This window comes from Gordonia sputi NBRC 100414, assembly GCF_000248055.1.
Lineage (GTDB): Bacteria > Actinomycetota > Actinomycetes > Mycobacteriales > Mycobacteriaceae > Gordonia > Gordonia sputi.
In genome coordinates this window covers 1-100803 of the sequence record NZ_BAFC01000112.1, presented here as the reverse complement: position 1 = coordinate 100803, position 100803 = coordinate 1, and the positions used below count along the sequence as shown (strand labels likewise).

Annotated in this window: 85 protein-coding genes, 6 tRNA genes and 1 pseudogene; 54 read left to right on the top strand and 38 right to left on the bottom strand. The window is 65.1% G+C overall.

Features of this window, described 5'->3' with window-relative positions:
- From GOSPT_RS17745 to GOSPT_RS17735, 3 genes are all read right to left on the bottom strand, one after another.
- Positions 1-852 (bottom strand): ATP-dependent DNA helicase (locus tag GOSPT_RS17745; protein WP_039856543.1); only part of this gene is annotated, 852 nt, incomplete at its 3' end.
- Positions 853-932: 80 nt separating this feature from the next.
- Complete coding sequence (locus tag GOSPT_RS17740) at positions 933-1544, bottom strand: isochorismatase family protein (RefSeq protein WP_005207830.1); 612 nt, start codon at positions 1542-1544, stop codon at positions 933-935.
- A gap of 141 nt (positions 1545-1685) precedes the next feature.
- A complete protein-coding gene (locus GOSPT_RS17735) occupies positions 1686-2990 on the bottom strand; it encodes a nicotinate phosphoribosyltransferase (RefSeq protein WP_005207829.1) in 1305 nt (434 codons plus the stop codon).
- A 20-nt stretch (positions 2991-3010) separates the two neighbouring features.
- Here GOSPT_RS17735 and clpS point away from each other — a divergent pair, with 20 nt between their 5' ends.
- From clpS to rdgB, 11 genes are all read left to right on the top strand, one after another.
- A complete protein-coding gene (gene clpS / locus GOSPT_RS17730) occupies positions 3011-3352 on the top strand; it encodes an ATP-dependent Clp protease adapter ClpS (protein WP_039856542.1) in 342 nt (113 codons plus the stop codon).
- Between the two features lie 19 nt (positions 3353-3371).
- A complete protein-coding gene (gene aosR, locus GOSPT_RS17725; RefSeq protein WP_005207827.1) occupies positions 3372-3947 on the top strand; it encodes an oxidative stress transcriptional regulator AosR in 576 nt (191 codons plus the stop codon).
- Entirely contained in the window at positions 3947-5071 is a 1125-nt protein-coding gene (locus GOSPT_RS17720; RefSeq protein WP_005207826.1) for a P1 family peptidase, read from the top strand. Before aosR ends, GOSPT_RS17720 begins: the two co-directional genes overlap by 1 nt.
- A gap of 91 nt (positions 5072-5162) precedes the next feature.
- The gene (locus GOSPT_RS17715) at positions 5163-5570 is read left to right on the top strand and encodes a M67 family metallopeptidase (RefSeq protein ID WP_005207825.1); all 408 of its coding nucleotides are present in this window, start codon (positions 5163-5165) and stop codon (positions 5568-5570) included.
- A gap of 7 nt (positions 5571-5577) precedes the next feature.
- Positions 5578-5886, top strand: a complete 309-nt coding sequence (locus GOSPT_RS17710) for a MoaD/ThiS family protein (protein ID WP_005207824.1) — start codon at positions 5578-5580, stop codon at positions 5884-5886.
- Between the two features lie 7 nt (positions 5887-5893).
- Positions 5894-6865: a PLP-dependent cysteine synthase family protein gene (locus GOSPT_RS17705; protein WP_005207823.1), complete on the top strand. Its 972-nt coding sequence runs from the start codon at positions 5894-5896 to the stop codon at positions 6863-6865.
- 195 nt (positions 6866-7060) lie between these two features.
- Positions 7061-7708 (top strand): rhomboid family intramembrane serine protease, encoded by a 648-nt coding sequence (locus tag GOSPT_RS17700; protein ID WP_005207822.1) that lies wholly within the window; start codon positions 7061-7063, stop codon positions 7706-7708.
- Complete coding sequence (murI, locus tag GOSPT_RS17695) at positions 7705-8514, top strand: glutamate racemase (protein ID WP_039856561.1); 810 nt, start codon at positions 7705-7707, stop codon at positions 8512-8514. The genes GOSPT_RS17700 and murI overlap by 4 nt, the downstream gene beginning before the upstream one ends.
- A 104-nt stretch (positions 8515-8618) precedes the next feature.
- Positions 8619-9386 (top strand): cyclic nucleotide-degrading phosphodiesterase, encoded by a 768-nt coding sequence (locus GOSPT_RS17690; protein WP_005207820.1) that lies wholly within the window; start codon positions 8619-8621, stop codon positions 9384-9386.
- 18 nt (positions 9387-9404) lie between these two features.
- Complete coding sequence (gene rph / locus GOSPT_RS17685; protein WP_005207819.1) at positions 9405-10160, top strand: ribonuclease PH; 756 nt, start codon at positions 9405-9407, stop codon at positions 10158-10160.
- Between the two features lie 4 nt (positions 10161-10164).
- Positions 10165-10776 carry an RdgB/HAM1 family non-canonical purine NTP pyrophosphatase gene (rdgB, locus tag GOSPT_RS17680; protein ID WP_005207818.1) on the top strand — a complete coding sequence of 204 codons (612 nt, stop codon included), beginning with the start codon at positions 10165-10167 and terminating at the stop codon, positions 10774-10776.
- A gap of 47 nt (positions 10777-10823) precedes the next feature.
- Here the strand turns inward: rdgB and GOSPT_RS17675 are convergent, their stop codons facing one another.
- Genes GOSPT_RS17675 through GOSPT_RS17665 form a run of 3 tightly spaced genes read right to left on the bottom strand, consistent with a single transcriptional unit; the run spans position 10824 to position 12820 of the window.
- Positions 10824-11936 carry a glycosyltransferase gene (locus tag GOSPT_RS17675; RefSeq protein ID WP_005207817.1) on the bottom strand — a complete coding sequence of 371 codons (1113 nt, stop codon included), beginning with the start codon at positions 11934-11936 and terminating at the stop codon, positions 10824-10826.
- Positions 11937-11981: 45 nt separating this feature from the next.
- Positions 11982-12353 (bottom strand): DUF3817 domain-containing protein, encoded by a 372-nt coding sequence (locus tag GOSPT_RS17670; RefSeq protein WP_005207816.1) that lies wholly within the window; start codon positions 12351-12353, stop codon positions 11982-11984.
- Entirely contained in the window at positions 12350-12820 is a 471-nt protein-coding gene (locus GOSPT_RS17665) for a glucitol operon activator (RefSeq protein ID WP_039856559.1), read from the bottom strand. The genes GOSPT_RS17670 and GOSPT_RS17665 overlap by 4 nt, the downstream gene beginning before the upstream one ends.
- A gap of 60 nt (positions 12821-12880) precedes the next feature.
- Here GOSPT_RS17665 and GOSPT_RS17660 point away from each other — a divergent pair.
- The 3 genes from GOSPT_RS17660 to GOSPT_RS17650 all read left to right on the top strand — a co-directional run bounded on the left by GOSPT_RS17660 (position 12881) and on the right by GOSPT_RS17650 (position 15758).
- A tRNA-Leu gene (locus GOSPT_RS17660) sits at positions 12881-12965 on the top strand.
- 209 nt (positions 12966-13174) lie between these two features.
- Positions 13175-15013 carry a GmrSD restriction endonuclease domain-containing protein gene (locus GOSPT_RS17655; protein WP_005207814.1) on the top strand — a complete coding sequence of 613 codons (1839 nt, stop codon included), beginning with the start codon at positions 13175-13177 and terminating at the stop codon, positions 15011-15013.
- Between the two features lie 94 nt (positions 15014-15107).
- Positions 15108-15758, top strand: a complete 651-nt coding sequence (locus tag GOSPT_RS17650) for a hypothetical protein (protein WP_039856539.1) — start codon at positions 15108-15110, stop codon at positions 15756-15758.
- Here GOSPT_RS17650 and GOSPT_RS17645 read toward each other — a convergent pair.
- Positions 15751-19062, bottom strand: coding sequence for a GH92 family glycosyl hydrolase (locus GOSPT_RS17645; RefSeq protein WP_141630924.1), 3312 nt, complete (start codon positions 19060-19062; stop codon positions 15751-15753). The genes GOSPT_RS17650 and GOSPT_RS17645 overlap by 8 nt on opposite strands.
- Before the next feature lie 89 nt (positions 19063-19151).
- The gene (locus GOSPT_RS17640; RefSeq protein ID WP_245548738.1) at positions 19152-20879 is read right to left on the bottom strand and encodes a hypothetical protein; all 1728 of its coding nucleotides are present in this window, start codon (positions 20877-20879) and stop codon (positions 19152-19154) included.
- 308 nt (positions 20880-21187) lie between these two features.
- Between GOSPT_RS17640 and GOSPT_RS17635 the strand changes: the two genes are divergently transcribed.
- Positions 21188-22714 (top strand): DUF7782 domain-containing protein, encoded by a 1527-nt coding sequence (locus tag GOSPT_RS17635; protein WP_005207810.1) that lies wholly within the window; start codon positions 21188-21190, stop codon positions 22712-22714.
- A gap of 212 nt (positions 22715-22926) precedes the next feature.
- Positions 22927-24075: an acid phosphatase gene (locus tag GOSPT_RS17630; protein WP_005207809.1), complete on the top strand. Its 1149-nt coding sequence runs from the start codon at positions 22927-22929 to the stop codon at positions 24073-24075.
- 153 nt (positions 24076-24228) lie between these two features.
- Here GOSPT_RS17630 and opgC read toward each other — a convergent pair whose 3' ends face one another.
- The gene (gene opgC / locus GOSPT_RS17625; RefSeq protein ID WP_082965585.1) at positions 24229-25395 is read right to left on the bottom strand and encodes an OpgC domain-containing protein; all 1167 of its coding nucleotides are present in this window, start codon (positions 25393-25395) and stop codon (positions 24229-24231) included.
- A gap of 80 nt (positions 25396-25475) precedes the next feature.
- On the bottom strand, positions 25476-27263 hold the full coding sequence (locus tag GOSPT_RS17620) for an AMP-dependent synthetase/ligase (RefSeq protein WP_039856556.1): 1788 nt from the start codon (positions 27261-27263) through the stop codon (positions 25476-25478).
- Between the two features lie 231 nt (positions 27264-27494).
- On the opposite strand from GOSPT_RS17620, the gene GOSPT_RS17615 reads away from it, so the two are divergent.
- The 3 genes from GOSPT_RS17615 to GOSPT_RS17605 all read left to right on the top strand — a co-directional run bounded on the left by GOSPT_RS17615 (position 27495) and on the right by GOSPT_RS17605 (position 34008).
- Positions 27495-29252 (top strand): DEAD/DEAH box helicase, encoded by a 1758-nt coding sequence (locus GOSPT_RS17615; protein WP_005207806.1) that lies wholly within the window; start codon positions 27495-27497, stop codon positions 29250-29252.
- Positions 29253-29422: 170 nt separating this feature from the next.
- Positions 29423-29755, top strand: a complete 333-nt coding sequence (locus GOSPT_RS17610) for a rhodanese-like domain-containing protein (protein ID WP_005207805.1) — start codon at positions 29423-29425, stop codon at positions 29753-29755.
- A gap of 95 nt (positions 29756-29850) precedes the next feature.
- The gene (locus GOSPT_RS17605) at positions 29851-34008 is read left to right on the top strand and encodes a PDDEXK-like endonuclease domain-containing protein (protein WP_005207804.1); all 4158 of its coding nucleotides are present in this window, start codon (positions 29851-29853) and stop codon (positions 34006-34008) included.
- A gap of 3 nt (positions 34009-34011) precedes the next feature.
- Here the strand turns inward: GOSPT_RS17605 and GOSPT_RS17600 are convergent, their stop codons facing one another.
- Together GOSPT_RS17600 and GOSPT_RS17595 are read right to left on the bottom strand one after the other, a co-directional pair.
- Entirely contained in the window at positions 34012-34836 is an 825-nt protein-coding gene (locus GOSPT_RS17600; RefSeq protein WP_005207803.1) for an NAD-dependent deacylase, read from the bottom strand.
- A complete protein-coding gene (locus tag GOSPT_RS17595; RefSeq protein WP_005207802.1) occupies positions 34833-35282 on the bottom strand; it encodes an HIT family protein in 450 nt (149 codons plus the stop codon). Before GOSPT_RS17595 ends, GOSPT_RS17600 begins: the two co-directional genes overlap by 4 nt.
- Positions 35283-35781: 499 nt before the next feature.
- On the opposite strand from GOSPT_RS17595, the gene GOSPT_RS17590 reads away from it, so the two are divergent.
- Together GOSPT_RS17590 and acpS are read left to right on the top strand one after the other, a co-directional pair.
- The gene (locus tag GOSPT_RS17590; RefSeq protein WP_039856538.1) at positions 35782-45012 is read left to right on the top strand and encodes a type I polyketide synthase; all 9231 of its coding nucleotides are present in this window, start codon (positions 35782-35784) and stop codon (positions 45010-45012) included.
- Between the two features lie 4 nt (positions 45013-45016).
- The gene (gene acpS / locus GOSPT_RS17585) at positions 45017-45409 is read left to right on the top strand and encodes a holo-ACP synthase AcpS (RefSeq protein WP_039856554.1); all 393 of its coding nucleotides are present in this window, start codon (positions 45017-45019) and stop codon (positions 45407-45409) included.
- Positions 45410-45445: 36 nt separating this feature from the next.
- On the opposite strand, the gene GOSPT_RS17580 is transcribed toward acpS, so the two are convergent.
- Both GOSPT_RS17580 and bcp read right to left on the bottom strand, forming a co-directional pair.
- The gene (locus tag GOSPT_RS17580; protein ID WP_005207799.1) at positions 45446-46066 is read right to left on the bottom strand and encodes a TetR/AcrR family transcriptional regulator; all 621 of its coding nucleotides are present in this window, start codon (positions 46064-46066) and stop codon (positions 45446-45448) included.
- 35 nt (positions 46067-46101) lie between these two features.
- Complete coding sequence (gene bcp, locus GOSPT_RS17575; RefSeq protein ID WP_005207798.1) at positions 46102-46572, bottom strand: thioredoxin-dependent thiol peroxidase; 471 nt, start codon at positions 46570-46572, stop codon at positions 46102-46104.
- A gap of 246 nt (positions 46573-46818) precedes the next feature.
- Between bcp and GOSPT_RS17570 the strand changes: the two genes are divergently transcribed.
- The 8 genes from GOSPT_RS17570 (at position 46819) to GOSPT_RS17540 (ending at position 52752) form a co-directional block, all read left to right on the top strand.
- The gene (locus GOSPT_RS17570) at positions 46819-47040 is read left to right on the top strand and encodes a DUF3618 domain-containing protein (protein ID WP_005207797.1); all 222 of its coding nucleotides are present in this window, start codon (positions 46819-46821) and stop codon (positions 47038-47040) included.
- Positions 47037-48275 (top strand): L,D-transpeptidase, encoded by a 1239-nt coding sequence (locus GOSPT_RS17565; protein ID WP_005207796.1) that lies wholly within the window; start codon positions 47037-47039, stop codon positions 48273-48275. The genes GOSPT_RS17570 and GOSPT_RS17565 overlap by 4 nt, the downstream gene beginning before the upstream one ends.
- A gap of 92 nt (positions 48276-48367) precedes the next feature.
- Positions 48368-48440: transfer RNA gene (locus GOSPT_RS17560), tRNA-Lys, on the top strand.
- A gap of 112 nt (positions 48441-48552) precedes the next feature.
- Positions 48553-48798, top strand: coding sequence for a phage major capsid protein (locus tag GOSPT_RS17555; protein WP_005207795.1), 246 nt, complete (start codon positions 48553-48555; stop codon positions 48796-48798).
- A gap of 107 nt (positions 48799-48905) precedes the next feature.
- The gene (locus tag GOSPT_RS23680) at positions 48906-49121 is read left to right on the top strand and encodes a hypothetical protein (protein ID WP_005207794.1); all 216 of its coding nucleotides are present in this window, start codon (positions 48906-48908) and stop codon (positions 49119-49121) included.
- Positions 49122-49138: 17 nt separating this feature from the next.
- A complete protein-coding gene (locus GOSPT_RS22875; protein WP_005207793.1) occupies positions 49139-50035 on the top strand; it encodes a putative toxin-antitoxin system toxin component, PIN family in 897 nt (298 codons plus the stop codon).
- Positions 50036-50333: 298 nt separating this feature from the next.
- Positions 50334-51539 carry a L,D-transpeptidase gene (locus GOSPT_RS17545; protein ID WP_005207792.1) on the top strand — a complete coding sequence of 402 codons (1206 nt, stop codon included), beginning with the start codon at positions 50334-50336 and terminating at the stop codon, positions 51537-51539.
- A 70-nt stretch (positions 51540-51609) separates the two neighbouring features.
- A complete protein-coding gene (locus GOSPT_RS17540) occupies positions 51610-52752 on the top strand; it encodes an acyl-CoA dehydrogenase family protein (protein ID WP_039856552.1) in 1143 nt (380 codons plus the stop codon).
- Between the two features lie 15 nt (positions 52753-52767).
- Here the strand turns inward: GOSPT_RS17540 and GOSPT_RS17535 are convergent, their stop codons facing one another.
- Positions 52768-53604, bottom strand: a complete 837-nt coding sequence (locus GOSPT_RS17535; RefSeq protein WP_005207790.1) for a helix-turn-helix transcriptional regulator — start codon at positions 53602-53604, stop codon at positions 52768-52770.
- A 186-nt stretch (positions 53605-53790) separates the two neighbouring features.
- On the opposite strand from GOSPT_RS17535, the gene GOSPT_RS17530 reads away from it, so the two are divergent.
- A complete protein-coding gene (locus GOSPT_RS17530) occupies positions 53791-54534 on the top strand; it encodes an SDR family oxidoreductase (RefSeq protein ID WP_005207789.1) in 744 nt (247 codons plus the stop codon).
- Between the two features lie 27 nt (positions 54535-54561).
- Here the strand turns inward: GOSPT_RS17530 and GOSPT_RS23950 are convergent, their stop codons facing one another.
- The 3 genes from GOSPT_RS23950 to orn all read right to left on the bottom strand — a co-directional run bounded on the left by GOSPT_RS23950 (position 54562) and on the right by orn (position 55606).
- Positions 54562-54723, bottom strand: coding sequence for a hypothetical protein (locus tag GOSPT_RS23950; protein ID WP_005207788.1), 162 nt, complete (start codon positions 54721-54723; stop codon positions 54562-54564).
- A 106-nt stretch (positions 54724-54829) separates the two neighbouring features.
- Positions 54830-54902: transfer RNA gene (locus GOSPT_RS17525), tRNA-His, on the bottom strand.
- Between the two features lie 104 nt (positions 54903-55006).
- A complete protein-coding gene (gene orn / locus GOSPT_RS17520) occupies positions 55007-55606 on the bottom strand; it encodes an oligoribonuclease (protein WP_005207787.1) in 600 nt (199 codons plus the stop codon).
- Positions 55607-55720: 114 nt separating this feature from the next.
- On the opposite strand from orn, the gene GOSPT_RS17515 reads away from it, so the two are divergent.
- Positions 55721-57292, top strand: a complete 1572-nt coding sequence (locus tag GOSPT_RS17515; protein ID WP_005207786.1) for a helicase HerA-like domain-containing protein — start codon at positions 55721-55723, stop codon at positions 57290-57292.
- Between the two features lie 25 nt (positions 57293-57317).
- On the opposite strand, the gene GOSPT_RS17510 is transcribed toward GOSPT_RS17515, so the two are convergent.
- From GOSPT_RS17510 to GOSPT_RS23945, 8 genes are all read right to left on the bottom strand, one after another.
- Positions 57318-57968 carry a hypothetical protein gene (locus GOSPT_RS17510; protein WP_005207785.1) on the bottom strand — a complete coding sequence of 217 codons (651 nt, stop codon included), beginning with the start codon at positions 57966-57968 and terminating at the stop codon, positions 57318-57320.
- A gap of 130 nt (positions 57969-58098) precedes the next feature.
- The gene (def, locus tag GOSPT_RS17505) at positions 58099-58674 is read right to left on the bottom strand and encodes a peptide deformylase (protein WP_005207784.1); all 576 of its coding nucleotides are present in this window, start codon (positions 58672-58674) and stop codon (positions 58099-58101) included.
- A 7-nt stretch (positions 58675-58681) separates the two neighbouring features.
- Positions 58682-59500 carry a mycolate reductase gene (cmrA, locus tag GOSPT_RS17500; protein ID WP_005207783.1) on the bottom strand — a complete coding sequence of 273 codons (819 nt, stop codon included), beginning with the start codon at positions 59498-59500 and terminating at the stop codon, positions 58682-58684.
- Positions 59501-59554: 54 nt separating this feature from the next.
- Entirely contained in the window at positions 59555-60064 is a 510-nt protein-coding gene (locus tag GOSPT_RS17495) for a nitroreductase/quinone reductase family protein (protein WP_005207782.1), read from the bottom strand.
- 100 nt (positions 60065-60164) lie between these two features.
- A complete protein-coding gene (locus tag GOSPT_RS17490) occupies positions 60165-62243 on the bottom strand; it encodes an NADPH-dependent 2,4-dienoyl-CoA reductase (RefSeq protein ID WP_039856537.1) in 2079 nt (692 codons plus the stop codon).
- 41 nt (positions 62244-62284) lie between these two features.
- Positions 62285-62869 (bottom strand): PadR family transcriptional regulator, encoded by a 585-nt coding sequence (locus tag GOSPT_RS17485; RefSeq protein WP_039856536.1) that lies wholly within the window; start codon positions 62867-62869, stop codon positions 62285-62287.
- 119 nt (positions 62870-62988) lie between these two features.
- Positions 62989-64701 carry an ABC transporter ATP-binding protein gene (locus GOSPT_RS17480; protein ID WP_005207776.1) on the bottom strand — a complete coding sequence of 571 codons (1713 nt, stop codon included), beginning with the start codon at positions 64699-64701 and terminating at the stop codon, positions 62989-62991.
- A 106-nt stretch (positions 64702-64807) separates the two neighbouring features.
- Positions 64808-64945, bottom strand: coding sequence for a hypothetical protein (locus GOSPT_RS23945; RefSeq protein ID WP_156527355.1), 138 nt, complete (start codon positions 64943-64945; stop codon positions 64808-64810).
- Positions 64946-65270: 325 nt separating this feature from the next.
- Between GOSPT_RS23945 and GOSPT_RS17475 the strand changes: the two genes are divergently transcribed.
- A complete protein-coding gene (locus GOSPT_RS17475; protein ID WP_039856549.1) occupies positions 65271-66518 on the top strand; it encodes a uracil-xanthine permease family protein in 1248 nt (415 codons plus the stop codon).
- 27 nt (positions 66519-66545) lie between these two features.
- On the opposite strand, the gene GOSPT_RS17470 is transcribed toward GOSPT_RS17475, so the two are convergent.
- Complete coding sequence (locus GOSPT_RS17470) at positions 66546-67070, bottom strand: GNAT family N-acetyltransferase (protein ID WP_005207771.1); 525 nt, start codon at positions 67068-67070, stop codon at positions 66546-66548.
- Positions 67071-67725: 655 nt separating this feature from the next.
- On the opposite strand from GOSPT_RS17470, the gene GOSPT_RS17460 reads away from it, so the two are divergent.
- Both GOSPT_RS17460 and GOSPT_RS17455 read left to right on the top strand, forming a co-directional pair.
- Positions 67726-68760 carry a linear amide C-N hydrolase gene (locus GOSPT_RS17460; protein ID WP_005207770.1) on the top strand — a complete coding sequence of 345 codons (1035 nt, stop codon included), beginning with the start codon at positions 67726-67728 and terminating at the stop codon, positions 68758-68760.
- Positions 68761-68871: 111 nt separating this feature from the next.
- Positions 68872-69372, top strand: coding sequence for a hypothetical protein (locus GOSPT_RS17455; protein WP_005207769.1), 501 nt, complete (start codon positions 68872-68874; stop codon positions 69370-69372).
- Positions 69373-69478: 106 nt separating this feature from the next.
- Here GOSPT_RS17455 and GOSPT_RS17450 read toward each other — a convergent pair.
- Positions 69479-69555, bottom strand: a tRNA-Arg gene (locus tag GOSPT_RS17450).
- Positions 69556-69775: 220 nt separating this feature from the next.
- Here GOSPT_RS17450 and ssb point away from each other — a divergent pair.
- Positions 69776-70216, top strand: a complete 441-nt coding sequence (ssb, locus tag GOSPT_RS17445; RefSeq protein WP_005207768.1) for a single-stranded DNA-binding protein — start codon at positions 69776-69778, stop codon at positions 70214-70216.
- 55 nt (positions 70217-70271) lie between these two features.
- Here the strand turns inward: ssb and GOSPT_RS17440 are convergent, their stop codons facing one another.
- Positions 70272-71129 (bottom strand): formylglycine-generating enzyme family protein, encoded by an 858-nt coding sequence (locus GOSPT_RS17440; protein WP_197500799.1) that lies wholly within the window; start codon positions 71127-71129, stop codon positions 70272-70274.
- Between the two features lie 297 nt (positions 71130-71426).
- On the opposite strand from GOSPT_RS17440, the gene ettA reads away from it, so the two are divergent.
- The 4 genes from ettA to GOSPT_RS17420 all read left to right on the top strand — a co-directional run bounded on the left by ettA (position 71427) and on the right by GOSPT_RS17420 (position 79206).
- Positions 71427-73103 (top strand): energy-dependent translational throttle protein EttA, encoded by a 1677-nt coding sequence (gene ettA, locus GOSPT_RS17435; RefSeq protein WP_269449443.1) that lies wholly within the window; start codon positions 71427-71429, stop codon positions 73101-73103.
- A gap of 66 nt (positions 73104-73169) precedes the next feature.
- On the top strand, positions 73170-77981 hold the full coding sequence (locus GOSPT_RS17430; protein ID WP_039856547.1) for an NAD-glutamate dehydrogenase: 4812 nt from the start codon (positions 73170-73172) through the stop codon (positions 77979-77981).
- Between the two features lie 65 nt (positions 77982-78046).
- The gene (locus GOSPT_RS17425) at positions 78047-78508 is read left to right on the top strand and encodes an acyl-CoA thioesterase (RefSeq protein ID WP_005207764.1); all 462 of its coding nucleotides are present in this window, start codon (positions 78047-78049) and stop codon (positions 78506-78508) included.
- Positions 78505-79206, top strand: coding sequence for a DUF8010 domain-containing protein (locus GOSPT_RS17420; RefSeq protein WP_005207763.1), 702 nt, complete (start codon positions 78505-78507; stop codon positions 79204-79206). Before GOSPT_RS17425 ends, GOSPT_RS17420 begins: the two co-directional genes overlap by 4 nt.
- Before the next feature lie 7 nt (positions 79207-79213).
- On the opposite strand, the gene GOSPT_RS17415 is transcribed toward GOSPT_RS17420, so the two are convergent.
- Positions 79214-81064 carry a glycoside hydrolase family 13 protein gene (locus tag GOSPT_RS17415; RefSeq protein WP_039856532.1) on the bottom strand — a complete coding sequence of 617 codons (1851 nt, stop codon included), beginning with the start codon at positions 81062-81064 and terminating at the stop codon, positions 79214-79216.
- An 82-nt stretch (positions 81065-81146) separates the two neighbouring features.
- Complete coding sequence (locus tag GOSPT_RS17410; RefSeq protein ID WP_049697035.1) at positions 81147-81587, bottom strand: globin; 441 nt, start codon at positions 81585-81587, stop codon at positions 81147-81149.
- Positions 81588-81793: 206 nt separating this feature from the next.
- Here GOSPT_RS17410 and ctaJ point away from each other — a divergent pair, with 206 nt between their 5' ends.
- Together ctaJ and GOSPT_RS17400 are read left to right on the top strand one after the other, a co-directional pair.
- Positions 81794-82042 (top strand): aa3-type cytochrome oxidase subunit CtaJ, encoded by a 249-nt coding sequence (ctaJ, locus tag GOSPT_RS17405; protein ID WP_005207760.1) that lies wholly within the window; start codon positions 81794-81796, stop codon positions 82040-82042.
- Complete coding sequence (locus GOSPT_RS17400) at positions 82029-82529, top strand: DUF5130 family protein (protein ID WP_005207759.1); 501 nt, start codon at positions 82029-82031, stop codon at positions 82527-82529. Before ctaJ ends, GOSPT_RS17400 begins: the two co-directional genes overlap by 14 nt.
- Positions 82530-82633: 104 nt before the next feature.
- Here the strand turns inward: GOSPT_RS17400 and GOSPT_RS17395 are convergent, their stop codons facing one another.
- A complete protein-coding gene (locus tag GOSPT_RS17395; RefSeq protein WP_039856546.1) occupies positions 82634-84100 on the bottom strand; it encodes a cation:dicarboxylate symporter family transporter in 1467 nt (488 codons plus the stop codon).
- A 189-nt stretch (positions 84101-84289) separates the two neighbouring features.
- Between GOSPT_RS17395 and GOSPT_RS17390 the strand changes: the two are divergent.
- A pseudogene (locus GOSPT_RS17390) lies at positions 84290-85845 on the top strand (sensor histidine kinase).
- A 5-nt stretch (positions 85846-85850) separates the two neighbouring features.
- On the top strand, positions 85851-86543 hold the full coding sequence (locus tag GOSPT_RS17385; protein WP_039856545.1) for a response regulator: 693 nt from the start codon (positions 85851-85853) through the stop codon (positions 86541-86543).
- 21 nt (positions 86544-86564) lie between these two features.
- On the opposite strand, the gene pepN is transcribed toward GOSPT_RS17385, so the two are convergent.
- Positions 86565-89138: an aminopeptidase N gene (pepN, locus tag GOSPT_RS17380; RefSeq protein ID WP_005207753.1), complete on the bottom strand. Its 2574-nt coding sequence runs from the start codon at positions 89136-89138 to the stop codon at positions 86565-86567.
- Positions 89139-89292: 154 nt separating this feature from the next.
- On the opposite strand from pepN, the gene GOSPT_RS17375 reads away from it, so the two are divergent.
- Positions 89293-89901, top strand: coding sequence for a mycothiol-dependent nitroreductase Rv2466c family protein (locus tag GOSPT_RS17375; protein ID WP_039856530.1), 609 nt, complete (start codon positions 89293-89295; stop codon positions 89899-89901).
- A 1-nt stretch (position 89902) separates the two neighbouring features.
- Here GOSPT_RS17375 and GOSPT_RS17370 read toward each other — a convergent pair whose 3' ends face one another.
- A complete protein-coding gene (locus tag GOSPT_RS17370) occupies positions 89903-90958 on the bottom strand; it encodes a M48 family metallopeptidase (protein WP_005207751.1) in 1056 nt (351 codons plus the stop codon).
- Here GOSPT_RS17370 and GOSPT_RS17365 point away from each other — a divergent pair.
- Together GOSPT_RS17365 and GOSPT_RS17360 are read left to right on the top strand one after the other, a co-directional pair.
- Positions 90932-91405: a ribose-5-phosphate isomerase gene (locus GOSPT_RS17365; protein WP_005207750.1), complete on the top strand. Its 474-nt coding sequence runs from the start codon at positions 90932-90934 to the stop codon at positions 91403-91405. The two genes, GOSPT_RS17370 and GOSPT_RS17365, sit on opposite strands and share 27 nt — an antisense overlap.
- A gap of 80 nt (positions 91406-91485) precedes the next feature.
- Positions 91486-92289 (top strand): Fpg/Nei family DNA glycosylase, encoded by an 804-nt coding sequence (locus tag GOSPT_RS17360; protein ID WP_005207749.1) that lies wholly within the window; start codon positions 91486-91488, stop codon positions 92287-92289.
- Positions 92290-92392: 103 nt separating this feature from the next.
- Here the strand turns inward: GOSPT_RS17360 and GOSPT_RS23940 are convergent, their stop codons facing one another.
- Positions 92393-92536, bottom strand: a complete 144-nt coding sequence (locus GOSPT_RS23940) for a hypothetical protein (protein WP_168431298.1) — start codon at positions 92534-92536, stop codon at positions 92393-92395.
- Between the two features lie 224 nt (positions 92537-92760).
- On the opposite strand from GOSPT_RS23940, the gene GOSPT_RS17355 reads away from it, so the two are divergent.
- Positions 92761-93738: a PE-PPE domain-containing protein gene (locus GOSPT_RS17355; RefSeq protein WP_005207748.1), complete on the top strand. Its 978-nt coding sequence runs from the start codon at positions 92761-92763 to the stop codon at positions 93736-93738.
- A 52-nt stretch (positions 93739-93790) separates the two neighbouring features.
- Positions 93791-95251 (top strand): Si-specific NAD(P)(+) transhydrogenase, encoded by a 1461-nt coding sequence (gene sthA, locus GOSPT_RS17350; protein WP_005207747.1) that lies wholly within the window; start codon positions 93791-93793, stop codon positions 95249-95251.
- Positions 95252-95350: 99 nt separating this feature from the next.
- On the opposite strand, the gene GOSPT_RS17345 is transcribed toward sthA, so the two are convergent.
- The 3 genes from GOSPT_RS17345 to GOSPT_RS17340 form a co-directional block, all read right to left on the bottom strand.
- Positions 95351-96058, bottom strand: a complete 708-nt coding sequence (locus GOSPT_RS17345) for a L,D-transpeptidase (RefSeq protein ID WP_005207746.1) — start codon at positions 96056-96058, stop codon at positions 95351-95353.
- Between the two features lie 248 nt (positions 96059-96306).
- Positions 96307-96504 carry a hypothetical protein gene (locus GOSPT_RS23290; RefSeq protein WP_082965435.1) on the bottom strand — a complete coding sequence of 66 codons (198 nt, stop codon included), beginning with the start codon at positions 96502-96504 and terminating at the stop codon, positions 96307-96309.
- A gap of 163 nt (positions 96505-96667) precedes the next feature.
- A tRNA-Gly gene (locus GOSPT_RS17340) sits at positions 96668-96738 on the bottom strand.
- A 270-nt stretch (positions 96739-97008) separates the two neighbouring features.
- Between GOSPT_RS17340 and GOSPT_RS17335 the strand changes: the two genes are divergently transcribed.
- From GOSPT_RS17335 to GOSPT_RS17310, 6 genes are all read left to right on the top strand, one after another.
- Positions 97009-97082: transfer RNA gene (locus GOSPT_RS17335), tRNA-Pro, on the top strand.
- 42 nt (positions 97083-97124) lie between these two features.
- Positions 97125-98522, top strand: a complete 1398-nt coding sequence (gene tig, locus GOSPT_RS17330) for a trigger factor (RefSeq protein WP_005207745.1) — start codon at positions 97125-97127, stop codon at positions 98520-98522.
- A 269-nt stretch (positions 98523-98791) separates the two neighbouring features.
- Positions 98792-99397: an ATP-dependent Clp protease proteolytic subunit gene (locus GOSPT_RS17325; protein ID WP_005207744.1), complete on the top strand. Its 606-nt coding sequence runs from the start codon at positions 98792-98794 to the stop codon at positions 99395-99397.
- Between the two features lie 60 nt (positions 99398-99457).
- Entirely contained in the window at positions 99458-100147 is a 690-nt protein-coding gene (locus GOSPT_RS17320) for an ATP-dependent Clp protease proteolytic subunit (protein ID WP_005207743.1), read from the top strand.
- 181 nt (positions 100148-100328) lie between these two features.
- The gene (locus tag GOSPT_RS17315) at positions 100329-100508 is read left to right on the top strand and encodes a hypothetical protein (RefSeq protein WP_141630923.1); all 180 of its coding nucleotides are present in this window, start codon (positions 100329-100331) and stop codon (positions 100506-100508) included.
- A gap of 12 nt (positions 100509-100520) precedes the next feature.
- Positions 100521-100803, top strand: a 283-nt coding sequence (locus GOSPT_RS17310) for a ClpX C4-type zinc finger protein (protein WP_005207741.1), incomplete at its 3' end; no start/stop codon positions are given.

Sequence of the window (100803 nt, the reverse complement as noted above, 5' to 3'; positions counted from 1 at the left end):
GAGCATGTCGCCGAGTTGCTCGCCCGCGCCGATCAGCGCGTCGACGGTTTCCTCGTCGATGAGCTTGCCGCAGCGTCGGGCGGCCACCGTGATCGAGGCGGCCGAGAGATCGGACGTCGACACCGAAGTGATGCGGTCGACGAGGTCGTGCGCCTCGTCGACGATCACCACATGGTGGTCGGGCAGCACGTTTGCCGGACTCATCGCGTCGATCGCCAACAGCGCGTGATTGGTCACCACGACGTCGACCTGCCCGGACTTGCGTCGTGCCCGTTCGGCGAAGCAATCCTCGGCATACGAGCAGTTCGACGCCCCGAGACACTCGCGCGAGGTGACGCTGACCTGCCGCCACGATCGGTCGGTGACGCCGGGGGAGAGGTCGTCGCGGTCGCCCGTGTCGGTGTCGGACACCCACTCGCGCAGGCGCGTGACCTCCCGGCCGGTGCGTGAGAGTTCGAACGCGTCGAACAGCTCGGTATCCGGCTCTTCGACGGTCCCGGCGTGAATCTTGTTCAGGCACAAGTAGTTTCCGCGACCCTTGAGGATCGCGAACGTCGGCTCGCGGCCGAGCGCACCCTTCAGGGCTTTGGAGAGGCGGGGCAGGTCGCGCTCGACCAGTTGGCGCTGCAGTGCGATGGTCGCCGTGGAGACCACCACCGTGTCGCCGGATTCGACGGCGTGCCGGATGGCAGGCACGAGATAGGCCAACGACTTTCCCGTGCCCGTACCCGCCTGCACTGCGAGGTGCTGACCGGTGTCGATGGCGTTGGCGACGGCGGAGGCCATGCGGACCTGCCCGTCGCGGCGTTTGCCCGACAGCGCGGTCACGGCGGTGTCGAGGAGGGCGGTCACCGGCGGGAGCCCGGTCGCCCGCGAGGTAGTTGGCCCCGAGGCGTCCGGCTTGGCGGCATTCGCTACAGATAGGTCGGTCACTAGGAAGCGGCCTGTCCGCCGTAGACCAAGTCGCCCACGAGCGTGACGCCTGCGTCGCGCAAGCTCGTCAGCGCGGCGTTGGCGGTCGGTTCGGAGACTGCCGCAGTGAAGCTCAACAGGACGCGGGTGTCGAAACCCTCGTTCGCGGCGTCGATCGCGGTGGCGCGTACGCAGTGATCGGTGGCGATGCCGACCACGTCGACGCTGCGCACGTCATGGGCGCGGAGCCAGTCCGTGAGTGTGGTGCCGTCGTCCGAGGCGCCCTCGAATCCGGAGTACGCCGCGCTATACGCACCCTTGGAGAACACCTCCTGGACCGCGGAGGTATCGAACTCGGGCGAGAACGCGACGCCGTCCGTCCCGACCCTGCAGTGTGGCGGCCAGGTGTCGACGAAGTCGGGATTGTCGGAGAAATGCGCGCCCGGATCGATGTGGTAATCACGCGTCGCCACGACGATGCCGTAGTCGTCTGTCAATGACTTCAGCGACCGCGCGACCGCGGTGCCGCCGTTCACGCCGAGCGCGCCACCCTCACAGAAGTCGTTCTGGACGTCGACGACGATGAGCGCTTGGGCTGGGCTGACGTCGTCATCGAAGTGTGGGCTGGACATTCCGATCTCCTCGGGTCGTGGCGTGGCTGCTGTGTGATCGGTTGTGTGTGCTCGTGTACTCAGATGCGTGAGTAGTCGGGTTGCTCGGTATACCGGTTCGATGCTTGGACGTCGGCGGGTGGGGATCGGTTCCCTGTGCTGTCAGCCGAGTTGGAAACGCGTCGGTACGGCGGGATCTCCGTGCGAGAGTCCGAGTCCCTCCCACGGCAGGCTGACCAGACCTTCGGCGAGGAACGCGCGCGCGTCGTCGAGCGTCGGAAGGTCGTCGACGCGCCGCCCACCGCGAACCAGCGGGATCTGCAACGGTCGGACGACGTGTCCCGGAACGTCGGGTGTCGGTGTTCCGGCGCGGTAGAGGATCTCCTCGACGATGGTCCCGGTCGGCCGCGCGACCCGCACGGCGTTCTTCGCGCCGCCCTTCGACTCCTTGTGGCTGGCGCGTTTGGCGACGGGGATGCCGTCGACCTCGACCAGCTTGTAGACCATGCCGGCCGTCGGGGCGCCGCTGCCGGTGACCAACGACGTGCCGACGCCGTAGGTGTCGACCGGCTCGGCGCGCAGTGACGCGATCGCATATTCGTCGAGATCGCCGGAGACGACGATCTTGGTGTTCGGGGCGCCCAGCTCGTCGAGTTGCTCGCGGACCTGCCGTGCCAACACGCCGAGATCGCCGGAATCGATACGGACTGCACCGAGCTCGGGACCTGCCACCTCGACGGCGTTGCGCACGCCCTGGGTGATGTCGAAGGTGTCGACGAGAAGCGTGGTGCCGACACCGAGTGTCTCGATCTGCGCGGCGAACGCCGCCTTCTCGTTGGGGCCCTCGGGATCGGTGAACGCGAGGGTGAACGAATGCGCCGCGGTTCCCGCGCTCGGCACGCCGTAGGTACGTGCCGCCTCGAGGTTCGACGTTGCCGCGACACCCGCGAGGTAGGCGGCCCGTGCGCTCGCCACAGCTGCCCATTCGTGCGTGCGACGCGATCCCATCTCGATGATCGGGCGCCTGCTCGCTGCGCTGACCATGCGCGCGGCTGCGGAGGCAATGGCGCTGTCGTGGTTGAGGATCGACAAGATCAGCGTCTCGAGCACCACCGCCTCGGCGAAGGTTCCGCGCACCGTCAGGATCGGCGAGTTCGGGAAGTACAGCTCGCCCTCGCGATATCCGTCGATGTCGCCGGTGAACTCGTAGTTCCGCAGCCACTCGACGGTCTCGTCGTCGAGGAAGCGTTCGACGACGGCGATCTCGTCGTCGCCGAAGCGGAACTGCGTCAGCGCGTCGAGGATACGAGCGGTGCCCGCGACGACCCCATACCGGCGGCCGTCGGGGAGACGGCGCGCGAACACCTCGAACACACACTGCCGGTGTGCGATCGGGTGCCGCAGCGCGGCGGAGACCATGGTGAGCTCGTACTGGTCGGTGAGCAGGGCGGTGTTGCGGATGGTCACGATCCCTTACCCTAGTTTGTATGGCGCCTGACGATATTCGTGCGCATGAGGCTACCCCCGGAAGTGGCGGCGGTAGCGGTGGCACGGCCGTGGCCGACCCGGCCGTTGCCGATGCCGCGTCGGCGTTCGACCGTCCCTGGGTGACCATCGTCTGGGACGATCCGGTCAATCTGATGCGCTACGTGACCTTCGTCTTCCAGAAGGTCTTCGGATACTCCGAATCCAAGGCGAACCAGCTCATGATGCAGGTGCACACCGAGGGCAAAGCCGTGGTGTCGTCGGGCGACCGCGACAAGATGGAATCCGACGTGACGAAACTGCACGCCGCGGGTCTGTGGGCGACGATGCAGCGCGACAGCTAGCAGCGGGCGGGACATACGAGTGCGCGTTTTCAAACGCAAGGGCCGAGGACGCTCGGTGCGGTACACGACGTCGTTGGAGTCTCACGAGTCCGAGCTCCTCGCGTCGATGGTGGCGTCGATGTCGGAGCTGCTCACCGAACGTGAGGCGAGCGCGCCGCGCGACGACCTCGCCGAGCTGACCGGCATCCGGACCGGACACTCGAGTGCCCCGACGGATGCGACCCTCGGCCGTCTGCTGCCCGACTTTCATCGTCCCGACCAGGACACCGAACTCACCGCGGACGCCGTGAACGGGCGGCTCAACGCGGCACTGCGCAGCGTCAACGAACCCAAGATCATCGACGCCAAGCTCGCGGCGTCGACGACGATGCTCGCGACTCTCCCCGACGGCGGCGGCGATGTCTCGCTGACCGAGGAGGAGGCGATGTGCTGGCTGACCGCGCTCAACGACGTCCGCCTCGCGCTGGGCGCGACGCTCGGGATCTCCGAGGACACCCCCGACCGGCTCCCGCCCGACCATCCGCATGCTGCTCACCTCGACGTCTATCACTGGCTGACAGTCATCCAGGAGCTGCTCGTCGAGGCGATGATGTGATGACCGGCTGGGCTCCCGCCGGTGATCGGATCACCGATGTGGCAGGCATCGCCGTCGGTCATCACCACCTCGTCGATGCCGACGCCACACTCGGCCTCGGCGGACCCGACGATCCGCCCGGCACGGGGTGGGCGACAGGTACGACCGTCGTGGTCGTCAGCACGCCGGAGGGAGCGACGCATGCCCCGACCGCGGCTGTCGACGTGCGTGGTGGCGGACCGGGGACTCGCGAGACAGACCTGCTCGATCCGTCGAACACCGTGACCACGGTGCACGCGATAGTCCTTACGGGCGGCAGCGCCTACGGACTCGCCGCCGCGGACGGGGTGATGGCCGGGCTCGAGGAGTCGGGTCGTGGCTTACCGATGAACGCCCAGGGCGGCGTGGTCCCGATTGTTCCGGCGGCCGTCATCTTCGACCTCCCGATGGGCGGGTGGACCAACCGTCCGGACGCGGGCTTCGGACACGCGGCGCTGCAGGCTGCGGGCGCCGAGGTCGCTCAGGGCAGTGTCGGCGGCGGGGCCGGAGCTCGGGCGGGCGGACTGAAAGGTGGAGTGGGTACGGCGTCGTCGCGCATCGAGACCGGCGCGGCGTCGGGCATCACCGTCGGCGCGTTGATCGTCGCCAACCCGGTGGGCTCGGTGATCGATCCGACTACCGGATTGCCTTGGGGTGCAACAGAACACGACCTCGCGTATTACGGACTCGCCCGCCCGGACAGCTCGGATGCCGCGCGATTGGCCGAGGTCGCTGCCAAACAGACCGTGCTCAACACGACGATCGGCGTGGTGGCGACCGACGCCGAACTCGACGCCGCGTCGGTACGTCGAATCGCGATGTCGGCGCACGACGGGCTCGCCCGCGCCATCCACCCCGTGCACTCGCCGCTCGACGGCGACACCATCTTCGCGGTTGCGACCGGAGCACAGCCGACCGAGCCCGCGGCGTTCGTGCCGTCGGGGATGAACCCCGACGTCGCTGTCCTCGCCGAGATCTGCCGCGTCGCCGTGACGGTCACCCAACGCGCGATCGTCAACGCGGTGCTGGCCGCCGATTCGGTGGCGGGCGTGCCCTCCTACGCCGACCTCGCGCCGTCGGCGATCACGACCACCGGCATCGCGTAGCTGCCGGAGTCGTCACCGGGGTCTCGGAATAGCGGCGTCGAGGGGCACGTTGTTCGTCAGGACGTTTATCCGTTCACTTCGAGGAGAGCGAGTGCTGCAGATCAGCCAGGAGTTGGTCGACGAGATGGTCGCGCATGCGCGCGCCGATCATCCGGACGAGGCGTGCGGGGTGATCGCAGGCGCGGAGGGCTCCGACCGTCCCGTCCGGTTCATCCCGATGGTCAACGCCGAGCGGTCGCCGACGTTCTACCGCTTCGATTCGACGGAGCAACTGAAGGTCTGGCGGGAGATGGATCGCAACGACGAGGAGCCGATCGTCATCTATCACTCTCACACCGCCACAGAGGCATACCCGAGCCGCACCGACGTCTCCTATGCCAGCGAACCCCAGGCGCATTACGTCCTCGTGTCCACGCGCGACGCCGACGACACCGAGATCCGGAGTTACCGCATCATCGACGGTGATGTCACCGAAGAACCCATCGAGATCAGGAGCTGAATCAACCATGACGGTCACCGTGTCCATCCCGACCATCCTGCGTACGCACACCGGCGGCGAGAAGCGGGTCGAGGGTTCCGGCTCGACGCTGTCGGAGCTCATCGACAATCTCGAGACTGCCAACCCCGGCCTCAAGGAACGCCTAGTTGCCACGGATGGTGCGGCCGCGGGCAAGCTGCACCGCTTCGTCAACATCTACGTCAACGACGAGGACGTGCGCTTCTCCGGCGGTCTCGCGACCACGATCGACGACGGCGACGAGGTCACCATCCTGCCCGCGGTCGCCGGCGGCGCACTGCCAGCGCTCGGACGATAGGGATTTCGTGGCGCGCTACACGTCGCTGATCTCATCCGTCGGGAACACGCCCCTGATCGGACTGCAACGCCTCTCACCGAGGTGGGACGACACCGACGACGGTCCGCACGTGCGGCTCTGGGCCAAGCTCGAAGATCGCAACCCCACCGGCTCGACCAAAGACCGGCCGGCGCTGCGCATGATCGAGCAAGCCGAAGCCGACGGCCTGCTGCAGCCGGGGTCGACGATCCTCGAACCCACGAGCGGCAACACCGGTATCTCGCTTGCCATGGCCGCGAAGCTCAAGGGCTACCACTTGATTTGCGTGATGCCCGAGAACACCTCGGACGAACGTCGATCACTGCTGCGCATGTACGGCGCCGAGGTGATTTCGTCACCAGCCGCGGGCGGCTCGAATACCGCCGTCCGTATAGCCAAGGAACTCGCAGCGGAGCACCCCGATTGGGTGATGCTCTACCAGTACGGCAATGAGGCCAACTGGCGCGCGCACTACGAGGGCACCGGCCCGGAACTGTTCGCCGATCTTCCCGAGATCACCCACTTCGTCGCGGGTCTCGGCACCACCGGAACGTTGATGGGCGTCGGACGGTATCTGCGCGAACGCGACCCCGACATCGAGATCGTCGCGGCCGAACCGCGATACGGCGACGAGGTGTACGGCCTGCGCAACATCGACGAGGGTTTTGTGCCCGAGCTGTATGACGAATCGGTGCTGACCCGCCGATACTCCGTTCAGGGCGTCGACGCCGTCGCGCGGGTCCGCGAACTCATCGACCTCGAGGGCATTTTCGCCGGAGTGTCGACGGGCGCGATCCTGCAGGCCGCCCGCGGCATCGGCCGCAAGGCGCTCAAGGAGGGTCGACGCGCCGACATCGGATTGGTCGTGCCCGACGCGGGGTGGAAGTATCTGTCCACCGGGGCCTACGACGGTAGCCTTGAGGATGCCGAGCAGGCACTCGAGGGACAGCTCTGGGCTTAGCCGCCTCCGCTGGTCGAGCTTGTCGAGACCACTGCTGGTCGAGCCCAACCCGCTGGTCGAGCCCAACCCGCTGGTCGAGCTTATCGAGACCACCACTGGTCGAGCTACCCTCGCTGGTCGAGCCTGTCGAGACCACCGCTGGTCGAGCTGAACCCGCTGGTCGAGCTTGTCGAGACCACCCGACGAAGGAACGAGATGACACCGAGCACCACCCCCACGCGCGGCGCGCGGCCGCTGTGGGCGCGGTCGGCGATCGTGATGGCGTTCATCGTCGCGGTGCTCGTGATCGTCGAGGCGATCGACGCCGCAACTCACTACGACCTTGATCGCGCCGGCATCGAACCACGCCAGATCGACGGACTCGACGGCATCCTGTGGGCGCCGTTCCTGCACGCCGATTGGCAGCACCTGTTCGCCAATCTGATCCCGCTCGTCGTGCTGGGATTCATTCTGCTGCTGAGCAAACGCTTCCTCATCGTCACCGCAATCGTCTGGATCGTGTCGGGCATCGGTGTCTGGTTGTTCGCGCCGTCGTACAGCGTCACGGTCGGGGCGTCGGGCATCATCTTCGGTTGGCTGACATACCTGCTCGTACGCGGACTCTTCAACCGCGACCTCACGCAGATCGCGATCGGAGTCATCCTCTTTCTCGTATACGGATCGGTGCTGTGGGGCGTGTTCCCCGGCACCTTCGGGGTCTCGTGGCAGGGACATCTGTTCGGCGCCATCGGCGGTGTACTCGCCGCGTGGTTCCTCGCCGACCGGGATCGTCGCCGACGCCCGACGGCCTCATCGGGTCCTGTATCTCCGTATGGTCCGACAACACCGGGGGTGCGGTCATAGTCACCAACACACGCACCGACGCGCCTATCGGCATCTTCGATTCCGGCGTCGGTGGGCTGACCGTTGCCCGCGCGATCATCGACCAACTGCCCGACGAGGACATCGTCTACATCGGCGACACCGCGAACGGACCCTACGGTCCGCTGACCATTCCGGAGATCCGACGACACGCCCTCGCGATCGGAGACGACCTCGCCGAGCGCGGGGTCAAGGCAATCGTGATCGCCTGCAACACCGCGTCCGCGGCCTGCCTGCGCGATGCCCGCGAGCGCTACGCGCCGATCCCGGTGATCGAGGTGGTGCTGCCAGCGGTCCGTCGAGCCGTCGTCGCGACGAAGACCGGGCGCATCGGCGTGATCGGCACGGAGGCGACGATCTCCTCGCGCGCGTATCAGGACTCGTTCGCCGCCGCCCGCGACGCCCAGATCACCGCGGTCGCATGTCCGCGATTCGTCGATTTCGTCGAACGCGGCATCACCAGCGGTAGGCAGATCCTTGGTCTCGCGCAGGGATATCTCGAGCCGCTGCAGGAGGCCGACGTCGACACGGTTGTGCTCGGATGCACCCACTATCCGTTGCTGTCGGGCGTGATCCAGTTGGCGATGGGCGACGAGGTGACGCTCGTGTCCAGCGCCGAGGAGACCGCCAAGGATCTGTTCCGTGTGCTCACCGAATCCGATCTGCTCCACCCGCACACCGGCCGCGAGGCGGTGCGCCACTTCCAGGCGACCGGCGACCCCGAGATGTTCGCAAAGCTGTCGAGTCGCTTCCTCGGACCTGTTGTCCGACCGGTGGATCCGGTCTGACGTGCGGAGTGTCGCCGACGTCGGATCGGTCACACGTCCGAGTCGGCGTGTCTTGTGACCGATAAGTGGTCTGCCCGCCATGTGCGCGTGGCAATGTAGGTCGTATGCGTCTGACTGTCCTGGGCTGTTCGGGCAGTGTCGGTGGCCCCGGTGCGGCCTGCTCGGGCTACCTGCTGACCGTTCCCGGCCATCGACCCGTGCTCGTCGATTGCGGCCCCGGGGTGATGGGGGAACTGCAGCGGATCGTCGACCCGAATGACGTCGACGTCGTGCTGAGCCATCTGCATGCCGATCACTGCGTCGACCTGCCCGCAATGCTGGTGTGGCGTCGCTACGCGCCGACGCCTGCGACCGGACTGGCGTCGCTGTACGGGCCGACGGGTACCGCGCTGCGGATCGGGGCGGCGTCGAGCGAGTTCGGCGGTCAGATCGACGACATCAGCGATACGTTCGACGTCCACGAGTGGTCGGACAACATCGAGATCACGTTGGGCGGCATCACGATCGAACCCTTCCGCGTCGACCATCCGCCCGCCACGTTCGGACTGCGATTCACCGGTCCGGAGGGGCAGGTCATCGCCTACAGCGGCGACTCGGGTCCGTGCGACGCGGTGATCGATCTCGCCGCGGATGCCGACATCTTCTTGTGTGAGGCGTCGTGGACGCACGCACCGTCGGAGCGCCCTCCGCACCTGCACATGTCGGGCATCGAGGCGGGGGAGATGGCGACCAAGGCCGACGCGAAATCGCTCGCGATCACCCATGTCGCACCGTGGTCGGATGCCGAGGCGATCCTCGCCGAGGCGCGCAGCACCTTCTCGGGGCCGGTCGGCCTCGTGCGTCAGGGCCAGGTGTTCGACCTACCCGGGTGATCTCCTACAGTTGAGTTCGTGACCACACGAGCTGACGGCAGGGCCGACGACGAACTCCGTCCCATCACCATCACCCGCGGATTCACGTCGAATCCCGCTGGGTCGGTGCTGATCGAGTTCGGTCAGACACGGGTGATGTGCACCGCGAGTGTCACCGAGGGTGTTCCGCCCTGGCGCCGCGGGTCCGGGCTCGGTTGGCTGACCGCCGAGTACTCGATGCTTCCCGCCGCGACGCACGAGCGTTCACGCCGCGAGTCGGTCAAGGGCAAGATCGGGGGACGTACCCACGAGATCAGTCGACTGATCGGACGTTCGCTGCGCGCGTGCATCGACCTGAGCGCGCTCGGCGAGAACACCGTCGCCCTCGACTGCGACGTCCTGCAGGCCGACGGCGGCACGCGCACCGCGTCGATCACCGGCGCCTACGTCGCACTCGCCGACGCGGTGACGTGGCTCAAAGCTGCTGGGCGACTGTCGGATCCGCAGCCGCTCTCGTGCATGATCGCCGCCGTCAGCGTCGGCGTCGTCGATGGACGAGTGCGATTGGATCTCCCGTATGAGGAGGATTCGCGCGCCGAGGTCGACATGAACGTCGTCGCCACCGATGCCGGAACCCTCGTCGAGGTGCAGGGCACGGGCGAGGGCGCGACCTTCCCGCGTGCCACCCTCGACAAGCTGCTCGACATGGCTGAGATCGGGACGGACAAGCTGTTCGTGGCACAGCGCGAGGCGCTCGCGCTCCCGTATCCCGGCACCCTGCCAGAGCCGGCCTGACTCGATGTCGCAGGTACTCCTCGCGAGTCGCAACCGTAAGAAGCTGGCCGAGCTTCAGCGGGTCGTCGACGCCGCAGGCCTCACGGGCCTCGAGGTGATCGGGCTCGACGCCGTGCCCGAGTACCCCGAAGAACCCGAGACGGGCGCGACGTTCGAGGACAACGCGTTGATCAAGGCCAGAGCGGGCGCGCGGGCAACCGGGTTGCCTTGTCTCGCAGATGATTCGGGAATCGAGATCGACGCACTCAACGGGATGCCCGGCGTGCTTTCGGCTCGATGGAGTGGCGTACACGGCGACGACGCGGCCAACAACGCGCTGGTGCTGGCGCAACTCTCGGACACACCCGATGACAGACGCGGCGCGGCATTCGTGTCGGCGTGTGCCTTGGTGTCGCCGTCGGGCGACGAGACCGTCGTGCGCGGCGAGTGGCGCGGCGTGTTCGCGCGAGAACCGCAGGGCTCCAACGGCTTCGGCTACGATCCGCTCTTCATTCCCGACGACGCGGTAGCTGCCGGACGCTCTGCCGCCGAGCTGGCTCCGGCGGAGAAGGACGCACTGAGTCATCGCGGAAAAGCCTTGGCGCAGTTGGTTCCTGCGCTGCGCGCCCTGGCCTGAGGGTCGACGGCGCGCAACGGACCGGGCGTCGCGGCAAGGGGCTACCGTCAGCCTGCGCTGCCGCTGTGGACCGCGAGCATCCGTGAGACCGAATCGGGCCACGTGAACTGCGCAGCTCGCGCGCGAGCGGCCCCTTCACGTTCGGAACGCGGTATCGACAGAACACGCTCGACGGCGTGTGCGAACCCTGTCCCCGAATTGTCGGCGAGTGCGCCGCACGACTCGTCGACCATCCCCGCGACGGCGGACGACCGCGATCCGACGACCGGCGTCCCCGACGCGAGCGATTCCAACGCCGACAGACAGAATGTCTCATGCGGGCCGGGAGCAAACGAGACGTCGGTGCTGGCCAACAGCGCGGCGACCTCGCGCCGGTCACGCAGGTGGCCGAGGAAAGTGACGGGTAGGCCCCTGGCGGCGTGCTGCAGGGCGCCGCGCATGGGCCCGTCTCCCGCGATGACCAGATGCACGGGTAGCCCCGCGCGATGGAGTTTGGCAGCGGCCGCGATGGAGCGGTCCGCACGCTTCTCCATCGACAGTCGGCCGCAGTGGCCCAGCAGCGTCGTCGATCCGTCGGTCCAGCGGGCACTCAGTGTGGGGTCGAGGTGGTGTGGCGCGAACTGCTCCAGGTCGACGCCGAGCGGTGCGCGGACCACGTTGCTGGCTCCGATACGTTCGAACTCAGCGGCGGCGAACCCGGTGGTGCACACCACGGAGTCATACGAGTTGGCGGTCGCGGCGTTTGCCCGATCGGCCAATGCCCGTGCGGTCCGGGCCGGCATCGCCATGGCGAGCAGCCTGTCGAGCCGCTCGTGCGACACCATCGCCGACGGGATGTCGCGGCGTCGAGCCCAGTCACCGAAGCCGCGCAGCGTCAGCCGGTCCGACACCTCGAGCGCGTCGGGGCGAATCGAAGCAAGGACGTCGGCGACGCGTCGAGCAGATGCCAGGCGGTAGCCGCCGGAGAACGGGATGCCCGGCGCGCGCACCGAGATTTTCACTACTCCCGACGGCATCAGGTCTTCCCGGGATTCGCTTCCCGGTACGACGAGCGTCACGTCATGTCCGGCGGCGACGTAGCCGGCACCCCAGCGGTCGACGGCCGTGCGCAGTCCTCCGGAGCGCTCACCGTAGAAGTTGGCCAACTGGACGATGCGCACCCCGCCAGTCAGCCGCGCTCGCGTGAACGCAGAGCTGCGCGTGCCTTAGGTCAGGTTGAACTGCGCCTTTACTTCCTTCGACCGGATGTGCTCGACATAGAAGGAGAGAAAGGGGATGGTGCCCGCGATGGCGGTCACGATGATCTTGCCGACCGACCAGCGCACCTTGATGCCGAGGTCGATCGCGCAGACGAGGTAGATGAAGTAGATCCAGCCGTGTACCGGCGGGACGAAGTCCAACACGTGATTGCCGAAGCCATAACGCAGGATCAGCTCGGCGACCAACAGCAGCAGCCAGATACCGGTGATCCACGCGAGCACGCGATAGCGAGTCAGTGCGCTCTTCACCTTCGCGACGGGCGTGGCGGTCTGTGTGGACCGGGCGGTTTCGGTGCTCTGTGGGGTCTCGCTGCTCACCTGTGGTGTTCCTCCGTCTGTGTGGACTCGCGGGTCGTCGCGGGCGTGGTGACCGGGTGCGCCTCGGTGCGCTCTCGGTCTGTGGCGGCGAGCTCGGCGAGGTACCGGTTGTAGTCGGTGAGTGTGGAATCGTCGCGCGCGGGATTCGCGGCGAACGACGACGCGCTCGGGGTGGTTGCCCGCTCGGGAAGTATGCCGTCGGGGATCTCCGTCACGCCCTTCGGCTTGAGCTTCTCGACCTCCTCCGGATCCGCTTCGAGCACGACGAACCGGCGGTATGCCCAAACGAACGCGACGGCGAACGCCGGCCATTGGAGCGCGTAACCCAGGTTCTGACCGGTGCCGCCCGACGACTCGAAACGATCCCACTGCCACCACGCCATGCCGAGGCACACGACAGCGGCGAGCGCCACCAGCACCAACAGTGCCGGGCGGTGCCTGCGAGCACCACGACGCGTAGTAGACATACCCTTGACGGTACCTGGCCTGGGTGTATCGCCGCGCGACCGGTACTGTTGACCGCGCACGCGCGAGTGGCGGAATTGGCAGACGCGCTGGATTTAGGTTCCAGTGTCTACGGACGTGGGGGTTCAAGTCCCCCCTCGCGCACCAGCTGGGTCGTTGAACGCTTGAGCGCTTCAAGCCACGGACGTGCACACCCTCCACGTTCGGGCCTCTGTGTCAGTTCTGCCCAATACCATCGCGGCGGAGATCAGTCATCGAGTAGTAGTTGGACGATCTGGTGACGTGTCCTTGGTCTGGCGTAGACCGTGAGCTCGGCACAACGTGATCCGACTTCACAACGAGTGGGAGGCATTCTGATGGGATTCCAGACGCCGCTGTATGAGCTCAGTGAGTTTCTGAAGTGGGCGGAGTCGGGGAAGATTCAGCTGCCCGATTTTCAACGGGGTTACAAGTGGGAGGACGAACGAATTCGGCAGCTGCTGGTGACCGTGCTTCGTGGTCACCCGTTGGGTGTGGTGATGCTTCTCAATACCGGCAACGACCAGATTCGCTTCAAGCCCCGCCCGATCGAGGGAACCGACGTGCCGATCGGTACGCACGCAGAGTCGTTGTTGTTGGACGGACAGCAGCGGTTGACCTCACTGACGCAAGCGCTGACCGGCGATGGCGTGGTGCACACCATGGACAGCCGGGGCAAACGCATGGATCGCCGCTACTTCATCGACATGCACGTCGCCGTCCTGGGTGAGGATCGTATCGACGAGGCGGTGTTGTCGCTGCCCGGTGACGGAATCGAGCGGACGAATTTTGGCAAAGACATCGTCCGCGACGCGTCGACACCTGAAAAACAGCAGGCGGCCGGGTTGTTTCCGGTGAGTTTGGTTTTCGGGGACGCTATGTCGTGGCTGTTCGAGCTGAAGGATCTCGAGCTTGCGAAGGCGTTCAACAACAACATCATCAAACCAGCCGGCGCGTACAACATCCCGGCGATCGAGCTCGACAAGGACACCAGTAAAGGGGCAGTGGCGACGGTCTTCGAGCGGGTCAACGTCGGCGGGCTCCCGCTCAATGTGTTCGAGTTGTTGACCGCCACCTTTGCGGGCGACCCCGACTACTACCGAACTCACGGCACAGATTTCCGCCTGAACGACGACTGGAAGGAGACGCAGGCGAAGTTCGCCGGGTATCCCGTGCTCGCCGGCTTGGAGAACACCGACTTTCTGCAGGCCGTTACCCTGCTCACAACCCGCAAACGCAATCTCGCTTACACCGGTCCGAGGCCGCCCGCAGTGTCCGCGAAGCGCGAAGACGTCCTGAAACTCTCGCTCGACGACTACCTGGAATGGGTCGGTCCGCTCCGCGAAGCATTCATCTGGGCGTCGGACTTCATGGCGGACCGGCACGTCTTCGACACCAGATTCTTGCCATATCCCAAGCAACTGGTACCGCTCGCTGCTATTCGAGTGGCGATGGGCCACGACGCCGACCTCCTCGGTCCCCGTGAGAAGTTGGTTCGCTGGTTTTGGTGTGGGATTCTCGGAGAGCTCTACGGTGGCGCCAGCGAAACGCGGTTCGTGCGCGACCTCGAACAAGTACCGGATTGGGCGCGGGGCGACTCGACTGCTCCGGTGCCCAATACCGTCAATGACGCCACGTTCGTGGAGTCGCGCCTCCACTCCCTTCGGACTCGAAATGCGGCCGCTTACAAAGGTATCTACGCCCTCCTGCTGGGCAACTCGGCGCGAGACTGGATGGAAGACAAAGCTCTCGACAAGGTGCAGTACGCAAACTTGGCGGTCGACATTCACCACATCTTCCCGAAGAAGTGGTGTGAAAATCACAAGATCGACGACGAACGTCGCGAGAGCATCGTGAACAAGACTGCGATCTCCGCCGTAACCAATCGCACAATTGGTGGCGCCGCACCCTCGGTCTATCTCGCGCAGATTGAGAAGAAGGCGCAGATCGACCCGTCGAAGCTGAATGCACTGGTGGAGGCCCACCTGGTTCCAGCTGGATCGTTGCGCGCCGACGACTTCACTTCCTACTTCACAGAGCGTCGGCGCCGATTGTGTGACCTTGTGGAGAATGCGATGGGCAAGGCCGTGCCGCGCGATGTAGATCACGGAGCGTCGGAGGATTCAACGCAGTTCGAGATTTCCGAAATCGAAGAGTTGCCGGATGAATCGGAGTAGCTTGCTGTTCTCGCGCGGTCGGGTCAGATCAAGATGCAAGATTTGGCTATCGGGAACCAAGGACCGGTCGTCGAGCAACGAGGAACTTGATGACATGTCGCCACCACCTGAGTGGATAGCGGCCCACGCCGCGCTGTCCTCGGACATCAAAAAAGCGGGGAAGCGTAGTCGTTTGCCTTTTCGGACTATGAATGACCTTACTAGAACGAGCGAACGGTATCCGGCGCTGATTCCCATGTTGATTGATTGGGTGCGGAATGTCGAAGAGTACTCAGGATTGACCGATCATCGTGATCTTGCGAATTTTCGATCTGGGTTATATCGCGCACTCACGACGATCGATGCGATGGGTACGGAAGCTGTTCCATTGCTGATGGAGCAGTACTACTTGAATCCTCCACTGCCAGAGGTGAATTCGTACGCGATCGGGAACGCGCTTCGTTACCTTGCTGTGCCGAGTGACTACGAGCAGATGGCGAGGCTCGGTGCTGATCGGTCTCTGGGGTCGGGTCGGGTCGCGATCCTCGAGTGGCTCGTCAAGCAGGGGCTGCCCGAAGGTTTGCAGATCGTCGTTGACCAGATCGACGATCCCAGCGTGCGTGCCCTGGGGATCAAGTACATCCGCCAGTACAGGCCGCTTCCGTCGGGACTGCGGCCGATCATCGAGCAGTATGTTGACGACCCTGACAGCGAAGTGCGTAAACAGGCCCGCGCAACGTTGAAGAAGCTGTCCACGGCTAACTGATCAAGACCTCAGGAGTCGCACCGCCGCTGGTCAACCGCAAGAACTCCAACTGGGCCAGCTCGACGTCGTCGAGTGTCCGCAGTCGGATCTCCGACGTGGCGGTCGGCGTCGGCAGCGCGAAGACGCGGGTCTGCCGGTCCCAGCGGAAAGACACTCTCCGTTCGTCGACTCGGATCCACGCGTCGGCGTCGTCGAGAATCTCGATCAGCCACCCCAGTTCGCCCGCCGAGTGTGGGGTGACGGTGTAGTGGTCGACGAGGGTCGGGGCGTCGAACTCCCAGCCGACTGCGTGATCGGCTCGCAGCAGGAGCGGCGGCGTCGACGAATCGTCGTCGAAGACGGCCGTTGCGTCTGCTGGGCCGCGTGCACACGTCGGAGCGGTCCGCGGACTCGTCAGGTCGCGAGGTGGCTGGGGAACCGTGTCCTGTGGAGTTGCCGATGCCGGAACCGTGCCCGCGGCCCACGTCGTGGGCGCCGGGCCGAGTGCGATGGTGATGTCTGCGCCCCGCATCAGTAGTTCCCGAGACACGGTGATGTGGTTCCACGCCTGCCCGTCGATGGTCACGGATTCGATGTAGCGATTGGTCGTCGACGCCGCAGGAGCGTCGACGGTGAGTGTGGCGCCGTTGTCCAACGTCCACCTGATCCACGGGAACGTCGGAGCGGTGATCACGTACTCGCCCGAGCCGATCGACAGCGGATAGAGCCCCGTCACCGCCCAGAGGTACCACGCCGACATCTCGCCGTTGTCCTCGTCGCCCGGGTACCCCTGCCCGATCTCCGATCCGAGAAACAGTCGTTGCGTGGCATCGCGAACCAGTGACTGGGTCTTCGCGTGGGCGAAGCTGCCCGGCGTAGAGGCATGGGCGTACATGAACGGAATGTGGTGTGCGGGTTGGTTGGAGAGGGCGAGCATGCCCATGCGGGTGTCGCGGGCCTCTCGCATCTCGTGGATCACAACGGGATACGACCCGCGCATGTCGGCGCTGCCGGTTTCGGGAGTCGCGCAGAACTCGTCGAGCTTCTTCTCGAGCGCCGCTCGTCCTCCGTGTAGCGTCGCAAGTCCCGCCCCGTCGTGCGGTGCGGTGAATGCGGTTCCCCAGGCGTTGGTTTCGGTGTAGTCGACGCCCCACCTGCGTGGGTCGAAGTCGCGGACCGGGCGGAAATCCCCATTGCGTTCTCGCCCGCGGAAGAAGCCGGTCTCGGCGTCGAAGACGGTGGCGTACGACGCCGCTCGCGCGTCGAACCACAGCGCGTTGGCGCGGAACTCCTCACTCCGAGGGTGCGCGGGGAATCGTTGTGCGAGTAGACGTGAGAAGGTGGCGATCGCTGCGTCGTTGATCGCCGCGTCGACGGTCCAGCTCATTCCCTCGGCTGTGTCGGTGTCGGTGAACCCCCGGAACAGCGAGCGTGACATTCCCTTTCGGCCAACACGGGGATTCGACGACGGGGTGGTCGCATTGCGGAGGCAGGCGTCGTAGGCATTCTCGAGGTCGAGTCCCGGTAGGTCGGCGAGCGCGGCGTCGGCGAATACGGCGTCGCTGCTCGTGCCGGTCATGATGTCGGCAGGCCCGGGAGCCGACCATCTGCTCGTCCAACCACTTCGTCGAAAGTGTTCGACGAAGCCGTCGACCAATTCTCCTGTCTCCGTTGGCCACACGAGGGTACGTAGTGGCCAGCTCGCACGATAGGAGTCCCAGAAGCCGTCGGTCACGGTGAGCTTGCCGTCGACGACGGGACGCGCTGTCAGTGTCGGTCCGTCGTCGACAGGCGGAACGAAGGGGTCTGCGTACGCCCACCGTGGGTTGTCCGGAGTTCCGACGTTCTCATGGGCGATGGTGGGGTAGAGGTGAACTCGATGAAGACTGGAGTATGCGGTGACGAGTTGGTCATCGCTTGCGCCACGAATATCGAGGCGACCGAGGACAGCGTCCCAGGCGGCGCGGCTCCGTGACCAGATCGCATCGAAACCGCCTCCGGCAAGCCAGATGTCATAGTCGAGGTTGCGGGCTGCCTGATCGACACCGATGAATGACGTCCCGACGGCGAGCACAGCGCTTCGACGCTGCGCCACGTCGAGGGTGACCGAGCCGAGTACCGCACTGCGTTCGTGACGACCGGGTGCATGGCTTGTTGCCGTGACGGGAACATCGACGCGGGCAGCGAAGTACATGCGTGGCACATCGACCAAACCGCCTGGGCCGTCGACGAATCCGGTGATCACACCCCGTGAGGCGTCGGACAACACCAGCGATCCGCGCCCGTCGAGCTGATCGAAGATCAGTGACCCGACATCGGAGGGAAAGCCAACCCGCAGCCACACCGACCACGTGCCCGCGGTGAGTTCGGCGTCGACACCGCCGGCCGCGGAGCCGCCGCCGAGTGGCACGGCGTAGCGGTCCGGACGATCGGATTCGTCGTGGTGCGAGAACTCGAGTGCGCGATCGCTGCGATCCAGCGCCGGGTGGGCAAGTGTACTGGGAAAAAATTGGAGCACACCACGATCACCCATCCACGGACTCGGGATGTGTGAGGTCGCGAAAGCGTTGAGGTGCGAACGGTTCTCGGCGTCGTTGGCTTCGTGGTATGAGTACGGCCATCTTCGATTGCCCGCGTCGGTCATCGGCAGACCGAACACCGACCCGTGCGGGGGAGCGACAAGCGGCGCGCAGTTACCGCGCGAGAAGCGGTCACTGGAGTGCGTTCCGCGTGTGATGCGAACGCGATGAATGCGCTCCGGGGGCGGCACGCTGCGCGGACGCAGACACACGTCGTCGACGAATCCCCTGAGCCGACGTTGCTTGTGACTCTTGATGATTCGTGGTGGCGGCGCACACCGAAGCGCCACCCCGACGATCCTCAGACCCGCGCATCCGGTGAGTCGCACTCTCTCCAGAGTCCACTGATCCACCGCAATAGTCCGAGACAGGTACTGACTACGCGGATCGAGTTCGACGCCGTGCTGGTCGAGCACCGCCCTCTCGGAAAGTGTGTGGCCGTCGTCGAATTGGAGATCGAGAGCTACGGCCGTCGCGGCGTACGAGTTCCGCACGTCGTGTTCGTCAGGGTCGAAGACGGCATGGATGGCGTAGGTCAGCTCGTCGTCTTCTCCGACGACACGCCCGACGAGATCGCAGCCGTCGAGTCCGGCAACCACTTCGGAATCGGGGCGCACAGTGAGGTCGTAGACCCATGGTCGTGGCGACGTCAGACCGACCAGCGGCCGTGCGCTGACAGGATGCGATGGACCAGGGCCTCGCCGTAGCGAGGTGGTCGGGTTCTGCTTGCGCGCACCGAACCGCACACGCGCCACCCTACGTCGTGCGCGAGGGATTGCCGCTGACGTTGGTCAGGAAATCCATGACCAACATCAGCGACAATACGAGGCCAGGATCAGCCGGCAGCCGGAATCGTGAAGGGCAGGCCGGGCACCGGGGTGATGGCTGGCTTCTTCGACGTGGTCGTCGGTGCCGCGGTGCGACGTTGATCGTCCCCGGCGGGTACCCGCGCCGACGTGCTCGGTGCGGCAGGTGCGAGCGCCTTCTCGTCGGCGGCCTTCTCGGTGCGCGCGCCGTCCTTGGCGTCGCGCAGCTTCTTGTGCTGCTCGGCTCCGAGGCCTGTTCCGGTGGTGTCGTCCTCGCGCAGGCACATCGAGCGGATCACGTTGTGGTAGTTGACGAGTCCGTACGTGATGGCTGCCGAGCCAGCCGCGTTGAGCAGGCGCACGGGGGTGAGCGGAAGACCTTTTGGCAGCACCTCGCCCTCAACAAGACCTCCAGCGGTGCTGAACAGATACAGCGAGAGGTACAGCGAGTAGTACGCGGCGGTCATTCCCTTGGTGACGGTGAGGTCGGAGAGCGGTACCGTCGCCGCGAGGTTGTCGCCCTGGCCGATGTTGTGTCCGAGGCCCAACGCGATGTCGAGGGGTGCGCCGCCGACGTAGGGAATGATCGTGCCGATGTAGGAGGCGATCGATTCCGCCGTGTTGAAGTCCGCGGGATCGGCAGGAATCAGGTTGTGCGGGATCGGGGTCGAGCGCATCGTCGAGAGAATGCGCTTGGTCTCGTTGCGGATGTTGCGCTTCTGCGCCTCGGTGGTGACCATCGTCTGCGCGTAGTCGGAGGTGCGGGTCACGATGCGCGACAGCGGAAGTGAACCGACGGGCGCACAGGTCTTGTTGTCGGCGAGTGCGAGTTGATCGGCGATGTCCTGCACGATCGCCGGGATCGGAATGTTGTAGCGAACGGTCTCACTCGGACGGCCGGCGTCGTCTTTCTGTTCTTTCGTGACTCGCGCGACGCACTGGTTGATCATCGAGCTGGCGATCGCCTGGTAGGTGTACTGGGCGCCGAGCGCGCTGGCGGAGACGCCGATCTGCAGGATGCTCTTCCAGGTGATGAAGTTCGAGAGCGCCGACAGTTGAGTCTCGTCGAAGGGACTGCCCGAGATGGGCGCGATCTGCGACAGCACCTTGGCCGGCGCCACGACGGTCGTGAACAAGTACAGCCACGCGGTTTCCACGGCCTGCATCAGCGTGATGCGGCTGACCGGGATGGCCTCGTTCTGCTTCCCGTCGCGAACCTTCAAGAGCTGCACCACGATCCACTGAGAGATCGGGCTCCGGTATTTGGTAGCCGGGTCGTCGGAGTCGGCGCCGAGGGCCAGCGGGCTGTCGGAGATGGCCAGCGTCGAGACGTTCATGTGGTCCATGTCGCGATGCGCCTGGGCGCGTGCGGCGTAGGCGTTCTGCTGCAGCTGGGGCGGAAGCGACGGGAGGATCGACTCGAACAGCGAGTCGTAGACCACCGAGAGCGAAGTGAATTCTGCACTGACACAACTGGTTTCCTTGCCCAAGTTCTCCTTGGGTGTTGCCAGCAGTGAGCGCTTCGACTTACCGATCCGGTCGAGTCGCTCGTCGTATGTCTCGGCGGGACGCGTTGTCGGCTTTACCTTGATCTGTGCCGCTTGCGTCGCGATTTGCTGCTGATGAGCGGCCTGCGTTGCCACCACCGCTGCTGTGCCGTTACCGGTAGCGCCGGCGGCAAAGACCGAACACAGCGTCGTTGCCGCGGTGACGCGGACCAGCCACTTCGTCCCGGTTCTCGATCGTCCTGCTGCCACCGGGTGGTCCCGACCCACGCCACGCACCATGAAGCACTCTCTTCTCATGTGTCACCGAAATGGTGTCTGCCGACTGCTCAACTCATCCCGCCGATAGCACCAGCACATCGGCTCAGTTGGTGAGGTTAGCATAACCTTAATGAAACTCTAAGGTCACTATCAGGTCTCGACTGACACTCGGAAGGTTAGGGCACTTTACGGAACCCGTACAGACTTCTCGGCGAATTGATCCGAGTGTCGTCCGCCACCGCCCCAGCCGTGTGGTCTGCTGGACGTCGCCACATGAAGTATCGAAAGGTCGGTGACGCATGTCTGACCCCGCGTTCGGGCGTCTTCCTCTCGACGACCTGTCGGTCGTCGATTCACTCGGAGCGGATCTGCGTGCGGCGCAGTACAACTCCGATGGAGTCGCCGCACTTCTCGGTGACGATGCCAACGCCGCACTCGGCAAGGGAGTGTGGTGGCCTGCGCTGCGTGCCACCGTGATGGCGCCTGCCGAACGCCGACCTCTCGCGACGCTGATACGCCTCTTCCTCCTCGGCTCTGACGAGCCGCGTGAGGCCGCCGAGCAGGTGTTTGCGTCGACGCCGCTGGATGCGCTCGCGGCGAACGGGGTCGTCGAGTTCGTCGACGACGGGCGCGTGCGCGCGATCCTCGACATCCGACCACACGCCGACGACGTCCGCGACTACCTCGTCGTCTCCGATCAGGACGCCGCGATGCGTTCGGGTCCTGTCGGGCACGATCACGTCCTCGGTATCGGGGGAGCGTCGATCTCGTTGGCGCGGGCGATCATTCGTGACCCGGTCGAGTCGGCATTGGACCTCGGTACCGGGTGCGGAATCCAGGCGCTACACCTTGGAACCCACGCCGATCGGATCGTCGCGACGGATACCAACCCCCGCGCGCTTGCCCTGGCGGCCGCGACCGCACGCCTCAACGGGATGTCCTGGGATCTGCGCGAGGGCAGTCTGTTCGAGCCCGTCGGCGACGAGCGCTTCGACCTGATCGTCTCCAACCCGCCGTTCGTCGTCGGGTCAGGGTCGCAGGACTACGAGTATCGCGACTCAGGGATGGAGGGCGACGCCCTGTGTGCGCGCCTGATCCGCGAGTTGCCCGCGCGCCTGAACCCCGGAGGCACGGCGCAGTTGCTTGCCAACTGGATCGTCTACGAGGACGCGGACTGGCGCGATCGAGTGGGTTCGTGGATCGCGGAGACGGGGCTCGACGGGTGGGTTGTGCAGCGCGAGCTGGCCGATCCCGTCGACTACATCTCGCTGTGGTTGTCCGACGCGGGCGAAGAACCGGATCAGATCGCCGCGCGAGGATCGGCGTGGCTCGACTGGTTCCAGCGAGAGCGTATCGCGGGAATCGGCATGGGAGTCATCACGCTTCGGGATCGTCGGGGTGGACCCGACGGCCCGCCCGACGTCGTGATCGAAGAGATCACCGGCGCGGGTGAGGAGGTGACCGGTCCCGAGGCCAAGGCATTTCTGGACCGTCGCGACTATCTCCGGACCACCTCCGACAATGCTCTGCTCGCCGCTCGACTGAAGACCTCCCCGGTATTCCTCGACGCGCAGTCGCTTCCGGGCGACGACGGCTGGCAGGAGATCGGAGCATCCGTGCGGCGCCCGGGTGGGCCGGGCGCCGTCCTCGGCGTCGACGAGGTCTCACGGGCGTTGCTGGCGGGTTGCCGGGGTCAGGTGCCGCTGGGAGCACTCATCGAACTCCTCGCCGACTTCCACGACGTCGACGCCGACGCGCTCGCTGCGGCAGCGCTACCCGTCGTCCGTGAGGCCATCGGGCGGGGCATCCTCTACGAGGTTCGCTGAGCAAGCGTCCGACCACTTCCGCCTCAACCGGAACGCGAACCACAACCGATCAGCCCGACCGGATTGTCCGACCCCGATCCGATGGGACCGGGCCCGACACCTGACGTTCACCGCGACGTCGCCTCGTCGTTGACATGAGCTGGTCATCTGAGAGGGTTCGCGACCGGCCCCGACGTCCATGGGGCGCAACTCATTCGGGGAGGCAACACCATATGCGTCGGTTCGGAAGCCGCAGATTACTCACGGCCGCAGTCGTTCCCGCGATCGCTGCCGTCGGGTTGCTCGTACCCACGACCGCGACTGCGGCTCCCGCGGCCTGTGCGTTCACTCCGACCACGGTCTCGGCGTCGAGCGGCTTCACCGCGGGCGAGAAGTCGGCGCCGTTCGCGACGGCGAAGCCCGCGAATCACATCGCGACGCTCGACGCGTTCTCGTCGCTGTCCCCGCTGATCAAACAGCAAAATCTTCTCGAGGCCATCGCGGTGAACAATGCTGCGAGCCCGAAGGTGTCGGCGTATGCGGTCGACGACAACTACGCGATCGAGGGACCCGCGATCTTCAACGCCCTCGGCTCGAAGCTCTCGCCCGCGTTCTTCGACGCCCTCAAGGCAGGGCAGCTCCCGAAAACGAGTGAGCTGCTGCTCGGCGACAAGGCGTTGGTCGGCGATCGCGTCGGCACGTCGAAGGAGAAGAAGTACTTCGACTACCGGCGGCCGTTCGAGGTGGCGCCCACTCTCATCCGTCATTACGGCGACGGCCGTCCCGACCTCTACGAATCGGTACGCGGCAGCGGGTCGTACCCGTCGGGACATACCACCTGGGGCTACACGCAGGCCTTCCTGATCGCGAGCATGTTGCCCGAGGTCGGGCCGCAGGTTCTCGCCCGTGGCGCTGAGTACGGTTATCACCGCGTCGTGCTCGGCGTGCACTACCCGCTCGACGTCATCGGTGGGCGCATGCTTGCCGAGAACATCACTTCCGAGGTCATCGCCGACCCGAGTTTCGCAACGCTGCTGGCGCAGGCACGGACCGAACTGCGGTCGGTACTCGCCGCGCGGGTCGGTGCGCCGATCGGTCGCATCGTCGGCTGCCAGCAGCCCTACGTAGGGACCGACGCCCCGTTGAGTAGCTACCGCCAACGCTCGACCTTCTCGTTCCTGCCGACCGGACCCGCTGCGCCACTTCAGGTTCCGGCCGGTGCCGAGAACCTGATCCGGGCCGCCCATCCGGGGTGGTCGACGCAGCAGCTGCGCGACCTGTTGGCGCGGACGGCCTTGCCCGGCGGGTATCCGCTCGACAAGACCGGGGCGAACGGCGGCTGGCAGCGACTCGACATCGCGCGTGCGTGGGTGGCTCGCTGAGGCAGGTTGCTCAGCTCAGATAGGTCGGATCGCAGCGCAGAAAACCACATCCCTCGGAGCCTCCGCGCGTACCGGTACATGCGGAGGCCCCGAGAGACGTAACTTTCTGCGCAGCCGACCTGAGTTCCCAGACCAGTCAACGGCTACGGGAACTCAACTGGGTACAGCTTCGCTGACAGGTTCGCGTTCCGAGGTAGGAGCAGCCGAGCTGTCGGACGGCGGAGCGGCGGGGCTGTGAGTCGCGCGATAGGCGATCGCGGGAAGTCTATGGAGCTTGTCGATCTCAGCGGCGCGTCGAAGTTCCGCCCACGCCCAGCACGCACCGAAGACGAGCAGCGTGACGGCTACCGACGTGGTCTCGTCCCAGGGGCGGTGGGCGACGTGGATCGGAACGATGATCAGGGCGATCGCCTGAATGACATACGAGTCGAGGCTGCGCGCTCCGGTCATCACGAGAGGCCGCAACCAGTCGTGGTGCCACACCCGAAGTAGCGCACGGAACACCCCGTACACCGCGGGTACGACGACCCAGGCGCCCAGCGCGCGTGCCGGCGCGAAGCTGACCTTGTCGGCGAAGTGGGATTCGAGTTCGGCCCACGGGCCGGTGTCGATCACGTAGTGGAAGACCAACCAGACGCAGACCGCCCCGACAAGGATTGCAGGCAGGTATCTGTCGATGAAGCGAGCTCCCTGCCATCGCCGCCAGTTCCAGCCGATCACCAGTGCGGGCACGAACATGATCTGCCACGCTGCCCAGTTCTCCGTCCGCGGAGACGCCATCGACTGGGTCAGGAAAAACCAGTCCGGGGAGTGAATCTGCGAGATCACGTACAGCGCGATCGATGCACACAGCACCGCGACCCACCATCCACGCATCAGAAGGGGGAATACGACATATGCCGAGGCCATCAACACCAGGTACAGCAACAAGATGTTGCCCCCACTGGGCAGGTAGTCCATTCTCAGCGCGAGTCGGATACCTTCACCCCACCCGTCGATCGGAAGTAGGAGCGTCAGCCAGCGATGCCCGGCCATCGCCGCGGCGACGGCGACGAGCGCGATCGTCAACTGGCAGAAATACAGCACGACGATCCGTTTGGTGAGACGTCGATACGCGAACCACAATCCATGGCGTTCGATCCACCGCTGATACACCAGGCCCAGAACGAATCCCGACAGCAGGACGAACGCAGACATCCCGTCGACGTAGGGGAACGAGTGCGTGGGCTCGGCGATGCGCATTCCCAGGGCAAAGTGCGCCGTGATCATCGACCAGATGGCGACGCCGCGCGTGGCGTCGATGGCGAGATCACGGGTCATGGTCATTCGAGCGTAGAAGACCGCACCCCGCGTAGCCGTGCAGGGCCACGCGGGGTGCGGTTTGACTGTCTACTGAGCGATCATGTGTAGAGGTCGGCGATCGCCTTCTGATGGGCCGAGTGGATGATGTTGCGCTTGAGCTTCATCGTCGGCGTGAGCTCGCCCGAATCGATCGTGAAATCGGTGTCGAGGATGTTGAACTTCTTGATCGCCTCGGCCTTGGAGACCTTCGCATTGGCGGCGTCGACAGCCTCGGTGATCTCCGCGCGCAGCTTGTCGTTGGAGGCCAGCTCGGTCAACGGGGTGTCGGCAGCGAGCCCGTTGCGCTCGAGCCAACCGGGAACTGCCTCGGTGTCGATGGTGATCAATGCGGCGATGAACGGTTTGTTGTCGCCGACGACGAGGCACTGGCTGATCATCGGATGCGCACGGATCGAGTCCTCGAGCTGGGCGGGGGAGACGTTCTTGCCGCCCGCCGTGACGATCAATTCCTTCTTACGGCCAGTGATGTAGAGAAAGCCGTCATCGAGACGTCCGACGTCGCCGGTGTGGAACCATCCGTCGCGAATCGCGTCGGCGGTGGCGTCGGGGTTGTGCCAGTACTCGGTGAAGACCACAGGTCCCTTGACGAGAACCTCGCCGTCCTCCTCGGCAATCGCGATGGTCACGCCGGGAATCGGCCGCCCGACAGAACCCACACGCTGGTGCTCTTCGCTGTTGGCGGTGATTGCAGCTGTGGTTTCCGACAGTCCGTAGCCCTCGTAAACCGGCACACCCGCGCCACGGAAGAAGTGCCCGAGGCGCGCTCCGAGTGGGGCTCCGCCCGAGATCGCACCGTCGCAGTTGCCGCCGAGTGCGGCACGCAGCTTGTTGTAGACCAGGGCGTCGAACACCTTGTGCTTGAGCTTGAGCACGATGCCGGGTCCGCCCTTTTCCAACGCCTCGCTGTACTCGATGGCGGTGTCGGCGGCCTTGTCGAAGATTGATCCCTTACCGCCGTCGTATGCCTTCTGCTTGGCGGAGTTGTAGACCTTCTCGAACACGCGCGGCACCGACAACACGTAGTTCGGCTTGAACGTGGCGAGATGCTCGACGAGGTGCGGGATATCGCTGGTGTGACCCACGATCACGCCGCTCTCCAGGCTTGCGACGGCGATGACGCGGGCGAAGACGTGTGCCAACGGCAGGAAGAGGAGCGTCGAATTGCCCTCTTCGAGGCCCGAGCCGACGGCCTCGCGGGTCGCCGCGCATTCAGCGAGGAAGTTCGCATGGGTGAGCACCACGCCCTTGGGGCGGCCGGTGGTCCCCGAGGTGTAGATCAGCGTCGCGGCGTCGGACGACACCGTGTTGGCGTGTCGCGAATCGAGTTCGGAGTCGGGAACATCCGCGCCACGTTGTGTCAGCTCGTTCACCGCGCCGTCGTCGATGACGAAGGTCTCACGAAGCGCCGGCAATGCGGCGGTCACCTCGCGGAACTTGTCGCGATGGTTGTCGTCCTCGACGATCAGCGCGACGGTTCCGGAGTCGTCGAGAAGGTACTGAACCTGATCAGGTGCAGAGGTCTCGTACACCGCGACGGTTGTCGCGCCCGCACGCCAGATGGCGTAGTCGAGGAGTGACCACTCATACCGCGTGGCCGAACAGATCGCGACGCGGTCGCCCGGCTCGATGCCCGACGCGATGAGGCCTTTGGCCACGCCGTCGACCTCGTCGGCGAAGTGTTTGGCGGTCACTGTGATCCACTGACCGGACGACAATCGCTTGAACAATGGCAGTGTCGGGCGTTCGTCGCGATAACGAAGCAGAGTGTCGACCAGCGTGGCCTTGTCTTCGACGGTCAGATCCGACGGAGTGGCGTACTGCTGCATGTAGGTGGCCCCCTGGGACGTGGTATCCGGCATTTCGGACATAGACATAACGGACATAGTCGAGGTCGGGCGGGATGCCGCTCGGATATGTTGCCACAGAGGGTAGCAGGGAAAGTGGTGCTCATCACATTCAGGTGTGATCGACTCGGGTCATGACCGTGCGGCACGTGAATGCCGCTTTTGGCCCGCCCGCGGATTAGAGTATGAGTCGATGAACGGGACACGCAGACCATGACCGACAGCCCGACCCAAGACGCACCGTCGATCACATTCGACGATCTCGACATCGACGAACGCGTACGCAACGCCATCGCCGATGTCGGTTACGAGACCCCGTCGCCCATCCAGGCGGCCACGATTCCACCGCTCATGGAGGGTCGCGACGTTGTCGGTCTCGCCCAGACCGGTACCGGCAAGACCGCCGCGTTCGCGATTCCGATCCTGTCGCGGATCGACCCGCAGATTCGACGCCCACAGGCGTTGATCCTCGCGCCGACCCGTGAGCTCGCACTCCAGGTGGCCGAAGCGTTCGGCAAATACTCGGCACATATGCCCGATGTACGTGTGTTGCCGATCTACGGCGGACAGAGTTACGGCGTGCAGCTCGCCGGTCTCAAGCGTGGCGCGCAGGTGATCGTCGGTACGCCGGGACGCGTCATCGACCACCTCGACAAGGGCACACTCGACATCTCCCAACTCGACTTCCTAGTGCTCGACGAAGCCGACGAGATGCTGACGATGGGATTCGCCGAGGACGTCGAACGCATTCTCGCTGAGACTCCCGACGACAAGCAGGTCGCGTTGTTCTCGGCGACCATGCCGAGCGCGATCAGACGGCTCGCCCAGCGATACCTGCACGACGCGCAGGAGATCACGGTCAAAGCCAAGACCGCGACCGCCCAGAACATCACCCAGCGCTATCTGCAGGTGTCTCACCAGCGCAAACTCGATGCCCTGACGCGCTTTCTCGAAGTCGAGACGTTCGACGCGATGATCGTCTTCGTCCGCACGAAGTCGGCTACCGAGGAACTCGCCGAGAAGTTGCGCTCGCGGGGGTTCTCCGCAGTCGCGATCAACGGCGACATGGTGCAGGCTCAGCGCGAGCGGACGATCAATCAGCTCAAGGCGGGCGGGATCGACATTCTCGTCGCCACCGACGTAGCCGCCCGCGGACTCGACGTCGACCGGATCTCGCATGTGGTCAACTACGACATTCCGCACGACACCGAGTCGTACGTGCACCGCATCGGACGCACCGGACGTGCCGGACGATCGGGTAACGCCCTGCTGTTCGTGTCACCCCGCGAGCGTCACCTGCTGCGCGCGATCGAGCGTGCAACACGCCAACCGCTCACCGAGATCGATCTGCCATCCGTCGACGACGTCAACGCCCAGCGCGTCGCGCGTTTCGCCGACTCCATCACCGAGAATCTCGCGTCGGAGAATCTCGACATGTTCCGGCAACTGATCGAGAACTACGCCCGCGACAACGACGTGGCGATGGCCGACATCGCGGCCGCGCTGGCGCTCGAGACCCGCGACGGTGGATTCCTAATGGCACCCGACCCGCCGAAGGGTGAGCGTCCGGAGCGCCGGGAACGTGCGCCGAGGTCGGGTGGCGGCAACTTCGCCACCTATCGGATCGCTGTCGGGCGCAAACACAAGGTGTCTCCGGGTGCAATTGTGGGCGCGATCGCCAACGAGGGCGGACTGACCCGGGGTGATTTCGGCAACATCAGCATCCGCGACGACTTCTCGATCGTCGAACTTCCCGAGGACCTCGATCGTGAGACGTTGGATCGGCTGAGGCACACGCGGATCGGCAAGAACCCGATCGACATCCGTCGCGACCAGGGCCCGCCTCGCGCACGTGGCGGTAAACGTAATGGTCAGGGCGGTGGCGGCTTCAACCGTGACCGCCACGGCAAACGCGGTGACAGCTGGGGGAAGCGCGGTAATCCGCGCGTCGCCGGCCGTAGTCGGGGCTGACACAGCCGACCGAAGGATTCGCTGCGCAATACAACGGGTTGAAACCTGTGACCAGGCCGATGATGCGAAGGTGGACAGATCGATATCTTTCCGTAACCTTTTTTGGGGGAGAGCGGTCGATCCGGCTCCCGGCAAGCACGTAGAAGTTCTAGTTCAGGAGTGAGTCACCAGTGTCAGTGGTGAGTTCGATTACCGCAGCAGAAGCCATCGATCACGTCGAGCACGGAGACGCAGTCGTCGTCGACGCCCGTCCGCAGGTCGTCCGTCACCAGGGCAGTGTTCCCGGCGCGGTCGTTGTCGACCCGAATGAGGTCACAACTCGACTCGCGCCCACGCCGACCGGTTCTTTCCCGCTGGTCAGCAACCGCGACACCGAGATCGCCGTCGTCTCTGTGCGTTCGCAGGCACCGCGCATCGCCGAGCAGATCGCTGACCTCGGCTACACCAATGTGCACTACGTCGACGGCGGTTTCCCCGCCCTTCGAGGCACCTCGGTTCGCTGAGCTGCACCGCCACAGTGCTCGTCGACACGACCGGGCCTCCGCGGCCTTGGTAGCGTTGATGAACTCTGGTATCGCGGCGGGAAGGCAGCAAGCGCATGATCAACGACACTCCTGATGAGCGTCGGGATCAGGTGTCGAGGCTGATCGGTTTCCTCCGCGGCCTGGTCCGGTCACGATCGGTGTCGGTCACCACCGTCGACTCGCATCCCGCAGTCGTGTGGGTAGGCAGGTCGACGCCGGTGCAGGTACGCACGGGAGCGGCGCCAGGACAGACCGTCGTCGAGGTATCTCCGGACGATGACACGTATTCGCAACTGTCGACGATCCTCGACGACCTCGTCGCCGATCCCGAGGCGCTCGAGATCGTCCTCGCCAACGGACTGGTCACCGTCGTCGACAAGGAGAACGACGCCGAGCCCCTCGTTCGCGAACACCTGCTGACTCAGGACGTCGTCGCGGAACGCGACACCGATTCGGGGGTCATCCGGATCTCGCTCGGATCCGCGGGCGTTCCGATGATCCACGACACCCACCTGCTCGCCTCCATCGACGGCATCGACCTGTCCGAGGCGGTCAAGCAGCGGGGACGTGTAGCAGGCCTGACGAACATCGCAAATTCTGCTGCGGGACAACTTGTTTCCGCGTGGCGCGACAACGTCGTCATCGACGACGATCACGTGTCACTGACCATCGACCTCGCGCCGGCCATCGTTCTCCGCAACCGCGGAACGGGGTCGGCGTTGCGCTTCTACGACGCCATGCTGGCGGCACTGCGCGAGCCGGACACCGAGGTGCCGATCGGGCTGTCGCAGCTCGTCGCGCCCATCGAGGCAGCAGACCGGCTGGCGGCGCTCAGCGGGCCGGGAACGACTCCTGCGGCCGAACTCGTCGCCGATGCGATGTTCCCGCTCGCGTCCAATGTCGAGCAACGTGACGTGCTGGCCCAACTCGGTGTCGACAGCGGCGTGGTCGTCGAAGGACCACCTGGTACCGGCAAGACCCAGACCATCGCGAACGTCCTCTCGGCACTTCTCGCCAAGGGGCAGCGCGTGCTGGTGACCAGTGAGAAGGTCAACGCGCTGCAGGTGCTGCGCGACATCCTCCCGCCGGAGCTACGCGAGTTGACCGTTTCGCTCGCCGACATCAGCACCGACAGTTACGACGCCGTGGTGTCGGGCGTCGAGGCGATCGCCGACCGCAAGTCCAGTTTCTCACCCGGTGTCGCCGACGCAGAGATCGACGACCTCGCCTACCGCCGTGCGCAGGCGGTCGATCGGCGCGAGCGTGCGCTCCGCGGTCTGTGGGACCTGCGTTCGTCCGAGACCGAGGTGCACGAGTGGGTTGCGGGCGACTATCGCGGTACCGCGGCGTCGATCGTGCGCGCGTGCAACGCCGACGCCGAACGTTTCGACTGGCTTCCCGGGCCGCTCGACGGCGCTTTGCCTCCACTGGACGGCGGCGAGTTCACCCGACTGCTCGAACTGCTTCGCCGCGTCGGTGACGATTCCGGGCGTCTCGCGCAGCGACTGCCGGACCTCGACGACTACCTACCCGACACGATGACGATGGACGCGATCTGCGAACGGATCAGACAGCGACCCGAGGAGCCGATGGTCGGTAGCGGTTCGTTGATGTCGATCCTGTCGGACGTCGGAAGCGAACGGTTGCTGCGGATAAAGGGGATCTGCGATCACCTCGCGGTGGCCTCCGGTGAGGTCGCGACGTTCCCGCCACTGGTCGTCGACATGGCCGACAGGCTCCTCGCCGGTCAGGAAGCGCACCTGTGGTCGCGCGTCACGGCTCTCTCGTCGGTCATCGCCGACGCCGCGCAGCGTGACCGGGCGATCGGCGCGCACGTCATCGTCGTCGAGAACGCGAGGCCTGGTGACAGTGAGCGGTTCGCAGCTGCCGCGACCTATCTTCGCGAGGGTGGACGCTGGCGTGGCCGCCTCCTGAGATCCGAACAGCAACGGGCAGTAGAAGAATCGGGCGCCATAGCCAGCGTCGACGGCCACGCAGCCACCGACGCCGACAGCCTGGCGCTCGTCGCTGATCACCTCGCGGTCCTCGATGCCGTGAGTCAGGTGCATCGCGTGCTCGCGGATCTGCATGTCCCCGTCGACACCGCCGGTTCCCGATCCAAGCAGCTCAGCCAGCTCGTCCGCCTCGACACGCAGCTCGCCTGGGTATCGGATCTGCTTTCTGCGCGTGATCAGTTGATTCGCGAGCTCGAGTACATCAGTCCCGGTGGCCCGCGCCCGCGCAGCGTCGCGCAGGTCGCAGAGGTTGCCCACCAGGGTGCGTCGATCGCGGCGGCCAACGATGCGATTCTCGCCGAGCAGGAACTGGCCGATCACGCGTACCGGCTGTCAACCGAGGTCGAAAGGGGACCGTCGCCCGAAGGCGATGCACTTGTCGCCGCACTGGCCAACGCCGATGCGGAGGCGATCAGGGCGGCGCGACGTGCGTTCACCACTGCGCGTGGTGAGCTGAACGACCAAGCGGCCGTCGATCTGCTCGCTCTGCGGCTGCGCGGCAAGGCACCGGAGTTCTACGCGGCGCTGGCCGCAACAGCTGACGACCCGGCGTGGGACGCGCGCCTACGTGACGTGGTCGGCGCGTGGGAGTGGCGTCGGGCGCGGACCTGGGTGGCCGAACGCAGCGACCCCGACGCCGAGGCGCGTCTGGCGTCGGCACTCGACGAGGCCGACGCCGACATCGCACAGTTGACCACCAAGCTCGCCGCCGCGCGCGCGTGGCGGGCGTGTCTCGCGCGCACCACCGTCGCCCAGGTGCAGGCGTTACAGTCCTACCGCGACCACATGATCAATCTCGGCAAGGGATCGGGCAAGCACGCCAACCGATTCCGGGCTGCCGCGCGCGAAGCGATGGAGCAGGCGCAGTCGGCAGTTCCCGCGTGGATCATGTCGACCAGCCAGGTCGCCGATATGCTTCCGCCCGAACCGAATTCGTTCGACGTCGTGATCGTCGACGAGGCGAGTCAGGCCGACATCACCAGTTCGTTTCTGCTGTGGCTCGCGCCCCGCGTCATCGTCGTCGGCGACGACAAGCAGTGCGCCCCACGCGGACTCGCCGGAACCTCGCTCGACGATGCGTTTGCCAGGCTCGACGCTGAGCTTCCGGATCTCCCGCATTACCTCCGCGACGGGCTGACACCGCGATCGAGTCTGTTCTCGTTGCTGCGCAGTCGATTCGGTCACCTTATCCGACTACGTGAACATTTCCGGTCGATGCCGGAGATCATCGAGTACTCGTCGCGACAGTTCTACGGTGGGTCGCCACTCGTTCCCGTTCGACAGTTCGGTGCCGATCGGCTCGATCCCCTGCGGACCGTGCGGGTCGACGGCGTGGCCTCCGGCCAGGGGCAGTCGTTGGTGAACGAAGGCGAGGCCGCGGCGATCGTTGCGACACTGCTCGATTGCCTCGCCGATCCCGCCTATGCCCAACTCGATTTCGGCATCATCGCGCTGCAGGGAGCCAAGCAGGTCGATGAGATCACCCGTCTCCTGCGCGAGGCCGTCGGCGAGGAGACCTGGCGTGCGCGTCGTATCCGGGTGGGCACCCCGCCCGACTTCCAGGGCGACGAACGACATGTGATGTTCTTGTCGATGGTGGTCTCCGACCCCGCATCACTGAGTGCCCTCACCCGCGCAGAGTCACAGCGTCGAATCAACGTCGCCGCGTCGCGCGCGATGGACCAGGTGTGGTTGTTCCACTCGGTCGGACTCGACGATCTGCGTCCCAACGACCTGCGCTACTCGCTGCTGGGCTACATGCAGGCAAATCAGGGGCCGACCATCGCTCCGATGCCCTCCGACGTCCCCGACGACGAGCGAGTCGAACCTTTCGACAGCCTCTTCGAGCAGCGGGTGTTCAACCGCTTGGCCGCGCTCGGCTATCACGTGACGCCGAAAGTCCTTGTCAACAATCGGGTCATCGATCTCGTGGTCACGGGTTCGGAGGGCCGGATGGCCGTCGAATGCGACGGAGACGAGTTCACCTCGACAGGCGCGCAGGCGCGCTCCGACATGGAGCGCGAGCGTGAATTGCGCCGCTGCGGTTGGGAATTCGCGCGCGTGCGCGAATCGGAGTTCGAGCTCGACGCCGACGCCGCGCTCGCCGCGGTGATCCGGCTTCTCGACCGTCGAGGCGTCAAACCGGGTTCGGTATCGGCGACGGCCTCCCGCGAGGCTGCTGCGTGGGAACCGATCGACCTGACCGGAGCGGAGTAGCAGCTATCGGCTGCGCCGTGCGGCACGCACGCGTTCGGCGATCTCGGGTAGACCTCGCGCGGCGGTGGTCCGAATGCTATGCGTGGCAACAGAACTCAGTCCGGACGGTTCCGGGTTCAGTTCGATGATCGGAATGCCGCGGTTCGCTGCGCGCTCGGGCAGCGCCGCGGCGGGGTAGACGATACCGCTCGTCCCCACGACGAGGACGGCATCGGCGACGTCGAATACCTGCTCGGCACGTGCCCACGGCTCCGCGGGGAGCGGCTCGCCAAACCACACGACGCCCGGCCGTACCGGCGACAGACATATCGGACATGCGGGCGGCTCGACCGGGCGTTCGTCGGTGGCTGTTGTCGGGTCGGCATCTCTGCCCTCATAGGGGTGTCCGCAGCGCGAGCAGCGGGGAGCGAAAAGGGAGCCGTGTAGGTGGCTGACGACCGTGTTGCCTGCACGCTCGTGTAGGTCATCGACGTTCTGTGTCACCACCATGACCGATGGTGCGTCGTCGGCCTCGTCGGTCGGCTCTGCCAGGGCGCTCAACGCCAGGTGCCCTGCGTTCGGGGCGGCCTGTCGGACCAGGTGTGCGCGCCACTGGTACCACCCCCACACGAGGGCGGGGTCGGCGTTGAACGCCTGCGGGGTCGCCAGTTGCTCGGCGTCGAAGTTTTCCCAGAGTCCCGTTTGTGCGTCGCGGAATGTCGGCACACCGCTGTCGGCCGACATTCCCGCACCGGTGAACACGGTGATCCACTCGGCACCCGCGAGGGTGTCGATGGCGGCCTGGGGGATCTGCGCATCAGGAGTGGTGAGGGCGTCGTCGTAGGTCATGCGCGTCCGATCTGTTCGAGGACCGCCGCACGCACCGTGGCCGCGGTGACGTCGGGGGTCTTGTCGCGACGCACGAGCAGCGATCTCGCCATGCGGAGCTTGTCGCCGCGGTGACGGGGGATCACATGAAGATGCGTGTGGAAGACGGTCTGGAAGGCGGCCTTTCCGTCGTTGACGACGAGATTCACCCCATCAGCAGGCGAGTCGTCGCGTGTCAGCGGCGTCGTCCGCAATGCGGCCGCGACAACCTGTCCCGCACGCATCAGCGCAGCGCCGTCGTCGGGAGCCAGATCTGCCAGGCCCGCCGAATGCGTTCGGGGAACGATGAGGGTGTGCCCACGCGAGACCGGCTTGATGTCGAGGAAGCCCACCACGGCGTCGTCTTCGTACACCTTTCGGGCCGGCGCGGAACCGTCGACGATCTGGCAGAACACGCAGTCGGTCATCCCTGAACCCTAACGACTTCGCCGCCCGGGCTCGACAGTCCCGCGGGCGTGGCATGTCGCAACGAGCGACACGTAGTGCGACAGGTCACATAACGATTATATAACGAGAGTAGGGCGCCTCGATCGGAGCTCGAATCAGCAAGAAAATGCGCCGCGAACTGGTCGGATGTGCACATGGTTTCGGCGGCGGGAAGCGGCGTCATTTGTTACCGGCGGGACTACTCGCGGGTATACCTGGGGGTCGGGAACAACATGAGGAAGTCCTCACGTTTATGTGCCATCATGAGTGCCACGTTCATGTCGACGACGTTCCATGCGGAACTGTCAGTCGCCCGCCACAGCGTCAAAGGTGTTGCTGGGCAAGCATGTTCGTGAGAGACACGTGCGCGACCCGGCGATATCCCCCCGCCGCCGGGTCGTGCCACGTGGTGCTCTCGCACGAAACCCAGACAACTCCTGCATCGCATATCAGCCGAGCCCCGAACCACGAGGAGAGCCCGTGACCGTCGACCAATTCCGCCCAGGGCACCACGGAAGCCGCAACACCGGACGCCCTGCAGAATCCCTGATCGATCGGCTCGCAGCAGGTGAGCAGTACGCGATCAGCTTCGGTGGACAGGGTGGTCCGTGGTTGTCGACACTGGCCGAATTGGTCGTCGACGCCGATCTAGAGCAGAAGCTGGCGGGAGCAGTCGCCGTCGCCGAGCGCATGCTCGCCCCCGTTGCCGACTCCATCGAGATCGCCCGCCCCGACGGCTTCCATCCGCTCGCGTGGGTGCGTGCAGCCGATGCAGGCGAGCCGGTGCCGTCGGACGCCGAGCTCGCCGACTTCGCACTGAGCGGGCCCGGTGTGCTCCTCAGCCAGGTTGCCGTCGTCGAATCACTCAAGAAGCAGGGCCTCGATCCCGATGCGATCGCACCCGTCGCCGTCGTCGGACATTCGCAGGGATCACTCGCTGTCGACGCCATCCGGCACGGCGAGAGCGGCTGCGGACAGCTACTTGCGATCGCGCATCTCATCGCTGCCGCGGGCACGCTCGTTGCTCGACGTCGTGGCCTGGCGAGCGGTCCCGACGGCTCGCCGATGCTGTCGATCACCAACGTTGCCCCGGCACGCATCGACGAGATCCTCTCGACCTATCGCGCGGGGCTGCCTGACGCCGAATTGGTCACCGCACCCGTGATCGCCATTCGCAACAGCCGTCGTTCGGTTGTGCTGTCCGGCGCACCCCGGCACCTCGCGGCGTTCGCGGCGGAGTGCGAGCGCATCGTGGCCGCCGAGGCCGACGACCGCAAGCGCAAGGTCACCGGCGGCGCGCCCTTCGCCCCCGTCTTCGACGAGCTTCCCGTCAGCGTCGCATTCCACCACCCCGGCATGGCACCGGCGGTCGATCTGGTGCGCGAGTGGGCGCAGACCTGCGGAATCGACGCCGACTCCGCTGCCGGTCACGCCGAATCGATTCTGGTCGCACCGGTCGACTGGGTTGCTCAGATCGACGCCGTGATCGCCGACGGCGCCGCGTGGATTCTCGATTTCGGTCCCAGCGATCTCGCAACGCGACTCACCGCGCCGCTCGTTCGGGGGCAGGGCGTCGGCCTGGTGGCCACCGCACTTCGCGGAGGTCAGCGAAACCTGTTCAGCCCCGGTGGAATTCCGGAGGTCGCACGCCGTTGGTCTGACTTCGCCCCGACGCTGGCTGAGCTCGCCGACGGTCGGCGCGTCGTGCAGACGGCGTTCACCCGACTGACCGGGCGCTCTCCGATGTTGCTTGCGGGCATGACCCCGACCACCGTTGACCCGGCGATCGTCGCCGCCGCGGCAAACGCGGGCCACTGGGCCGAACTCGCCGGCGGTGGCCAGGTGACCGAAGAGATCTTCGCGCGCAACGTCGCCACGCTCACCGACCTCCTCGAGCCCGGCCGCGAGGCACAGTTCAATGCGCTGTTCCTTGATCCGTACCTGTGGAAGCTCCAACTCGGCGGCAAGCGTCTCGTGCAGAAGGCGCGGGCGCAGGGCGCTCCGATCGACGGCGTGATCGTGTCGGCGGGTATCCCCGAACTCGAGGACGCCGTGGCCCTCGTCGACGAATTCGTCGAGGCAGGACTGCGTTTCGTCGCATTCAAGCCCGGCACCGTCGAGCAGATCCGTTCGGTGATCCGCATCGCCGCCGAGGTACCGCACCACCCGGTCATCGTGCAGATCGAAGGCGGACGCGCCGGCGGCCACCACTCATGGGAAGACCTCGACGACCTGCTGCTCTCCACCTACGCCGAGCTGCGCGTGCGTGACAACGTCGTCATCTGCGTCGGTGGCGGCATCGGTACGCCCGAGCGCGCCAGTGAGTACCTGACCGGCGAATGGGCAACAAGGCACGGTTATCCCACCATGCCGCTCGACGGCATCCTGATCGGCACCGCGGCCATGGCCACCGCCGAGGCCACCACGGCGCCGGAGGTCAAGCAGTTGCTCGTCGACACCGAGGGTGTCGACGAGTGGATCGGCGCAGGCCGTGCCGCACACGGAATGGCTTCGGGCCGAAGCCAACTCGGCGCCGACATCCACGAGGTCGACAACGCCGCGTCGCGCTGCGGGCGACTTCTCGACGAGGTGGCGGGCGACGCCGACGCGGTGGCCGAACGCCGCGACGAGATCGTGGCCGCCATGGCGCCGACCGCCAAGCCCTACTTCGGCGACGTCGACTCCATGACCTATCGCGAATGGCTCGACCGCTACGCGACGCTGGCCGTGGGGGACGGTCGCACCGATCAGTACCCGTGGGCCGACATCACCTGGCAGCAGCGGTTTGTCGAGATGCTGCAGCGTACCGAGGCGCGTATGCACCCGAAGGATTCGGGGCCGGTGCCGACGATGTTCGCCGACCTCGCGTCGACCGACGATCCGCATGCGGCGATCGACGCTCTCGGCGGTGTCTATCCCGAGATCGAGACCGACATCCTTCATCCCGCGGACGTCGCGTTCTTCCTCGGTCTGTGCCGGACCCCCGGCAAGCCGGTCAACTTCGTGCCCGTCGTCGACAAAGATGTTCGACGGTGGTGGCGCAGCGACTCGCTGTGGCAGGCCCACGATGCACGCTATGGCGCGGACGCCGTCTGCATCATCCCGGGGCCGGTCGCGGTATCGGGTATCACTCGTGTCGATGAACCGGTGGGTGACCTACTCGACCGGTTCGAGGCCAGGGTCGTCGACGATCTGACCGTCGCCGGTGCGGCGCCTGAGCCGATCACCGCGCGCAAGCAGGCCCAGGTTCGCGACACAGGCGTCCTCGGTGCCGTGCTCTGGGCTGACGATGTCTCGTGGGCCGGCCGTATCGTGCCGAGTCCCATTGCGCTACTGGGTGCTCGGGAGTCCTGGGAGGTCACCTCGGAGCATCGCGCGGAGCACGCGGCAACCGGCGCTGTGCTCGAGCATCTGGGCGAAGACAACTTCGAGCTGACAGTGCCGATCTCGGGATCGTCGGTGCGCATTCCGCTCCGCGTCGATCGGAGCATCGCCGACGGCGGTAGCCCGCGCATCGAGCGAGATGATGCCGCAGACGCGATGCGCGAGATCCTCACCGTCGCAGCGGGTGGATGTCTGACAGACGTCGTCGACGGTGCCGCGGTCACCACAGTCGAGTGGTCGGCAGACGGCGTCGCCGACCACGCCGTGGTCACCGCCAACACGCTGCCCGCTCACCTCCACGCCGTGACACCGTCGCAGCCGTTCGGCTTCGCGGTGCCCGACACGCTCGTAGGCGCCTGCTGGCCAAGCGTTTTCGCGGTGGTCGGTGCTGCCAAGACCGATGACGGCATCCCCGTCGTCGAGGGACTGCTCGACCTCGTCCACCTCGACCACACCATCGAGACGTTCGCAACCATTCCCGACCACGACACCGAGCTCACCGTCGTCGCCCGCGCGGGCGACGTCCGGGATACGACCGTGGGACGCGTCATCGACGTCGCCGTCGAGGTGTCGGGACCGGACGGTGAGATCGCCCGTATGACAGAGCGTTTCGCCATCCGAGGCCGGATCGGCGATGCCGAACTCGACGATCCGCAGCGCGCCGGGGGAGCGATCACAGACGAGGCGTCGGCCACCCGGAAGCCGCTGCGTACCGCGACGATCACCGCGCCGACGCGCATGGGTGCGTTTGCTGCCGTCTCGGGTGACCGCAATCCGATCCACACCGACGCATGTGCCGCGAAGCTCGCAGGACTCGGCGAGCCGATCGTGCACGGCATGTGGCTGTCGGCGGCCGCTCAGCACGTCGTCACCGCGGCCGATTCACGCAATCGCACCCCGTCGCCACGCCCGATCGTCGGGTGGACGGCTCGCTACCTGGGGATGGTCCGCACCGGAGATGCGGTCTCGGTCCGCGTCGACCGCGTCGGTCTCGATCGCGGCCGCGAGGTCGTCGAGGTGACCTGCAAGGTCGGCGACACCCTGGTGATGAGTGCCACGGGACTTCTTGCGGCTCCGCGCACCGTCTACGCCTTCCCGGGCCAGGGCATCCAGAGCAAGGGCATGGGGCTCGACGCCCGGTCGCGCTCGAAAGCCGCCCGGGCCATCTGGGACCGCGCGGACAAGCACACACGTGCTGCTCTCGGGTTCTCGATTCTCGCGGTCGTTCGCGACAACCCCACAACCCTCGTCGCCAACGGGACCACCTACAACCACCCCGACGGTGTGCTGTACCTGACCCAGTTCACCCAGGTCGCGATGGCGACGCTCGGCGTCGCGCAGATCGCTGAGCTCAAGGAAGCAGGCGGATTCGTCGACGGTGCCATCACCTGTGGGCATTCGGTCGGCGAGTACAACGCCCTCGCGGCATGCGCGGGAGTGCTCCCACTCGAAGCCGTCCTCGAGGTGGTGTTCCAGCGCGGCGAGGCCATGCACCATCTGGTCCCGCGAGATGAACTGGGGCGCAGCGACTATCGCATGGCGGCCATTCGCCCGAGTCAGTTCGGCCTCGCCGACGCCGACGTCGAGTCGTTCGTCGCGGAGGTCGGGGAGTCGATCGGCGAGTTCCTGGAGGTCGTCAACCTCAACCTTCTCGGCTCGCAATACGCCATCGCGGGTACCGTTCGCGGTCTCGAACATCTCGAAGACGAGATCGAGCGTCGTCGAACCGAATTCGGCGGCAAGCGATCGTTCATCCTCGTACCCGGCATCGACGTCCCGTTCCATTCGACGGTGCTGCGCGCCGGTGTGCCCGAGTTCCGCGGCAAGCTCGACGAACTGCTGCCCGCACGGATCGATCCCGACATCCTCGTCGGGCGCTACATCCCGAATCTCATGCCGCGATTGTTCACACTCGACCGCGCGTTCGTCGAAGAGATCGCGGCGCTGGTGCCGTCCGAGCCGCTCGACGCCGTGCTCGCCGACTGGGACACCCATGCGGCTGACCCGGCTGGTTTGGCGCGCATCGTTCTCATCGAGCTGCTCGCGTGGCAGTTCGCGAGTCCCGTGCGCTGGATCGAGACGCAGGACCTCCTCTTCGGTGCAGCCGAACGCGGTGGCCTCGGCATCCAACGGTTCGTCGAGATCGGCCTCAAGGGTGCGCCGACGCTCGCAGGCCTGGCGACCAACACCCTCAAGCTCGACGACTACGGTTCGGCGACAACCGAAGTGGTGAATCTCGAGCGCGATTCCGATGTCATCCTCGCCAAGGACGCGGGTGCCGAGCTCGATGACGAACCCGCCGACGACGCGGCTGCGCAAGACACCGGTGCTTCACAAGATGCGGCGACAAACACGCCCGCTCCCGCGGCAGCAGCGCCTGCGGCTCCGAGCGCGCCCGCGGGCGCTCCGCGGCCCGACGACGTCTCCTTCGGGCCGTCGGATGCGGTTCGTGCAGTAGTCGCGCTGTGGACCAAGATCCGCCCCGAGCAGATCGGTTCGGCAGACACCATCGAGGCGTTGTGTGACGGCGTCTCGTCGCGGAGAAACCAGCTCCTGCTCGATATCGGTGCCGAACTCGGACTCGGCGCGATCGACGGTGCCGCGGAAGCCGACATGGTGGCGCTCGCCGCGACGGTCGACAGCCTCGCGCGCGGCTACCGTCCTCTGGGTGCGGTCCTCACCGACGCCGTGTCCGATCAGATCCGCAAGGTGCTCGGCCCCGTCGGAAAGCGGCAGGCCTACATCGCCGATCGTGTGACCGGTGTGTGGCAGCTAGGTCCTGGCTGGGGGCTGCATGCCACCGTGGCGCTCGCTCTCGGCACACGCGACGGAGCCAGTGTGCGTGGCGGCGACCTCGGCGATCTGCTCGACGGACCTCTCGCCAACACCGACGCACTCGACGCTCTCGTCGACCGCGCGGTGACCGCGGTGGGTGCGTCCCGCGGCATCGCGGTCGCCAAGCCCGCGGCCGACACCGGCGGTGGCGCAACGGTCGACGCGGCCGCTCTCGGTGAGTTCACCGAGCAACTGACCGGACGTAGCGGCGCGCTCGCCTCTGCCGCGTACACGGTGCTGGCCAAACTCGGACTCACCGAGGACGACGCCGCGCCCGAGATCGCGGAGAACGTCGACGCTCAGCTGGCCGAGCGGGTCAGTGCCGAGCTCGGCTCCGACTGGGCACGCACCGTCGCGCCGGCGTTCGACGCCGAGAAGATCGTCCTCGTCGACGACCGGTGGGCCACGAGCCGCGAGGATCTGGTGCGGATCTGGCTGACTTCCGACGCCGATCTCGCCGACCGACATGAGTCGATCGTCGAGTCCTTCGTGGGTGCGGGACAGACTGTCGCACAACATGCCACGTGGTGGCAGGGCAAGGCTTCCGCTGCAGGCGAGGCGACACGTGCCCAGATCTTCGGCGCGATCGCCGCCGCAGCAGAGGCGCCGGACTCGGGTGAATGGTCCGACGAGGTCGCAGTGGTGACCGGCGCGGGCAAGGGATCGATCGCCGCAGGCGTGATCGGCCGACTGCTCGCGGGCGGAGCGACGGTCATCGCCACGACGTCGAAGCTCGATTCCGGAAAGCTCGCCTTCTACAAGAAGCTCTACCGCGAGAACGCGCGTCACGACGCCGCGCTGTGGGTCGCACCGACCAACATGGCGTCGTACACCGACGTCGACGATCTCGTCGAATGGGTCGGCAGCGAACAGACCGAGAACATCGGCGGCACAACGGCTGTCCTCAAGCCGGCGATGAAGCCGACGCTCCTCTTCCCGTTCGCGGCACCTCGTGTCGCCGGTGATCTCACCGACGCCGGAGCGCGCGCCGAGCTCGAGATGAAGGTCCTGCTCTGGTCGGTGGAGCGGCTCATCGCGGGGCTGTGTGAGATCGGTGCCGACCATGACATCGCGGCTCGACTGCACGTCGTGCTGCCCGGATCGCCCAATCGCGGCATGTTCGGTGGGGACGGGGCCTATGGCGAATCCAAGGCCGCACTCGATGCGCTCGTCACCCGCTGGGGAGCCGAGGAATCGTGGGGTGCGCGAACGACTCTCGCGCACGCGCTCATCGGCTGGGTGCGCGGCACCGGGCTGATGGGTCACAACGACGGCATGGTCGCGGCCGTGGAGGCCGCAGGCGTGCGGACGTGGAGCACAGACGAAATGGCGGCACAGCTCCTCGGATTGTGCACTCCCGAGCAGCGCGTCGCCGCCCGGGATCAGGCGATTCTCGCCGACTTCACCGGCGGCCTCGATCCGTCCATCGACCTCAAATCACTTGCCACCGAACAGGATGACGCGGGCGAGACTGAGGTCGAGACGGAGGAACTCGACGAGGCGACCGTCGCTGCGCTGCCCGCGCCGGCTCGTGCCGCGGCATCGATGACGCCCGCGTGGCCGTCGATCGATGCGCGTCCCGAGGATCTCGTCGTCATCGTCGGCGCCGGAGAGCTCGGACCCTACGGTTCGTCGCGCACCCGGTTCGAGATGGAGGTCGACGAAAAGCTGAGCGCGGCAGGCGTGTTGGAGCTTGCCTGGAACACCGGTCTGATCGTCTGGGACGACGCACCGAAGCCGGGCTGGTACGACACCGAGAGTGGCGATCCGGTCGACGAGGCCGATATCGCCGAGCGTTACCACGACGCGGTCGTCGAACGTTGCGGTATTCGACGCTACGCCGACGACGGTGCGATGGTCGACAACACCTCGCCGCTGCTCACGTCGATCTTCCTCGACGAGGATCTGAGCTTTACCGTCAGCTCCGAAGAGCAGGCCAGGGCATTCGCGGATGCTGATCCGGACAAGACGAGGATCGCTCCGATCTCCGACACCGGGGATTGGCGGGTCACGCGTCTGGCCGGTACCGAGATCCGCGTGCCCCGCAAGTTCGAGCTGAGCCGGACCGTCGGAGGTCAGATTCCGACCGGGTTCGACCCGACTCGCTGGGGTGTCACGCCCGACATGGTGGAATCAATCGACCGTGTGGCGCTGTGGAATCTCGTCGCGACCGTCGACGCCTTCCTGTCATCGGGCTTCACGCCGTCGGAACTGATGCGGTGGGTGCATCCGGGACTCGTCGCCAACACTCAGGGAACCGGCATGGGTGGCATGACGTCGATGCGTGAGCTGTATGTCAACACGCTGCTCGGCGAGGCGAAAGCCAACGACATCCTGCAGGAGGCGTTGCCGAATATCGTTGCCGCACACGTTGTTCAGTCGTACGTGGGCAGCTACGGTGCGATGATCCACCCTGTCGCTGCGTGTGCGACGGCCGCTGTGTCGGTCGAGGAGGGCGTCGACAAGATCCGTCTCGGCAAGGCGATGTTCGCGGTGGCGGGCGGATTCGACGATCTCGGTATCGAAGGCATCGTCGGATTCGGCGACATGTCGGCGACCGCGGAGTCGGCGAAGATGGCTGCACGCGGAATCGACGAGCGCCGGTACTCGCGTGCCAACGATCGGCGACGTGGTGGATTCGTCGAATCTGCCGGTGGCGGAACCATTCTGCTCGCTCGTGGCGACGTCGCGGCACAGCTCGGATTGCCGGTTCTCGGCGTCGTAGCCTGGGCGCAGAGTTTCGGCGACGGTGTTCACACCTCGATTCCCGCGCCGGGACTCGGAGCACTGGGCGCCGCACGTGGGGCGCTCGCCTCACCGTTGGCCGATGCGCTGGGTGCGCTCGGCGTGAGCGCCGACGATGTCGCGGTCGTGTCTAAGCACGACACCTCAACGCGCGCAAACGATCCCAATGAGTCCGAGCTCCACGAACGGCTCGCCGACGCGATCGGCAGGACGCCCGGCGCGCCCCTGTTCGTCGTGTCGCAGAAGTCGCTCACCGGCCATGCGAAGGGCGGCGCGGCGGCATTCCAGCTCATCGGGCTCTGTCAGGTGCTGCGCGACGGAGTGATCCCACCCAACCGCAGTCTCGACTGTGTCGATGAGCAGATGCGCGACTACCCCCATCTCGTGTGGGCGCGTGAGCCGCTCGCGCTCGGTGATCGATTCCCCCTGAAGGCAGGTCTGCTCACCAGCCTCGGCTTCGGCCACGTGTCGGGTCTGATCGCCATCGTTCATCCGGAAGCCTTTGTTGCAACTCTGGATTCGGATCAGGCGCAGAGCTATCGCGATCGGGCGGCACGCCGCGAACGTGATGGCGCACAGCGGCGGCTGGTCGCGATGTGCGGCGGCGAGCCTGCGTACCGACGTCCGTCGGGTCGTCGTTTCGACAGCACACTCGACGAGCATGATGCCGAAGCCGGACTGCTGCTCGATCCGGGTGCGCGGCTGACGACCGATGGTGCGTACGGCGCCGCGGCCGATGGACGCTGACGCGATGGCCGTACTCGGGGTGGGGATCGACGTCGTGTCGATCCCGGAGTTCGGAGACCAACTCGAGCAGGTGGGCACGAACTTCGTCGAGAGGTTCACGGTGGGCGAGCGGCGTGACGCGGCAACGGGTACGGGCGAGGATGCCCGTCACCTCGCGGCACGGTGGGCGGCGAAGGAGGCCGTGGTCAAGGCGTGGTCTGTGAGCCGATTCTCGCGCTCGCCGCTGCTGCCGCTGATCCGGCACAGTGATATCGAAGTGGTCACCGACACCTGGGGCCGTCCGGCGATCAGGTTGTCGGGAGAAATCGCCGAACACCTTCGTGACACGACCGTGCACATTTCGCTCACGCACGACGGGAACACCGCTGCCGCGGTGGCGATTCTGGAGGGGAGCTGACCGGAGGGTGCCCAATCCGTCTGTCGTGCAACGGATTCAGCTACCGGTCGACTCCTCGAGCAGGAGATATCCCGCGAGCATGCGCTTGAGTTCGTCGACCGTCGCGGCGTGGTCGTGGCCGTCCTGCACCGAGAAACTCAACAGTGAGTACGCGGTGTGGACCAGGACCTGTGCCATCATGTCCCGACGCCGTCCCTGCGAGGGGGTCAGCGGGGCAAGGATGCCTGCCACCTGTTCGGCGAGCACGCGTTCGTTGAGTGATGCCGTCGCGCGGGTGGCAGGCGTCGACTGGACGGCGAGCCAGACCGCGCGGCGCGACGGATCGTCGCGCCAGAGGGTCGCCAGATGGTCGAGAAACTTCTCGAGCAGGTTCGGCCATTCGAGCGACGGCACCTCCGAGGCGAAGGCGGCGAGCTCCTCACGTACCCCGACCGTGTCCTGTCGGTCGAGTTCGCAGACGATGACGTACTTGTTGGCGAAGTACTGATAGAGGGTTCCGATGGGCACTCCGGCGCGAACGGCGATCTCTTCGCAGGTGAGCGACTCGAAACCCACCTCGGTCAGCAGGTCCCGCGCCGTCGCCAGCATCGCGGAGAACTTTCGTTTGCTGCGCTCCTGCGTCGGGCGTTTGCGCGGCACCAGGGGTTCGGTACTCATCGGTTCGATCAGCTCGGTTCGATCAACGCCTGTGGTCACACCGACAGGTCGCGCCTGAGCTTGGCAACGTGCCCGGTGGCACGCACGTTGTACTGCGCGAGCGCGATGGTCCCGTGGTCGACGAGGAACGTCGACCTGATCACACCCGTGACGGTTTTGCCGTACAGCTTCTTCTCGCCGAAAGCGCCCCATGCGGTCATGACCGACTTGTCCGGATCGGACAGGAGTGGAAATGTCAGGCCCTCGGCGTCGGCGAATTTTGCCAGCTTCTCCTGCTTGTCAGGGGAGATGCCGACGACGGCGATGCCCTGTCCGTCCAGTTCGGCGAGGTTGTCGCGAAAGTCGCACGCCTGCTTGGTGCAGCCGGGAGTCGACGCCGCGGGGTAGAAGTAGACGATGACCTTGGAGTCGGCGTAGTCGGAGAGAGAGACCGATTCGCCGTGGGCATCGGTGAGTGTGAAGTCGGGCGCGGTGTCGCCGACCTCGAGACGGGATGTGCCAGACATGGTGGTCAGGCTAACCGATAGGGCAGGTCGACCGGGTGATCGACCCACAGCCGGGCAAACCGGGCACGGCCTCAACTCACTCGCGCAGGACGCGGCTCACCACCTCGCGATGACGTATTCTCGACATGTCGTTTGCTCTGTCGACGCGTGCGAGACCTGCCGTGGCCGCTGCGTGGACGGCGTTCTGGCGGAAAGACGCGGATCGGTGAGTCCGCATGTGTAGTGAAGAAGTCTGGGAGGACAACTGTGGCCGGCGACACCGACCGTATCGAACAAGACATCGTGCAGGCGCGCGAGGACCTGGCCAACACGCTCGACGAACTCGCGGTTCGGGTAAGTCCCGAGCGGCTTGCCGACGACGCGAAGACCAAGCTGATCGCCTTGGTCAACAAGCCGGCGGTCAAGATCTCGCTCGCGGTTGCCGGTGCCGTCGTTCTGGTTGTCGTCGTCCGCAAGGTGATCGCGTGACGCGTGCTCGTCCCTCTGGTTCTGTAGACCGACAGAAGTCCCGGGGTTCGCGTGCACGGCGTGTGGGCGCACTCGCGGCAGCCGGATTGGTGGTCGTCAGTGCGGCGGCTTGTTCTCAGTCGCCCGAGTATCCCGACACCGTCACCAATGCGCCTGCGCTGCAATCGTTTGCGCAGCCGACGATCTCGGTGACCGGCTGGCGTGACCGTCCGATGACCGACCACGCGGTCGGCGTCATGCCGGGCGCACCGGTGAAGGTCGCGGCCCAGAACGGAAGTCTCACGTCCGTCGTCGTGTCGGGGCCTGATGGTCCGGTCGCGGGCAAGGTGTCGCCCGACGGCGGTACCTGGGTGTCGAGTCAGCCGCTCGACTTCGGTGGCGATTACACGCTCACCGCCGCGGCGAAGGGCGTCGAGGGTGATGGTGCTCGCAAGATCAGCTTCACGACGGCGTCCGCGGACTCGCTGGCATCGGTGTCGTCGGTGGTGCAAGACAACGAAACCGTCGGAGTAGGGCAGACAGTCGCGATCAACTTCGACACTCCGGTCGCCAACAAGCTCAACGCGCAGCGTGCGATCACGGTGACCGCCGACCCGCCGGTCGAGGGTGCCTTCTACTGGCTCAACGACAGCATGGTGCGTTGGCGCCCCGAGCATTTCTGGAAGCCGGGTACCAAGGTGCACGTCGCGGCCAACCTCAAGGGCATCGACCTCGGTGGTGGCGTGTACGGCAGCAACAACCTCGACACCAATTTCAAGGTGGGGCGCAGTTTTGTCGCGGTTGCCGACGACAAGACCAAGAACATCACGATCTCGATCGACGGCAAGGTCGTCAAGACGATGCCGACGTCGATGGGCAAGGATTCGACGCCGACCAACAACGGCATCTACATGGTCGCCGAGCGTGAGCCGAGCGTGATCATGGACTCGTCGACGTACGGCGTGCCGGTGAGCTCGCCCGGCGGCTATCGCGAGACCGTGTACGACGCGACTCGAATCTCGTTCAGCGGCATCTATGTTCACTCCGCGCCATGGTCGCTGGGCGACCAGGGTGTCGACGACGTGAGCAACGGATGTCTCAACGTGAGCCCCGCCAACGCGGAGTGGTTCCTGAACAACGCACTCCGAGGCGACGTCGTCATCGCGAAGAACACCGTCGGCGAGCCGTTGCCAGGAGACGACGGCCTCGGCGACTGGAACGTTCCGTGGGCGGTGTGGAAAAAGGGCAACGCATGAGTTCCCGTGCGGGAGAGGCCAAAAACGGCTTCCGAACAGGCGATTTCACTTCTGAGGCAGTGACCCTGTAAGGTTCTTTCTCGCACGGCCAAGCGCCATTAGCTCAATTGGCAGAGCAGCTGACTCTTAATCAGCGGGTTCGGGGTTCGAGTCCCTGATGGCGCACAAGAAGGTAGCTAGGTCGGAGGTATTTTCCTCTGACCTAGCTTTTTCGTTTGAGTGGCCACTGTGCCAAGAGTGTGCCAACGGGTTTCAGTGTGCCGCGGTCATCCGAAGAGTGCGTGTCGTCCTGTCGACGGCGTTGCCGGTCAAGGTCGGTGTGGTCCTAGACCCCGCGGCCATCTCCATCGACATCGTCGGCCCGCGCATCGACATCGAATGGAGCGTCGAGTCGGGAGAGCTGTTCCAGCGCAACCAGATTCAGGCGCGCGTTGAGGGCCGATTCGATGTTGCGGTGTACCAACCCGCCGCCATCTACCGGGTGGCGACCGCTGCGGCGGAACCCGCCTGCGTCACCCGATGACGCGAGCACCCGACGACCCGATGCCCTACCCGGCATCGGGGTCGTTCACATTACGTCCGTGTCTTCGGATGGGTAGACTTGTGGGACACCATCCGGAGGAGGACCTCATGAGCAGGCAGAATAGGCGTGCCGACGCTCTACGGAGGTTGTCTGCGCGCTACGGGAAGAATGACGACGCAGCCCTGGCCGGAGCCGCTCTCGATGCGGTCTACAGCGAGGTCCGCGAACGGGGCGAACTGTCGGAGGACGCGGCATTCGAGGAAGTCGAAGCCGAAACCGAACGTATCCGGCGCGAACGTCGCCAGGGTGTCTACGCCCGGTAGCCGGAGGTATCGGATAGTTGACCGTTGTCCTTGTACTGGACACCAACGCTCTTATAAGTGCAGCGCTCAGCCCGAGTGGTCATTCTGCGCAGCTCATCGAACTTGCTCGGCGGGGTCGCATCTCGCTCATCATGTCGGACCACCTGTGCGAAGAGTTGGAGACCAGGCTGGAGCGGGAAAAGTTCCGACGTTGGCTTTCTCTCGATGAGGTTCGAGATTTCGTCGACGCCGTAACCGTCGTAGCTGATTGGATCGACGACCGCCCCGACAACGAGATCCCTCTCGTCTGTGACGACCCAGACGATAACTACCTGGTTGCGCTGTTCCAGGATTCAGACGCAACGATGCTCGTGAGTGGCGACAAGGCCGTGCTGCGGATCGATTTCCCCGGCCTCGACGTGCGCAAGCCGGCTGCCGCGATAAAGGCCCTGGACTTCGTCCACGAATGGGGCGAAGGCTACATGGAGGGATCAGAAGAACGGTCGTGGGCACTAATCGATGCCGAGGGTCACCGCGGTGTCATAACGGCCTACACGGCGTTCACAGCCGTCCTGGACGAACCGAACGTCAAGGAACTACTCGCGTTCGTCGTCGTCCCGGAAACGCTCAAGCACTTCCGCAAACGTAAAGCATTGAAGTGGATACGCGAGCAACTCTCGGAGCGCGGAATGGCCACTCGCCCTATCTACGCGTCACCCGATGTCGCGTATATCAAGCTGCCGCCGGACCCTGGAACGAATCTGCGCGTGGTCGGGGACGTCCCATTGCCCGCAGACACAATTTTCGCCACGATGCAGCGATGCCCAGATCTCGATGACCTACCCGATGCCGACTTCGATCACTGGCGCGTTTTCGGGATCGGCGATGCTGTCGAGCCTGAACGAATCCGGCCGCGGCCGACGCTAGGGCAGTGATTCAAGAAACCCCGCTAGTGGGCTCTTAATCAGTGGGTTCGGGGTTCGAGTCCCTGATGGCGCACAACAACTACCGCGATCGCCCCGGTTCCGTCCGGGGCGATCGCTTTTTGCGCCGGACACTGGTCTCTGTCGTTCGGTCGTACGGCATGGCGGGCTAATGGTCATGTCGGGCGACTCGGGCATTCGTCGTATCTCGTACACTGGTGGCGCGCCATCGCGCACAGTCATTTGATCCACATCTGCGGCTCCACACAACGGAGGCCCGCGGATCGTTAGAACATCGGGCAGGAGTCACATGGTGAGCGGTCGTATCCAGCGACGCGGGTTGATGATCGTTGGAATGGTGGTTGCCGTGGCCGCGCTGCTGAGCTCGTGCTCGCAGACGGCGAAATACTCCGAGAATGTGCAGAGCTCAGCACTTTTCGGCGATCTCCTCATGCCGGGCGTCGAGATCACCGAGTGGGCCGACAGGCCACTGATCGATCAGGCGGTCGGCATTCAGCCCGGTGCGCCGATCACGGTTCAGGCCAGCGAGGGCGCACTGACCAATGTGCGGATCGACAAGGCCGACGGCACGCCGTTGCGTGGAAGCCTCAGCGAGGACGCGACGCGATGGACGAGTGCCGAGCCTCTCGGCTACGCGCGCAACTACACAGTGCAGGCCGACGCAAAGGGTATCGGCGGCACCAGCACCAAGCGCGTCTCGTTCACCACGCGAGCACCTGCCAATCTGACACAGGCGTACCTGACCCCGTCGAACGGCGAGACCGTCGGTGTCGGGCAACCGGTCGCCGTGAAGTTCGACGAACCCATTGCTGATCGCAAGGCCGCCCAGCGCGCGATCACCATCACCACCACGCCTCAGGTCGAGGGCGCCTTCTACTGGATCAGCGATACCGAGGTTCGCTGGCGGCCCAAGGACTACTGGAAGCCGGGAACCAAGGTCTCCGTTGCGGTGAACACCTACGGCATCGATTTGGGTGATGGCGTCTTCGGGCAGGAGAATCTCAAGTCGAACTTCACCGTCGGTCGTTCGATGGTGGTGACCGCCGATGACCGCACCAAGCAGGTGGTGTTCAATCGCGACGGCAAGGACATCCGCACGATGCCGACATCGATGGGCAAGCCGGGTACCGAGACCGACAACGGTGTGTACCTCGTGTCCGACAAGCACGACAACATGATCATGGACTCCTCGACCTACGGCGTCCCCGTCGGTTCCGCAGACGGCTACCGCACCCCGGTCGACTACGCGACCCGTATGTCCTACAGCGGAATCTTCTTCCACTCCGCACCGTGGTCGGTGTGGGCGCAGGGCAACACCAACACGAGCCACGGGTGCCTCAATCTCAGTCCCGACAACGCGCTGTGGGTCATGCAGAACACGTTGCGAGGCGACCCGGTGATCGTCAAGAACACCGCGGGCGGGACGCTCTCGGGCACCGACGGACTCGGCGACTGGAATGTCCCCTGGGCGGTCTGGTCGAAGGGCAACGCCTAGCACCTACCGTGACACCAGTCACTGTTACGATCGGCGGTGACATTGTTTGCCGACGATCGAGGTGTACAGCATGGCCGAGCGTTCCCCGTGGGAAACCGACGACCTGACAGCGGTGCGCGATCTCGCTCGCAGTTTCTGCGAGAAGGAGATCAAGCCGAATATCGAGAAGTTCATCGAGCAGCACCACGTCGACCGTGAGCTGTGGAACAAAGCAGGTGAACTCGGCCTGCTGTGCATGTCGATTCCCGAGGAGTACGGCGGAGGCGGCGGAACGTTCGCCCACGAAGCGGTGCTGATCGAAGAGCAGGCGCGCATCGCGGACTCATCGTGGGGTGCGAGTCTGCACAACGGGATCATCGCCCACTACCTCCTCGCCTACGGGTCGGAGGAGCAGAAGCGCACCTGGCTCCCGAAGATGGCGTCGGGCGAGGTTGTCGGCGCCATCGCGATGACCGAGCCGGGTACCGGATCCGATCTCCAGGCCGTGAAGACCAAGGCGATCCGCGAGGGTGATGAGTACGTCATCGACGGCTCGAAGATCTTCATCACCAACGGCGGCCAGGCCGACCTCATCATCGTCGTCGCCAAGACCGACGTGAGCGAGGGCGCCAAGGGAATCTCGCTGGTTCTCGTCGAGGCTGATCGTCCCGGGTTCAGGCGTGGTCGCGTGCTCGACAAGGTCGGGCAGCGCGGGCAGGACACCTCGGAGCTCTTCTTCGACAGTGTGCGGGTACCGACGTCGAACCTGCTCGGCACCGACGAGGGGCAGGGCTTCATCCAGCTCATGCAGCAGCTTCCGCAGGAGCGTCTGATCATCGCCGTCGCGTCGACGGCAGGGATGGAGGTCGCGCTCGAGCACACGCTCGCCTACACCAAGGACCGCACAGCGTTCGGCCGACCCATCTTCGGATTCCAGAACACCAAGTTCAAGCTCGCAGAGGTCGCCACCGAGGCGCGGATCGCCCGTGTGTTCACTGACGACTGCATCATCAAGCATCTCGACGGCAAACTCGACATCCCGACAGTTGCGATGGCCAAGTGGTGGACCAGTGAGCGGGCGATGGCGGTGGCCGACGAGTGTCTGCAACTCTTCGGTGGCTACGGGTACATGAACGAGTACCCGATCGCGCGGATGTGGGCCGATCAGCGTGTGCAGAAGATCTACGCGGGCACCAACGAGATCATGAAGGAGATCATCTCGCGCAGCCTCTGAGGCCGAGTGGGCGGTTCAGTCGGCGAACGCTGCGAGCATCGCCAACTTCTCGTGGTCGGACGAGCCCGGGACAGCGGTGTAGACCAGAAGTGCCTGAGCGCTGCTCGGATCGAACAGCGTCTGGCACTGCACCTCGATGACACCCAGCGAAACGTGGACGATCCGCTTGTCGATGTCGGTCAGCGTGACACTCACATCGTGGCGGTGCCACAACTCCGCGAACTCTGTGCTCTCGGCTAGTAGGGCGTCGGCGACTTCAGCTGCACGCGACTCAGGTCCGAGCCGGGTGACGGCCTCCCGCAGCCTGGCCGTGTGCGCCCGAGCGTGTAGGGCGTGATCCTCGGGGAGAAACCGCGCACGGGTGTCGGCGTCGGTGAACCATCGATACGCGATCGAGCGGCTGAGCCCGCTGAAGGCACTGTCGTCGCCGACGAGTGCGACGGCCAGCGGGGTTTGCACGAGAGTCTCACCGGCACTGTTGACGACCATCGCCGGAGTGTCGGTGAGGCGGTCGATGATGCGCAGCATGCCGGGGGAGACGTGATCGTCGCGGCTGAGTCGGTCGGGCGCGTTGTGCCCTGCCAAGCGGAACAGGTGGTCTCGTTCGTCGAGGGACAGGTGGAGTGCCCGCGCGATGGCTGTGACCATCTGGTCCGATGGAAGCGGGCCGCGTTGCTGTTCGAGTCGTGTGTAGTAGTCGACCGACATTCCGGCGAGCGCCGCGACCTCCTCACGTCGAAGCCCGCGGGCTCTGCGGCGTTGTCCGACGCCGAGACCGACGTCTGCGGGTTGCAACGACTCGCGGCGCCGACGGAGGAACTCGGCGAGGCCCGCCCGATCGACGGTGCTCACCGGGCACGCTCAAAGGGCCGTGGATGTTCGGTCATCTCTCCAGGGTGACCGATCAGCCGGAGGTGAACCAGGGATCGTCGGTCCCCGGATATCGGGTGCCTTGTCGGAGTCGCGACAGGGGAGTGAACTCGGTGACACGACCGAGGAACGGCACACGGCCGGACCACACGGCAACGAGGAGACGACATGAAGACAAGCGGTAACACCATTTTCATCGCGGGCGCGACGTCGGGTATCGGACTGGGTCTCGCTCTGAGGCTTCAGGAGGCAGGCAACACGGTCATCGTCGGCGGGCGGCGTAGCGAGCTCCTCGACCAGATCGTCGCCGAGCACCCCGGAATCGAAGCGGTCCGCATCGACACAACCGACACCGACGACGTCAATCGCGCGGCCGCGGACGTGACCCGACGCTTCCCCGACCTGAACGTGGTTGTCTCGATGTCGGGGATCATGCGGGCCGAGGACTTCACCACTCCCGACTTCCTGGAGACGGCGGCCGTCGAGGTCGACACCAACATCCTTGGGCCGCTACGCCTGGTCGCGGCCTTCACCGACGCGCTCACCGGTAAGGACGGAGCCACGTTCATCACGGTGTCGTCGGGTCTCGCGTTCACCCCGATGGTCGATACGCCTACCTACAGTGCCACGAAGGCTGCCATCCACTCGCTCTCGGAGAGCCTTCGAATTCAACTGGCGGACAAGGGGATCGACGTCCTCGAGTTGGTCCCGCCAGCAGTGCAGACCGACCTCATGCCCGGACAGGCCGACGCCGACTGGGCCATGCCTCTCGACGAGTTCCTCACCGAGGTGATGGCACTGCTGCCGACCGCTGACCGCGAAATTCTGGTCGAGCGGGTCAAGCCGCTGCGGTTCTCCGAGGTGTCGGGAGAACACGACCAACTGGTGACGATGCTGGCCCACCTTGGCTGACCAGCGTCGCCCCTGAGTTGGTGGGGGTCACTTGCGGTCTTTGATGATCTTCTTGACTTCGTCGGCGTCGACGTTCTTGGCGATGAGCTTGCCGCTCTTGGACTTTCGTACTGAGTACGTGTCCTTCTTCTTGCCCGGCGCAACGTGGAGCCCCGACTTCTTCGCGGCCTTGTTCAGATCTTCCAGCACGGGTGCAGATCGTAGAGCATGAAAGTGAACTCCACGCTACGACGATGCGCTCACCGAACGCACAAGGCCCTGCCCACTAATCCGTGGGCAGGGCCTTGACCTGCGGGGTGAGCGACGGGACTCGAACCCGCGACAGCCAGGATCACAACCTGGTGCTCTACCAACTGAACTACGCTCACCATCGGCATCGGAAAACCAGGAAGAACACTGGGTCCCAGAGCCAAGGTCATACTCTAGCGGTTCGGACGCTCCGAACTCCAATCGGTTGACTGACCTGCGTGTTTCAGGCAGGCCCGAGGTCTTTGACGATCGTCGTGAGGGTGTCGACGTCGGGGCCGGGCTGGGGAACAAAGGCCGCAGCTCGGTAGTAACGGAGCTCACGGATCGACTCGCGGATGTCGGCGAGGGCGCGGTGCGCGAGGCCCTTCTCGGGCTGATTGAAGTAGACGCGCGGGTACCAGCGTCGAGTGAGTTCTTTGATCGAGCTGACGTCAACCATGCGGTAGTGCAGGTAGGCGTCGAGTTCTGGCATGTCCCGGGCGATGAAACCTCGGTCGGTGGCGATCGAGTTGCCTGCGAGGGGGACCGCACCCGACGTTGTCACGTGTGCGCGGATGTAGTCGAGGACCATCGCCTCGGCTTCCGGGACGGTGATCGCAGACCGTCGAACCTCGTCGGTCAGTCCCGAGTCGGCGTGCATTTTGGTCACGACGTCGGGCATCGCGTCGAGATCGGCGTCGTCGGCGTGGATGACCACGTCGACGCCGTCGCCCAGAATGTTGAGGTCACTGTCGGTGACCAGGGCGGCGATCTCGATCAGTTTGTCCTTCTCGAGATCGAGGCCGGTCATTTCGCAATCGATCCACACCAGTTTGTCCTGCACGCATCAACCTTAGCGGGCGACGATCCGCGGCTATTGTTTGCTGTAGTGCACCGACCCGCCAGAGCTGTGACCACTGTCGTGCTCGGGCAATCCAACCGCCGGAAGGACATGTTCGTGACCGATCCCACCCAGGCCGCCCAGACGATCGCACAGGGCTACCAGTTCGCTTCGACAGCGCTTGAACTCGGCACGGTATCTGTCGACGGCCAGGTCGACTCGACGGCCAAGGTTCGTATCCCGCTGGCGATGATGAACCGTCACGGGCTGGTGGCCGGAGCGACGGGCACGGGTAAGACCAAGACCTTGCAACTCATCGCAGAACAGTTGTCGGCCAATGGCGTTCCGGTCGTGATGGCCGACATCAAGGGCGACCTGTCGGGGCTGAGCCGGCAGGGGGTGTCCAACGACAGAATCACCGCACGCGCGGCGCAGACCGGCGACGACTGGTCGCCGACGGCGTATCCGGTCGAGTTCGTGTCGCTCGGATCGCAGGGGATCGGGGTGCCGGTGCGTGCGACGATCACTGCGTTCGGGCCGATTCTGCTCAGTAAGGTGTTGGGGCTCAACGACACCCAGGAATCGACGCTCGGACTGATCTTCCATTGGGCAGACAAGAACGGCCTGGCCCTGCTCGACCTCAAAGACATCCGGTCGGTGATCGCCTACCTGACCAGCGATGAGGGTAAGCCAGAACTCAAGGCGATCGGTGGGGTTTCGACGCAGACCGCCGGAGTCATCCTGCGCGCACTGACGAATCTCGAAGCGGCAGGCGGCGATACGTTCTTCGGTGAGCCGGAACTCAATCCGCAGGATCTGCTGCGGCTCGCTCCGGACGGCCGCGGCATCATCACTCTCTTCGAGTTGGGCGATCAAGCCGCCAATCCGGTCCTGTTCTCCACGTTCCTCATGTGGATACTGGCGGAACTGTTCGAGTCCCTCCCCGAGGTCGGCGACGTCGACAAACCCAAGCTGGTCTTCATCTTCGACGAGTCGCATCTGCTGTTCAACGACGCGTCGAAAGCCTTTATCGCGCAGGTGGTGCAGACGGTCAAGTTGATCCGGTCCAAGGGCGTCGGCGTGTTCTTCTGTTCGCAGTTGCCGACCGACATTCCCAACGATGTGCTGTCCCAATTGGGCGCCCGAGTCCAGCACGCGCTGCGCGCATTCACCCCCGACGATCAGAAGGCGCTCAGCAAGACAGTCAAGACCTACCCGGTATCGGACGTCTACAAGCTCGATCAGGCGCTGACGTCACTCGGGACCGGCGAGGCGATCGTGACCGTGCTGTCGGAGAAAGGTGCGCCGACGCCGGTCGCGTGGACGGTCATTCGAGCGCCCCGGTCGTCGATGGAAGCTGTTGCGGCAGCAGATATCACGGCCGCAGCGAAAGCGAGTCCGCTCTACCACACCTACGGCACGGCCATCGACAACAAGTCGGCCTACGAAATGCTCGCCGCGAAGATGCTCTCGCCCGGTGAGTCGCCCGACGCTCCGGCACCGACGCCGCCCGCGCAGGCGCCTGCGCCGACCCCGGCACCTGTACCTGCTCCTGTGCCCGAAGAGCCCGGCATGATCACCGAAATCCTGACGAGCGAGCCGATGCAGAGATTCTTGCGCAACGCTGCCGGCCAGGCGGGCCGCGAGTTCAGTCGAGCGATCTTCGGTACCGGGCGTCGTCGGCGTTGAGGACGACGCCCGGCACCGTTGAGTGCTACAGGTCTAGTTGGACCGTCACCGCATTGCCCGGGCCGGATGCGATGGGATTGAGCAGCGGTGTGAGCGCGCCGCAGCCTGCCAGCGGTGGGATCGTCAGGTCGCCCTTGAGGGTGAGGGGTGCGAAGAAATCGGTGCCCTCGTCCTCGGAGAAGGGGATCTGGCCGGTCAGCACCAGTTCAGCGGGGGTGCTTGTCGTACACGGAGCACCGACGAGATTGAACTCCTTGATCCCAAGCGGTTCGATCCGCTGGATCTGAATGTTGAGCTTCTGAGTGACCTTGACGTCCATCGGTCCCTGGCCCGTCGGCGTGGCGTTTCCGGTCGCTGGTCCGTCGGGAATCATCTTGATTTGCAGCGTTGCTACACGTAGGTCGGCCAGTCTCCACGCGGCACGTGTCTGCGCCGACTGGATCGTGGATTCCAGTGCGAACGGTGGCATCGACTCGGCCTTCGTCCGCTCTGTGGTTGTGAAGACCACGTCGACGCCGAGATTCTTGAGGTGAGTGGTCACCGTGGTGTGCTTGTGGTTGATGTAGAGCGAAGGGGCCGCCTCCGCGTGTACGGAAGTGGCGAAAACGGCTGCGGCAGTTGCGGATAGCGTTGCGGCCGTGATGACTGTCCGACGTAGACGGGTGAAGCGACGCATGAGACCTCCTGAGAACGAGCCAGCACCTACCTGTGAGTAAGTTCTCAGAAACTAGCACTGTGTGATTTGGCTAACTATCAGATTCTCGATTTGTCCCGGTGAAGGGCAGAGCCGGTCATCGCGAGCCGGGTCACACCATTGGCGACACGGGCCAATCGTCGGGGTACCGATCGGCAACCTCATCGGCGTCGCGGAAGAGTCGTTTGCGAGCCTTGGCGGTCAAGCGATCGCCGAACACCATGCCGCGCGTGTGGTCGGTCTCGTGCTGTAGACAGCGGCCGAGTATCCCGCCCGCTGTCACGGTGACCGGTTGGCCGAATTGGTCGACGCCTCGACACGTCGCGACCTTCGGACGGGCGAGATCCTCATGGGCACCCGGCAGCGAAAGACATCCCTCGCCCAGCGTCGCGAGTTCCCTGTCGCGGCCCTCGGGGAGTTCGAGCTCGGGATTGCAGATCACGCCCGTACGTCGCCTGCCTGTCTCGTCGCCGCAGTCGTACACGAATACCGCGAGGTCGACGCCGATCTGGGCCGCGGCAAGACCCGCACCCGGTGCCGCGGTATTGGTGGCGAACATGTCGGCGATCAGATGCTGCAGCTGGTCGTCGAAGTCGGTCACCGGACGGGCAGGCGTATGCAGGACAGGGTCGCCCCACCGCACGATCGGGCGCGGCGTACCGATGCGGAGTAATTCTTCGAGTGGCATCGGGTTCCTAGGACTCTGGCCCGAGTCGCTTGTAGAACGTGCCGACGATGGGAGCGACGAGCGCCCGCGGACTGTAGCCGCCCGCGACCGACATTGCCTTCGACAGCGTTCCGGGCACAACGCGCATCTTGTTGTGCTCCAACGCATCCAGGCTCATCTTGGCTACCTCCGCGCTGTCGTGCCACAGAAAGCCGGGCACCATCTTGTCGACGATCGACGCGTCCTCGGGGTCCGGTGTCTGAGTACGGACAGGTCCTGGCGCGAGCAGGGTGACGTGGACACCCGAACCGCCGACCTCGCCACGCAGCGACTCGCTGAAAGTGTTCACGAAGGCTTTCGACGCCGCGTAGGTGGCGTTGTTGGGGATCGGCATGTTGCCAGCTGCCGAACCGACCATGAGGATGCCGCCCGAGCCGCGAGCAACCATCTGGGGGAGCACCGCGAGGGTCAGGTCATGCACGGCGTTGACGTTGAGCCGGACCTGGGCGCGCTCGTAGTCGGCATCGAGCTCGGCGACCGGACCGAACGTGGCGATGCCCGCGTTGTTGCAGAGCACCGAGACCTCACGCTGGGCGAGTTCTGCGGAGAGGATCTCGACGGCAGTCGGATCCGACAGGTCGCTCGGTCGTACCTCGACCTGCACGTCGTGTTGCGTGCGCAGCTCGACTGCGAGCTCTTCGAGGATGTCCCCGCGACGCGCCACGACGATCAGTGAGTGCCCGCGACTGGCGAGTTCGCGGGCGAGTTCCATTCCGATTCCGGAGGACGCGCCGGTGACGACGGCGCGTGCGGACACGACGGGAGACGCAATGGGCATGGCGGTCATGGTAGCGCCGCCGGCGTGGCTCGATCGCGAACCGGTCGCGTGGCTGTGCGCTGGTCAGCTCGCCGAGAGCCGGAACACCCTGATCTCGCGATCGGTGCGATCGCGGTAGACCGAGTACACGTCGGTGACGTCGCTCTCGAAGAGGCGGTAGATCCGCTCGCGCTCGGGGCCGTCGAGAAGCGTCGCGACGGCGTCGACCTCGACGCCTGCCGTGTTGACCGTGCAGGCGGGGTTGGCGAGGAGATTGGCCGTCCAGGCGGGATGGCGTTCCTGGCCGAAATTGGACCCGACGACGAAGATGTCGTCGCCCTCGCGGGCGTAGAGCAGCGGCGATGTCCGCGACAGCCCGGACTTTGCGCCGGTGGTCGTCAACAGCAGCGTGGGAGCCCCGATCGGCCCCAGTACGGTGAACCGCCCCTTCGAGGCATGCAGGACACGCCGGTCGACACCGGCCGATCGACGCACCACCCACGAGCCGACGCTCGTCTTCGCGAGAGCGGTCATCGGGCCGCGCAGTGGACTCGACGTCGAGCCCCAACGCCGCTCGGCAAACGGAGACGCCATGCCACTCCTTCGATCGACGGACGTGCGACCCACACAGCTTCTCAGTTTTGCGGCTGCACGTACGTCGAATCGGTCTGGGTGTCGATCGATTGGTAGCGGTTTACTCGATACCCGCTGCGACCTCAGTGCCCTGACGGATCGCGCGCTTGGCGTCGAGCTCGGCGGCCAGGTCGGCGCCACCGATGACGTGCGTTCGGATGCCCGCCACGGTCAGCGGGTCGACGAGGTCGCGGACGGACTCCTGTCCCGCGCAGATGACCACGTTGTCGACCTCGAGGAGGCGCGTCTCACGGACCGAGCCGTCGTCGTCGTGAAAACTCAGGTGAAGTCCGGCGTCGTCGATCTTGTCGTAGGTTGCACCCGAGATCTGTTCTACGCCTTTCATTTTCACACTCGCCCGATGTGCCCACCCGGTGGTCTTGCCGAGTGTCTTGCCCTGCTTGCCGCGCTTGCGTTGCACCAGGAAGACCTCGCGGGTTACCGGAAGCGGTCGGGGCGTGGTGAGGAAGCCGGGAACGTCGAGGTCTTCGCTGACTCCCCATTCCTGTTCCCATTCCTTGAGGTTGAGGGAGGGTGAGTCGTCGACGGTGAGGAATTCGGTGATGTCGAAACCGATGCCGCCCGCGCCGATCACCGCGACACGCTTGCCGATCTCGCGGTGGCCGAGCACTGCCTCGGCGTACGACATGACCATCGGGTGATCGACACCGGGGATGTCGGGTATGCGTGGGGTGACGCCGGTGGCGACGATCACCTCGTCGAAGCCCTCGGCGATGATGTGCTCGGCGTCGACGCGCTGTTCGAGATGGACGCGGACGTTGTTGAGCTCGAGCTGCCGGGTGTAGTAGCGCAGCGTCTCGGCGAACTCCTCTTTACCGGGAATCCTTGCGGCGATGGAGAATTGGCCGCCGATCGTCGGACCGGCCTCGAAGAGCTCGACCCGGTGGCCGCGTTGTGCGGCGGTGACCGCGGCCGACAGTCCGGCCGGTCCGGCGCCGATCACGGCGACCTTGCGTGCCCGACGCGTCGCGCCGAGGGTCAGCGTGGTTTCCCGTCCGGCACGCGGATTGAGCAGGCACGACACCTTCTTCCCGACGAACGCGTGGTCGAGGCATGCCTGGTTGCAGCCGATGCAGGTGTTGATCTCGTCGGCGCGACCGGTCATGGCCTTCACCGGGAATTCGGGATCGGACAGGAGCGGGCGAGCCATCGACACCGCGTCGACGCGGCCGCGGTCGAGGATCTCCTCCGCCACCTCCGGGGTGTTGATGCGGTTGCTCGCGATGAGCGGGATCGAGACCTCGTCGCGCAGTCGTTCGGTGAACTTGACGAACGCCGCGCGTGGCACCGAGGTGACGATGGTCGGCACGCCGGCTTCGTGCCATCCGATGTCGGTGTTGATGGCGTCGACGCCGAGCGCCTCGGCCTTGCGCGCCATGAGGGCGATCTCGTCCCAGGTCTGTCCGCCCTTGACGAAGTCGGCGATCGACTGCCGAAGGATGACCGGGAAGTCGCGGGGGACGCGGCGTCGGATCTCGGTGATCACCTCCACCAGAAAGCGCTGCCGGTTCTCGGTGGAGCCGCCCCACTTGTCGGTGCGGTCGTTGGTGTGCGGGCACAGGAACTGGTTGACCAGGTAGCCCTCGCCGCCCATGATCTCGACGGCGTCATAGCCGGCCTGACGCGCCAGCTTCGCGGCTTGCCCGTACGAGCGGATCACGTGCCGGATGACCGACTCGGGCATCGGCAGGTTCTTGAAGGGGTGGATGGGCGAATTCTCGCTTCCCGGAGCAACTTTCAGTGGCGTGTAGCCGTAGCGGCCCGCCTGGAGGAGTTGCATGGCAATCTTGCCGCCCGCGTCGTGCACCGCGCGGGTGACGCGCTGATGCCGCTTGGCGTCGAGCACGTTGGTCATCTTGCCCGCGAAAGGCAGGAGCTGGCCGGTGCGACTGACCGCGAAGCCGCCCGTGATGATCAGGCCGGCACCGCCGCGTGCGCGCTCGGCGTAGTAGGCGCCCAGCTTGTCGGTGTCCCACACGCGGTCTTCGAGGCCGGTGTGCATCGACCCCATGACGATGCGATTGCGCAACGTCATCCCGCCGACGGTGAGGGGCTCGAACAGACGCGGATAATACGGATTCGGTTGGCTCGAGCTGGTATTCGCGGATGGGGCTGACATCTGCGTTCTCCTGGGTCGTCGGGGATGGGGTGGGTTGGTGGTCAGGACTCGTTGCCGACGGATGGCGTCGACGCGGTGGATGTTCGACGCTGCTCGGCGTCGAGCGCGGTGATGACTTCGTCGCACCAACCGACAAAGCCTTCTTCGATGCGTACGCCGCCGCGGAGTACCAGGTACTGATGGAGGCGGCGGCCGGTCAGTGCCTGCGGGTCGGGGTAGTCGTCCTTCTCGAACGACTGGTAAAGGTGCAGTCGCGCAAGGTGTTCGGCGCGGTGCCTGCGGAGTTCGTCGATGACGTCGGTGAGGTCGGCGTGCTCTGCTGCTCGGATCTTGAGTCCGAGGTCGTCGCGGAGTTGTTGCATGGGCGTCGGCGACGAAACCCACTCGCGCAGTGCCTGACGGCCCGCGTCGGAGAGTGTGTAGACCTTCTTGTCCGGTCTGCCCTCCTGGGCGACGGGTTCGAAGCTCACCATGCCCTCGGCGTGGAGCTTGCCCAGTGTGCGATAGATCTGCTGGTGCGTCGCCGACCAGAAGTAGCCGATCGACCGGTCGAATTGCCTGCCGATCTCGTAGCCGGTGCCCGGGCGTTCGGAGAGCGACACCATGATCGCGTGTTCGAGTGCCACGACTCGACCGTACCAATGCACCTACGCACTATGCAATAGTGTGCATAGGGTTCTTGTTGCATAACCGGCCGAGTGTATTTCCCGCGTACATACAGGTCGGATGCGTGTGCACTATCGCGTCACGCCGGAGCGTTCTCCGGTTCCATCCACCGGCTCAGGTCGTAGAGATGCCCGTCGCGGAGTTCGATGATGCGGTCGGCGATCGCGGTGACCCGAGTGTCGTGCGTGATGAGCAGCGTGGTGCGCCCGTCGGCAAGCCGCCGGAGGGGGTCGAGGATTCGGCTCGTGGTCGCGGCGTCGAGACCCGACGTCGGTTCGTCGAGGATGAGCGCCGGAGTGTTCCGGAGCATCGCACGGGCGATCGCGATACGTTGCCGTTGACCACCGGAGAGCGTGAGGCCGCCGTCGTCGAGCCGGGCGTCGTAGCCGTCGGGCAATCTGCGGATGAACTCGTCGGCGTCGGCGGCCACCGCGGCGGCGATGATTTCTTCGCGAGTCGCGGCCGGCCGGCCGTAGGCGATGTTGTCGGAGATGCTGGCGCCCTTGATGATCGGCTGCTGGGGAAGCAACGTGATGTGATCGCGAATCCAGCGGCCGGTCAGGTCGTCGTAATCGACGTCGCCGATGGTCAGGTTCCCGGAGTCGGGATGTTCGAATCGGCACAGCAGCGACGCCAGCGTCGACTTTCCGACGCCGCTCGGTCCGATCAGTGCGGTGATGGTCCCCGGCGCGAGGTCGAGGTCAATGGCGTCGAGGACCGTCTGGTGCTCGCGCGCCAGGGTGACGTCGCGCAGCGCGATGCCGACCGGCGTCGTCGGGCGTAGTGGTGATCGAACGGTCGCGGGGATGTCAGCGAGTTCGACGCGTTCGACGGGTGCGACGTCGAGGACCTCGGCAACACGCTCGGCGCTGATCACCGCGGACGCGATGGCGATCCGGATGTCGGCCAGCTCCTGCATCTTGGGATAGAGCATCCCGAGATAGCCGGTGAGGGCCAGCAGCCCGCCGACGCTGAGCTGGCCCTGGCGTACCTGCCAGACGCCCACGATCGCGATGGCCAACGTGACGACGACCTGCCCGAAGCTCAAGATGCCGCCCAGTCCGGCCTCGACGCGGGTCTGCGCAAGGCGGGCGCTCATCCAGGTGACCCCGTGCCGGTGGAGTCGAGCGTGTTCGCGCCCCTGCTGGTTGTAGGCGACGGCCGTCTCGTGGCCGAGGAGTGCGGTTTCGACGGAGTCGGCGATGTCGCTGTTGGCGCCTCGTTCGTCGCGGGTGACGCGTTCCTGCCGACGGGCGAAGAATGCGGACAGACCCCACAGCGCCGGGACTGCGGCCAGCGCGACGAGCGCGACCTGCCAGCTCATGATGAGTGCGGCGACGACCAAGCCGATGGTGTGGGCCAGCGCGATCACGAACTGCATCACGCCTGTCCCGATCAGGTACTCGACCGCTTCGAGGTCGCCGGTGTGCCGGGTGACGAGATTGCCCAGGCCCAGCCGTCGATGCTGGACGGGGTGAAGGCGCTGGACGTGGTCGAAGAGTTGATCACGCAGCCGTAACACGACGCGTTCGGAGATGCCCACGGACACGACCTGACCGAAATAGTCTCCGCCGCAGGAGATTGCCGTGATGAGGAGCCAGAGGAGCGCAAGGCGTGCAAACGTGGTGACGCTGTTCGAGTCGAGCGCGCCGTCGATGACATCTGCGAGCACGAAGACGGCAACCACCTCGCATGCCGCAGCGATGCCGAGCAGGGTTCCCGCGAGGGCGAATCGTCTGGCCTCGCCTCGTACTGCGGGAGAGAAGCGTCGAAAAGCTTGTCGCGCGTTCATCGGACGTCCTTCTGTGTCGGTAGGCATGAGAACAGGAGCCGACTCGGGCGTCGATGGCGCTCATGGCGGCGTCGGACGTCCGTGTCGGCTCCCATGGGCCGGAAGGTCAGTAGACCCAGCGCCAGTCCCAGCGGTGCGCGCGTGCATTCCAGAAGCGCTGGCGACGACGGCGACGCGGCGGCTGCGGGGCAGGGGCCTGGCGCGGGCCGTTGTTGTTCTGCTGCGGAGGGGTGTTGATAGGCATGGGATCTCCTTCGTGACTACCTGCCGGCGGCGTTGCCGACGAGGAGAACACTATGGAGCTTCGCTGACCGCGCCCTGCGGCGACGCTGGGAGGCGGCTGTCAACGCAAAAGTGCTGTCCGACAGTGGGTTACCGATCGGCTCGGGGCCCGGGTATGCGCGGTCGCCAGTCTCGGTATGTCGGTAACCCGGCGTCGCGCTCTGCGATCCCGCAGACTGATTCTCGTGCGTAACGACGAAACTCGTGATGGCGACGGCGACAACGGTGGAGGGAGCGAGCGCGGGGGCTCCGGCGCCACCACGACGTCGCGACGACTGGCCGACAACATGGGATGGACACGCGTCGACGTCGACGACGTTGTCGGACCGGGGGAGCGGCTGTCGTGGCCCAAGACGGTGAGTATCGGCCTGCAGCATGTCGTCGCCATGTTCGGCTCGACGTTCCTCGTACCCGTGCTCACCGGATTCCCGCCTGCCACAACGCTGCTCTTCTCCGGGATCGGTACCGCACTGTTCCTCATCATCACCGGTAACCGGCTGCCGAGCTATCTCGGTTCGAGCTTCGCGATCATCGCGCCGGTGCTCGCGGCGACGGCGTCGAACGGGCAATCGTCTGCGCTCGGCGGAATCGTCGTTGTGGGTGCATTGCTCGCGTTGATCGGCGTCATCGTGCACTTCGCGGGCGTCCGATGGATCGACCTCGTGATGCCCCCGATCGTCACCGGAACGATCGTGGCGTTGATCGGCCTGAACCTTGCGCCATCGGCAAAGGCGAACTTCGAGAAGCAGCCGGTGACCGCGACGATCGTGCTGGTGTTGCTGGTCTTATCGATCGCGTTCCTGCGCGGACTGCTCGGACGACTGGCCATCGTATTGAGTGTGGTGATCGGCTATGTGGTGGCGTTGATCCGCAACGAGGTCGACACGAGCGCCATCCACGCTGCGAGTTGGATCGGCCTGCCCGATTTCCAGACCCCGACCTTCCACCTCTCGGTGATCCCGACGTTCTTACCCGTGGTACTCGTGCTGGTGGTCGAGAACATCGGACACGTGAAATCCGTGGCGATGATGACCGGAGCGAACTTCGACGACCGGATGGGCAGAGCGTTGTTCGCCGACGGACTGTCGACGATAATCGCGGGTTCGGGCGGAGGGTCGGCGACCACGACATATGCCGAGAACATCGGTGTCATGGCCGCGACCAAGGTGTATTCGACGGCGGCGTACTGGGTCGCTGCTGCTGCGGCGATCATCCTGGGGCTGTGCCCGAAGATCGGTGCCGTGATCGCGTCGGTTCCCTCCGGGGTCCTCGGAGGCATCACCACGGCGCTCTATGGCCTCGTCGCGATCATCGGTGTGCACATCTGGGTGACCAACCGCGTCGACTTCTCCCGCCCGATCAACCAGTTCACCGCCGCTATTCCACTGATCATCGCCATCGCGGACTTCAGTTGGACCATCGGCGACGTGAGCTTCGGCGGCATCGCGATCGGTGCGGTCTGCGCGCTGCTCATCTATCACACGATCCACCTCATCGGTGGGTGGCGCGGAACTGCGGGAGCGCGCGGCGCTTAGCTGAGAGGTGTTGTTCTCCAGGATGATTCACACGCCGAACGGCGCGGCGTAGTGCATGACTCCGGTCGGAAGCGGCTTGGTCTCGTCGAGTGTCAGGGCCATGACGGCATCGTCAGGGGCGTCGAATGGAACGGTGATCCCGTGTGTCGATGCGCGTTCGAACCCGAATCGCGGGTAGTAGTCTTCGTGCCCGAGCACGACGACGTGTGGTTCACCCATCTGCCTTGCGGCCTCGAGAAGTGCACGGTTGACGGCGCTGCCCGCACCGCGGTTCTGGAATTGCGGCAGCACCGACACCGGCCCCAATCCCAGGACCGGAGAGTCGTCGACGTAGCCTCGGGTCGCGACGCCATGCCCCACGACACGTCCCGTCTCGTCGGTGACGACGATCGACAGTCCGTCAATCCAGGCGGGGTCACGCCGTAAGCCGTCGAGGATCTCGGCTTCCTCCGCGGACGGAAACGCGGCGAGGGTGACCTCTCGAACGGTCGGTACGTCGGCCGGGGTCTCGCTACGGGTGTGCCACTGGGTGCCGGGGGTGTGCTCAGACATCAGTTGATGACGCTATCAGCGATGGGTGGCGGGCAACTGGACTCGGCAGGATCGGCCGGTCGAGCAGATCGCCAGATCTCGCGAGAGAATCGACGCCCTCCGCGCCTTGGCGATAGGTAACAAAGTGACTGACAAGGCACGGTAAAAGCCTGGCGCGAATCCGCCCGCCCTACGTGGCCTCGACGCGGAATTGCGCTCATTCGACGTGTTTTCCACACACTGATGTCGCGAATTTAGCAATGAGCGCAAGTCGTCGATTTACATGGTCCACAGTGGTTACGGATTCACGCTCATCTGGTCGCAAACCATGGCATTGAACGTGACGAGTCGAGGCCCGTACCGACGAGCTGATCGTCGAAATATGTTCGGCGATAGGGACATTCGGCCCTTTTCTGGACTTGCCTACGACCTCATCTGGTTGGATGCGGACGTGAGGAGACTCATCGCCAGACTCTGCCACGGACACTCATCGGTCGTCGATATCTGGGACCAAGGTCCTGACAACAGCACAATTCGGGACGCATTGCCACCGAATGGTGACAAGACGTGCCTGATACGGCACAGAATCCAGCATACCCAGCTTAAAGTAAAGGATATGGCCCACGCTTGTTTGTAGGTCAGGCAGTCTCTTCCTATTGAAAGTGGTGGTTTCACAATGTGCACCCGAGTGATTTGGCCAGATGCCGCGGGAGCAGTTCTCGTCGGACGCAACATGGATTTTCACAAAGATCTGATGACCAACCTCTGGACTCAGCCCAAGGGTATTTCTCGAGACGACGGCGTGGAGGGCAAGCTGACGTGGACGTCGAAGTACGGCAGTGTCATCGCCGCGGCCTACGACATCATTTCCGTCGACGGTCTCAACGAGGCGGGGTTGGCGGGCCACATCCTGTGGCTGGCCGAATCGACCTATGGGACCCGTGATGAATCACGGCCGGCGCTGAGTCAGGCGGTGTGGCTGCAGTACTTCCTCGACAACTTCGCCACCGTGGACGAGGCCGTTGAATGGATCAACAGCACCGATGTGCAGGTCATCCAGATGCCCGACCCCACCGGCGGCAAACCGCCCGCGATTCACCTCGCACTCGACGACAAGACCGGCGACTCCGTGATCATCGAGTACCTCGACGGTCACGCCAAGGTGTATCACGATCGGTCCTACCACGTGATGACCAATTCACCCACCTACGATCAGCAACTCGAACTGCTGAAGAGGTGGGAGGGCCTCGGGGGCGACGCGCCACTCCCCGGCGACACCCTCGCCGAGCACCGCTTTGCGCGTGCCGCGTACTACGCGAGCCGTCTGCCGAAGCCGGCGAGTCAACTCGAGGCCATCGCGGGCATGTTCAGCGTGATCCGCAATGCCGCGCAGCCCTTCCGTATCCCCGATCCCGGCAAACCCGATGCCTCACAAACGATTTGGCAGACAGTCAGCGATCTCACCAACGGGCGATTCGTGTACGACTCCACCACTCGGCCGAACATCGTGTGGGTTGATATCGCTGATCTGGACCTTTCCGAAGGCGCTCCGCAACTCAAGCTGGATCTGCTCAGCAAGCTCTCTCTCGAGGGCGGGATCGCAGGCAACGTGAACGAGCATTTCGAAGACAAGGGTCCGATGACGTTCCTGTCCTTCGCGCTTCTCAAGCAGTTGGAGGACGCCGAGAAGGGGCAGAAGGCAACGGCATAACCCACTGGAATCGATCACGCCGATGGGCACTCGTCCATCGGCGTGATCGATTTCGGTGTCGCAGGCCAGCGCTTCTCGATGCCAACAGTGGTGCCATGACAAGCTCGTCGGATGAGTCCGACAAATGGTGCAGGCAATCTGCCTCCGATTCAGATCGAATGGACCGCGCGGCAAGGCGACGCCCGACGCGCCACATTGTCGTCGCTCGCAGCGCCTCGCCTCTGGGCGCGCACTGTCGGTATAGCCGCGGTCTTCGCGACGATCTTTGCCGCGGTGTGTATTGCGACGGGCAGCGGGTGGTCCTTGGGACTGCTGATCGGTGTGAGCGTGTTCCTCGTGTGCTCGGTTGCATGGATCGGCGCCGCGCTGATCGCTGGCCACGTCCAGAACCGCAAGATCCTCGCCCCGGGCGCCACATGGGGAGCGGGCGCCGACGATGAGTTCCTGCGCGTCGACACGCCGGCGTCGACGGTGTTGTTGCGGCGCGACAGCATTCGATCGGTGACGCCAGTCGGCGGGCAACTCGTGCTGGTGAAGGCGTCGCCGGAGAGCATCAGATTGCTGCCCGCACCGCTGTTCGCGCAACCGGTGTGGACGCTCGAATCTTGCTGATGACCGTGCCCGACGGCGTGATGAGCGGTCTTCGGTGCGCCCGCGTGAATCTCTCTCAAACCACTCGAGTGGGCGCACACCGGCCGGAGGCCGGCAAGGATGTGACTGGTGCCCCCGGCAGGACTCGAACCTGCGACCTAGGGATTAGAAGGCCCTTGCTCTATCCACCTGAGCTACGGAGGCGAAACCGACACGCAGAGTGTACGGCAGCGAGCCGGGTGCCCTGACTTCGGCCGTATTCGGTGACGTTGGCCGTATCCACAGGCGGAGTCCTGTCCACAGCTTGGTCTCGCGCTCGGTGTCGGGAGCTTGTTCTCCGGAATGCTCACAGTCAGCCATCTCAGCCCGAGTTCGGAAACTCGGTGCCTGCAGCGGATGGCACCTCACGGCAGGAGCGGAGCAAATGTACGAAACGTATTCGACGATCGTGGGCCGAGTGATCTCCGACCCCAGGCGCAACCGCATGGCGAACGGCGACGAGGTGATCTCGTTCCGCATGGCCAGCAACACGCGTCGACGAGACCGCGCAACAGGCGAGTGGATCGACGGGAACAGCTTGTTCCTGACCGTCTCGTGCTGGCGGCGGCTGGTCGCGGGCGTGGCGTCCGCGGTCGAGAAGGGGCGGCCGGTCATCGTGCACGGGGCAATTCACACGAACAGCTACACGACCAGCGGCGGCGAATCGCGCACGGAGCTGGAGATGATCGCCGACTCGGTCGGCCTCGACCTCGCACGCTGCGTCGTCGAGTACCGCGGTCGCGGCGATGTCGCGGCTCCTCAGTCTGCGGATACGCAAGCGTCGGGCGTCGCCGCACCCGACGATGCGGCTGGCGCTGCGGCGTGACCGAGTGGTCGCCACGGTGAATGCGGGAGGGGTGTGTTCATCGGGGCGGGACTCGTCATGAGGCGATAACGTCTGCGGCGCAACGGAATCCGAGGTGCGACGTCGCCGAGTCGTCGGATTGTGGAGAGCGGGCGGCGGGTCGGTAGCGTCGGCAGTACTGCGGTGAGCACAGGTGCGAGCCGCCCTTCGTGACACGCGTGACCTGTGGAGATGTGGTGGGCGTCAAGAGGTCCGGCCGACCGTCGGGGGAGACCGTCGCAAGATCGGGCGGGACGTGGCGCGGAGTGAAGACGTCCGACGTGCGCTCCCAGACGTTGCCGATCATGTCGAGGAGTCCGAAGCCGTTCGGTGGATAGCTCCCCACCCTCGACGTTCCGCTCCAGCCGTCGCTCGCGTACGGGAAGTTGCCGATCCACGTGTTGGCGAGAATCTCACCCTCGGGGTGCAACTCGTCGCCCCACGCGTACTCGTGTCCGACGACGCCGCCACGTGCGGCGTACTCCCACTCGGCTTCGGTGGGGAGTCGACGGCCCGCCCACGCGGCGTAGGCGACGGCGTCGGCGTACGCGATCTGGGTGACGGGGTGGTCGTCGTGCCCGACGATGTCGGTCGCGGGTCCGAGCGGGTGACGCCACGACGCTCCCGGCTGCCATCGCCACCACGCTCGCCAGTCGGTGAGGTCGACGGGGCCGGCCGTCGGTGTGAAGACAAGGGCACCCGGAACGAGCATCGCTGGGTCGGAGCCGGGGAAATCGACGGGGTCGATGTCGCTCTCGGCAACGGTCACGTACCCGGTGTCGCTGACGAACGCCGCGTACTGCGCATTGGTCACCGGATGCCGTTCGATCGCGAAAGCGCCGACGCGACGCTCATGTGCGGGACGTTCCTCGGGGTAGAAGCGATCCGAACCCATACAGAAGACGCCGCCGGTGAGCTCGACAAGCTCGGTCAGCGGCGCAGAGGCGGTCACCCTCTCGATGGTGCCAGTGATCGTGTTCGCACGTCTGCGGCGATCGCGGCGCCGTGTTCGCGGGCGGGCGGGTCCGACTCGATCACGGCCATGTGGGAGAGTGTCGCGCCACGTCGATAGAGTGGTACGCGACGTTGCGCCGAGAGCCTGCCGTGTCGCCGGAGGGCGATACCCCGCATGCACTCTCCGGTATCGGAGCTCGAGCGCAGATGACCACAAAACCGCAGGTGAGGACATTACGTGGCTGGCGAGTTTATTTACACGATGAAGAAGGTGCGCAAGGCGCACGGTGACAAGGTCATTCTCGACGACGTCACCATGTCCTTCTACCCGGGCGCCAAGATCGGCGTCGTCGGTCCCAACGGTGCCGGTAAGTCGTCGATCCTCAAGATCATGGCGGGAATCGACCAGCCGTCGAACGGCGAGGCATTCCTCGACCCGGAGGCCACCGTCGGCATTCTGTTGCAGGAGCCGCCCCTCAACGAGGAGAAGACGGTCAAGCAGAACGTCGAGGAGGGGATGGGCGAGATCAAGCAGAAGCTCGACCGCTTCAACGAGATCGCCGAACTGCTCGCCACCGACTACTCCGACGAACTCATGGAGGAGATGGGCAAGCTCCAGGAAGACCTCGACAACGCCGACGCCTGGGACCTCGACTCGCAGATCGACCAGGCCATGGACGCACTGCGCTGCCCGCCCGGCGATTCCCCTGTCACCCACCTCTCGGGTGGTGAGCGCCGTCGCGTCGCGTTGTGCAAGCTGCTGCTGTCCAAGCCCGACCTGCTGCTGCTCGATGAGCCGACCAACCACCTCGACGCCGAGAGCGTGCTGTGGCTCGAGCAGTTCCTGGCGTCGTACCCCGGCGCAGTCCTCGCGGTGACGCACGATCGCTACTTCCTCGACCATGTGGCCGAATGGATCTGTGAGGTCGACCGCGGCAAGCTGCACCCGTACGAGGGCAACTACTCCACCTACCTGGAGAAGAAGGCCGAGCGTCTCGAGGTCCAGGGCAAGAAGGACCAGAAGCTGCAGAAGCGGCTCAAGGAAGAGCTCGCTTGGGTCCGTTCGGGCGCCAAGGCCCGTCAGACGAAGAACAAGGCCCGCCTCTCGCGGTACGAGGAGATGGCAGCGGAGGCCGAGAAGACGCGCAAGCTCGACTTCGAGGAGATCCAGATCCCGACGCCGCCGCGTCTGGGTGACGTGGTGGTCGAGGTCGCCAACCTCGACAAGGGCTTCGACGGTCGCGTGCTGATCAAGGATCTGTCGTTCACGTTGCCGCGCAACGGAATCGTCGGTGTCATCGGACCCAACGGTGTGGGTAAGACGACGCTGTTCAAGACCATCGTCGGACTCGAGGAGCCCGACTCCGGCTCGGTGAAGGTCGGCGATACGGTCAAGCTCAGCTACGTCGACCAGAACCGCGCCAACATCGACCCGAAGAAGAACGTGTGGGAGGTCGTCTCCGACGGCAACGACTACATCGAGGTCGGCCAGAACGAGATGCCCTCGCGTGCGTACGTCAGCGCCTTCGGCTTCAAGGGTCCCGATCAGCAGAAGCGGGCAGAGGTGCTCTCCGGTGGTGAGCGCAACCGCCTCAACCTGGCGTTGACGCTCAAAGAGGGCGGCAACCTGATCCTGCTCGACGAGCCGACCAACGACCTCGACGTCGAAACCCTCGGCTCGCTCGAGAACGCCCTGGAGTCGTTCCCGGGATGTGCCGTGGTGATCAGCCACGACCGGTGGTTCCTCGACCGGACCTGTACCCACATTCTGGCGTGGGAGGGCAATGTCGAAGAGGGACAATGGTTCTGGTTCGAAGGCAACTTCGAGGCGTATGAGGCGAACAAGGTCGACCGGCTCGGACCCGACGCCGCGCGTCCGCACCGGGTTACTCACCGGAAACTCACTCGCGACTGAATCGCGTCACTACCATCGCGGTAGGGCTCGAATCGGAGATCATCTCCCAATCTCCTTGAAGTGAAGGTGAGTGCGTTGTCTCAAGAGAGTGCTCTGTTGCCTGCGGCGGTCAGCTGCTATCTCAACGCGAGCAACCCTCCGGGCGACGCGCACCACCCGACGACGGGTTCGGGCGGTGGTCTCACCGACGCGACCGACCTCGACGCGATCGACGATGCCGATCTGAACCGCGTTCGTCGACACGTCGGGTTGGCGTCGACGCGATCAGCGGGGCAGTGCCTGGTCGACGTGAGCTCGGGACCGTCGGGAACCGAGATCGTCGTCGTCAACGACGACATGCCACTGCTGGTCGAAGCGGTGCTGACCGTCGTCGAGGCGCACGGACTGACCGTCAGCCGCATCGACCATCCGGTGATGGCGGTGGCGCGCGACGAGGCAGGCACGCTCAGCGACATCGGCGCCGGACCAGACCGCTCAACGGAGTCGTGGATCTACGTGGTCGCGATGTCGGCGAAGGGTGAGGTCGACACCGAGGCCTTGCGTACCGAACTCGTCGACGTCATCGCCCGTGTGGCCGACGTGGACCGCGACGCGGTGGATATGCGCGGCCGCCTGTCGACCTGCGGTGCCGACTGCGCCGTCGCCCCGACCACCGCGCAATCGGGCATAGCCGCCGTCGACCGGTACGAGTATTCACGCCTTCTCGACTGGTTCGCGGGCAACCACTTCGTGCCACTCGGCTACCGCAGGGTGGGCATCGACGGCGCGGTCTCCGACGGCCGGGGTCTGTGGCGGGGCGACTCACTCCTCGACCTCACCCAGGCGCGCGACTTCGGGGTGCTCACGCAGCCGCCGCTATTGCCGCGTGTCTCGCGGGTCTATCTCGAAACCGGCGTGCAGCGGTCGAACTATCCGATCCTGATCCAGATTCCCGAGTTCGACGCCGCCGGAACGCATGTGGGAGAACACCGATTCCTCGGCACCTTCACCTCGTCCGGCCTGCACCAGACGATCCTCGACGTCCCCGTGCTGCGCGGCAAAGTGCACGAGGTGATCCGCCGCGCCGGCGTCGACGAGGATTCGTTTGCCGGTCAGTCGATGATCGAACTGCTGCAGAACTACCCGCTGGTGGAGATGTTCGCGTCGTCGGATGCCGAGTTGAGCCGTCGGATCGGCGAGATGTTCGACGCCGTCGCCACCCGAACCCTGCGCGCGTTCGTCCGCGTGAACCCGCAGGGCAGTACCGCCACCGCGCTCATCTATCTACCTCGCGACAGGTACAACACGCAGAACCGCTTGGCGCTGCAGAACGTCGTCTCAGAACAATTGCATGGCACTGCGCTCGAGTACTCGGCACGTGTCAGCGAGATGCCCCTCGCGCAACTACAGGTGATGGTCCGCGTCGACGAATCCGACGCCGCGCGACGCGGCACCTTCGACATCGGGACGCCCGAACAGAGCGCCATCCAACACGAACTGGCACAGTCAATCCGGACGTGGGACGAGCGGTTCCGCGAAGCGGCGGGCGGACTCGACGCGGCGTCGGCCAGGCTTCCCGTCGGCGGCGTCGACGCCCTGTTTCGGTTGCTTCCTGCGCTGCCCGAGGATTACAAGGACCAGCGCGAGCCGTCGGACGCACTCGCCGACCTCATCCGTGTCGCCGATCTCGACGCCGGCGACATCGCCGTGGCGCTGGCGCAGACCGGCAGCGAGCCCGGGGCGCTGTGGAAGTTCACGCTGTATTTGTGCGGCGGCGCAGCCACCTTGACCGACGTGCTGCCGGTGCTCCACAGCCTCGGCCTCGACGTCGTCGACGAGCATCCGTACCGCCTCGTGCGGCCTGACGGGCAGGTCTGCCACGTCTACGAATTCAGTGTCGCGTTGGCCGACGGGATGTCGGTGGATCTCGACTCCGCCGACGACCTCGACGGGCGGTTCACCGATGCCTTCGTGCAGATCTGGCGGCAACGCGCAGAGGTCGACGCCTACAACGAGCTGATCATCAGGTGCGGCCTCGACTGGCGTTCCGCGGCGATGCTTCGTGCGTACGGTCGGTACCTGCGCCAGTGCGGCTTCTCGTACAGCAACACCCTGGTTGCGCACACCCTCGGCGAGTACCGCGATGTCACGCGGGGACTGGTCGAGCTGTTCGAGGCGTCGTTCGACCCCGACCACGCCGACGAACAGCAGCGCGACCGTGCGGCAGCTGCGCTCAGCGACGACATCGGCAAGGTCCTCGGACTCGAAGCCGACCGCATCGTCTCGGCGTTCTCGGCCGTCATCGGGGCGACGTCGCGCACCAACTTCTACGTCCGCGACGACGACGCCGACCGACCGGTGATGTCGTTCAAGTTGCGGCCCAGGGAGATTCCGCAAACGCCCGAGCCGCGGCCACTGCACGAGATCTTCGTGTACTCGCCGCGCGTCGAAGGGGTGCACCTGCGTTTCGGTGCCGTTGCCCGCGGCGGACTGCGCTGGTCGGATCGACGCGAGGATTTCCGCACCGAGATCCTGGGTCTGGTCAAGGCGCAGGCCGTCAAGAACGCGGTGATCGTGCCCGTCGGCGCCAAGGGCGGATTCGTCGTCAAGCGGCCGCCCGCACCGACCGGTGACGCCGCCGCGGACCGTGACGCCACGCGCGCCGAAGGTATTGCGCAGTATCGAGATTTCATCTCCGGCCTGCTCGACGTCACAGACAACCTCGACCAGCACACCGGTGCGGTCATCCCCGCGAGGTCGGTGGTGCGTCGAGACGGTGACGACACGTATCTCGTCGTCGCTGCGGACAAGGGCACGGCGTCGTTCTCCGATATCGCCAATGATGTTGCAGCGCAGTATGATTTCTGGCTCGGGGATGCTTTTGCCTCGGGTGGTTCGGCGGGCTACGACCACAAGGCGATGGGCATCACCGCGCGAGGCGCATGGGAATCGGTCAAGCGTCACTTCCGTGAGATGGGCGTCGATACCCAGTCGCAGGACTTCACCGTCGCCGGTATCGGCGACATGAGCGGCGACGTGTTCGGCAACGGCATGCTGTTGTCGCAGCACATCCGTCTCGTCGCGGCGTTCGACCACCGGCACGTGTTCGTCGATCCGAATCCGGACGCCTCGTCGTCGTATACCGAACGCGCACGGCTCTTCTCGTTGCCGCGCTCGTCGTGGGCCGATTACGACACCTCGCTCATCAGCGAGGGTGGCGGGGTCTGGTCGCGAGAGACCAAGTCGATTCCGATCAGTGAACAGATGCGCACGGCACTCGGGCTCGACGTTGGTGTCGACGCGTTGTCGCCTCCGGAACTGATTCACGCGATCCTGCTGGCGCCAGTGGACCTGCTGTGGAACGGCGGCATCGGCACCTACATCAAGTCGTCATCCGAATCCGACGCGCAGGTGGGGGACAAGGCCAACGATGCGATCCGTGTCGACGGAGATCAGTTGCGCGCCAAGGTCGTCGGCGAAGGCGGCAACCTCGGCGTGACCGAACGCGGTCGGATCGAGTTCGACCTCGCTGGCGGGCGCATCAACACCGATGCGATGGACAACTCGGCGGGCGTCGATTGTTCCGACCACGAGGTCAACATCAAGATCCTGCTCGACTCCGCGGTCTCAACCGGCCAACTCGTGGCTGCCGACCGTGATCCGCTGCTGGAGTCGATGACCGACGAGGTCGCCGATCTGGTGTTGGCCGACAACGTGTCGCAGAACTCCGAGCTCGGTTTCTGTCGCGCGTACTCGCTCGAGCGCGTCGATGTGCATGCCCGCCTGCTCCACGAGATCGCCTCGCGCGGCGTCGATTTGGCTCTTGAGGCGCTGCCGACACCGCAGCAGTTGATCAAGCGGCTGCATTCGGATGTGCACCGCGGGCTCACCTCGCCCGAACTCGCGACGCTGATGTCGCACGTGAAGTTGATCGCCAAGGACGACCTCCTGGGGGGTGACCTGCCCGAGAACGATGTGTTCGAGGGTCTGCTCGCCGAGTACTTCCCGCTTCCGCTGCGCGAACGTTTCGCAGACGGCATCCGTGCGCACCGACTGCATCGCGAGATCGTCACCACCGTCCTCGTCAACGAAGTCGTCGACAGGGCGGGCATCACGCACCTGTTCCGGCTCGGAGAATCGACGGGCTCGACGACCGAGGAGGCCGTGCGGGCGTACGTGGTTGCCGACCGGGTCTTCGGACTCTCGGATCTCTTCGCGCGCATCCTGCATGCCGACGCTCCGGTGGAAGCCATCGACGAGATGATGCTCTACGAGCGGCGACTGCTGTTCCGGGCGTCGAGATGGCTGCTGGCGTTTCGCCCGCAACCGCTCGCGATGGCGGCGGAGATCACCCGCTACGCCGAGCAGGTGGCTGAACTGACCGCACTGATCGACAGTTGGTTCGGCGCGCAGTCGGCCGCCGACGTCGAGCGGCGCGTCGAGCACTACCGCGAGCTCGGTGTCGAGACCGACCTCGCCCACGACGTCGCGATCAGTCTTCATCGGTTCTGCCTACTCGACATCGTCGACGCCGCCGAGATCGCCGACCGCGATCCCGTCGAGGTCGGCGAGCTGTACTTCGCGATCATGGAGCATTTCGGACTCGAGGAACTGCTCACCGCGGTCTCGACGCTCGAGTACGGTGACCGCTGGCATGCGTTGGCGCGCTTGGCTCTTCGCGACGACATGCACGGCGCGCTGCGTGCCCTCACGCTCACGATCCTGCAGAGCAGCGAACCCGACGAGAGCGCGGCCGAGAAGATCTCCGAGTGGGAGTCGTCGCACTCGTCGCGGCTGTCTCGGGTGCGCTCGATGCTCGCCGATATCGAGCAGGGTCCAGAACTCGACCTCGCGACGCTGTCGGTTGCGGCGCGGCAGTTGCGCAGCCTCATCAGGTGACGAACCTCGTCAGTTGACGACGATCGGCCCTCTCACGGGGAGGTGTCGCGAACGAAAGGACAGTCGTGCTCTACGAGGACGAGGGAGTCAGGACCGACGCCGGTTACGTGGTCAAGGTTCCCGTCCGCTGGTCGGACATGGATGTGTTCGCGCACATCAACCACGCGCGCATGGTGACACTCATCGAAGAGGCTCGGATTCCCTGGCTCTTCTACGACGGGCGACCCACAGCCGACCTGCGTCGCGGCTGTGTCGTCGCGGACCTGCACGTCAAGTATCGCCAACAGGTGCGCCACGACGAGGGGCCGATCGTCGTGACCATGTTCGTCGAGAAGGTGCGCGCCGTCGACTTCGTCGTCGGATACGAGGTGCGTCCAGATGCCGCGTCGCCGACCGACAAACCCGCCGTCACCGCGACCACCCAACTCGTCGCATTCGACGTCGACGCACAGCGGCTGCGGCGACTGACCCCGGACGAGCGTGAGTACCTGGAGAGTTTTCGCCGCACCTCGGACGACAGCGCGTGACCGCGTTACCCGAGCGGTTCGTCGTCGCTGCCGGCCCCGACGACCGCAGGGACGCACTGGCCTTCCTGACGCGCGCCATGCGACTCGACGAGGCCGCGGTGATCAGAGTGGTGCAACGGTCTGACGGGCTACTCGCGTTCTGGGCACATACCGGGTTCGACGTCCTGGTCACCCGGTCGATCTTCGGCAGTGCTGCGCCGTCGGACATCGTCGTCGACGCGGACACACTGCAGGGCCGGTTGAGCGACGGTACGGCGGGTGTGCCGGTGGAGCCGGGGATGTCACTCGACTCCGCGTGGCGTGGTGCGCTACCGCTGCGCAGCGGCTACCGGCATCTCGACGACGTCCCAGCGCGGACCGTTGTCGAGTTGACGCGCGAGGGAGCACGCCTCGCACGCGAAGAGGGCAGCAACTTCGGGCCTGCGACGGGCCTGCTTGATCAAGGCGTACTCGACGTCTCGTCGGCCGACGGGGCACTGAATGCCACGGTCTCGCTGCGCTCGTTGTTCGCGCTCACCGCAATGGGTTTCGTGCGCGACGCCGACGGCCACGAGGTCACCGAGACATCACCGATCGACGCCATCGGCGCCACCGAACCTGTGCGCGTGCGCATTTCGGCAGCGTGGATTCGGATCGACGCGCGCTACGGTTCGGTGTACCAGCGCAGGCACCGCGACCTCGATGTCACGGTTGTCTGAGCTGTTCTCAGACGAGCCATGCGGCGGCGTTGGGTGCCAGCATGCCGTCGACGAGGGGTGCGCTCGTGAGGATCAGTTCTCCCGGCGGTAGCCCGACCGGTTCGCTGGTGGTGTTCAGCGCGCACACCAGGTGTCCCTCGGAGCGTCGGAATGCCAGGCACCCCGTCGGGGCGCCGTACCACTCGATGTCATCGCCTGCGAATTCTTCACGCTCATAACGCAATTCGATGGCCGTGCGGTACAGCGACAGCGTCGAGTTCATGTCCTCGAGCTCGGCTTCGACGGTGAACTCCGCCCACGACTCTGGAATCGGAAGCCACGTCTGCGGATTCGTCGAGAAACCGAACGGCGGCTCGGAGCCCTCCCACGGCAGCGGTACCCGTGATGCGTCCCGCCCGCGTTCGGTGTGTTCGGAGCGTTCCCAGACCGGGTCCTGCAGCGCGTCGTCGGGCAGGTCGGCGTTGGGGAGGCCGAGTTCTGCGCCGTTGTAGATGAATATCGAACCGGGAAGCGCGAATTCGACGAGCGCCATCGCCCGTGCCCGCGCAGTGCCCAGCTCGATGTCGGCATGGGGCGCCGGCTCGGCTTCCGGTGTCTCGGCTTCGGGTGTCTCGGCTTCTGGTGTCTCGCTGTCAGAAGTGTCGCTGTCCGGTGTTTCGCCGTCGGCAGTCTCGCTGTCGGGGATCGCACCGGCCAGACCGTAGCGGGTCACCTCTCGGTCGACGTCGTGATTCGACAGCGTCCAGGTCGGTGTTCCGCCGACGCTGTGCACGGCGTCGAGGGAGTTCTCGATCGCATCTCGGATGGCGGCTGCGTCGAAAGGTGCCTTGGCGAGTCTGAAGTTGAAACCCAGATGCAGTTCGTCCGGGCGCAGGTACTCCGCGAATCGCTCGTTGTCGTCGACCCAGATCTCGCCGACGTTCGCAGCGCCGGGGTAGTCGTCGATGACCGCGCGGATCTTTCGGTGGATGTCGTGGACCGCGTAGTTGTTGAACCTCGGGTCGTCGTCTCGGTTGACCAGGAGTCCCGCGGCCTCGACGTCCATGTCGGGAAGGTCGGCGGGTTTGGCCATGCCGTGTGCGACGTCGATGCGGAAGCCGTCGACCCCGCGGTCGAGCCAGAAGCGCAGTGTCTTCTCGAGGTCGTCGAAGACCTCGGGGTTCTCCCAGTTCAAGTCGGGCTGCTCGCGCGCGAAGATGTGGAGGTACCACTGCCCGGGCGTGCCGTCGGGCTCGGTGACACGGTCCCACGCGGGTCCGCCGAAGATGCTGACCCAGTTGTTCGGCGGCTCGTCGCCGTTCTCGCCCCGCCCGTCACGGAAGATGTACCGCGCACGTTCGGGACTGCCCGGTCCGGCCGCCAGTGCGTCGATGAACCATTGGTGCTGGTCGCTGGTGTGGTTGGGGACGAGGTCCATGGTCACGCGGATCTCGCGGTCGTGCGCCTCGACGATCAGTTCGTCGAACGTCGCCAGATCGCCGAAGAGCGGATCGATATCGCGCGGGTCCGAGACGTCGTAACCGTGGTCGGCCATGGGGGAGCGCATGATCGGGCTCAACCACAGCGCGTCGATGCCGAGCAGTTCGAGGTAGCCGAGCTTGTCGATGACACCGGCGAGGTCGCCGACGCCGTCGCCGTCGAGATCGGAGAACGACCGCGGATAGATCTGGTAGAAGATCGCCGAACGCCACCAGGTGTCGTCGGCAGGGTCGAGCTGGGTCGCTACCGCTGCGACTCCTTCTGCCTCAAGGACCCTGTCGGTCTCAATGACGCCGTCAGCCTCGATGACGTCCTGGTCGTCGGCGCCGAGTGCGTCGTCGTTGAGGTCGTCGGGTGTCTCGTCGCTCACCGCGACAATTCTGCCCTACCTGTGTTTTCCCGTAGAAGACCAGGTGACATCGGCGCGTCGTGTCCGATCTGTCGGATTGACGCTGACCAGATCAGAAGGGTGAATTGACCATCGACTGTGCGGCCATCTCCATGTAGTCGACGAGCGCCTGGCGGTGGGGCGGGTCGAGGGTGTCGTCGTCGATCGATGCGATGGCGGTGTGCATGCAGCGCAGCCAGGCGTCGCGCTCGATCGGGCCGATGGTGAACGGCTGATGGCGCATGCGCAGTCGGGGGTGGCCTCGTTCCTCGGAGTAGGTTCGCGGGCCTCCCCAGTACTGCTCGAGGAACATGCGGAGTCGACGCTCGGCAGGTCCGAGGTCTTCTTCGGGGTACATCGGCCGGAGGATCTCGTCGGCGGCGACCTCTCGATAGAAGACGCTGGTCAGCTTCTCGAAGGTCTCGTGGCCACCGACCTCGTCGTAGAACGAACGATGGACCTGGGTGTTCGCCGGCTGGCCGCCGGCAGGGATGTTGCCGCTCACCCGACCTATTGTCCCCACCGTGCGCTGTGGTCTCAACATTGCCGCGAGAAGGCGCCCGCGACAGCGCTCCGGACGCGTCTACGACAGACCGTAGGGGTCGGTGCCCGAACGGCTGTGGTGTGGGCTAAATTGATCACACGACCTGTGCGGCGTGAACGTGTCATCGCGCGCTCACCGGCCGTGCGGCAAGAGGGTTTACCGATCGGAAGGGTCTCATGGACAACTGGATCGCCTATATCGGAGTGCCTGTCACGGTCCTGGTGGTTATCTTCGCCCTGGCGTGCGTGGTCTCGATGGCATTCTCGAATGGCGTCAAGTATCCCAAGCAGCAGGAATACACGCTCGACCAGAAGTGGGACCGCGGACCGCTGCTCTTCTCCGCAACGGAGATCGAATCGATTGCGTTGCCGCGTCACGCGGAACCGAATGATGTGGATGGAGGCTCGGCCAGTGCCAAGTGGTGAGATTTCGCAGACGACAGGTTCCGAAGCATCGCATGAGGTCGTCGCGGCCTCCGCGCTGCCCGTCGGCACGGTCATCACGAACAGCGGGCGCGTCTCGTCCACCCGCTTTCCCGGTCAGACCGCGACGACCCCTCCCTTCTCCCGCGACGAACTGATCGCACTCGACGACGCGATCCACGCCGCGACCGAAAAGGCGCTGGTCCGCTTCTCCGTCTACATCGGAGAACTCGGAACCGATCCGGTCGCCGATGCGCGCAACGTGCTGCTCAAGGCAGCTCCCGAGCCCGCATACGGCACACTGCTCGCGGTGTCGCCCAACACGCATGACGTCGTGGTGGTGTCGGGCAGCGAGGTTGCCGACCGCATCAATGATCGCGTCGCCGATCTTGGCGTGACCGCCGCCATCGGCAGCTTCCGTCAGAACGAGCTCATCGACGGACTCGTCTCCGCGCTGCACGTGATGGCGACGGCAGCAGCACCCATCTGAAGCTGCGACACCGAAGAACTTCGGCAGCTGGACAAGAACCAAAGAGAATGGCCCGGGAGCAACTCCCGGGCCATTCTCTTGTGTTGTCGCTGCTGTGTCGGTGCCTACTGTGCGACCAGGTCTCTGGTGACCGGTGCCTTCTCTGTCGACACCTTCTCAGCCGGCGCGGCGGTGGTCGAGTCTTCATTCTTCGCATCGGGTCGTGTGGGGGAGCTTCCCAGATGGTCGTCGACCATGTCGTTCTCGTCGAACGGTGCCCGGCCGGAGAGGACGTCGTCGACCCGATTCTTGTCGATGGTCCCCGTCCACGATCCGACGAGGATTGTCGCGACCGCGTTGCCCGAGAAGTTGGTGACGGCGCGAGCCTCGGACATGAAGCGGTCGATGCCCACGATCAGTCCGACTCCGTTCAGCATGGCCGGCTGGTGGGCCTGCAGGCCGCCGGCCAGAGTTGCCAGCCCGGCGCCGCTGACGCCTGCGGCGCCCTTCGACGCGATGATCATGAAGACCAGCAGGCTGATCTGCGCTCCGATCGACAGCGGTGCACCCATTGCATCTGCGATGAAGATCGACGCCATCGTCAGGTAGATCGCTGTGCCGTCGAGGTTGAACGAGTAGCCGGTCGGAACGACGACGCCGACCGTTGACTTCTCGACGCCGAGGTGTTCCATCTTGGCGATCAGGCGGGGTAGCGCCGACTCGGAGGACGAGGTGGCGAAGATCAGCAGGTACTCGCGGGCCAGGTAGCGGACGAGTCGGAAGATGGACACGCCTGCGACCGACCGCAGGATCACGCCGAGGACGCCGAACACGAACACCAGGCACGTCAGGTAGAAGGCGATCATCAGGATCAACAGCTGCCCGACCGCGGCCCAGCCGGTCTGCCCGACGACGTTGGCGATCGCGCCGAACGCGCCGATCGGGGCGAGCCACAGGATCATGCTGAGGATCTTGAACACGAGCTTCTGGATGTAGGCGACGGCGGCGAGGATCGGCTCCCCGCTCGAACCCATGGCCTGCAGGGCGAAGCCGACGAGAAGCGCGACGAACAGCGCCTGCAAGACGTTGCCCGAGGTGAGCGCAGAGAGGAGCGAATCGGGGATGATCCCCTCGACGAACGCCATCAGTCCGCCGGATTCGTGGGCCTTCTCGGCCAATGCCGAACCCTTGTCCGCGGTCGCCGTGATGTTGAGGCCGTCGCCGGGCTTGATCAGATTTCCGACGACGAGTCCTATCGCGAGTGCGATGGTCGACATCACGAGGAAGTAGACGAAGGCGAGTCCGCCGACCTTGCCGACGGTCGCGGCCTTTCGGACCGAACCGATGCCCAGCACGATGGTGCAGAAGATGACCGGCGCGATCATCATTTTGATGAGGCTGACGAACATGGTGCCGAGTACCCCGAGGTCTTTGCCGACACCGGGAGCGATGAGGCCGACCGCCACACCTCCGACAACGGCAATGATGACCGCCACGTACAGCCAATGCGTCTTGTCACGCTTCTTGGGCGGCGTTGTCGCGATCTCGTCGGTCGCCAACGCGCCGTCTGGGTGTCGTCGTCTCAGATTCATCGTGCTGTCCTTCCTGTGATGCAGGTCGACGTCTTCGAAGCGCACCCGCTGTGGAAGATTGTTGGTCAGAACCGTGATGTGGGTCACCATTGAGTTCATTTCGTTCAGGCGATCACCGTGGTGAACTCGATGGCGATTGACGTAGGGGGCGGTCGCCATAGGGGCGGTCGCGGAAGGGATGGTGCGGACATGCTGCGGTGGCGTCCCCGGACACTCGCCGGTCAGGCTGTGGCGTTGCAGCTGGCCGTCGTCGTGGTGATCGTGGTGGCTGCGGCGGCACTCGCCCTGCTCGATGCCCGGCTCGACGGAGTGCGTGCCGCGCGTGAGCAGGTCACCTCCGTAGCGGTGAGCATCGCTGATGCCCCTTCGACGGCCCGCGCGCTGGCTTCTCCCGACCCGACCGCGAGCCTGCAGCCGGTCACCGAGGAGATCCGTTAGGTCACCGGCCTCTCGTTCATCACCATCATGAACACCAACGGTGTGCGCTACACCCATACAAGGCCTGCGCTCATCGGGCAGCGGTATCTGGGTTCGACCAGCCAGGCGCTGCGGGGCGAGGTCTACACCGAGACCTACACCGGGACGCTGGGGCCGTCGATTCGTTCGATCGCGCCTGTGCGCAACGACCAGGGCGTGATCGTCGGGATGGTTGCCGTCGGGATCACGCAGTCCACGCTCACCGACGAGTGGCTGGACCAACTGCCGTTGATCGCGTCGATCGGGCTGGTGGCCATCGTCGCCGCTCTCGGCGGACTCTGGCTCATCCGACGGCGGCTGTTGCGGCTCACCGGTGGTCTGGCCCCGGGAGAACTACGCGTCATGTACGACCATCACGACGCGGTGCTCCATTCGGTCAAGGAGGGGCTTGTGGTGATCGACGACGGCGAGATCGCGCTGTGCAATGACGAGGCACGTCGGTTGTTGGCCGGCGAGAGTGGCGGCGACGTCGGTGAACTCGACGACATGCCCGAATTCCTGCTCGGCACAGAACCTCTCACCGACGTGCTGTATGTCGATCAGGGCCGGGTGCTGGTGGTCAATCGAGCTCCGGTGTCGACGCGGCCCGGATCGACCGTCGTCACGATCCGAGATCGAACCGAATTATCGGCTGCCATAGGCGAATTGGATTCGCTCTCGCGTTTCGCCGAGGCACTCGGTCGCAGGCGCATGAGTCGGCCAATCGGCTGCACACCATGGTCGCGCTCATCGAAACCGGCCACGCGGAACGCGCCGCCGACCTGGCGACCGCGGATCTTGCTCTGTCGCAACGGTTGGTCGATCGCGTCTCGGACACGATCAGCGATCCCACCCTCAGCGCGCTGCTGCTCGGGAAGTCGGCACAGGCAGCAGAACGAGGAATCTCCATGACGTTGACGGAGGAGTCGGCTCTCGACTCGGTCGATGCCTCCCCGCTGACCACCGACGAGATGATCACCATCGTCGGAAACCTGATCGACAATGCGTTGGATGCCTGCGATCCACATGACCCGTGGGTGGAGGTCACCGTGGCCTCGACCGACGGATCACTACAGATCGTCGTTGCCGACAGCGGTCCGGGGATGACCGACGACGAGTTCCAAAGGGCTTGCAGTAGAGGATATTCGACGAAACCCGGCGGCGATGCACAGGGCAGAGGGCTTGGCCTTGCCCTGGTGAGCTACATCGTCAACCGACATCGCGGCACCGTGCGATCCGAGCACACGTACGGTTCGGTAGTCACTGTCGAGATCCCGAGCGGAGAATAGTCGTGGTGATACGCGTGATGATCGTCGACGACGAGCCGCTGCTCGTACAAGCGCATCGCGACTACCTCGCCCGGATCGGCGGATTCGAAGTGGTCGCGACGGCGGGCACCGCGCAGGACGCGCACCGTGCGGCGGCCGCGGCCGTGGCGGCGGGTGCGCCTGTCGAACTCGTGCTGCTCGATCTCGGACTGCCCGACGCGAGCGGAATCGACCTCGCGTCAGCGCTGTCCGGGCTGCGGCCCGATCCCGACATCATCGCCATCACGGCGGCACGCGACCTGCCCACAGTCCGACGAGCAGTGGCGCACGGCGCGCTGCTCTATCTGCTCAAACCGTTCTCGTACGCGGCTTTCGCCGAGAAGATCGAGCACTACCTGCGCTACCGCGACACTGTCGCGGGCGACGGCGACGCGGTCAGCCAGCGAGACGTTGACCGTGCGCTTGCCGCGTTGCGCACCGCCGATCCTCGGCGCGGCGCACCCAAGGGCATGGCGCCCGACACCACCGACGCTGTCGGCAGGGCGGTCCGCGATGCGCCCGACGGCCTGACCGCATCGGAAGTCGCTGCGCAAGTGGGCAGTTCGCGAGTCACCGCGTGGCGGTATCTGGAGCGGCTCGCCGACGCCGGCACGGTGCGCAGGGTCACCGAGTACGGCGGGGCGGGCCGCCCCCAGATTCGCTACACCTGGACGAGGTGATCGGTCACTCGGTATGAACTGTCACTCGGCGTCGAAACCTCGTGCGCGAAGCGAGCGCTCGACACCGGCGCGACCCTCGATGATCAGCCGCTTGAGTGCGGCCGGGTGATCGTTGGCGAGGAACTCGTCGGCCTTCGCCAGCGCCTCGGGTGTGATCTCCCACGACGGATACAGGCCGTTCACGACGGTCTGCGCCACCTCGCTCGATCGACGGCTCCACACCTCCGGAACCGCGGCGAAGTACTTGTCGACGTACTGCGACAACAACTCCGCCTGACCCGGACGATCGAAACCTGCCACGACCGCTCGCGTGTAGATGTTCGAGAGCGTGTCGTCGTCGATCGCCTGCGACCACGCGTCGGCCTTCGCCTCGGCAAGCGGACGCGCGGCACGCGCGGTGGCGGCCTGCCGGGTACCCGCAGAGGTGTTGTCGCGCTTGGCCTCGGCGTCGATGACGGGTGTATTCGAGGGGTCGCTGTCGATGGCTCCCGCGGTCGCCAGCGCGAGCACCAGCTTCCACCGCAGGTCGGTGTCGATCGTCAGGCCCGCCAGACCGTGGTCGGCGGGGTCGTCGCCGTCGAGGAGTGCCCGCACCACGGCGATCTGCTCGTCGAACAGTCGTCCCGCGAGTAGGGTGTTGATGAATGCGAGCTGATGGTCGGAACCCGACTCTGCCGCCCGGGCGAGTTCGAGGAGTCGGGAGCTGAAACCCGGCCAGCCGACGGTCGTGGCCCATCCCGGGTCGGCGTACGACTCGATCGCGGTGGTCGCCTGCAGCAGAACACGCTGCACCACACCGATTTCGGTCTCGGCGGCGATGCCGTGCTCGACGAGGGCGACGAAATCGCGCGCCTTCATCTCGGCCTGGCGGGTCATCTCCCAGGCGGCCGACCACACCAGCGTGCGTGGCATCGAGTCGGTGATGTCGCCGATGCGTGCGGTGGCGGTCTCGAGCGATTCGGGGTCGAGGCGCACCGACGCGTACGTGAGGTCGTCGTCGTTGAGCAGGATCAGTTTTCCGCGCGGGACGCCGACGAGATCGGCGACCTCGGTGACCGAGCCCTCGACGTCGAGTTCGACGCTCTGGACGCGTTCGAGAGCTCCGGATGCGTTGTCGTCGTAGATGCCGACGCGCATACGGTGCACGCGTGTCTCGCCCGCGCCGGGAGCTGCGCCGTCCTGAATGATGGCGAAGCGGGTGAACGCGCCCGAGTCGTCGACCTCGAAGTCGGGGCGGATGACGTTGATGCCGGTGGTCTTGAGCCACTGGCTACCCCAGTCGGAGAGATCGCGACCCGACGACTTCTCCAGCGCGGCAAGCAGATCCGAGAACGTCGCATTGCCGAACTTGTGCGCGGTGAAGTAGTCGCGCAGACCCGCGAGGAAGTCGTCGACTCCCACATAGGCGACCAACTGCTTGAGCACGGATGCGCCCTTGGCATAGGTGATGCCGTCGAAGTTGACCTCGACGGCGGCGATGTCGGGGATGTCGGCGGCAACGGGATGCGTCGAGGGCAACTGATCCTGGCGATAGGCCCACGACTTCTCGACGTTGGCGAACGTCGTCCACGCGCTGGTGTACTCGGTTGCCTCCGACTGGCACAGCACAGATGCGAACGTGGCGAAGGATTCATTGAGCCACAGATCATCCCACCACTTCATGGTGACCAGGTCGCCGAACCACATGTGTGCCATCTCGTGCAGGACGGTCTCGGCGCGCCGCTCGTAGTTGTAGTTGGTCACGCGCGACCGGAAGACGTAATCCTCGAGGAACGTGACTGCGCCCGCGTTCTCCATTGCGCCTGCGTTGAACTCGGGCACGAAGAGCTGGTCGTACTTGCCGAAGGCGTAGGGGATGCCGAAGTTCTTGTGGTAGAAGGAGAATCCCTGCTTGGTCTCGGTGAAGAGACGCTCCTCGTCCATGAACTCCGCGAGGGAGGCCCTGCAGTAGATCCCCAGCGGGATCGAACCGTGGTCGTCGGTGTAGGTGTCTGTCCACTCCGCGTACGGCCCCGCGATCAACGCGACGAGGTAGGTGCTCATGACCGGTGTTTCGGCGAAGCGGTGCACTCCGCCGTCGATCGACTCGGTCAGCGCGTTCGAGATGACCTTCCAGTCCTCGGGCGCGGTCACGGTGATCGTGTAGGTCGCCTTGAGGTCGGGCTGGTCGAAGCAGGCGAACATCCGCTTGGCGTCGGCGGTCTCGAACTGCGAGTAGAGATAGACGGAATCGTCTGTGGGATCGACGAAACGGTGCAGCCCCTCACCGGTGTGGGAGTAGGCGCAGTCGGCGACGACGACGAGCTCGTTGTCTGCGGCGAGATCGGGGAGCGTGAGTCCCACCGATTCGTCGAAGCCGCTGACGTCGAGTTCTTTTCCGTTGAGCGTGGCCGAGATGAGCGTCGGCGCGACGAGGTCGATGAAGGTCTGCGAGCCGGGTGTCGCGGTGAAGGTGACGGTGCTCGTCGAGCGGAAAGTCTTCTCTCCGGGCTTGCCGCTGCCGTCGGTGAGGTCGAGTTCTACGTCGTAGTGGGATACGTCGATGGTGGTGGCACGTTCTCGCGCCTGGTCTCGGGTCAGATTCGGGGCAGTCACAATCGCCAGCTTAGCCGCGTAACGTCGGCGTGGAATCGTTGCGGATGGTCGTTGGTTGAAAGTGCTGCTGGTGCAAAGACCTGATGGTTCTTCAACGAGCTGTTGGGTGTGAACGACCGATACGCGTTGGCCATGTCGAAGGGAATGTGTGCAGATGTCGCAAAAGGATCGTATTGATTTCTGGTTCGACCCGCTGTGTCCGTGGTGCTGGATCACCTCGCGGTGGATTCTCGAGGTGGAGAAGGTGCGCGACGTCGACGTGAACTTCCACCTGATGAGTCTCGCCGTCCTCAACGAGGGCCGCGACATCCCCGACGACTACCGCGAAGCGCTCAAGAACGCCTGGCGCCCCGTGCGCGTGATAGCTGCGGCAGTTGCGGCGAAGGGCGACGACGTCCTGGCGCCGATCTACACGGCCATGGGCACCCGAATCCACAACCAGGGCAACAAGGATTTCGACGTCGTGATCGCCGAGACGCTCGATGAACTGGGCCTCGATCCCAAGCTCGCGAAGGCGGCGGACTCCACCGAGTACGACGACTGGATTCGCACCAGCCACCACGAGGGCATGGACAAGGTCGGCGACGACGTCGGGACGCCGACCATCCACGTCAACGGGGTCGCGTTCTTCGGCCCTGTTCTGTCCCGGATTCCGCGCGGTGAGACCGCGGGCACCGTCTGGGATGGCGCCGTCGCACTCGCGTCGTATCCGCACTTCTTCGAGCTCAAGCGCAGCCGCGACGAGGATCCGCAGTTCGACTGACCTAGAACTTGGGTGGAGCCTCGAGTCCGTTCGGCAGCGACCCCGCAGCCACGGCGGCGGGGTGCGGCGGTGGCGTGACGGGGACCGCGTTGCCGCTTCCGACGCCTCGCACGATGGTCTTCGGGCGGAACAGGATCGCGCCCGCGCGCGTGCGATCACGCAGCGCTGCCGCGCGCCACGTGAGAACAGGGTGCGACGCAAGCAGATTTACGAGGAAGATGAAGAAACCCTTCTCGTGTGTTGCCCTGTCGGCCAATTGGTCGAAGTCGACGGCGCGCAGCATGTACTTGCCCGCCGAGAGCACGCCCATTGCCCGCGGTGCACCGTCGGGCTGCGTGTAGTAGCCGAAGTTGTCGGCCGAGTACTCCTGGGCCCTCGACAGCAGCGAGCCGAGTATGGGGATCTGCATGCCGATGCTCGTCGCGAGTTGTCGCCAGTACGACGTGTGCCCCGCGGCGATATGACCGACCTCGTGGCCGATGATGAATCGCAGCGCCTCGGGATCTCGAGCCCTGCCGCCGATCTCGAAGAGATCGGAGTAGACGACGACGTAGCGTCGAAAACCGTGGCCCGACGCGAACGCGTTGATCTGCCCGTTGCCGAGTACGACGTAGGCGTCGGGCACGTACTCGAGTCCGTAGCGGGCCGCCGCTTCGACGACCATCCGGTATCCCTCGACGAACTGCGTCGGCGTCATCTGAACGCCATTGGCGCGGGGAGTGGCATACGTGATGCCTCGAATGAGGAACAGCAGCAATGGCAGCGCGAGTGCCAGCAGCGCGAACTGATTGAACACACCGAACATCACCAGCACCACGACGGTCACGTAGCCGATCAGCGACAGCAGGATCAGCACGACGAGCGTCGGGATCTCCCACGGATGCAGTCGCGGCTTTGCCGCGTACTTCGCAGGCGTCAGCCACCGTCGGTTGGGGTCATAGTGGGATGTCGTCGGCGCCGGATCAGCAAGTCCTGGCACATTCGGAATAGGCGATGAGTCGTCCACGGCCTTCAATCTATAGTGGTCGCTATGCGCGTATACGTCGGTGGCGACCATGCCGGATTCGAACTCAAGGCCAAGATCTCTGAACACCTCAAGGCAAACGGGCACGAAGTGATCGATTCCGGCGCTCATGTGTACGACGCGCAGGACGACTACCCCGCATTCTGCATCGCCACCGCCCAGAAGACCGTCGACGATCCGGGCAGCCTCGGCATCGTGCTCGGAGGCAGCGGCAATGGCGAGCAGATCGCCGCGAACAAGGTCAAGGGTGCGCGGTGTGCGCTCGCCTGGAACGTCGAGATCGCCCAACTCGCCCGCCAGCACAACAACGCCCAGCTCATCGGTATCGGTGGCCGCATGCACACCACCGAGGAGGCGTTGGCGATCGTCGACGCCTTCGTCGACACCCCGTTCTCCGAGGAGCCGCGTCATCGGCGTCGAATCGACATCCTCAGCGAATACGAGGAGACCGGCGTCGCGCCGGCGCTGCCCGAGTCCTGATCGTCGAGAACCCTCGCTGACACCGATGACCGGTCGGAGTGATGACCGGCATACGGCGTTGACAGTTAGCGGAGGGCGCCGTGCCTGAAGGCCATACCCTTCACCGCATCGCGCGGCGTCAACGAAAACTGTTCGACGGTCAGCGCGTCGCGGTCAGTTCGCCACAGGGTCGGTTCGCCGAGGGAGCCGGTGTCGTCGACGGAATGGTCTTCGCCGACGCTCAAGCGTGGGGCAAGCACCTCGTGCAGCGCTACCGCGATGGTCGACGTGACCAACTACTGCACGTCCACCTCGGGCTCTACGGCGCGTTCACCGAGTTGCCTGTCCCGATGGGTGAGCCGGTCGGGCAGGTGCGGATGCGGCTCGTCGGAGAGTCGACCGGCGTCGACCTCCGTGGCCCCACCGCGTGCGAGCTGTACACGCCCGCAGACCTCGACGCACTAGTCGCGCGGCTCGGCCCCGACCCGCTACGGTCCGACGCCGACCCGTCGCGGGCGTTCGCGGCCATCGCGCGGTCGCGTCGACCGATCGGCGCGCTCCTGATGGATCAAAAGGTCATTGCGGGAGTGGGCAACGTGTATCGCGCAGAAGTGTTGTTCCGCAACGGAATCGACCCGATGAGGCCGGGTACGTCGATCACCGCGGATGAGTTCGATGCCCTCTGGAGCGACTTGGTGGCGCTGATGAAGGTCGGGGTCCGCCGCGGGCGAATCCACGTGATACGTCCCGAGGACGATCACGGCGCCCCGTCGTACGCCACCAACCGCCCGCGCACCTACGTGTACCGGCGCGCGGGAGAGAAGTGCAGGATCTGCGGAACGCCGATCGCGCACAGCGAACTGGGAGGTCGAAACCTGTTCTGGTGTCCGGTCTGCCAGTCGTGACCGGCTGGTCGGCAGTGACTCGAGGCACAACGGATGTCGGGCAGAAGAGCCGGAGGACAAGACAGAACCCGCAGTCAGTGACTACGGGCTCAGGATGTGTGACTCAGTGAGTGCGCTGCTCGGCGCGCTGCGCCATGATCAACAGTTCGTCGCGCTGCGAATCGGCGGCTACCCGGTTGATCCGGTCGTAGAGCCTGCGACGGTCAGAGGAATTGTGGAGCTGTGCACGGAATCGTGCGAAAGACATCGGAATTGCTGCTTTCTTCGTATCGGGCGTCTTGTTCGGTGGTGCAGTCGGTTGTTCGACCGTCGAGATGGTCGCTTCACGGACTGCCCTATCCAGTGTTCGCGTTAATTCTGTGTAAATCAACCTGATCTGACGTGATCTGCACGACTCTGACCTGCGGTCTCACAGAGAAAGTTCAGTGTCGTTGGGCGCTGTTCTCATCGGCGACGCCGACGATGGAACACATGGAGTGCACAGATCCCACGCAGGCGGCAGACGCACGTGATCTGACCGGGTATGACGCAGCGGCCCCGGCGTCCACGGGCGATCGCATCACGGTCCTCGCGGTCGGGGGAACCGGTGAGTCGTACCAAGGGGATTCGCGAACAGCGGTTACCGGGATGCTCGCCGCCGTCACCGATGATCTCGACGCCCGTTTCATGCCCCGGTGGGTGGGCTACCCGGCAAGCTACGGGCCTGCGAACGGTCGAGACGGCATGAGTTACGCAGACAGTGTGGCCGAGGGTGTCCTGGCGCTGCGTCACCAGCTGGAGCAGACCAGCGGAGTCGTGATGATCGTCGGCTATTCGCAGGGCGCCGTCGTCGTCCGACGCTGTGTGCACGAACTGCAACTCGACGGTGATCCGGCACTGAATCGTGTTCTGGGGCTTGGTTTCGTCGCCGATCCGCACCAACCGCCCGGCGTGGTCACCGGTTGTTCCGGATGGGGCGTCGCGGGGGAGGGGCCGCGGTTGCCGGATCAGATTCCCGCGTGGTGGGTCGGCGCACCTACCGACATGATCTGCAACGCAGAACCCGATTCGCTGATCCGCGACATCGCCGATCTGACGCCAACGCTCGAGTTCCATCGACCGGTCCGATGGATTCTCGACATGCTCGCGATCCTGCGGGACAACGCTTTTCAGAATGCCGCGCGTACGTCACTTCGACCTACCCAGTGGAGCCGGGACGTTCGCCGCGTTCGGGCCGCATGGCACGCGGTGCGTCGATACCTCCCAGCTCTCATCGTGTGGCACAGCCTTGTGATCACCAACCGCGACGGTGGCAGGCACACCGCGTACAGCCGGGAGCCGTATCGGCGCCTCGTCACAGATCCGGAGACGACGGGCTGCCAGGAGTTGGCCCGGTGGTTGCAGGTCGGTGCAACCTTTGCCCCGGTCTGCGCCTCGAGTCGTGCGAACCCGGTCGCTGAGCGACACTGATCACAGACCCGCGACGGGTCGTCAGGCGTCAAACGAGCGAAAGACGGACCCCGTGGATCATTTCGACATCGTTGTCATCGGTTCTGGACCGGCCGGGCAGAAAGCGGCCATCGCCGCGGCGAAGCTCGGTAAGCGGGCAGCAATTGTGGAGCGGCGCAACATGGTTGGCGGCGTCTGCATCAACACCGGCACGATTCCATCAAAGACGCTTCGCGAGGCGGTCCTGTATTTGACCGGCCTCAACCAACGCGAAATGTACGGCGAATCGTATCGATTGAAATCGGATATAACGGTCACGGATCTTTCGGCGCGCACCATGCACGTTGTTGGGAAAGAAATCGATGTCATTCAGAGCCAGCTCGCTCGCAATGGTGTGACCATGCTGCTCGGCAGTGCGTACTTCACGAGTCCTCACGAAATAGCGGTCGAGGACGCCACCGGCGATCTCAAACACGTGAGCGCCGACAAGTTCGTCATCGCCGTCGGTACGCGGCCCGCGCGCCCTCCCTCGGTGGACTTCGACGGCACCACCGTGGTCGACTCCGACCAGATCCTGGCACTCGATCGGGTTCCGCGATCGATGGTCGTCGTCGGAGCGGGTGTCATCGGCATCGAGTACGCGTCGATGTTCGCGGCCCTGGGCACCAAGGTCACCGTGATCGAGCAACGGCCCACGATGCTCGACTTCTGCGACCGCGAGATCGTCGAAGCGCTGCAGTACCAACTGCGCGAGCGGGGCGTGACATTTCGATTCGGTGAGCAGGTACAAACCGTCGAGACCCATCCGTCGGGGACGCTGACGATTCTCGCGTCCGGCAAGAAGATTCCCGCCGACACCGTGCTCTACTCCGCCGGGCGCCAAGGTGTCTCCGACGAGTTGCGGGTCGAGGCGGCGGGCCTGACCGCGGACAAACGCGGCAGGCTCACCGTCGACTCCGACTTCCGTACCGAGGTCGACCACATCTACGCCGTCGGCGACATCATCGGGTTCCCGGCCCTGGCCGCGACGTCGATGGAGCAGGGGAGGCGCGCGACGTATCACGCTTTCGACGAGCCCGTCGGTGCCACGGACGACAACCTGCAGCCCATTGGCATCTACGCCATCCCGGAGATCAGCTACGTCGGTCAGACCGAGGATCAACTGACCGCTGCGAATGTGCCGTTCGAGGTCGGCGTCGCGCGGTATCGCGAACTCGCCCGAGGCGCCATCATGGGCGACTCCTACGGGCTCCTCAAGTTGCTCGTGCACGCCGAGGAACGGACGCTTCTCGGCGTGCACGCGTTCGGTAGCAATGCGGCCGAACTCGTCCACATCGGCCAGACGGTGATGGGCCTCGGCGGAAAGATCGACTACCTCGTCGACGCCGTCTTCAACTATCCGACCCTGGCCGAGGGTTACAAGGTGGCCGCGCTCGACGCGTCGAACAAGATGCGGGCCATTGCGCAGGTGCGAGCCGAGGGTAATCGGATGGACCTCGACGTCGGGACGGTCGACGCGGGAACCCTCGTCTGAACTCCAGACGACACGAAACAGGCTCGAGACCAGACGAGAGAGGCTCCCGGTCGTGGACCGGGAGCCTCTCTCGTGTCTTGAGTAAGTCAGATGGGCAGATCAGTTGCCGTCGTACTGGCCACCGACAGTGCCGCGGACCACGATCGGGGTGCCCTGCGGGATGGTGTCGTAGACCCACTTGCCGTTCTCGGTGCTGATGTTGATGCAACCGTGGCTGACGTTGCTGTTGCCCTGCTGTGCGACCGACCAGGGTGCGGCGTGGATGAAGATGCCGTCGCCCGACATGCGGGTCGCCCAGTCGACGTCGGTGCGGTAGCCCTCGGGTGAGTCGACCGGAACGCCGTAGGTCGAGGAGTCCATCACGATGTGCTGGTACTTCTCACGGGTGTGGTAGACGCCGTTCGGAGTCGGATGCGCGTTGGATCCCATGGAGATCGGCATCTTCTTGACGAACTTGCCGTCCTTCCACCAGTAGATGGTGTGATCGCCGTCGGTTGCCAGCGCGATCCACCCGGTCGAGGTCTTGACGTTGGGAATCGCGGGAACGCCGGGGGTCTCCTGCGTGGTGGTAGGAGGAGGCGTGGTGGTCTTGGGAGCCGGCGCAGGAGTTGTCTGCTTGGGCGGAGTCGGCAGTCCCGGGATGTTGTCGGGGACCTCGACAGGCGGCAGCCCCGGCACGACGGTGACTGGCGTGGCCTGGGCGATGCCCGGCGCGGCAAGTGCAACGGCGAAGACGCCGATGACAGCTGCGATGAGCCCACGGACGACGCTCTTACGGCGACGATGGGACGACGTTGTGTTCAGCACGGGAGTTCGCAAACCTTCGCTCTCGGGACAGTACGGGCGCACCCCCCCGAGGCGCCGCGACCATCGTTACACAACCGTTGTCTTCCCTTCAAAGGCAAACGCGTACGACGCCCCATTGTGGTGTCACATCGGTGCTTCGCGAACGTAAAAGGGGAGGTCGGCGGATAGACCATCGTCTTTTGTGACACCGGTCACATTTCATCCGGATCGGCAACCCGAAGGTCTCGAAGAGGCTGCGGCGCCGGGCATTACGCCGGCTGGCTCTGGTTATCCGGGTGTTCGGTCTTGAGGTGAAGCGCAGGTTGTGAGCATCCCTCGTTGCGGCAGACGAGCATGGCGTCGACGCGTGGAGTGCCGCTCTCCGACGTCGTCACGTCGCGGCGGACGAACAGCGGTGCGCCGCAGGTAGAGCACCTGCGCGGAGTCTTGGAGTAGCTGGAGGACATAGAGCAAGGTTACACCCGAATGTGGCGTGGATCACATTCGCTGTGTGGACGAGTGTGTCGGTGCTGGGTTGTCGATGCTCGACGGGAGTTGCGAACCCGAACGTTGATGGAAAAGAAGATGGAAAAGAAAAGGTCAGAGGGAAAAGCCCTCTGACCTCATCGGAGCGGGTGACGGGAATCGAACCCGCGTAGCTAGTTTGGAAGACTAGGGCTCTACCATTGAGCTACACCCGCGTGCTGTCGCCGAGCGGCAGCGCATGTGACTGTACCCAATGAGTGGTTCGGAATCGAAATCGCCTGGACGACCGGGTGTCACGTAAGGGTTCCCAGGGGCCGAGTGGCTCCGAATTCACATGTCCGCGGCTCGGCACACATACGTCGTCGAGGACCGGATTCGGTTACTCAACAGGGGCCACGTACTATCTTCTGTTGGCCCTGCTCGTCAGGGAACCGATGGCTCTCAACACGGGTCATCGGGGCCGCGGTGAGGTGTACCGAGGCCACCGGGATGTGGCGCAGCTTGGTAGCGCATCCGCTTTGGGAGCGGAGGGTCGCAGGTTCGAATCCTGTCATCCCGACAGATCAGGACGTACGCACGTACACATAAGGAGCATTGAGGCGTGAAGAGCACCGTCGAGCAACTCAGCCCGACCCGAGTGAAGCTCAATGTCGAAGTACCGTTCGAGGAACTCTCGGGCGACTTCGACCGGGCATACCGCTCGCTGGCACAGCAGATCCGTATCCCGGGCTTCCGTCCGGGCAAGGCGCCGGCGAAGTTGATCGAGGCTCGGGTCGGTCGCGACTCGATCCTCGCGCAGGTCGTCAACGACGCCCTTCCGGGCAAGTACTCAGAAGCGGTTGCCGAGACCGAGACCAAGGCGATCGGCCAGCCCGAGATCGACCTGTCCGAGCTCAAGTACGGCGAGAGCATCAGCTTCACCGCTGAGGTCGACGTCCGGCCGGAGATCGAGCTTCCCGACTATTCGACGCTTGCGGTCGAGGTCGACGCCGTCGCCGACGACGAGGACGCGGTGAACGAGCAGCTCGAGGGGCTGCGCGGCCGATTCGGCACGCTCAAGGGCGTCGAGCGCGCCGTCGAGAACGGCGACCACGTCTCGATCGACCTGTCGGCGACCGTCGACGGCGAGAACGTCGAGGACGCGTCGACCGAAGGGCTGTCGCACGAGGTCGGCTCGGGTCAGTTGATCGACGGACTCGACGAGGCTCTCGTCGGTCTGAAGGCCGGCGAGTCGACGACCTTCACCACGAAGCTCGTTGCCGGCGAGCATGCCGGAGCCGACGCCGAGATCACCGTTACGGTGAACTCGGTCAAGGAGCGCGAGCTGCCCGAACTCGACGACGAGTTCGCCCAGATGGCGTCCGAGTTCGACACCGTTGACGAGCTGCGCGAGTCGATCGTCGAGCGCGTCGAGCAGTCGAAGCGATTCGATCAGGCCAATGCTGTTCGCGACGCCGTACTCGACAAGCTCCTCGACACCGTCGAGATCCCGTTGCCGGAGAACGTCGTGCAGGCCGAGGTCGACGGACAGCTCGAGCAGGTGCTGCACAGCATCGGCCACGACGACGCGGTCTTCGAGCAGTTGCTCGAGGCGCAGGGCACCACGCGTGAGGAGTTCGAGAACAACGCTCGAGAGTCGGCCGAGAAGTCGGTCCGCACGCAGTTGCTTCTCGACGCCATCGCCGAGCAGCAGGAGACCGAGGTCAGCCAGGACGAGCTGACCCAGCAGATCCTTTTCCAGGCGCAGCGTTACGGGATGGCTCCGCAGGAGTTCATCCAGCAGCTCACCCAGGCCAATCAGGTCGGCGCGGTGTACGCCGACGTTCGCCGCGGCAAGGCGCTCGCAGGCATCGTCGACGAGGTCACCGTGACCGACTCCGACGGCAACACCGTCGACACCACGGAGTTCTTCGGTGGTGGCGCCGACGACGCCGAAGCCGATGCGGACGATTCGACCACTGACGAGTCGGGCACGGACAAGAAAGACTCCGACGCCTGACTTTTAGACGCAGGACGTGACAGCCGGATACTGGGCCATGCCCGGGTCCGGCTGTTCTGCTCTCAGCGAATAGGGGCGTCAAGGGCGGTGTCGGGCCCCTTCGATTGACTACTGTCGGTGAGGACGATCCCGAGTAAGCGAGATCGACAGGGCATGCCGTCGACAGGTCGCGCCCGGTCATCATCAACTCGAGATCAACAAGCACACGGGCCCCGGGTCAGCCGGGGCGCGGACGAGACAGACCACAAACGACAGACAAGGTGGGAACCGTGAGCAAGCCGACCATTTACACACCCTCGATGAGTTCAGGGGTCGCTGGGCTGAACCTGAGCGACTCGGTGTTCGAGCGGCTGCTGCGAGAGCGAATCATCTTCCTGGGCACCCAGGTTGACGACGACATCGCCAACCGGCTGTGCGCGCAGATCCTGTTGCTCGCCGCCGAGGACCCCACGCGAGACATCCACATGTACATCAACTCGCCCGGCGGCTCGGTGACCGCGGGTATGGCGATCTTCGACACGATGGAACTCGCCGAGTGCGACATCGCCACCTACGCGATGGGCCTCGCGGCGTCGATGGGTCAGTTCCTACTCACCGCAGGCGCCAAGGGCAAGCGCTACGCACTGCCCCACGCACGCATCATGATGCACCAGCCGTCCGCGGGTATCGGTGGTACCGCTGCCGATATCGCGATTCAGGCCGAGCAGTTCGCGACGATCAAGAAACAGATGAACGAGCTGAACGCCGAGCACACCGGTCAGAAGGTGGAGCAGATCGAGGCTGACGCCGATCGCGACAAGTGGTTCACCGCAGAGGCGGCCAGGGACTACGGCCTCGTCGACCACGTGATCTCGCGCGCCAGCCAGGCGTCGTAGATCTTCAGCGATCAACCACAGTCGAGTTCACCCGTCACCTCACACTTCACGGAGCAGACCATGACCAACATGTACGACTCGCTGCCGGCCGACGTCGCCGCAGGGATTCCCGCTTCGGCCCTCGCGCTGAAGAACATCGAAATGCGTTACATCCTCCCGCAGTTCATCGAGCACACCCCCAACGGTCAGCGTCAGTACGACCCATACGCGAAGCTGTTCGAAGAGCGCATCGTGTTCGTCGGAACGCCGATCGACCAGACGGTCGCCAACGACGTCATGGCGCAGTTGCTGGTTCTCGAATCGCAGGACCCCGACCGCGACATCACCATGTACATCAACTCGCCGGGCGGCAGCGTGCCCGACATGCTCGCGATCTACGACACGATGCAGTATGTCCACTGCGACATCGTGACCGTCTGCCTCGGAGAGGCGGCGTCGGCTGCAGCGATCCTGCTCGCGGGCGGTAGCCCCGGAAAGCGTGCGGCGTTGCCGAACGCGACCATTCTGATCCACCAGCCGCGTACGGGTGGAGCGTTCCAGGGTCAGGTGTCGGATCTCGAGATCCAGGCCGCCGAGATCGAGCGCATCCGCAACCGGCTCGACGAGATCCTCGCGGGTCACACCGGCCAGTCCAAGGAGAAGATCCGCAAGGACACCGACCGTGACAACATCCTCACCGCCGACCAGGCGAAGGAATACGGGATCGTGGACGAGGTGTTCGAGTACCGCAAGAAGTCGATGAAGAAGTAGCGACACACCCCTCGGGGTTCCCCGACGACGGTGCGGCACAGGGTGCATGCTTGAGTGCCGCACCGCGGGGGCGGGAGGTTGTCGGGGGTCGGTCGGATTTCGATCGCGACATTTGCTCTTATCGGTCGAAGTTATGTCGACACGCGGGTACCGTCGTGATATCGGACGATCCTGCCAGGCGATGGTCCGCATCCGACTGCCCCGGTACGAGGTCTGCGACGACGGTACGAGTTCAACGCGACACGATCCAGACGACGACGATCCAGACGACGACGATCCAGACGACGACGATCAGACCGACACGATTCAGACCGACACGATCCACACGACGACACGGCAGCACGGCAAGCAAGGGAAGTAGGTACGGCGCGAGATGGCACGAATCGGAGACGGTGGCGATCTGCTGAAGTGCTCGTTCTGTGGAAAGAGCCAGAAGCAGGTCAAGAAGCTCATTGCTGGACCCGGCGTGTACATCTGCGACGAGTGCATCGACCTGTGCAACGAGATCATCGAGGAAGAACTCGCCGAGAACGGCGACGTGAAGCTCGACGAACTGCCCAAGCCGGCAGAGATCCGCGACTTCCTCGAGAATTACGTCATCGGTCAGGACACGGCCAAGCGCACGCTCGCGGTTGCTGTGTACAACCACTACAAGC

Excerpts from the sequence above, each read along its gene's own strand:
- GOSPT_RS17740 (WP_005207830.1), bottom strand. The coding sequence starts at position 1,544 with ATGTCCAGCCCACACTTCGATGACGACGTCAGCCCAGCCCAAGCGCTC.
- clpS (WP_039856542.1), top strand. The coding sequence starts at position 3,011 with ATGGCGCCTGACGATATTCGTGCGCATGAGGCTACCCCCGGAAGTGGC.
- GOSPT_RS17720 (WP_005207826.1), top strand. The coding sequence starts at position 3,947 with ATGACCGGCTGGGCTCCCGCCGGTGATCGGATCACCGATGTGGCAGGC.
- GOSPT_RS17710 (WP_005207824.1), top strand. The coding sequence starts at position 5,578 with ATGACGGTCACCGTGTCCATCCCGACCATCCTGCGTACGCACACCGGC.
- GOSPT_RS17700 (WP_005207822.1), top strand. The coding sequence starts at position 7,061 with ATGACACCGAGCACCACCCCCACGCGCGGCGCGCGGCCGCTGTGGGCG.
- GOSPT_RS17690 (WP_005207820.1), top strand. The coding sequence starts at position 8,619 with ATGCGTCTGACTGTCCTGGGCTGTTCGGGCAGTGTCGGTGGCCCCGGT.
- rdgB (WP_005207818.1), top strand. The coding sequence starts at position 10,165 with ATGTCGCAGGTACTCCTCGCGAGTCGCAACCGTAAGAAGCTGGCCGAG.
- GOSPT_RS17665 (WP_039856559.1), bottom strand. The coding sequence starts at position 12,820 with ATGTCTACTACGCGTCGTGGTGCTCGCAGGCACCGCCCGGCACTGTTG.
- GOSPT_RS17655 (WP_005207814.1), top strand. The coding sequence starts at position 13,175 with ATGGGATTCCAGACGCCGCTGTATGAGCTCAGTGAGTTTCTGAAGTGG.
- GOSPT_RS17650 (WP_039856539.1), top strand. The coding sequence starts at position 15,108 with ATGTCGCCACCACCTGAGTGGATAGCGGCCCACGCCGCGCTGTCCTCG.
- GOSPT_RS17635 (WP_005207810.1), top strand. The coding sequence starts at position 21,188 with ATGTCTGACCCCGCGTTCGGGCGTCTTCCTCTCGACGACCTGTCGGTC.
- GOSPT_RS17630 (WP_005207809.1), top strand. The coding sequence starts at position 22,927 with ATGCGTCGGTTCGGAAGCCGCAGATTACTCACGGCCGCAGTCGTTCCC.
- opgC (WP_082965585.1), bottom strand. The coding sequence starts at position 25,395 with ATGACCCGTGATCTCGCCATCGACGCCACGCGCGGCGTCGCCATCTGG.
- GOSPT_RS17620 (WP_039856556.1), bottom strand. The coding sequence starts at position 27,263 with ATGCAGCAGTACGCCACTCCGTCGGATCTGACCGTCGAAGACAAGGCC.
- GOSPT_RS17615 (WP_005207806.1), top strand. The coding sequence starts at position 27,495 with ATGACCGACAGCCCGACCCAAGACGCACCGTCGATCACATTCGACGAT.
- GOSPT_RS17605 (WP_005207804.1), top strand. The coding sequence starts at position 29,851 with ATGATCAACGACACTCCTGATGAGCGTCGGGATCAGGTGTCGAGGCTG.
- GOSPT_RS17600 (WP_005207803.1), bottom strand. The coding sequence starts at position 34,836 with ATGACCTACGACGACGCCCTCACCACTCCTGATGCGCAGATCCCCCAG.
- GOSPT_RS17595 (WP_005207802.1), bottom strand. The coding sequence starts at position 35,282 with ATGACCGACTGCGTGTTCTGCCAGATCGTCGACGGTTCCGCGCCGGCC.
- acpS (WP_039856554.1), top strand. The coding sequence starts at position 45,017 with ATGGCCGTACTCGGGGTGGGGATCGACGTCGTGTCGATCCCGGAGTTC.
- GOSPT_RS17580 (WP_005207799.1), bottom strand. The coding sequence starts at position 46,066 with ATGAGTACCGAACCCCTGGTGCCGCGCAAACGCCCGACGCAGGAGCGC.
- bcp (WP_005207798.1), bottom strand. The coding sequence starts at position 46,572 with ATGTCTGGCACATCCCGTCTCGAGGTCGGCGACACCGCGCCCGACTTC.
- GOSPT_RS23680 (WP_005207794.1), top strand. The coding sequence starts at position 48,906 with ATGAGCAGGCAGAATAGGCGTGCCGACGCTCTACGGAGGTTGTCTGCG.
- GOSPT_RS17545 (WP_005207792.1), top strand. The coding sequence starts at position 50,334 with ATGGTGAGCGGTCGTATCCAGCGACGCGGGTTGATGATCGTTGGAATG.
- GOSPT_RS17540 (WP_039856552.1), top strand. The coding sequence starts at position 51,610 with ATGGCCGAGCGTTCCCCGTGGGAAACCGACGACCTGACAGCGGTGCGC.
- GOSPT_RS17530 (WP_005207789.1), top strand. The coding sequence starts at position 53,791 with ATGAAGACAAGCGGTAACACCATTTTCATCGCGGGCGCGACGTCGGGT.
- GOSPT_RS17510 (WP_005207785.1), bottom strand. The coding sequence starts at position 57,968 with ATGCGTCGCTTCACCCGTCTACGTCGGACAGTCATCACGGCCGCAACG.
- def (WP_005207784.1), bottom strand. The coding sequence starts at position 58,674 with ATGCCACTCGAAGAATTACTCCGCATCGGTACGCCGCGCCCGATCGTG.
- cmrA (WP_005207783.1), bottom strand. The coding sequence starts at position 59,500 with ATGACCGCCATGCCCATTGCGTCTCCCGTCGTGTCCGCACGCGCCGTC.
- GOSPT_RS17495 (WP_005207782.1), bottom strand. The coding sequence starts at position 60,064 with ATGGCGTCTCCGTTTGCCGAGCGGCGTTGGGGCTCGACGTCGAGTCCA.
- GOSPT_RS17490 (WP_039856537.1), bottom strand. The coding sequence starts at position 62,243 with ATGTCAGCCCCATCCGCGAATACCAGCTCGAGCCAACCGAATCCGTAT.
- GOSPT_RS17480 (WP_005207776.1), bottom strand. The coding sequence starts at position 64,701 with ATGAACGCGCGACAAGCTTTTCGACGCTTCTCTCCCGCAGTACGAGGC.
- GOSPT_RS23945 (WP_156527355.1), bottom strand. The coding sequence starts at position 64,945 with ATGCCTATCAACACCCCTCCGCAGCAGAACAACAACGGCCCGCGCCAG.
- GOSPT_RS17475 (WP_039856549.1), top strand. The coding sequence starts at position 65,271 with ATGGGATGGACACGCGTCGACGTCGACGACGTTGTCGGACCGGGGGAG.
- GOSPT_RS17470 (WP_005207771.1), bottom strand. The coding sequence starts at position 67,070 with ATGTCTGAGCACACCCCCGGCACCCAGTGGCACACCCGTAGCGAGACC.
- GOSPT_RS17460 (WP_005207770.1), top strand. The coding sequence starts at position 67,726 with ATGTGCACCCGAGTGATTTGGCCAGATGCCGCGGGAGCAGTTCTCGTC.
- GOSPT_RS17455 (WP_005207769.1), top strand. The coding sequence starts at position 68,872 with ATGAGTCCGACAAATGGTGCAGGCAATCTGCCTCCGATTCAGATCGAA.
- ssb (WP_005207768.1), top strand. The coding sequence starts at position 69,776 with ATGTACGAAACGTATTCGACGATCGTGGGCCGAGTGATCTCCGACCCC.
- GOSPT_RS17440 (WP_197500799.1), bottom strand. The coding sequence starts at position 71,129 with ATGGGTTCGGATCGCTTCTACCCCGAGGAACGTCCCGCACATGAGCGT.
- ctaJ (WP_005207760.1), top strand. The coding sequence starts at position 81,794 with ATGGACAACTGGATCGCCTATATCGGAGTGCCTGTCACGGTCCTGGTG.
- GOSPT_RS17395 (WP_039856546.1), bottom strand. The coding sequence starts at position 84,100 with ATGAATCTGAGACGACGACACCCAGACGGCGCGTTGGCGACCGACGAG.
- GOSPT_RS17375 (WP_039856530.1), top strand. The coding sequence starts at position 89,293 with ATGTCGCAAAAGGATCGTATTGATTTCTGGTTCGACCCGCTGTGTCCG.
- GOSPT_RS17365 (WP_005207750.1), top strand. The coding sequence starts at position 90,932 with ATGCGCGTATACGTCGGTGGCGACCATGCCGGATTCGAACTCAAGGCC.
- GOSPT_RS17370 (WP_005207751.1), bottom strand. The coding sequence starts at position 90,958 with ATGGTCGCCACCGACGTATACGCGCATAGCGACCACTATAGATTGAAG.
- GOSPT_RS23940 (WP_168431298.1), bottom strand. The coding sequence starts at position 92,536 with ATGTCTTTCGCACGATTCCGTGCACAGCTCCACAATTCCTCTGACCGT.
- GOSPT_RS17355 (WP_005207748.1), top strand. The coding sequence starts at position 92,761 with ATGGAGTGCACAGATCCCACGCAGGCGGCAGACGCACGTGATCTGACC.
- GOSPT_RS23290 (WP_082965435.1), bottom strand. The coding sequence starts at position 96,504 with ATGTCCTCCAGCTACTCCAAGACTCCGCGCAGGTGCTCTACCTGCGGC.
- GOSPT_RS17320 (WP_005207743.1), top strand. The coding sequence starts at position 99,458 with ATGACCAACATGTACGACTCGCTGCCGGCCGACGTCGCCGCAGGGATT.
- GOSPT_RS17315 (WP_141630923.1), top strand. The coding sequence starts at position 100,329 with ATGGTCCGCATCCGACTGCCCCGGTACGAGGTCTGCGACGACGGTACG.